Source organism: Corynebacterium sp. LaCa117 (assembly GCF_046717765.1).
Taxonomy (GTDB): domain Bacteria; phylum Actinomycetota; class Actinomycetes; order Mycobacteriales; family Mycobacteriaceae; genus Corynebacterium; species Corynebacterium kefirresidentii.
The window spans coordinates 1,081,088-1,193,718 of the sequence record NZ_CP177102.1; the positions used below are offsets into that span (position 1 = coordinate 1,081,088).

General features: G+C 58.0%; 107 protein-coding genes and 7 tRNA genes (2 of these 114 running past the window's edge). 71 read left to right on the plus strand and 43 right to left on the minus strand.

Annotated features, from left to right (window positions below):
- Together ACLI1L_RS05400 and ACLI1L_RS05405 are read left to right on the plus strand one after the other, a co-directional pair.
- Nucleotides 1–1,643: the 3' portion of a proline--tRNA ligase gene (locus ACLI1L_RS05400; RefSeq protein ID WP_411708254.1), read on the plus strand. 127 nt of this gene lie to the left of the window's left edge; only the last 1,643 of its 1,770 coding nucleotides appear in the window; the start codon falls outside the window, past its left edge; the stop codon is at nucleotides 1,641–1,643.
- Nucleotides 1,644–1,683: 40 nt separating this feature from the next.
- Nucleotides 1,684–2,046 (plus strand): hypothetical protein, encoded by a 363-nt coding sequence (locus ACLI1L_RS05405; protein ID WP_086587494.1) that lies wholly within the window; start codon nucleotides 1,684–1,686, stop codon nucleotides 2,044–2,046.
- Between the two features lie 126 nt (nucleotides 2,047–2,172).
- Here the strand turns inward: ACLI1L_RS05405 and ACLI1L_RS05410 are convergent, their stop codons facing one another.
- Both ACLI1L_RS05410 and ACLI1L_RS05415 read right to left on the minus strand, forming a co-directional pair.
- Nucleotides 2,173–2,502 carry a transglycosylase family protein gene (locus ACLI1L_RS05410; protein WP_086587495.1) on the minus strand — a complete coding sequence of 110 codons (330 nt, stop codon included), beginning with the start codon at nucleotides 2,500–2,502 and terminating at the stop codon, nucleotides 2,173–2,175.
- Between the two features lie 169 nt (nucleotides 2,503–2,671).
- Nucleotides 2,672–3,523: a DUF4439 domain-containing protein gene (locus ACLI1L_RS05415; protein WP_143339229.1), complete on the minus strand. Its 852-nt coding sequence runs from the start codon at nucleotides 3,521–3,523 to the stop codon at nucleotides 2,672–2,674.
- A gap of 38 nt (nucleotides 3,524–3,561) precedes the next feature.
- Here ACLI1L_RS05415 and rimP point away from each other — a divergent pair, with 38 nt between their 5' ends.
- The 9 genes from rimP (at nucleotide 3,562) to ACLI1L_RS05460 (ending at nucleotide 13,093) form a co-directional block, all read left to right on the plus strand.
- Nucleotides 3,562–4,101 (plus strand): ribosome maturation factor RimP, encoded by a 540-nt coding sequence (gene rimP, locus ACLI1L_RS05420; protein WP_086587496.1) that lies wholly within the window; start codon nucleotides 3,562–3,564, stop codon nucleotides 4,099–4,101.
- A 23-nt stretch (nucleotides 4,102–4,124) separates the two neighbouring features.
- Entirely contained in the window at nucleotides 4,125–5,141 is a 1,017-nt protein-coding gene (gene nusA / locus ACLI1L_RS05425; protein WP_023021332.1) for a transcription termination factor NusA, read from the plus strand.
- Between the two features lie 84 nt (nucleotides 5,142–5,225).
- Nucleotides 5,226–5,573, plus strand: coding sequence for a YlxR family protein (locus tag ACLI1L_RS05430; RefSeq protein WP_086587497.1), 348 nt, complete (start codon nucleotides 5,226–5,228; stop codon nucleotides 5,571–5,573).
- Nucleotides 5,574–5,679: 106 nt separating this feature from the next.
- Nucleotides 5,680–8,514: a translation initiation factor IF-2 gene (gene infB, locus ACLI1L_RS05435; RefSeq protein WP_411708255.1), complete on the plus strand. Its 2,835-nt coding sequence runs from the start codon at nucleotides 5,680–5,682 to the stop codon at nucleotides 8,512–8,514.
- A 265-nt stretch (nucleotides 8,515–8,779) separates the two neighbouring features.
- Entirely contained in the window at nucleotides 8,780–9,223 is a 444-nt protein-coding gene (gene rbfA / locus ACLI1L_RS05440; protein ID WP_086587499.1) for a 30S ribosome-binding factor RbfA, read from the plus strand.
- The gene (locus ACLI1L_RS05445) at nucleotides 9,224–10,186 is read left to right on the plus strand and encodes a DHH family phosphoesterase (protein ID WP_086587500.1); all 963 of its coding nucleotides are present in this window, start codon (nucleotides 9,224–9,226) and stop codon (nucleotides 10,184–10,186) included.
- A complete protein-coding gene (locus tag ACLI1L_RS05450) occupies nucleotides 10,183–11,523 on the plus strand; it encodes an MATE family efflux transporter (protein ID WP_086587501.1) in 1,341 nt (446 codons plus the stop codon). The genes ACLI1L_RS05445 and ACLI1L_RS05450 overlap by 4 nt, the downstream gene beginning before the upstream one ends.
- An 86-nt stretch (nucleotides 11,524–11,609) precedes the next feature.
- Complete coding sequence (locus ACLI1L_RS05455; RefSeq protein WP_086587502.1) at nucleotides 11,610–12,422, plus strand: metallophosphoesterase family protein; 813 nt, start codon at nucleotides 11,610–11,612, stop codon at nucleotides 12,420–12,422.
- Complete coding sequence (locus ACLI1L_RS05460) at nucleotides 12,419–13,093, plus strand: 4'-phosphopantetheinyl transferase (protein WP_086587503.1); 675 nt, start codon at nucleotides 12,419–12,421, stop codon at nucleotides 13,091–13,093. Before ACLI1L_RS05455 ends, ACLI1L_RS05460 begins: the two co-directional genes overlap by 4 nt.
- Here ACLI1L_RS05460 and truB read toward each other — a convergent pair.
- Nucleotides 13,090–13,983, minus strand: a complete 894-nt coding sequence (gene truB, locus ACLI1L_RS05465) for a tRNA pseudouridine(55) synthase TruB (protein ID WP_086587504.1) — start codon at nucleotides 13,981–13,983, stop codon at nucleotides 13,090–13,092. The two genes, ACLI1L_RS05460 and truB, sit on opposite strands and share 4 nt — an antisense overlap.
- A gap of 23 nt (nucleotides 13,984–14,006) precedes the next feature.
- Between truB and ACLI1L_RS05470 the strand changes: the two genes are divergently transcribed.
- From ACLI1L_RS05470 to ACLI1L_RS05485, 4 genes are all read left to right on the plus strand, one after another.
- Nucleotides 14,007–15,029: a bifunctional riboflavin kinase/FAD synthetase gene (locus ACLI1L_RS05470; RefSeq protein ID WP_086587505.1), complete on the plus strand. Its 1,023-nt coding sequence runs from the start codon at nucleotides 14,007–14,009 to the stop codon at nucleotides 15,027–15,029.
- Nucleotides 15,030–15,962 carry a nucleoside hydrolase gene (locus ACLI1L_RS05475; protein WP_411708256.1) on the plus strand — a complete coding sequence of 311 codons (933 nt, stop codon included), beginning with the start codon at nucleotides 15,030–15,032 and terminating at the stop codon, nucleotides 15,960–15,962. It abuts the gene before it with no gap.
- Between the two features lie 170 nt (nucleotides 15,963–16,132).
- Nucleotides 16,133–16,402, plus strand: a complete 270-nt coding sequence (gene rpsO, locus ACLI1L_RS05480) for a 30S ribosomal protein S15 (RefSeq protein ID WP_005278802.1) — start codon at nucleotides 16,133–16,135, stop codon at nucleotides 16,400–16,402.
- A gap of 143 nt (nucleotides 16,403–16,545) precedes the next feature.
- On the plus strand, nucleotides 16,546–18,792 hold the full coding sequence (locus tag ACLI1L_RS05485) for a polyribonucleotide nucleotidyltransferase (protein WP_086587507.1): 2,247 nt from the start codon (nucleotides 16,546–16,548) through the stop codon (nucleotides 18,790–18,792).
- Nucleotides 18,793–18,886: 94 nt separating this feature from the next.
- Here ACLI1L_RS05485 and ACLI1L_RS05490 read toward each other — a convergent pair whose 3' ends face one another.
- Complete coding sequence (locus ACLI1L_RS05490) at nucleotides 18,887–19,588, minus strand: AMIN domain-containing protein (protein ID WP_086587508.1); 702 nt, start codon at nucleotides 19,586–19,588, stop codon at nucleotides 18,887–18,889.
- Nucleotides 19,589–19,709: 121 nt separating this feature from the next.
- Entirely contained in the window at nucleotides 19,710–20,099 is a 390-nt protein-coding gene (locus tag ACLI1L_RS05495; RefSeq protein WP_239204191.1) for a VOC family protein, read from the minus strand.
- A gap of 141 nt (nucleotides 20,100–20,240) precedes the next feature.
- Between ACLI1L_RS05495 and dapB the strand changes: the two genes are divergently transcribed.
- The 7 genes from dapB to ACLI1L_RS05530 all read left to right on the plus strand — a co-directional run bounded on the left by dapB (nucleotide 20,241) and on the right by ACLI1L_RS05530 (nucleotide 30,374).
- Entirely contained in the window at nucleotides 20,241–20,987 is a 747-nt protein-coding gene (gene dapB / locus ACLI1L_RS05500; protein ID WP_023021346.1) for a 4-hydroxy-tetrahydrodipicolinate reductase, read from the plus strand.
- A gap of 3 nt (nucleotides 20,988–20,990) precedes the next feature.
- A complete protein-coding gene (gene thyX, locus ACLI1L_RS05505) occupies nucleotides 20,991–21,737 on the plus strand; it encodes an FAD-dependent thymidylate synthase (RefSeq protein WP_049361193.1) in 747 nt (248 codons plus the stop codon).
- 56 nt (nucleotides 21,738–21,793) lie between these two features.
- Complete coding sequence (dapA, locus tag ACLI1L_RS05510) at nucleotides 21,794–22,702, plus strand: 4-hydroxy-tetrahydrodipicolinate synthase (protein ID WP_284835403.1); 909 nt, start codon at nucleotides 21,794–21,796, stop codon at nucleotides 22,700–22,702.
- A 2-nt stretch (nucleotides 22,703–22,704) separates the two neighbouring features.
- Nucleotides 22,705–24,834 (plus strand): ribonuclease J, encoded by a 2,130-nt coding sequence (locus ACLI1L_RS05515; protein ID WP_167371278.1) that lies wholly within the window; start codon nucleotides 22,705–22,707, stop codon nucleotides 24,832–24,834.
- Between the two features lie 57 nt (nucleotides 24,835–24,891).
- Nucleotides 24,892–25,527, plus strand: a complete 636-nt coding sequence (locus ACLI1L_RS05520; RefSeq protein ID WP_086587511.1) for a TIGR03085 family metal-binding protein — start codon at nucleotides 24,892–24,894, stop codon at nucleotides 25,525–25,527.
- A 217-nt stretch (nucleotides 25,528–25,744) separates the two neighbouring features.
- The gene (locus ACLI1L_RS05525; RefSeq protein WP_086587728.1) at nucleotides 25,745–29,083 is read left to right on the plus strand and encodes an FtsK/SpoIIIE family DNA translocase; all 3,339 of its coding nucleotides are present in this window, start codon (nucleotides 25,745–25,747) and stop codon (nucleotides 29,081–29,083) included.
- A gap of 169 nt (nucleotides 29,084–29,252) precedes the next feature.
- Entirely contained in the window at nucleotides 29,253–30,374 is a 1,122-nt protein-coding gene (locus tag ACLI1L_RS05530; protein WP_086587512.1) for a TerC family protein, read from the plus strand.
- Here the strand turns inward: ACLI1L_RS05530 and ACLI1L_RS05535 are convergent.
- Nucleotides 30,371–30,658, minus strand: a complete 288-nt coding sequence (locus ACLI1L_RS05535) for a YciI family protein (protein ID WP_086587513.1) — start codon at nucleotides 30,656–30,658, stop codon at nucleotides 30,371–30,373. The two genes, ACLI1L_RS05530 and ACLI1L_RS05535, sit on opposite strands and share 4 nt — an antisense overlap.
- 59 nt (nucleotides 30,659–30,717) lie before the next feature.
- On the opposite strand from ACLI1L_RS05535, the gene pgsA (ACLI1L_RS05540) reads away from it, so the two are divergent.
- From pgsA (ACLI1L_RS05540) to ACLI1L_RS05555, 4 genes are all read left to right on the plus strand, one after another.
- Nucleotides 30,718–31,302: a CDP-diacylglycerol--glycerol-3-phosphate 3-phosphatidyltransferase gene (gene pgsA / locus ACLI1L_RS05540; protein ID WP_086587514.1), complete on the plus strand. Its 585-nt coding sequence runs from the start codon at nucleotides 30,718–30,720 to the stop codon at nucleotides 31,300–31,302.
- 10 nt (nucleotides 31,303–31,312) lie between these two features.
- Entirely contained in the window at nucleotides 31,313–31,810 is a 498-nt protein-coding gene (locus ACLI1L_RS05545) for a CinA family protein (protein WP_086587515.1), read from the plus strand.
- Nucleotides 31,811–31,836: 26 nt separating this feature from the next.
- The gene (locus tag ACLI1L_RS05550; RefSeq protein WP_086587516.1) at nucleotides 31,837–32,199 is read left to right on the plus strand and encodes a helix-turn-helix domain-containing protein; all 363 of its coding nucleotides are present in this window, start codon (nucleotides 31,837–31,839) and stop codon (nucleotides 32,197–32,199) included.
- Between the two features lie 192 nt (nucleotides 32,200–32,391).
- The gene (locus tag ACLI1L_RS05555) at nucleotides 32,392–33,252 is read left to right on the plus strand and encodes a PspA/IM30 family protein (RefSeq protein WP_086587517.1); all 861 of its coding nucleotides are present in this window, start codon (nucleotides 32,392–32,394) and stop codon (nucleotides 33,250–33,252) included.
- 77 nt (nucleotides 33,253–33,329) lie between these two features.
- On the opposite strand, the gene ACLI1L_RS05560 is transcribed toward ACLI1L_RS05555, so the two are convergent.
- The 3 genes from ACLI1L_RS05560 to ACLI1L_RS05570 are packed head-to-tail and all read right to left on the minus strand — an operon-like array spanning nucleotide 33,330 to nucleotide 35,217.
- Nucleotides 33,330–33,950 carry an energy-coupling factor transporter transmembrane component T family protein gene (locus ACLI1L_RS05560; protein ID WP_394285884.1) on the minus strand — a complete coding sequence of 207 codons (621 nt, stop codon included), beginning with the start codon at nucleotides 33,948–33,950 and terminating at the stop codon, nucleotides 33,330–33,332.
- Nucleotides 33,951–33,961: 11 nt separating this feature from the next.
- Entirely contained in the window at nucleotides 33,962–34,654 is a 693-nt protein-coding gene (locus ACLI1L_RS05565) for an energy-coupling factor ABC transporter ATP-binding protein (RefSeq protein WP_411708257.1), read from the minus strand.
- On the minus strand, nucleotides 34,654–35,217 hold the full coding sequence (locus tag ACLI1L_RS05570) for a biotin transporter BioY (protein ID WP_086587520.1): 564 nt from the start codon (nucleotides 35,215–35,217) through the stop codon (nucleotides 34,654–34,656). The genes ACLI1L_RS05565 and ACLI1L_RS05570 overlap by 1 nt, the downstream gene beginning before the upstream one ends.
- A 163-nt stretch (nucleotides 35,218–35,380) precedes the next feature.
- On the opposite strand from ACLI1L_RS05570, the gene ACLI1L_RS05575 reads away from it, so the two are divergent.
- The 5 genes from ACLI1L_RS05575 to ACLI1L_RS05595 all read left to right on the plus strand — a co-directional run bounded on the left by ACLI1L_RS05575 (nucleotide 35,381) and on the right by ACLI1L_RS05595 (nucleotide 39,826).
- Nucleotides 35,381–35,596 carry a DUF3046 domain-containing protein gene (locus tag ACLI1L_RS05575; protein ID WP_411708258.1) on the plus strand — a complete coding sequence of 72 codons (216 nt, stop codon included), beginning with the start codon at nucleotides 35,381–35,383 and terminating at the stop codon, nucleotides 35,594–35,596.
- Nucleotides 35,597–35,778: 182 nt separating this feature from the next.
- The gene (gene recA, locus ACLI1L_RS05580; protein WP_411708259.1) at nucleotides 35,779–36,915 is read left to right on the plus strand and encodes a recombinase RecA; all 1,137 of its coding nucleotides are present in this window, start codon (nucleotides 35,779–35,781) and stop codon (nucleotides 36,913–36,915) included.
- 51 nt (nucleotides 36,916–36,966) lie between these two features.
- On the plus strand, nucleotides 36,967–37,569 hold the full coding sequence (gene recX, locus ACLI1L_RS05585) for a recombination regulator RecX (RefSeq protein WP_411708260.1): 603 nt from the start codon (nucleotides 36,967–36,969) through the stop codon (nucleotides 37,567–37,569).
- Nucleotides 37,570–37,614: 45 nt separating this feature from the next.
- Nucleotides 37,615–39,177 (plus strand): tRNA (N6-isopentenyl adenosine(37)-C2)-methylthiotransferase MiaB, encoded by a 1,563-nt coding sequence (gene miaB, locus ACLI1L_RS05590; protein ID WP_200288945.1) that lies wholly within the window; start codon nucleotides 37,615–37,617, stop codon nucleotides 39,175–39,177.
- Nucleotides 39,178–39,199: 22 nt separating this feature from the next.
- Complete coding sequence (locus ACLI1L_RS05595; RefSeq protein WP_244169497.1) at nucleotides 39,200–39,826, plus strand: hypothetical protein; 627 nt, start codon at nucleotides 39,200–39,202, stop codon at nucleotides 39,824–39,826.
- Nucleotides 39,827–39,866: 40 nt separating this feature from the next.
- Here ACLI1L_RS05595 and ACLI1L_RS05600 read toward each other — a convergent pair whose 3' ends face one another.
- Nucleotides 39,867–40,997, minus strand: a complete 1,131-nt coding sequence (locus ACLI1L_RS05600) for a GNAT family N-acetyltransferase (protein ID WP_244169498.1) — start codon at nucleotides 40,995–40,997, stop codon at nucleotides 39,867–39,869.
- A complete protein-coding gene (locus ACLI1L_RS05605) occupies nucleotides 40,997–42,301 on the minus strand; it encodes a DUF349 domain-containing protein (RefSeq protein WP_411708261.1) in 1,305 nt (434 codons plus the stop codon). Before ACLI1L_RS05605 ends, ACLI1L_RS05600 begins: the two co-directional genes overlap by 1 nt.
- A gap of 136 nt (nucleotides 42,302–42,437) precedes the next feature.
- On the opposite strand from ACLI1L_RS05605, the gene ACLI1L_RS05610 reads away from it, so the two are divergent.
- Genes ACLI1L_RS05610 through dapF form a run of 3 tightly spaced genes read left to right on the plus strand, consistent with a single transcriptional unit; the run spans nucleotide 42,438 to nucleotide 44,799 of the window.
- Entirely contained in the window at nucleotides 42,438–43,037 is a 600-nt protein-coding gene (locus ACLI1L_RS05610; RefSeq protein WP_200288947.1) for a hypothetical protein, read from the plus strand.
- Nucleotides 43,037–43,933 (plus strand): tRNA (adenosine(37)-N6)-dimethylallyltransferase MiaA, encoded by an 897-nt coding sequence (miaA, locus tag ACLI1L_RS05615; RefSeq protein WP_411708262.1) that lies wholly within the window; start codon nucleotides 43,037–43,039, stop codon nucleotides 43,931–43,933. The genes ACLI1L_RS05610 and miaA overlap by 1 nt, the downstream gene beginning before the upstream one ends.
- A 5-nt stretch (nucleotides 43,934–43,938) precedes the next feature.
- Nucleotides 43,939–44,799, plus strand: coding sequence for a diaminopimelate epimerase (dapF, locus tag ACLI1L_RS05620; RefSeq protein WP_086587528.1), 861 nt, complete (start codon nucleotides 43,939–43,941; stop codon nucleotides 44,797–44,799).
- A 23-nt stretch (nucleotides 44,800–44,822) separates the two neighbouring features.
- On the opposite strand, the gene ACLI1L_RS05625 is transcribed toward dapF, so the two are convergent.
- Together ACLI1L_RS05625 and ACLI1L_RS05630 are read right to left on the minus strand one after the other, a co-directional pair.
- Nucleotides 44,823–45,428 carry a hypothetical protein gene (locus ACLI1L_RS05625; RefSeq protein WP_411708263.1) on the minus strand — a complete coding sequence of 202 codons (606 nt, stop codon included), beginning with the start codon at nucleotides 45,426–45,428 and terminating at the stop codon, nucleotides 44,823–44,825.
- 35 nt (nucleotides 45,429–45,463) lie between these two features.
- The gene (locus ACLI1L_RS05630) at nucleotides 45,464–46,261 is read right to left on the minus strand and encodes a hypothetical protein (protein ID WP_411708264.1); all 798 of its coding nucleotides are present in this window, start codon (nucleotides 46,259–46,261) and stop codon (nucleotides 45,464–45,466) included.
- Nucleotides 46,262–46,336: 75 nt separating this feature from the next.
- On the opposite strand from ACLI1L_RS05630, the gene hflX reads away from it, so the two are divergent.
- The 3 genes from hflX (at nucleotide 46,337) to ACLI1L_RS05645 (ending at nucleotide 50,262) form a co-directional block, all read left to right on the plus strand.
- The gene (gene hflX, locus ACLI1L_RS05635; protein ID WP_411708265.1) at nucleotides 46,337–47,830 is read left to right on the plus strand and encodes a GTPase HflX; all 1,494 of its coding nucleotides are present in this window, start codon (nucleotides 46,337–46,339) and stop codon (nucleotides 47,828–47,830) included.
- Between the two features lie 30 nt (nucleotides 47,831–47,860).
- The gene (locus ACLI1L_RS05640) at nucleotides 47,861–49,141 is read left to right on the plus strand and encodes a uracil-xanthine permease family protein (protein WP_023021373.1); all 1,281 of its coding nucleotides are present in this window, start codon (nucleotides 47,861–47,863) and stop codon (nucleotides 49,139–49,141) included.
- 131 nt (nucleotides 49,142–49,272) lie between these two features.
- Complete coding sequence (locus tag ACLI1L_RS05645) at nucleotides 49,273–50,262, plus strand: HNH endonuclease signature motif containing protein (protein ID WP_411708266.1); 990 nt, start codon at nucleotides 49,273–49,275, stop codon at nucleotides 50,260–50,262.
- A gap of 68 nt (nucleotides 50,263–50,330) precedes the next feature.
- Here ACLI1L_RS05645 and ACLI1L_RS05650 read toward each other — a convergent pair whose 3' ends face one another.
- Genes ACLI1L_RS05650 through ACLI1L_RS05660 form a run of 3 tightly spaced genes read right to left on the minus strand, consistent with a single transcriptional unit; the run spans nucleotide 50,331 to nucleotide 53,739 of the window.
- On the minus strand, nucleotides 50,331–50,600 hold the full coding sequence (locus tag ACLI1L_RS05650) for an HPr family phosphocarrier protein (protein WP_023021375.1): 270 nt from the start codon (nucleotides 50,598–50,600) through the stop codon (nucleotides 50,331–50,333).
- 54 nt (nucleotides 50,601–50,654) lie between these two features.
- Entirely contained in the window at nucleotides 50,655–52,760 is a 2,106-nt protein-coding gene (locus ACLI1L_RS05655; RefSeq protein WP_411708267.1) for a fructose-specific PTS transporter subunit EIIC, read from the minus strand.
- Between the two features lie 13 nt (nucleotides 52,761–52,773).
- Nucleotides 52,774–53,739, minus strand: coding sequence for a 1-phosphofructokinase family hexose kinase (locus tag ACLI1L_RS05660; RefSeq protein ID WP_411708268.1), 966 nt, complete (start codon nucleotides 53,737–53,739; stop codon nucleotides 52,774–52,776).
- Nucleotides 53,740–53,934: 195 nt separating this feature from the next.
- Between ACLI1L_RS05660 and ptsP the strand changes: the two genes are divergently transcribed.
- Entirely contained in the window at nucleotides 53,935–55,623 is a 1,689-nt protein-coding gene (gene ptsP, locus ACLI1L_RS05665) for a phosphoenolpyruvate--protein phosphotransferase (protein WP_411708269.1), read from the plus strand.
- Nucleotides 55,624–55,644: 21 nt separating this feature from the next.
- Here the strand turns inward: ptsP and ACLI1L_RS05670 are convergent, their stop codons facing one another.
- Together ACLI1L_RS05670 and lexA are read right to left on the minus strand one after the other, a co-directional pair.
- Nucleotides 55,645–56,427 carry a DeoR/GlpR family DNA-binding transcription regulator gene (locus ACLI1L_RS05670; RefSeq protein WP_023021379.1) on the minus strand — a complete coding sequence of 261 codons (783 nt, stop codon included), beginning with the start codon at nucleotides 56,425–56,427 and terminating at the stop codon, nucleotides 55,645–55,647.
- Between the two features lie 355 nt (nucleotides 56,428–56,782).
- On the minus strand, nucleotides 56,783–57,487 hold the full coding sequence (gene lexA / locus ACLI1L_RS05675; protein ID WP_023021380.1) for a transcriptional repressor LexA: 705 nt from the start codon (nucleotides 57,485–57,487) through the stop codon (nucleotides 56,783–56,785).
- Nucleotides 57,488–58,212: 725 nt separating this feature from the next.
- Here lexA and nrdR point away from each other — a divergent pair.
- Nucleotides 58,213–58,671, plus strand: coding sequence for a transcriptional regulator NrdR (gene nrdR, locus ACLI1L_RS05680; protein ID WP_049361220.1), 459 nt, complete (start codon nucleotides 58,213–58,215; stop codon nucleotides 58,669–58,671).
- Here nrdR and hrpA read toward each other — a convergent pair.
- The gene (gene hrpA / locus ACLI1L_RS05685; RefSeq protein ID WP_411708270.1) at nucleotides 58,668–62,555 is read right to left on the minus strand and encodes an ATP-dependent RNA helicase HrpA; all 3,888 of its coding nucleotides are present in this window, start codon (nucleotides 62,553–62,555) and stop codon (nucleotides 58,668–58,670) included. The two genes, nrdR and hrpA, sit on opposite strands and share 4 nt — an antisense overlap.
- 106 nt (nucleotides 62,556–62,661) lie before the next feature.
- Between hrpA and ACLI1L_RS05690 the strand changes: the two genes are divergently transcribed.
- Nucleotides 62,662–63,570: a hypothetical protein gene (locus tag ACLI1L_RS05690; protein WP_411708271.1), complete on the plus strand. Its 909-nt coding sequence runs from the start codon at nucleotides 62,662–62,664 to the stop codon at nucleotides 63,568–63,570.
- A gap of 71 nt (nucleotides 63,571–63,641) precedes the next feature.
- On the opposite strand, the gene ACLI1L_RS05695 is transcribed toward ACLI1L_RS05690, so the two are convergent.
- Nucleotides 63,642–64,586, minus strand: a complete 945-nt coding sequence (locus ACLI1L_RS05695; RefSeq protein WP_411708272.1) for a LysR substrate-binding domain-containing protein — start codon at nucleotides 64,584–64,586, stop codon at nucleotides 63,642–63,644.
- Nucleotides 64,587–64,746: 160 nt separating this feature from the next.
- Here ACLI1L_RS05695 and ACLI1L_RS05700 point away from each other — a divergent pair, with 160 nt between their 5' ends.
- A complete protein-coding gene (locus ACLI1L_RS05700) occupies nucleotides 64,747–65,340 on the plus strand; it encodes a peroxiredoxin (protein WP_023021385.1) in 594 nt (197 codons plus the stop codon).
- Between the two features lie 97 nt (nucleotides 65,341–65,437).
- Nucleotides 65,438–65,962, plus strand: coding sequence for a carboxymuconolactone decarboxylase family protein (locus ACLI1L_RS05705; RefSeq protein WP_049361224.1), 525 nt, complete (start codon nucleotides 65,438–65,440; stop codon nucleotides 65,960–65,962).
- Between the two features lie 88 nt (nucleotides 65,963–66,050).
- Here ACLI1L_RS05705 and ACLI1L_RS05710 read toward each other — a convergent pair whose 3' ends face one another.
- Nucleotides 66,051–68,594: a DEAD/DEAH box helicase gene (locus ACLI1L_RS05710; RefSeq protein WP_411708273.1), complete on the minus strand. Its 2,544-nt coding sequence runs from the start codon at nucleotides 68,592–68,594 to the stop codon at nucleotides 66,051–66,053.
- A 34-nt stretch (nucleotides 68,595–68,628) separates the two neighbouring features.
- Nucleotides 68,629–69,693 carry a proteasome assembly chaperone family protein gene (locus ACLI1L_RS05715; protein WP_411708274.1) on the minus strand — a complete coding sequence of 355 codons (1,065 nt, stop codon included), beginning with the start codon at nucleotides 69,691–69,693 and terminating at the stop codon, nucleotides 68,629–68,631.
- Nucleotides 69,694–69,936: 243 nt separating this feature from the next.
- On the opposite strand from ACLI1L_RS05715, the gene ACLI1L_RS05720 reads away from it, so the two are divergent.
- Nucleotides 69,937–71,037, plus strand: a complete 1,101-nt coding sequence (locus ACLI1L_RS05720) for a DUF4192 domain-containing protein (RefSeq protein ID WP_411708275.1) — start codon at nucleotides 69,937–69,939, stop codon at nucleotides 71,035–71,037.
- Here the strand turns inward: ACLI1L_RS05720 and galE are convergent.
- The 9 genes from galE to ACLI1L_RS05765 form a co-directional block, all read right to left on the minus strand.
- Complete coding sequence (galE, locus tag ACLI1L_RS05725; protein WP_411708276.1) at nucleotides 71,034–72,020, minus strand: UDP-glucose 4-epimerase GalE; 987 nt, start codon at nucleotides 72,018–72,020, stop codon at nucleotides 71,034–71,036. The genes ACLI1L_RS05720 and galE overlap by 4 nt on opposite strands.
- Nucleotides 72,021–72,022: 2 nt before the next feature.
- Nucleotides 72,023–72,700 (minus strand): metal-dependent transcriptional regulator, encoded by a 678-nt coding sequence (locus tag ACLI1L_RS05730; RefSeq protein ID WP_023021391.1) that lies wholly within the window; start codon nucleotides 72,698–72,700, stop codon nucleotides 72,023–72,025.
- A gap of 223 nt (nucleotides 72,701–72,923) precedes the next feature.
- Nucleotides 72,924–73,937, minus strand: coding sequence for a sigma-70 family RNA polymerase sigma factor (locus ACLI1L_RS05735; RefSeq protein WP_049361229.1), 1,014 nt, complete (start codon nucleotides 73,935–73,937; stop codon nucleotides 72,924–72,926).
- 181 nt (nucleotides 73,938–74,118) lie between these two features.
- A complete protein-coding gene (locus tag ACLI1L_RS05740) occupies nucleotides 74,119–74,910 on the minus strand; it encodes a transcriptional regulator (RefSeq protein WP_023021393.1) in 792 nt (263 codons plus the stop codon).
- A gap of 146 nt (nucleotides 74,911–75,056) precedes the next feature.
- Complete coding sequence (locus ACLI1L_RS05745) at nucleotides 75,057–76,430, minus strand: L-serine ammonia-lyase (protein WP_411708277.1); 1,374 nt, start codon at nucleotides 76,428–76,430, stop codon at nucleotides 75,057–75,059.
- 46 nt (nucleotides 76,431–76,476) lie between these two features.
- Nucleotides 76,477–77,865: an HAAAP family serine/threonine permease gene (locus ACLI1L_RS05750; protein WP_411708278.1), complete on the minus strand. Its 1,389-nt coding sequence runs from the start codon at nucleotides 77,863–77,865 to the stop codon at nucleotides 76,477–76,479.
- Between the two features lie 356 nt (nucleotides 77,866–78,221).
- A complete protein-coding gene (gene dtd, locus ACLI1L_RS05755) occupies nucleotides 78,222–78,665 on the minus strand; it encodes a D-aminoacyl-tRNA deacylase (RefSeq protein ID WP_411708279.1) in 444 nt (147 codons plus the stop codon).
- Between the two features lie 43 nt (nucleotides 78,666–78,708).
- Nucleotides 78,709–80,280 carry a methyltransferase gene (locus ACLI1L_RS05760; RefSeq protein ID WP_411708280.1) on the minus strand — a complete coding sequence of 524 codons (1,572 nt, stop codon included), beginning with the start codon at nucleotides 80,278–80,280 and terminating at the stop codon, nucleotides 78,709–78,711.
- A gap of 15 nt (nucleotides 80,281–80,295) precedes the next feature.
- Complete coding sequence (locus ACLI1L_RS05765) at nucleotides 80,296–80,670, minus strand: DUF3099 domain-containing protein (protein ID WP_394286395.1); 375 nt, start codon at nucleotides 80,668–80,670, stop codon at nucleotides 80,296–80,298.
- Between the two features lie 104 nt (nucleotides 80,671–80,774).
- Between ACLI1L_RS05765 and ACLI1L_RS05770 the strand changes: the two genes are divergently transcribed.
- Nucleotides 80,775–81,059, plus strand: a complete 285-nt coding sequence (locus ACLI1L_RS05770) for a DUF3039 domain-containing protein (protein WP_049361236.1) — start codon at nucleotides 80,775–80,777, stop codon at nucleotides 81,057–81,059.
- On the plus strand, nucleotides 81,056–82,822 hold the full coding sequence (locus ACLI1L_RS05775) for a DEAD/DEAH box helicase (RefSeq protein WP_086587549.1): 1,767 nt from the start codon (nucleotides 81,056–81,058) through the stop codon (nucleotides 82,820–82,822). Before ACLI1L_RS05770 ends, ACLI1L_RS05775 begins: the two co-directional genes overlap by 4 nt.
- Nucleotides 82,823–82,904: 82 nt before the next feature.
- Here ACLI1L_RS05775 and ACLI1L_RS05780 read toward each other — a convergent pair whose 3' ends face one another.
- Nucleotides 82,905–84,383, minus strand: coding sequence for an RNA polymerase sigma factor (locus tag ACLI1L_RS05780; RefSeq protein WP_316328364.1), 1,479 nt, complete (start codon nucleotides 84,381–84,383; stop codon nucleotides 82,905–82,907).
- Between the two features lie 200 nt (nucleotides 84,384–84,583).
- A complete protein-coding gene (gene ppgK / locus ACLI1L_RS05785; protein ID WP_411708281.1) occupies nucleotides 84,584–85,342 on the minus strand; it encodes a polyphosphate--glucose phosphotransferase in 759 nt (252 codons plus the stop codon).
- Between ppgK and ACLI1L_RS05790 the strand changes: the two genes are divergently transcribed.
- Nucleotides 85,341–86,228, plus strand: coding sequence for an inositol monophosphatase family protein (locus tag ACLI1L_RS05790; RefSeq protein WP_411708282.1), 888 nt, complete (start codon nucleotides 85,341–85,343; stop codon nucleotides 86,226–86,228). The two genes, ppgK and ACLI1L_RS05790, sit on opposite strands and share 2 nt — an antisense overlap.
- A 112-nt stretch (nucleotides 86,229–86,340) precedes the next feature.
- Nucleotides 86,341–86,631: a DUF4193 domain-containing protein gene (locus tag ACLI1L_RS05795; RefSeq protein ID WP_023021404.1), complete on the plus strand. Its 291-nt coding sequence runs from the start codon at nucleotides 86,341–86,343 to the stop codon at nucleotides 86,629–86,631.
- Nucleotides 86,632–86,754: 123 nt separating this feature from the next.
- Here ACLI1L_RS05795 and ACLI1L_RS05800 read toward each other — a convergent pair whose 3' ends face one another.
- Entirely contained in the window at nucleotides 86,755–87,291 is a 537-nt protein-coding gene (locus ACLI1L_RS05800; protein ID WP_411708283.1) for a DUF3093 domain-containing protein, read from the minus strand.
- 64 nt (nucleotides 87,292–87,355) lie between these two features.
- Here ACLI1L_RS05800 and dut point away from each other — a divergent pair, with 64 nt between their 5' ends.
- The 5 genes from dut to dxs all read left to right on the plus strand — a co-directional run bounded on the left by dut (nucleotide 87,356) and on the right by dxs (nucleotide 92,841).
- Nucleotides 87,356–87,829, plus strand: a complete 474-nt coding sequence (dut, locus tag ACLI1L_RS05805; RefSeq protein WP_086587552.1) for a dUTP diphosphatase — start codon at nucleotides 87,356–87,358, stop codon at nucleotides 87,827–87,829.
- 48 nt (nucleotides 87,830–87,877) lie between these two features.
- Nucleotides 87,878–88,825, plus strand: coding sequence for a DUF3710 domain-containing protein (locus ACLI1L_RS05810; RefSeq protein WP_411708284.1), 948 nt, complete (start codon nucleotides 87,878–87,880; stop codon nucleotides 88,823–88,825).
- Between the two features lie 17 nt (nucleotides 88,826–88,842).
- On the plus strand, nucleotides 88,843–89,571 hold the full coding sequence (locus ACLI1L_RS05815) for a DUF3159 domain-containing protein (RefSeq protein WP_086587554.1): 729 nt from the start codon (nucleotides 88,843–88,845) through the stop codon (nucleotides 89,569–89,571).
- Entirely contained in the window at nucleotides 89,564–90,787 is a 1,224-nt protein-coding gene (locus tag ACLI1L_RS05820) for a class I SAM-dependent RNA methyltransferase (protein ID WP_411708285.1), read from the plus strand. The genes ACLI1L_RS05815 and ACLI1L_RS05820 overlap by 8 nt, the downstream gene beginning before the upstream one ends.
- Nucleotides 90,788–90,915: 128 nt before the next feature.
- Nucleotides 90,916–92,841 (plus strand): 1-deoxy-D-xylulose-5-phosphate synthase, encoded by a 1,926-nt coding sequence (gene dxs, locus ACLI1L_RS05825; protein ID WP_411708286.1) that lies wholly within the window; start codon nucleotides 90,916–90,918, stop codon nucleotides 92,839–92,841.
- A gap of 21 nt (nucleotides 92,842–92,862) precedes the next feature.
- Here dxs and ACLI1L_RS05830 read toward each other — a convergent pair whose 3' ends face one another.
- Both ACLI1L_RS05830 and ACLI1L_RS05835 read right to left on the minus strand, forming a co-directional pair.
- On the minus strand, nucleotides 92,863–94,107 hold the full coding sequence (locus ACLI1L_RS05830) for an HRDC domain-containing protein (protein ID WP_411708287.1): 1,245 nt from the start codon (nucleotides 94,105–94,107) through the stop codon (nucleotides 92,863–92,865).
- Nucleotide 94,108: 1 nt separating this feature from the next.
- Complete coding sequence (locus tag ACLI1L_RS05835; protein ID WP_394286495.1) at nucleotides 94,109–94,702, minus strand: DUF3000 domain-containing protein; 594 nt, start codon at nucleotides 94,700–94,702, stop codon at nucleotides 94,109–94,111.
- 213 nt (nucleotides 94,703–94,915) lie between these two features.
- Here ACLI1L_RS05835 and hemQ point away from each other — a divergent pair, with 213 nt between their 5' ends.
- The gene (gene hemQ, locus ACLI1L_RS05840) at nucleotides 94,916–95,617 is read left to right on the plus strand and encodes a hydrogen peroxide-dependent heme synthase (RefSeq protein ID WP_049361267.1); all 702 of its coding nucleotides are present in this window, start codon (nucleotides 94,916–94,918) and stop codon (nucleotides 95,615–95,617) included.
- Between the two features lie 107 nt (nucleotides 95,618–95,724).
- On the opposite strand, the gene msrB is transcribed toward hemQ, so the two are convergent.
- The 4 genes from msrB to ACLI1L_RS05860 form a co-directional block, all read right to left on the minus strand.
- The gene (msrB, locus tag ACLI1L_RS05845; RefSeq protein ID WP_023021414.1) at nucleotides 95,725–96,147 is read right to left on the minus strand and encodes a peptide-methionine (R)-S-oxide reductase MsrB; all 423 of its coding nucleotides are present in this window, start codon (nucleotides 96,145–96,147) and stop codon (nucleotides 95,725–95,727) included.
- Nucleotides 96,148–96,156: 9 nt separating this feature from the next.
- Entirely contained in the window at nucleotides 96,157–97,308 is a 1,152-nt protein-coding gene (locus ACLI1L_RS05850; protein ID WP_411708288.1) for a glycosyltransferase family 87 protein, read from the minus strand.
- Nucleotides 97,309–97,314: 6 nt separating this feature from the next.
- Entirely contained in the window at nucleotides 97,315–98,013 is a 699-nt protein-coding gene (locus ACLI1L_RS05855) for a pyrimidine reductase family protein (RefSeq protein ID WP_411708289.1), read from the minus strand.
- A gap of 72 nt (nucleotides 98,014–98,085) precedes the next feature.
- Complete coding sequence (locus ACLI1L_RS05860) at nucleotides 98,086–98,484, minus strand: DMT family transporter (protein ID WP_411708290.1); 399 nt, start codon at nucleotides 98,482–98,484, stop codon at nucleotides 98,086–98,088.
- A 69-nt stretch (nucleotides 98,485–98,553) separates the two neighbouring features.
- Here ACLI1L_RS05860 and ACLI1L_RS05865 point away from each other — a divergent pair, with 69 nt between their 5' ends.
- Nucleotides 98,554–100,053 (plus strand): integrase core domain-containing protein, encoded by a 1,500-nt coding sequence (locus ACLI1L_RS05865; protein WP_411707371.1) that lies wholly within the window; start codon nucleotides 98,554–98,556, stop codon nucleotides 100,051–100,053.
- 104 nt (nucleotides 100,054–100,157) lie between these two features.
- Here the strand turns inward: ACLI1L_RS05865 and ACLI1L_RS05870 are convergent, their stop codons facing one another.
- On the minus strand, nucleotides 100,158–100,790 hold the full coding sequence (locus ACLI1L_RS05870; RefSeq protein ID WP_411708291.1) for a DMT family transporter: 633 nt from the start codon (nucleotides 100,788–100,790) through the stop codon (nucleotides 100,158–100,160).
- 72 nt (nucleotides 100,791–100,862) lie between these two features.
- Nucleotides 100,863–100,937, minus strand: a tRNA-Val gene (locus ACLI1L_RS05875).
- Nucleotides 100,938–101,182: 245 nt separating this feature from the next.
- On the opposite strand from ACLI1L_RS05875, the gene ACLI1L_RS05880 reads away from it, so the two are divergent.
- The 16 genes from ACLI1L_RS05880 to ACLI1L_RS05955 all read left to right on the plus strand — a co-directional run bounded on the left by ACLI1L_RS05880 (nucleotide 101,183) and on the right by ACLI1L_RS05955 (nucleotide 110,616).
- Nucleotides 101,183–101,258 (plus strand) — tRNA-Gly (locus ACLI1L_RS05880).
- 47 nt (nucleotides 101,259–101,305) lie between these two features.
- Nucleotides 101,306–101,377, plus strand: a tRNA-Val gene (locus tag ACLI1L_RS05885).
- 38 nt (nucleotides 101,378–101,415) lie between these two features.
- Nucleotides 101,416–101,491, plus strand: a tRNA-Gly gene (locus ACLI1L_RS05890).
- 30 nt (nucleotides 101,492–101,521) lie between these two features.
- A tRNA-Cys gene (locus ACLI1L_RS05895) sits at nucleotides 101,522–101,592 on the plus strand.
- Between the two features lie 27 nt (nucleotides 101,593–101,619).
- Nucleotides 101,620–101,691 (plus strand) — tRNA-Val (locus ACLI1L_RS05900).
- A 44-nt stretch (nucleotides 101,692–101,735) separates the two neighbouring features.
- Nucleotides 101,736–101,811: transfer RNA gene (locus tag ACLI1L_RS05905), tRNA-Gly, on the plus strand.
- Nucleotides 101,812–101,914: 103 nt separating this feature from the next.
- A complete protein-coding gene (locus tag ACLI1L_RS05910) occupies nucleotides 101,915–102,142 on the plus strand; it encodes a hypothetical protein (RefSeq protein WP_086587561.1) in 228 nt (75 codons plus the stop codon).
- A 202-nt stretch (nucleotides 102,143–102,344) separates the two neighbouring features.
- Complete coding sequence (locus tag ACLI1L_RS05915) at nucleotides 102,345–102,911, plus strand: copper resistance protein CopC (RefSeq protein WP_411708292.1); 567 nt, start codon at nucleotides 102,345–102,347, stop codon at nucleotides 102,909–102,911.
- Nucleotides 102,911–103,513 carry a copper chaperone PCu(A)C gene (locus tag ACLI1L_RS05920; RefSeq protein ID WP_411708293.1) on the plus strand — a complete coding sequence of 201 codons (603 nt, stop codon included), beginning with the start codon at nucleotides 102,911–102,913 and terminating at the stop codon, nucleotides 103,511–103,513. Before ACLI1L_RS05915 ends, ACLI1L_RS05920 begins: the two co-directional genes overlap by 1 nt.
- Before the next feature lie 2 nt (nucleotides 103,514–103,515).
- On the plus strand, nucleotides 103,516–104,742 hold the full coding sequence (locus ACLI1L_RS05925) for a Dyp-type peroxidase (protein WP_411708294.1): 1,227 nt from the start codon (nucleotides 103,516–103,518) through the stop codon (nucleotides 104,740–104,742).
- Nucleotides 104,743–104,819: 77 nt separating this feature from the next.
- Nucleotides 104,820–106,883: a threonine--tRNA ligase gene (gene thrS, locus ACLI1L_RS05930; RefSeq protein ID WP_411708295.1), complete on the plus strand. Its 2,064-nt coding sequence runs from the start codon at nucleotides 104,820–104,822 to the stop codon at nucleotides 106,881–106,883.
- On the plus strand, nucleotides 106,870–107,469 hold the full coding sequence (locus ACLI1L_RS05935) for an HIT family protein (RefSeq protein WP_411708296.1): 600 nt from the start codon (nucleotides 106,870–106,872) through the stop codon (nucleotides 107,467–107,469). Before thrS ends, ACLI1L_RS05935 begins: the two co-directional genes overlap by 14 nt.
- Nucleotides 107,462–108,067, plus strand: a complete 606-nt coding sequence (gene pgsA, locus ACLI1L_RS05940; protein WP_049360666.1) for a phosphatidylinositol phosphate synthase — start codon at nucleotides 107,462–107,464, stop codon at nucleotides 108,065–108,067. Before ACLI1L_RS05935 ends, pgsA (ACLI1L_RS05940) begins: the two co-directional genes overlap by 8 nt.
- Nucleotides 108,068–108,107: 40 nt before the next feature.
- Nucleotides 108,108–109,052, plus strand: coding sequence for a phosphatidylinositol mannoside acyltransferase (locus ACLI1L_RS05945; protein WP_411708297.1), 945 nt, complete (start codon nucleotides 108,108–108,110; stop codon nucleotides 109,050–109,052).
- Nucleotides 109,052–110,155, plus strand: coding sequence for a glycosyltransferase family 4 protein (locus ACLI1L_RS05950; RefSeq protein WP_086587567.1), 1,104 nt, complete (start codon nucleotides 109,052–109,054; stop codon nucleotides 110,153–110,155). Before ACLI1L_RS05945 ends, ACLI1L_RS05950 begins: the two co-directional genes overlap by 1 nt.
- Nucleotides 110,155–110,616 (plus strand): hypothetical protein, encoded by a 462-nt coding sequence (locus ACLI1L_RS05955; protein WP_086587568.1) that lies wholly within the window; start codon nucleotides 110,155–110,157, stop codon nucleotides 110,614–110,616. Before ACLI1L_RS05950 ends, ACLI1L_RS05955 begins: the two co-directional genes overlap by 1 nt.
- A 14-nt stretch (nucleotides 110,617–110,630) precedes the next feature.
- Here the strand turns inward: ACLI1L_RS05955 and ACLI1L_RS05960 are convergent, their stop codons facing one another.
- The gene (locus tag ACLI1L_RS05960; RefSeq protein WP_411708298.1) at nucleotides 110,631–111,944 is read right to left on the minus strand and encodes a DUF2029 domain-containing protein; all 1,314 of its coding nucleotides are present in this window, start codon (nucleotides 111,942–111,944) and stop codon (nucleotides 110,631–110,633) included.
- A gap of 181 nt (nucleotides 111,945–112,125) precedes the next feature.
- Between ACLI1L_RS05960 and ACLI1L_RS05965 the strand changes: the two genes are divergently transcribed.
- A protein-coding gene (locus ACLI1L_RS05965) for an acyl-CoA thioesterase (protein WP_411708299.1) crosses the window boundary here: on the plus strand, nucleotides 112,126–112,631 show its 5' portion. The gene runs 367 nt beyond the window's last position; the window shows 506 of its 873 coding nt (coding positions 1–506); it begins with the start codon at nucleotides 112,126–112,128; its stop codon lies off the right edge, out of view.

The window sequence follows — 112,631 nt, forward strand, 5'->3', positions numbered from 1 at the left end:
CCTGGCTGCCGTTGGGCCTGCGCACGCTGCGCAAGATTGAAGACGTAGTCCGTCAGGAAATGGATGCCATTGGCGGTCAGGAAATGCTCTTTCCTGCTTTGCTGCCGCGCGAGCCTTATGAAAAGACCAACCGTTGGGTTGAATACGGCGATAATCTCTTCCGCCTGAAGGACCGCAAGAACGCAGATATGCTGCTTGGCCCTACCCATGAGGAGATGTTTGCCAGCGCCGTAAAGGACATGTACTCCTCTTATAAGGATTTCCCGGTTACGCTGTATCAGATTCAGACCAAGTATCGCGATGAGGAGCGCCCCCGCGCCGGCGTGCTGCGCGGCCGTGAGTTCACCATGAAGGACTCATACTCCTTCGACATGACCGATGAAGGCTTAGACGAGTCCTATGGTCGCCACCGAAAGGCGTATCAAAATATCTTCAACCGTCTAGAGATTGATTACGCCATTTGTAAGGCCACCTCTGGCGCGATGGGTGGTTCTGCCTCGGAGGAATTCCTCGCCGTCTCTGAGGTGGGCGAGGATACCTTCGTGCGCTCCACCGAGGGCGATTATGCTGCCAACGTGGAAGCCGTAGTTACCCCAGCACCTGCGGAGAAGGACATCGAGGGCCAGCCAGAGGCGCAGGAATACGATACCCCGAATGCAGAGAGCATTGATTCACTCGTTTCCTGGGCAAAGCAAGCAGGCATTACTATCGACGGCCGCGAGGCAACGGCCGCAGACACCCTCAAGTGCATGATGGTAAAGCTCTTCCACCCAGCTGCTGAGAGCGAAAAGCGTGAGTCCGAGTTGGCCGCCGTGCTCATCCCGGGCGATCGTGAGCTGGATGAAAAGCGCCTCGAGGCTGCACTCGAACCGGTGGAGTTCGAATTGGCCGGGGACAAGGACTTTGCAGACAATGACTTCCTAGTCAAGGGCTATGTTGGACCGCGTGCATTGAACGCCCATGACATTAAGGTCCTAGCCGATCCGCGCGTGGTCAAGGGCACAGCGTGGATTACCGGCGCTGACGCAAGCGAGCGCCACGTGGTTGGCTGCGTGGCTGGCCGCGATTTCACCGTGGATGAGTTCATTGAGGCCGCAGAGGTCAAGGAAGGCGACCTTGCCCCGGATAACCAGGGCACATTGACCCTGGAGCGCGGCATCGAGCTGGGTCACATCTTCCAGCTGGGTCGAAAGTACACTGAGGCCTTCGACGTCCAGATTTTGGATGAAAACGGCAAGCGTGCGGTTCCAACCATGGGTTCTTATGGCATTGGCATCACTCGTATGTTGGCCGTGCTAGCCGAGCAGCGCCATGATGACAAGGGCCTTAACTGGCCGGTAGCTGTCGCGCCCTATCAGGTCCATGTGGCCGTGGCTAATAAGGACGCCGCAGCCATGGAGGCCGGCGATAAGCTGGTAGAAGAGCTGTCCGCCAAGGGGATCGAGGTGCTTTTTGATGACCGCCCGAAGGTCTCCCCAGGTGTGAAGTTCAAGGATGCAGAGCTGCTAGGCATGCCATTTGTGGCAATCCTGGGCCGTGCCTTCAAGGAAGGCAAGATAGAGCTGCGCATCCGCGGCGGAGAGACCCTAGAGGTCCCGGCGGAGGAAATCGTGGGCAAGATTCTTGAGCTGGTTCGCGGTTAGAGAGACGCGCAATGAGTCGCGTCGGGGTACCGTGGAAAGTATGAATTTCCAAAAGAATGGACTTTCCACGGTGCTTTCCGCGATGGGCGTATTGCACTTTGTGAAGGCCAAAACTTTCGAATCCATCGTTCCGCCGCAGCTGCCCGGCCCCGCACGGTTTTATAACTTTGCTTCTGGTCTCTGGGAGATAGTCACTGGCGCGTTGCTGCGGCGCCGCGCTACCCGTGGGTTCGGCGGTGCTTCTGCGCTTGCGCTCTTTGCCGCTGTATGGCCAGCCAATATGTACCACGCCTGGATTGAGCGCAAGGCAGGATGGCCGAAAAAGATCTACCACATCATCCGCCAGCCGCTGCAGGTGCTGCTCATGATGTATGCCTGGAATATCGCCAAGCACGAGGCTTAAAGGAATTGACATTGCTGCGCGCTAACTAGGTAGACGCAGCAGAAAAGCCGGCCCCGTCCTCAACCCCGCGGAAACGCCGCAGGGTGGGGAGGGGCCGGTTTTCTCTTTCGTGCCGGAGCCTAGGACTTAGCCGGCAACTGGGCCGCCGCAGTTAGGCCATGCGCCAGCGCCCTGGGTGGCCAGAACGTTTTCGGCCACGGCAATCTGCTGCTCTCGCGTTGCCTGGTCAGCGGTTGCAGCGTACTGGGTGCCGCCATTGGCAGCCCAGGTTTGCGCGTTGAACTGCAGGCCACCCTGGTAACCGTTTCCGGTATTGATATGCCAGTCACCGCCGGACTCGCAGGCAGCAACCTGATCCCAAGCGCTAGCCGGTGCGGCAGTAGCGGCAGGGGCGGCAAGGCCAGCAAGGCCCAGTGCGGCAGCGGATACAGTCAAAATGGTCTTCTTAGAACGCATTGAGAGGAAACTCCTTCTCTTTGTGTCTTTTAGGCTCGCGGTATCTCCTGCAAGCTCATGGTGCACCAACCTACGCACGCTTGTAGAGCAGAAGCAATGCATAGCGTCGTAGAGCTCGCTACATTTTCACTGTCCGGCGTTCAGGGGATTGACAGGTAGGCGTCGCGTCCTAGCGCATGCCGTGGGATTCGGCCGCGATGCCGATGAGCCAGGTGATCCAGTCTTGATCTGGTGATTCTTCTTGCGCCGCCTGCGCAGCGGCGGCGGACCATTTCCGGCCGTCCTGTTCGGCGAGGCCGCCTAAAAAGTCCAGCGCAGATGCGGAATCATGGGGAAGTTCTTGGTCGCCGGAAGAATAAGCTGGCTCGGGTTGTGGCACGGTGCCATACCGGCCTAAGGCCTCCTGCAGGGCATCGATGCGGCGGTGGTGGACCTCTAGGCGGTGGTCCACGTTGCCCTCGTGCTCTGCGCCGACGTAGGCCCGGGCGAAATCCAGCGCATAAACCTGCTCATACTCCCAGGCAAGGAGATCAGCAGCACTTTTTTGCTCTGGTTGGGAAAGCTCTGGGATAGCGGGAGCATCGCCTGGCAGCCAAGCATTGAGCGCGATGGCTTGCTCGGTCACCAGGATGCGCGATTCAACGGTGACTTCATCGGCTGCCGCTGTCGTAGCAGAGGCGGCATTTTCCATAACCTCGGAAGAATCCGCGGCGCGGTTAGCTTTAGTGGGGCGCTCCACCTCACACGAGCGTGGGGGATTGCCGGCATCGTCGGTACCGCAGAGGCGCGTAATTTCGGCATAGAGGGCATCTGCCTGGGAACTGCGGATTCCTGCGGCGTGATCGTCGACGCCGTTTAAAGCAAGGGCGTCGGTTGCGGCGGCGTCGGCAAGCGCGAGCAGCCTATTTTCCGGCCGGGGGCCGAAATAGTCGACGACGGAATCAACTGCCTGGCACCCGGTTAAGGCGGGCAGGGTGGCGGTTGTGGCTACGAGAATCAAAGCTATACGTCGGCGGTTCACGCAAAAGACTGTACCCGGTAGCACGTAGGCTAGTGGGCATGGCTTTCCCAGATGCACAACAATTGACCGATCTCTTGCAGCCAAAGCTAGCTGAGCGGGGATTGGATGTAGAAGACATTAAGACCACCAAGGCGGGGAAGAAATCCCAGGTGGTTATCCGTATTGATGGTGATAAGCGCCCTAGCTCGGACGTGCTGGAGGAAGTATCTAATGAGATTTCTGCTTTCTTTGACGCCAAGGAAGAAGCAGGCGAGCTCAATTTTGGTGCCGGCTACACCTTGGAGGTTTCCACCCCTGGAGTGGATTTGCCGTTGACCGCCCCACGCCACTGGCGCCGCAATCGGGGGCGCAAGGTTACCTTCGACCTTGGCGATGGCAAGTCTCAGACAGCTCGCATTGGCGCGCTTAACGACACCGCCGATGCCGTAATCCTCATCACGGCAAATAAAAAGGACGTGCAGACGCGCGCAGAGCGATTGGAAAACATTGCCCGGGCAGTGGTAGAAATTGAATTTGCGCAGCCGTCCGAACAGGAATTAGCGGCGGTGCACAAGACGTTTGAAGAAGCCGAGAATTAACCGGCAACCGAGAGGAATGACAAGTGAATATTGATCTGCAGGCACTTCGCACCATCGAATCCGAACGCAACGTCCCGGTAAAGGACTTGCTGGAAGCGATTGCGGGTGCCTTGTTGTATTCCTACCTGGATTACCGCGAGTCTAATGCTGGCGGCAAGGTGGAAGGCGCCAAGTCCCGCGTCGATATCGATACCACCACTGGTGCAGTCAGCGTCATCGTCTCGGAGCGCGACCCGGAAACTGGGGAAGTAACCACCGAATACGATGACACTCCAGAGAACTTTGGCCGCGTAGGCGCACAGGCCGTGCGCGAGGCCATCTTGCGCAAGCTGCGCGAGGCGGAGGCAGAGCGCACCTATGATTCCTACTCGGGGCTTACCGGCCGCGTGGTCAGTGGCATCGTCCAGCGCGATGCCCGCGCTAATGCCCGCGGCATCGTCGTAGTCCAGTTGGGCTCTGAGCTGGAATCTCAGGACGGCATTCTACTGCCTGCCGAGCAGATTCCCGGTGAAAAGCTGGAGCACGGTGACCGCATTAAGGCCTACGTTGTCGGCGTGAATCGCAATGGTGCCCAGGTGCAGATCAACCTCTCGCGTACCCACCCTGAATTGGTGCGTGGCCTTTTCGAGCTGGAAGTTCCAGAGGTTGCCGATGAAACCGTAGAAATGATTGCTATCGCCCGCGAGGCGGGTCACCGCTCCAAGGTGGCGGTTGTGGGCCACGCGAAGGGCCTGAACGCGAAGGGCGCTTGCATCGGGCCACGCGGCCAGCGCGTCAACAACATCATGCGTCAGCTCGGCGGTGAGAAGATTGACATCATTGACTTCAGTGAGGACCCCACGGTCTATGTGGGCAATGCGCTAGCGCCCTCAAAGGTGGTTAAGGTCACCGTCGTGGACAACGAGGCACAGGTCGCCCGTGTGGTAGTGCCGGATTACCAGCTCTCCCTGGCCATTGGTAAAGAGGGGCAAAATGCCCGACTAGCTGCTCGTTTGACCGGTTGGAAGATTGATATTCACTCGGACGCTGACGCTAATTAAGGATCTGCGCGGTTGTAGCGTAGTCTAGTAAATGGCCCAGTTGCAGAATGGGGCATAGTGGCGACGCGAAAAGTAAGGAGTTGAATGTCTGAGAGGCTAAGACTCCGGACCTGCATCGCTACTCGCCGCCGCCTGCCAGATACGGACTTGCTACGAGTGGTTATCGACCGAGATGATCCGCATGGCCGCCGTCTGGTAGCAGATCCCCACCGCCGGCTTCCCGGTCGTGGGGCGTGGATTAGCCCCACCCTTTCTGCACTCGAGCTGGCGGAGCGCAAACGTGCTTTCAAGCGCGCGCTTCGCACGTCCGCACCCGTGGACACAGGTCAGGTACGTCAATACTTGGAAGCGCAGAGCGGACAAGTAACTAAGGCGGAAGACACCGCGTTAGATTCGTACAAACCAGAGTTACAAAGGAAGACCGAACACTGATGAGCGCACAACGATGAAGCATCAGCGATGAACGTCCAACAAACCTAACTAGGGGTCAGGCCAGTTTCCGTGGCCTTGGCTCCTAGTCGATACCAAGAGGAGACAAGTGCCCGGAAAGCTACGTGTTCACGAGCTAGCAAAGCAGCTCGGAGTAACCAGCAAGGAACTGCTCGCCACCCTGAAAGAACAGGGTGAGTTTGTAAAGACTGCTTCTTCCACCATCGAACCGCCGGTGGTTAAGAAGATGCGAGCTCATTATGAAGCACAGTCCGGTGGCGATGAGTCCGCCGAGAAGAAGCAAGACAAAAAGCCTGCCAAGGGTGCTGCTAAGAGCACTGCCAAAGCAAGTGCTCCTAAGCCAGGGGCGCAGTCCGCTGCAGCCAAGCCCGGGGCAAAGGCTGCCGCACCGAAGCCGGGCGCACAGGCTCCGAAGCCGGGGGCCAAGCCTGCCGCACCGAAGCCAGCTCAGGGCGCTCCTAAGCCCGGCGCACAGCCAGCTGCACCGAAGCCAGGCGCACAGGCTCCGAAGCCGGGGGCCAAGCCTGCCGCACCGAAGCCAGGCCAGGGCGCACCTAAGCCCGGCCAGGCTGGTGGCAAGAAGACGGGCGAGCGCCCGACCCCAGGCAATTCCATGCCTCGCCCGATGCCGAAGCCAGGCGGTACCCGCCGCGTAGCCAATAACCCGTTCTCCACGGGCGGCGGCGATAGCCGGCCGGGCCCACGTCCAGGCGGCTCTAAGGGCCCGCGTGGCGGCAATAAGCCAGATAACCGCGGCAAGCGCGGCGGTCAAAACGAGGGTGGAAATAACCGCCAGGGTGGCAATAGCCAGGGTGGCGGCGGTCGCCGTCCATCCCCAGCGATGATGCCTTCCCATCCAAACCCTGCATCGATGCCGTCTAAGGCACCGAGCGGTGGTGGACGCGGTGGCCGTGGCCGTGGTGGTCACGGAGGACCAGGCGGCGGTCGGCCAGGTGGCGGCCGTCCAGGCGGTTTCCGTGGCGGCGGACGCGGCGGACGTCGCGGTGGCACCGCAGGTGCATTCGGCCGTCCAGGTGGCGCTCCACGCAAGGGCAAGAAGTCTAAGCGTCAGAAGCGCCATGAGTACGAAGAGCAGCAGAAGCATGTCGTAGGCGGCGTGCGCTTGCCAGATGGCAAGGGCAAGACCGTCCGCCTGCGTCGTGGCGCTTCCCTTTCGGACTTCGCTGAGAAGATCGGTGCGGATCCAGCAGCACTGGTGCAGGCGCTGTTTAACCTTGGCGAAATGGTGACGGCGACCGCTTCGGTATCGGAAGATACGCTGCAGCTGCTCGGCTCTGAGATTAACTACAACGTCGAGGTCGTCTCCCCTGAGGATGAGGACCGCGAGCTCCTCGAGTCCTTCGACCTGCAGTTCGGTGAGGACGAAGGCGGCGAGGAAGCGCTGGAGAATCGTCCTCCAGTCGTCTCCGTCATGGGTCACGTTGACCACGGTAAGACCCGCCTGTTGGACGCCATCCGCAAGACCAACGAGGGCGCCCGCGAGGAAGGCGGCATCACCCAGGGCATTGGTGCATACCAGACCACGGTAGACGTGGACGGCGAACGCACCATTACCTTCCTGGATACCCCGGGTCACGAGGCCTTTACCGCCATGCGTGCCCGTGGTGCTAAGTCCACCGACTTGGCCATCCTCGTGGTTGCCGCCGATGACGGCGTCATGCCACAGACCGTGGAGGCCATCAACCACGCCAAGGCTGCGGATATTCCGGTAGTCGTGGCAGTCAACAAGGTGGATAAGCCGGAAGCTCAGCCGGATAAGATCCGTGGCCAGCTCACCGAATACGGCTTGGTTCCGGAGGAATACGGTGGCGACACCATGTTCGTGGACATCTCTGCGAAGCAGGGTAAGAACATCGATCAGCTGCTCGAGTCCGTCATCCTGACCGCGGATGCAGCCTTGGAGCTGACCGCTAACCCAGATATGGACGCACAGGGTGTGGCAATTGAGGCACACCTCGACCGCGGCCGTGGTCCGGTTGCTACCGTCATTGTCCAGCGCGGTACCTTGCACGTGGGCGATTCCATCGTCGTGGGCGATGCACACGGCCGTGTGCGCCGCATGCTCGATGAATTCGGCGGCGACGTCGAAGAGGCCGGTCCATCCCGCCCGGTTCAGGTCCAAGGCCTGTCTGGTGTGCCTGGCGCTGGCGATAACCTGCTCGTGGTGGAAGACGACCGCGTTGCCCGCCAGATTGCCAACCAGCGTGACGCCCGCAAGCGCTCTGCCCTGCAGGCCAAGCAGCGCAAGCGCGTCTCCTTGGAGGATCTGGACAAGGTATTGCAGGAGACTTCGACCCTCAACCTCATCCTCAAGGGCGACAATGCCGGTTCCGTCGAGGCACTGGAAGACGCCCTGCTGGATATCAAGACCGAGGACGAAGTCGAGCTCAACATCATCGACCGTGGTGTGGGCGCTGTGACCGAGACCAACGTCTCCCTGGCAGCGGCTTCCGACGCCGTTATCATTGCCTTCAACACTCGTGCGGAAGGCAAGGCGACGGAGATGGCCACCCAAGAGGGCGTGGATATTCGTTACTACACGATCATCTACAAGGCCATCGAAGAGGTCGAAGCTGCGCTCAAGGGCATGCTCAAGCCTATTTACGAGGAACGCGACACCGGTGCGGCCGAAATCCGTGCCCTGTTTAAGTCCTCCGCGGTGGGTACCATCGCCGGCTGCATGGTCACCGAGGGCAAGGTTGTCCGTAACGGCAAGATTCGCTTGCTGCGCGATAACAACGTCATCACTGCCGACGCCAAGATTGAGTCCCTGCGTCACGAGAAGGACGACGCAACCGAGATCAAGGCCGGCTATGAGTGCGGTATGGTGCTCTCTTACCCGGATATCCAGGTAGGCGACATCATCCAGGCCTACGAAGAGGTCGAGGTTCCGCGCGACTAACTGACGCCGCCGCAAGGCCCACTTCCACACTCACCGTCTCTCCACTGAATGTGCTTCCAGCACACAGGTGGGGAGGATTGGGGAGAGTGGAAGTGGGCCTTTTGCTTTAGCAGCTTGTTTATAGCGATGATTTTGCATGGCCCACTTCGCACCTGTGCAAGCGGTACGGGTTTTCATTGTCCGGTATTGCGCACTAAACTGGTGGTTTCTTATACCGGTTGGCGGTAATTTTAAAGATGGATTCTTTTTGAGCTGGGAGGTTCACATGGTTGATCACGCACGCGCAGCGCGTATGGCCAAGCGCATTCAGGAAATCGTGGCAAGCGCCATCGAACGCCAGATTAAGGATCGCCGCCTTGAGCTGGTGACTATTACGGATACTCGAGTCACCGGCGACCTGCACGATGCCACCGTTTTTTATACCGTGCGCGGAAAAGACATTGACTCCGAGCCGGATTTCCAGCAAGCAGAAGAAGCTCTCAAGCGCGCTAAGGGGCAGCTGCGCAAGATTGTAGGAGATCAGCTCTCCGTGCGCTTTACCCCGACGCTGACCTTCGAGGTCGATACCGTTCCAGAAGCTTCAGCTCATATGGAAGAACTATTAGCTCGTGCCCGTGCCCGCGACGAGGAGTTGGCGAAGCTGAAGAAAAACGCCCAGCCCGCAGGGGACGCAAACCCATATAAGACCTCCGATGAAGACGAGGCTTAAGTGACTAAAAAGCAATACCAGCCGGCAGTTGCTGCCCTGCAGGATGCCCACAGCATCTGCATTGTCACGCATCTGCGGCCGGACGCCGATGCCATCGGTTCTGCTGCGGCGTTGCTGCTCGCGTTGCGGCAACAGGGCAAAGACGTGTGCGCCGTCGTGGGCCAAGATCGGGAAATCTCTCGGAACTTATACACCATTCCCGGTGCCGAGGACGTCACCGTCAGTCGCGAACTGCCCGACGGCTACGACCTTTATGTCACCGTTGATTGTGGTTCCTTGGACCGGACGGGATTTTTTGCAGACCACATTGAGCAGCTAGCCCAGCAGGGCCGGGTTCTGTGCATTGACCATCATTCTTCTAATCCAGGATTCGGTGCCATCAATGTGGTGGATACCGAATGTGAATCCACCACAGTGGTCTTGCTGAGCATCCTGGATTCTCTAGAAATTCAAGTTGACCGCCATATCGCGCACTGCCTTTATGCAGGTTTGATGACTGATACCGGCAGCTTCCGCTGGGGTAGGCCGGCAATGCACGATATTGCCACCCGTCTGATGCATTACGATCTCGATACTAAGCAGATCGCCGCTGACCTCTTGGATTCCATCACACCGGACGATCTACAAATGATTGGTAGGGTACTGGCTGGTCTGCGTATTGAGGAAGCAGGGGAGCACACCCTAGGCATCCTTGTCGCGCGAAGGGATGATATCCACGGCCACTCAGATTCGGCCGTGGAGTCACTGGTGGAATTCGTCCGCGCGCTAGAAGGAACCACCATAGGCGTGGTGTTTAAAGAGCAAGCTCCGGAGGTATGGGCGGTATCCTTACGTTCCTCTCGGATTGATTGCTCCTCCGTTGCTCTTAACTTTGGCGGCGGCGGGCATGTTCCAGCCGCAGGGTATACCGCTCACGGAGCTCCAGAAAAAATCATTAAGGAATTGGTGGCCGCTATTCAATGAGTACAGGGCAGACGGATGGATTGAACACCCAGGATCGCTCCACCGCCGGCACAGTAACCGCACGCGAGGTCTTTGGCCTCGCGTTTCCTGCGCTTGGCGTGCTAGCGGCGATGCCACTCTATCTTCTGTTGGATACCGCGGTGGTCGGCCGCCTTGGCGCGCAAGAGCTAGCTTCTCTGGCCGCAGCGACCACGATTCACTCCGTGGTGACTACGCAGTTGACATTTTTGTCCTACGGCACGACCGCTCGCTCTGCTCGCCTCTTTGGCTCCGGAAAACGCGAAGCTGCGGTTGCTGAGGGCGTGCAAGCTACTTATGTGGCCTTGGGAGTAGGCGGGCTTCTCGCGGTTATCATGTGGATTTTCGGCGGCGCATTTGCTCGTGCTCTAACTGGTGATCCCGCCACGGCTGCTGGAACGGCGTTGTGGCTGCGCATCGCGGCACTTGCCATTCCCGTTACATTGGTGGAAATGGCTGGCAACGGGTGGATGCGCGGAGTCCAAGATACAAAGAAACCGCTGTATTTCACCTTGGCTGGCATGATTCCCGGCGCGATTGCAGTGCCCATCTTTGTCCATTTCTGGGGGCTGGCCGGCTCCGCTATAGCCACGGTACTGGGCATGAGCATTATTGCTGCGCTATTTGTCCGCGAATTACACAAGGAACATACCGGTTCTTGGCACATTCAATGGCGTGTGATACGCGAGCAGTTGATTTTGGGTCGCGATCTCATTTTGCGCTCGGCTAGTTTCCAGGTGGCTTTCCTCACCGCCACGGCCGTGGTCTCCCGGGTGGGTACCGCTTCTCTGGCCGGTCACCAGATCATGATGCAGTTGTGGAACTTTATGTCCCTCATCTTGGATTCTTTGGCCATTGCCGCACAATCTTTGACGGGAGCGGCCCTAGGCGCTGGCTCTGCTAAGCATGCACGCGGTGTAGGCAGCAAGGTCGTGTTGTACTCTACGATTTTTTCGGGACTGCTGGCCGCCGTTTTCGCTGCCGGCGCGGGAATTATTCCACGCATCTTTACCTCCGCTCCGGAGGTTTTGGATGCCATTTCCCAGCCGTGGTGGATCTTGGTAGCCATGGTCATTGGCGGTGGCGTAGTCTTCGCGCTCGATGGCGTACTGCTTGGCGCCGGCGATGCAGCCTTCTTGCGCACACTGACTATTTCTTCGGTTCTGGTGGGATTTTTGCCAGGCGTAATCTTGGCGCATTTTATGGGCACAGGGTTGACTGGCGTGTGGTGCGGTCTTGCTGCATTCATTGCTTTCCGTATGGTGGGCGTGGTCTACCGGTTCCGATCCATGAAATGGGCCGTAGTACAAGAGAACTAGCTGCGCTAAAGTGGGCGTGTTGATACTCTCGCGCGGCGTGCGGCTCCGTGCAGCGCGCAGATTCTAGAAAGGCAGGTGAGAAACCTATGCCAACAGTGTGGGCGGTTTCTGACCTGCATGGAGCGGTCAGCGCCAATAGCGAGCGCATTGATCAGCTCACTCCGCCCGATCCCGCGGATTGGCTCATCGTGGCCGGGGACGTTGCAGAACGCACCGATCTCATCGTTCGTATTTTGCGCCAGCTCAATGATCGCTATGCCAGGGTCATCTGGGCGCCGGGCAATCATGAGTTATTCTCCCGCTCCCAGGACCGGTATCAAGGCCGAGATAAGTATGCGCACCTGGTGGAAAGGTGTAGGGAAATTGGTGTCATTACTCCCGAAGACCCGTATCCGGTATTTCACGGGACCACCATCGTTCCGCTATTTACTTTGTATGATTACAGTTTCCGTCCGCATGACCTTAGCGTGGACGAAGCCATTGACGCGGCGCGCGCAAAACAACTGATGATGACCGATGAGTTCGCCATCGCCCCCTTCGTAGACGTGCGGGCGTGGTGTTGGGACAGGTTGGCCTATTCCATCAAGCGCCTTTCCCGAGTACATGGTCCTACCGTGCTGGTTAACCATTGGCCGTTGGTCCAAGAACCAACCATGCTGTTGCGCTTTCCGGAAATTGCCTTGTGGTGCGGAACCAGGCATACGCGGTCGTGGCCGCGGCGCTATAACGCGGAGTCCGTCATCTATGGGCACCTGCATATGCCGTCTCGCATGAATGTGGATGGCGTTGACCATATCGAGACGTCATTGGGGTATCCACGCGAATGGCAGGGGCGCGACAGCGCCCAGGCGTGGCCGTATCCGGTACTGCGTTCTTTTGAAGGGGAGGAGGCACGATGATGTATCCAGAGTTATTTCCGGAAAGTGCGCGCTATTGCTATGTGCGCACGGATTCGGGTTACGCGGATTTGGCTAATTTTGAAGGCCTCGCGGCCGAAGAAAAGTCTCTCGTTTCCCAGGCAGTTGATGTGCGCAAGGCCGAGTTCGGAGATGCTCGGTGGTGTGCGCATCGAGCCTTGCAGGAATTGGGGGCCAGCCCGGCGACGCCGATTCTGCGCGGCGAGCGCGGCATGCCGCTGTGGCCCGAGGGTTTTGTAGGCTCGATGACCCATACAGAGGGCATGCGGGCTGCGGTGGTTGCCCCTACCTCAGCCTTAAAATCCGTAGGCCTGGATGCAGAACCCGCCGAACCGCTGCCAGATCATGTGCTCACAATGATCGCTCGGGCAGGGGAGATGCCGCAGCTTTTGCGGCTAAGTAAGGCGGGGATTAACTGCCCGGACCGATTGCTCTTTTGCGCCAAGGAAGCCACGTATAAGTCGTGGTTTCCCATGACGTTCCGCTGGCTCGACTTTGATCAAGCAGAAATTGATCTGCGCGAGGATGGCACGCTCATTTCCTATATTTTGGCCCGGCCTACTCCGGTGCCGTTTATCACTGGGCGCTGGGTGATTCGAGATGGCTACGTCATCGTGTCCACATCGGTTCCGGCCCTAGATTTTAGCCATTAAAGGGTAGAGGGCCGTGCCACAAATACTGTGGCTAGGCGCTTGCCTTTTTCCTTGATGAGCGCGACTGCCTGGCCGTTGGGGGCCACGGCGGCGTGCACGCCTTTAAGCCCGCGGGGTTCGAGCCATTTGCCCATAGCTAGAGCCGCCGCCTCATCCTCGGTGACGGATAGAACCGGGAAGCAGCGAGCCAAGGCTTCGTCCAAGCTCAAGGAAAGGCGCGGGGAATCGGCAAGGTCGTCGAGCGAGAGGGCGTCGGCAAGCGTAAAAGGGCCCACCTTTGTGCGGCGCAAAGCAGTAAGGTGCCCGCCCACGTGTAGGGCCTCGCCCAAATCACGGGCCAGGGAGCGTATATAGGTGCCAGAGGAGCAATCTACCGTGACATCTAAGTCGATATAGTCGCCCTCGTGGCGCTGTGCGAGAACGTCGAATGTATCCACCGTTACCGGACGCGCGGGAATGTCTACCTCGTGGCCCTCGCGTACGAGCTCATGGGCGCGGCGGCCATTAATCTTAATGGCTGATACGGCCGCGGGCTTTTGCATGATATCGCCAGTGAGCTTGGTAATTTCAGCGTCAATTGCAGGGCGGTCAACGCCTGCAGCGCTAGCGCCCCAGGAGTATTCCCCCTCGGCGTCATCGGTGGTGGTGGCGGCGCCGAGCCGGATGGTGGCGTCGTAGGACTTAGTGGAGGCAACCATGTGGGCCAAGAACTTGGTGCCACGCTCCAAGCCAAGGACAAGCACGCCGGTGGCCATGGGGTCGAGAGTGCCGGCATGGCCCACCTTTTTGGTGTGAAAATACCTGCGTAGGCGGCCGACAACATCGTGGGAGGTCATACCGGCGGGTTTGTCTACGATGACGAGGCCGGAGTTTGCGAGCGCATCAGTCATAGCCTCTAAGTCTATGCTCTACGATGGTCTGCGTGGATATTTGGTATGGAATCGATGACATCCCTGCGCAATTAGGCCCAACGTCAGTAACAATCGGCGTCTTTGACGGCCTACACCGCGGCCATCAGCAGCTCATTTCCGCCTGTGTGGAGCACGCTCGCGCCAATGGTGAGCGCCCTGTCATGGTGACCTTTGACCCGCACCCGGTGTCGGTATTCTTGCCGGAGCGTGCCCCACTGGCAGTACTCAGCTTTGAGCGCCGGCTGGAATTGGCCGAAGATCTAGGCATTGAAGCCGTGCTTGTCATCGACTTCACCAGAGACCTAGCCGGCGTGGAGCCGCGGCCCTACGTGGAAGAACTGTTGGTAGGAAAACTCAATGCGCAGCACATAGTGGTGGGGGAGAACTTCACCTTTGGCGCGGGTGCCACCGGAACCGCCCGGGCCATGCAAGATTTTGGTGCCGAGTTTGGCTTTAGCGTGGATATCGTCCCGTTGCTGGATGATGCCGGCGTGCGGATTTGTTCCACCCATATTCGCGAGTGTCTTGCAAACGGGGACATTGAATCCGCTAATTGGGCGCTCGGCCGCCATTTCACCGTGACCGGGCCCGTGGTACGCGGCGCGGGTCGGGGAGGAAAGGAACTGGGCTTTCCTACGGCCAATCAGTACTTCCCGGATACGGTGGCCATCCCGGCCGATGGCGTTTACGCAGGGTGGTTTATTGTCCACTCTGACTCTTCCATAGACGGCGATATGCGCCCTGGCGTGGCCTACGCGGCTGCTATTTCCGTGGGCACCAACCCTACTTTTGGGGACGAGGAGCGCTCCATCGAGTCCTTCGTGCTCGACCGCGATGCGGATCTGTATGGATATGAGGCCACGGTGCATTTCGTCGGTCACATTCGCGATATGGTGAAGTTCAATTCCGTGGATGAGCTGCTAGAAGCCATGTCCAATGACGTAGCCAAGGCGCGCCGGGTGCTTGCTGCCGATGCTAAGGCACAAGGCTGGACCGCCAAAGACTATTTCCTACGGGAGAAATAAATGAAGGCCATTCTCGATCTCGATACCGGCATTGATGATGCCTTGGCGCTGGCGTATGCCATAGCCCATCCAGACTTGGAACTAATCGGTGTGACCTGTACGTACGGCAACGTGACTGTGCCCTTGGCCGTGCGCAATACACTTGCCCTCTTGGAGCTGCTGGGTAAAGGCGATATTCCGGTTTTTGCCGGCCCCAGCCCGGCAGGCTTTCGGCCGAGCGATATTTCCTCCTTTATCCATGGCCGCAACGGCGTAGGCGAGGTCCTCCTGCCGCCGGCAACCGGGCAGGTCCAGTCTCAACCCGCGGCAGACTTCCTCATCCAAGCCGTCCATGAGCATGGCGCTGATTTGGTGATCATTCCTACCGGCCCCTCCACCACGATTGCTGCTGCAATGCGCCAAGACCCCAGTTTTGCCGCGAACGCGCACCTGGTGATGATGGGCGGGGCGCTCACAGTACCTGGAAATGTCACGCCGTGGTCTGAGGCTAATATTTCCCAGGATCCGGAGGCTACCGATTACCTATTCCGCCATGCTGGCGATATCACCATGGTGGGCCTGGATGTCATTTTGCGCACGTTGTTGACTGCGGAGGAATCCGCTCGTTGGCGCGCTTCGGGTACCCGTGCCGGTCGTATCTTTGCGGACATGGTCGATTATTATATTGGTGCCTATGCCACTACGTCGCCGTATTTGGGCGGTTGCGGCTTGCACGATCCACTGGCCGTGGCGGTGGCAGCAGATGCCTCGCTTGTCGACGTCCTTTCGATAAACCTCAAGACCGATACCACCGGCCCTACCCGCGGTCGGACAATCGCAGACGAAACCCGGCTTTCGACAGCGGCAACCGCGAAAGTAGCTGTGGGTGTAGATAGCGAGCGCTTTGTGCGGGAGTTTGTAGAACTACTGGAAACCCTCTTTAGCGAGCTCTAGCAGGCCAGACTTAAGGGCCAGGGAGTTTTGATTTTCTGTGTCCGGACGCTGTAAGGTATCTCTTTGGCTTAGCGACTGCGGTTCACAGCAGTTGCGGCACGTACGAGTCTCGCGCACCGCGCAGGCTTATGCGTCACGATAATGTGGACTGAAATAAAGGAGAAATACTCATGGCTTTGACCACTGAGAAGAAGGCTGAAATCCTCAAGGAGTACGGCCTGCACGAAACCGATACCGGTTCCCCTGAGGCACAGGTTGCCCTGCTGACCTCCCGCATCAATACCTTGACCGAGCACCTGAAGTTTCACAAGCACGATCACCACTCCCGTCGTGGTCTGCTGCTGATGGTTGGTCGCCGTCGTGGCCTGCTGAAGTACCTGGCTGAGAACAACGTCGATCGTTACCGTGATCTGATCTCTCGCCTGGGCCTGCGCCGTTAATTTCGGCTCAGCTTTGGCCCTCTCGCCCCGCCCTTAGGCGGGGCTTTTGTGGTTTTTCTGTTAGAATTTGACAGCGTTGTCGTAGACAAAATTGACCAGGCGGCACCGACGATCGCCTAAACCACTCAAGGAGACATTTTTTAATGAGCGTTCAGAACTCCGTCGAGTTCAACATTGACGAGGACTTTGGCATTACCGAAGCCATTGCCACGCTAGACAATGGTGACTTTGGCACCCGCACGTTGCGCTTTGAAACCGGCCAGCTAGCCCGCCAGGCAGACGGCTCCGTGACCACCTACTTGGACGATGACACCATGTTGTTGGCCACCACCACCGCTTCTAACCAGCCGCGCGAGGGATTCGATTTCTTCCCCTTGACCGTTGACGTAGAAGAACGCATGTATGCCGCTGGCAAGATTCCGGGCTCCTTCTTCCGCCGAGAGGGGCGCCCTTCTTCTGAGGCTATCCTGGCCTGCCGCCTCATCGACCGTCCGCTGCGCCCGACCTTTGTCAAGGGCCTGCGCAATGAGGTCCAGGTTGTCGTCACCGTCATGTCCCAGGATCCGGAAGAGTACTACGACGTCGTTGCCATCAACGGCGCTTCCGCCGCTACCCAGCTGTCTGGCTTGCCCGTCTCTGGTGCTGTAGGCGGCGTCCGCATGGCTCTTATTGCCGACGATAAGCACCCGGAAGGCCAGTGGGTGGCTTTCCCGAACCACGAGCAGCACGAGCGCGCGCTCTTTGAGATGGTTGTTGCCGGCCGCATGGTTAAGAAGGGCCGCAAGGACGACGTGGCCATCATGATGGTCGAGGCTGGTGCCGGCACCAACGTTGCAGAGCGCATTGCTGAAGGCGCTCCTGCGCCGCAGGAAGCAACCGTCGCTGCAGGCCTGGAAGCAGCCAAGCCATTCATTAAGACCCTGTGTGAGGCCCAGAACGGTCTGGCGGAGCGTACCGCCAAGGAAACTCAGGAATTCCCGCTCTTCCCAGCCTATAGTGATGATGTCTTCGAAGCTGTGGAAAGCGCTGCTGCCAAGAAGCTAGAGAAGCTGCTGACTATTCCGGGCAAGCAGGAACGCGACGATGCTACCAATGAATACATGGAGCAGGTCGAAGAAAAGCTCTTGGACCAGTTCGAAGACTTGGATGAGGACAATGCCTCGAAGCAGATCCGCGGCGCGTATAACGCCCTGATGAAGCAGATCGTGCGCCAGAAGATCCTCTCTGAGGGCTTCCGCATTGATGGCCGCGGCGTTACCGATATCCGTGACCTTTCCGTCGAGGTGGATTTGGTGCCACGCGCGCACGGTTCCTCCCTATTTGAGCGCGGAGAAACTCAGATTTTGGGCGTTACCACCCTAGACATGCTCAAGATGGAGCAGCAGATTGATTCCCTGACCCCAGTGGAATCCAAGCGCTATATGCACCACTACAATTTCCCGCCATACTCCACCGGTGAAACCGGCCGTGTAGGTTCCCCGAAGCGCCGCGAGATTGGTCACGGTGCACTAGCCGAGCGCGCCCTGCTTCCGGTCATCCCCTCCCGCGAGGACTTCCCATACGCCATCCGTCAGGTCTCTGAGGCCTTGGGCTCCAATGGCTCTACCTCCATGGGTTCCGTCTGCGCCTCCACCTTGTCCCTCTACAATGCCGGTGTTCCGCTGAAGGCACCCGTAGCTGGCATCGCAATGGGCTTGGTTTCCGGTGAGGTCAACGGTAAGGAGAAGTTCGTCGCCCTGACCGATATCCTCGGTGCCGAGGACGCCTTTGGCGATATGGACTTCAAGGTCGCAGGTACTTCCGAGTACATCACCGCCCTGCAGCTAGACACCAAGCTGGATGGTATCCCGTCTAAGGTCTTGGCTCAGGCATTGGAGCAGGCTCGTGATGCCCGCTCTACCATCCTGGAAACCATGGCTGAGGTCATCGATACGCCGGATGAGATGTCTGGCCTCGCCCCGAAGATCACCTCTGTGAAGATCCCGGTCAATAAGATTGGTGAGCTCATTGGGCCAAAGGGCAAGACCATCAACCAGATCACCGAGGAGACCGGCGCAGATGTCTCCATCGAAGATGACGGAACCGTCTATGTTTCCGCTGCTACCGGTGAAGCCGCAGATGCTGCCATCGAAAAGGTCAATTCCATTGCTAACCCGCAGCTGCCGAAGGTAGGAGAGCGCTTCCTGGGCACCGTGGTAAAGACCGTTCCGTTCGGCGCATTCGTTTCCCTGACTCCGGGTCGCGACGGCCTGATTCACATTTCCAACCTGGGTGGCGATGAGCGCATCGAAAAGGTGGAAGACGTCATCAACGTTGGCGATAAGGTTCAGGTAGAAATCGCTGACATCGATAACCGCGGCAAGATTTCCCTGGTTCCGGTTGAGGATTAATCCTCAAGCCTAAAAGGCCCTGAGCTCCAGTTCACCCACTGGAAGTCAGGGCCTTTCTTGATTTTTGCGTACCCCGAGCGGTGATGTCAGAACTTTAGTTCTGGAAGTCAATCACCACGCGCGATGGCTCTTGCAGAAAAGTCACCGAGTAGGGAGTCTTCTTCTTAAGGCCGATAATGAGCTGGGTTTGTGTCTCGAAGGTGGTGGTGTAGTTGATTTCGCTCACCACCCCGGCACCAGGAGTAGTGCCTGGGGACATGTATTTTTCCTTGAGCTCAGGGGTTGAAGGCCATGGCGTTCCCTCAATGCCTAGGTTTAGAAAGGTAGTGCCCTGAACCTCAACTGGGTTGCCGGATGCCTGCTGGGCGGGGGCATCGGTATAGGAGGTAAACCACCCCGGTTCACCTTCGCCCTCCAAGTCGATGACAACGCGAGTAAACCCATCATGAGCTCCCACTCGCATACCCGTGGGGATGAGGTTTCCAAGTCCTTCCGGCATATGCTGTTGGTCCTCGAGCGAGGCTGTGCCCATGCCCGCAAACGCAACTGGGGACGCGACTTGTGGAATTGATTGCTGGCCAGCATCCGCCGCTGAGGTGCTTTGCGGGGCGGAAGTAGTAGGTGGGGTGGTGCTGGCTGCGGCCTCAGCCGTGTCGACAGTTGACTGAACCTCGCTAAGCGCCGGTGAGCTTTGCTGCGTGGAGTCCTCTGCGGAACAAGCGGCAAGCGATAATGCGCAACCTGCGCTGGTGGCTAGGGCGAGAGTGCGAGAGAAAATTGAACGAGACAAGTTCATCACTTCCTTGGTGCTTACCGTGCTATAAGCCCCATCCTACTGAGGCTGTTGGGGCAGGGGTTAGAAAGTGATGCAATTGTTAAACGTCCTAAAGGGCACGTTGCGGAAGCGGGAAGTAGGCCTACTTCTTTAACTGCACGAGCTGAATAAGGTTTCCCACGGTGTCATCAAAAGCGGCAATGATGGAGGGGCCAACATCGGTGGGCTCCATGGTAAAGTGCACGCCCTTGTCGCTGAGCTCCTTGTATTCGCTTTCAATGTCCGTGGAGAGAAATTGGGTGACCGGAATTCCATCGGCCTTTAGTGCCGCGGCATAGTCTTTTGCTGCGGGGTGGCCTTTCGGCTCGAGAAGTAGCTCGGTGTCTCCCTCGCCATCAGCATTGGTGACGGTAAGCCACCGGAAATCGCCGTGGGTAACGTCATCCTTAACGCGGAATCCTAGCGTGTTGACATAGAAATCGTGAGCGCGTGCAACGTCATCTACGGGAACGGAAGCGATATATATCTGCATGCAGGCCATCCTAGTGATGAAGCTCGGGCACCGTTTAGGAGAACACGTTCTTTGCAGCAGGCGAGGAATTGCGCAGCTATCATGCGCGTTAGGATGGGGAGAAAAGTATTAACGATGTGGCTGAAATAAGGAGAACACACCATGGCTATCAAGGTTGGCGTACTAGGTGCTCACGGGCGCGTGGGTCAAGCAATCGTCGAAGGTGTAAACGCAGAAGATGATCTAGAGCTGGTGGCAGAAATCAACCGCGGTGATGATTTGCAGCAGCTTGTCGACGCCCACGCGGAGGTCATCGTGGACTTTACTCAGCCGGACTCCGTCATGGGAAACCTGGAATTCTGCATTGCCCAAGGCATTCACTGTGTGGTGGGGACCACTGGCTTTGATAAGGAACGCTTGGCGCAGGTAGAGGAGTGGACTAAGCAAGACGGTGCTGGCAATGTCCTGATTGCGCCGAATTTTGCCATCTCCGCTGTGCTCACCATGGTGTTGGCAAAGCAGGCCGCTAAGTTCTTTGAAACTGCAGAGGTCATTGAATTCCATCACCCGACAAAGCTGGATGCGCCGTCCGGTACCGCCATCCATACCGCTGAAGGGATTGCAGCCGCTCGCAAGGAGGCAGGCCTAGGCGAGATGCCGGATGCCACGGAAAAGCAACTGGACGGTGCACGCGGAGCCAATGTCGACGGCATTCCGGTACACGCGGTACGCACTCGCGGCATGGTCGCACACGAAGAGGTTATTTTCGGTGCCCAAGGTCAGTCTCTGACTATTCGCCAAGATTCTTATGACCGTGCGTCCTTTACCCCGGGCGTACTGGTGGGCGTGCGCCAGATTGCGCAACACCCAGGTTTGGTCGTCGGCCTAGATAAGTACTTGGGGCTTTAAGCTATGGCTAAAGCAAGTGAGCTAGACATTCAGCTCATTGCCGCAACGCAATTTCACGCCCCGCGCACTGTGGACTGGACCGCGGATGATTCGGCCTCAGATGGGGAAGCACTAGTCGAGTTTGCTGGAAGAGCGTGTTACGAGTCTTTTGACAAACCCAACCCTCGCACGGCAACGAATGAAGCCTATCTGCACCACATCATGGAGGTAGGTCATACCGCATTGCTTGAGCATGCCACAGCAACGATGTACATCACGGGGCTGTCGCGTTCGGCAAGCCATGAGCTTGTACGCCACCGGCACTTTTCCTTCTCGCAGCTTTCCCAGCGCTTTGTCCACCCAGATGAAACTGAAGTGGTTTTGCCTAAATTGGTGGCCGAAGACGAGCAGCTTAGCCGGTTGGTTATGCAGGCTGTAGATGAAACTCGCTTTGTCTATGACGAGCTGCTAAGCGCGCTCGAAGAGAAACTGGATGAGCCTAATGCACTCCTGCGCAAAAAGCAGGCTCGGCAGGCGGCCCGTGCCGTGCTTCCCAACGCAACAGAAACCCGCATAGTTGTCACCGGCAATTATCGCGCGTGGCGGCATTTTATCGGTGCACGTGCCGCGGAACAGGCCGACGAAGAGCTGCGCCACGTCGCGGTAGAGTGCTTGAAGTTGCTGCAGAGCAAGGCACCGGTGCTCTTTAATGACTTCAATATCACCACGTTGGCTGATGGCACTCAAATGGCGGCAAGCCCCTACGCCTAACACGCGCGAGACCCCGATGCGGCTAATTGTTAGCCAAAAGGGTAATCTTGACGGCTATGAGCACAGGTATGACAGCAAAGACTGGCGTCGACACCTTTGGACGCATCGGCGTCGCCATGGTTACCCCGTTTGACCGTGACGGTGCGCTGGACGTTGCAGCAGGTCGTCGCCTAGCGGCTCATCTCGTAGATAATGGCGTTGATTCGCTCATCCTAGGTGGAACCACGGGCGAATCACCGACCACGTCGGTTGAAGAGAAGCTGGAGCTGCTCAAAGCCGTAAAGGAAGAAGTCGGAGACCGCGCAAAGCTATGCGCCGGTGCCGGAACGAATGACACCGCAGCTTCCATCAAGTTGGCCAAGGCCACCGCGGATGCGGGGGCAGATAGCCTATTGGTGGTGACTCCGTACTACTCGAAGCCCTCCCAAAAGGGCGTTTATGAGCACTTCGCCGCAGTCGCGCAAGCCACGGATCTACCAATCTGTGTCTATGACATTCCTGGCCGCTCGGGCATCCCAGTGGCGCCGGATACCCTCCGCCGCCTTGCGGATTTGCCGAATATCCAAGCCGTGAAGGACGCCAAGGGCGACCTTCCTGCGGCCGCAGAACTGATCCAAGAAACCGGTCTGGCCTGGTATTCCGGTGATGATCCGATTAACCTGCCGTGGCTTTCCCTCGGCGCTTCTGGTTTCATCTCCGTCATCGGCCATGTTGTGCCGCGTGCCTTGGCAGAACTTTATGAAGCTTTCGACGCGGGTGATATGGCCCGCGCCCGAGAAATCAATACCACAACGCTCCTTCCGCTTACCCGGGCACAAGCACGGTTGGGCGGAGCGACGTTTGCAAAGGAAGCCCTGCGCCTGCAGGGCATCGAAGTTGGCGATACCCGTCTTCCTGTTACCGCTGCGAGCGAAGAGGAACGCGAGGTACTTCGCCGTGATCTGGAACAATCTGGAGCCCTTTAAGAATGAATGAACCCCGTAACCGTTCCCGCAAGGTGACCCGCAAGGCGGGCCCACCCGCGGAAAACGAAACCGCCTCCAACGAGGCGGCTTCGCCAGTTTTCCAAGCCCCAGCTACTAATGCTGGCAATTCCGCACAGGATAAGCCGGCTAAGGGAGATAAGGACAACTCCGGCAAAAAGAATTCTTCCGATAACCAGCATGATGGCGGCGGTAACAACCGCCGCTCCCGTTCCCGTGGTAGCCGCGGCCGTGGCCGTGGCGGTAACGGCAACGGCAATAACCATGGTGGAAATAATAACCATGGCGGCAACAACAAAAATGGCAACGGTAAGGGCCGCGGCCGCAATAACCGTGGTCGCCGCAACGTGCCCAAGTCGATGCAAGGTGCGGATCTAACCAAGCGTTTGCCAGAGCCACCAAAGCAGCCGAAGGATGCACTCCGCATTTATGCTTTGGGCGGAATCTCGGAGATCGGCCGCAATATGACCGTCTTTGAGTACGGTGATGACCTCCTCATCATTGACTGCGGTGTGCTCTTCCCGTCTTCCGGTGAGCCGGGCGTGGATCTTATCCTGCCTGACTTTGGCCCCATCGAGAAGAAGATCCACAAGGTCAAGGCCCTCGTCGTTACTCACGCGCACGAGGATCACATCGGAGCTATTCCGTGGCTGCTGAAGCTGCGCCCGGATATCCCTATTGTTGCTTCCCGCTTTACCATCGCGCTCATTGCTGCGAAGTGTAAGGAACATCGTCAGAAGCCGAAGTTCGTCGAGGTTAATGAAAAATCCGACGTGACTTATGGACCATTCCGGGTTCGCTTCTGGGCAGTTAACCACTCCGTACCGGACGCCTTGGGCATCATGTTGGGAACCCCAGCGGGCAATATCATCCATACCGGTGATATCAAGCTGGATCAGACCCCACTGGATAATCGTCCCACCGATCTGCCAGCCCTGTCTCGTTACGGTGATGAGGGCGTCGACCTCATGCTGTGTGATTCCACCAATGCCACCGTGCCTGGTGTATCTGCATCTGAGGGTGATATTCCCGCCAATTTTAAGCGTCTCGTTGCCGGCGCGAAGCAGCGCGTTATCTTGGCTTCCTTCGCATCCAACGTCTACCGCGTCCAGGCTGCTATCGACGCTGCCGTGGCAAATGGCCGCAAGGTAGCTTTCAACGGCCGTTCGATGATGCGCAACATGGAAATCGCGGAAAAGATGGGCTTTTTGAAGGTCCCTCGCGGCACCATTATCCCCATCGATGAGGCTGCCAAGATGGCTCCGCACAAGACCATGCTCATCACCACCGGTACGCAGGGTGAGCCAATGGCCGCTCTATCGCGCATGGCTCGTCGCGAGCACCGCCAAATTACCGTACGTGATGGCGATACCATCATCTTCTCCTCCTCGCTTATCCCGGGCAATGAGGAAGCGGTCTACGGCGTGATTAATATGCTGTCTCAGATTGGTGCCAACGTCATTACTAACCAAGACGTCAAGGTGCACGCCTCGGGCCACGGTTATGCCGGTGAGCTGCTGTTCCTGTACAACGCAGCGCGCCCGCGCAATGCTATGCCGGTGCACGGCGAGTGGCGCCACCTACGTGCCAATAAGGAACTGGCCATTTCCACCGGTGTGGACCGCGATCGTACGGTGCTGGCGCAAAACGGCGTCGTCGTGGATTTGCGCAAGGGCCGCGCCGAGGTTGTAGGCCAGATGCAGGTGGGCAACCTCTACGTCGATGGTGTGTCCATGGGCGATGTAGATGCCGATACCTTGGCCGACCGCACCAACCTGGGAACTGGTGGCGTGGTATCTATCACGTGCGTGATCGATAACCGTACCTCGCGCCTATTGGAGCACCCAACGGTATCTACCACAGGCTTTTCCGATGATGACCGCGGCATCGTGCCGGAGGTCGCAGAAATGGTAGAAAACACCATGAATGATCTCGCCGCAGAGGGCGAGAACGATACCTACCGCATGGTGCAAAAACTGCGCCGCAAGGTATCTAAACTTATGGATTCGAAGTACAAGCGCGAGCCGGTCATTCTGCCGACTATCGTGCCGACCAACTCCGGCCCATTGGTTACCGATGATGAAGACGTAGATGCTTCTCGTGAGTCTCTGTAAATAACAGGGTTCTTCGTATAAAGGCAGACGCAGCCCCAGTATGCCAGCTAGCTCGGTATGCTGGGGCTTATGTCGTTTTCTTCTGCTGAGCGCGCCAAAATGGTCGCGCTATTTCATAAGCTTGGTCCTGATGCCCCTACTTTGTGCGAGGGTTGGACTACCCGTGACCTAGCCGTACATCTGTGGGTGCGGGAAAATCGCCCCGATGCAGCCGCTGGAGTTTTTGTCAAGGCTTTGTCCGGCCACCTTGAAAAGGAATCGCGGAAGGTTGCCGAACGCGACTTTGATGAGCTCGTTGATGACTGGGGGAGGGGACCGGCTACCTATAACCCCGTTCGTTTCGTGGATGCACAGCAAAACTTTGTAGAGCATTTTGTTCACCACGAGGACGTTCGCCGGGCTAATGGCATGGGTCCGCGAGATTTCTCGGCACGAATCAAACAGCAGATGCATAGCTACCTGAAGCTCTTAGCTAAGGTGGCCCTGCGTAACTCGACTCGCCCGGTCATTATGCAGCCCGAAGGATTACCGCGCATTGTCGCCGCGGATAAGCACGGCGTGGCGGATAAGGGAGATGCCGTAGTCCGAGTATCGGGGGAGGTAGGCGAACTGATTCTGTGGTCCTTCGGACGTGACGCTGCCGAAGTCACGCTCGAGGGAGATGCCAAAGCCGCCGTACGGTCAACTCTCTAGCCTTGAATTAGTACTATTATCGCAATCGTCGTACGCCGTTGGGGGTGTGACTTTCGATTATGACCCTAGGCCTCGGGGGAAACGCGTGTGGCTAATGTGATTTATGGGGTGGCCCGGTTAAGGTAGAGGCATGTCTGTCAAAAATGCCTCTTCGCGCGGGACGCGCCGAAAGACGAATCGTTCACGGCCATCTGGCCGCAGCCGGTCCGGTGCTGGCATGCCGGAAACCTTGGCTATGACGTCCTCGCATCGGCGTGCTGCAGCGACCTCACAGGAGCGCACCGGTAGTGCGTTCCGGGCCGTCGGCAAGGGCTTGGGCGCAGTGTTTGGTGCCACGGCGCGCGGCATGGGAAACATGGCGCGAGGTGTAAGCCATGGAGTGGCCGGGCTGAAGCCGAGCGAAGACGTATATGACACCGAGGAGTACGAGACGACAAGGGAGCCGGAAGAAATTTCTGCACGCGGGGAGAACAAAAAGAAAAGCAAGGTTACTCGTGCCAATGATGTAGCAGCGGAAGAACACCCTTCGACCATGGAATTGGGTGAGTCGGAGTCGCGCGGCATTCAGGTGAAAAATCCCGATGCGGTGGCACTCGTGCTCATCGGTATTGCCATCGTGCTCGCGGCTACGGTCTGGTTCGGCGTCGCTGGCCAAGTAGGTGCCTGGGTGGGCAATATCGTGCGCTATGTCATTGGTGCGGGCGCATGGGTGCTGCCAGTGGCCTTAGTGGCTTTGGCCATTGCCTTGATGATGGATATCTCCGGCCCGGCGGGGCATTTTAAGCCGCGCATTGTGGGCGGAATTAGCATTATTGTATTGGCCATGCTCAGCTTGATCCATATCTTTGCTGGCACCCCTGAACTTGGCTTTACCCCGGAAAGTGCCGGTGGTGCGGGCGGAGTAATCGGCTATGCCATTGGTGGCCTGTTGGAGACTGCCTTTACCTCCTTCGTTGCAGTGCCGTTGCTTTTCCTCGTCATTATCTACGGCGCCCTTTTGGTCACCGGAATCACCATCCGCGAGGCCTATGAGCTGGTGGCTGATGCCATCGCCGCAGCTTTCTCTCGCTTTGGCGGTGCGGATGAAGATTATTACGAAGACGAGGGCGATGACCTTTATGGACACGTCACCGGCGATATCGATGATATTGCGGAAGGGCGTGAGCGCAGCACCCGCCCGGCTCGACCTGCGGCCAAGCGCCGAACCTCTGAACGCGGTGGAAGCCTGCGCGCTTTCCGAGGCCGCACTGAAGGCCCCGCTCCGCGTGGTTCCTCTTATCCCATAGAGTCCCCCGCTGCGGCGGAGGAGGACGAAGCAACCCGTACCTTTAGCGCGCCAACGCGTGGCGGTTTTCAGTCCGTGTCCACTCCGGCGGAGAAGCCAGTTTCGCGCGATATTGAGGATACCGATGAGATTCCCGTCGTAGAAGATTCTGCTGCGTCTTCGCCGGCCCAGCCAGACTCCGTAGACTCGGAGCCGACCCGCGTTCTGGGCACCGCTGGCCAGCGCTCCGCATTTGACTCTGCTCGCTCTGGTTCAGCAGCGGGTACCGCCGCCGGTTCCGCTGTGGGATCGGCTGCGGGGGCAGCCGCTGGCGCTGCGGGAGCTGCAGGGGCGGCACGTGGCGCAGCTAAGGCTGCAGGTGCCGGTGCTGCCGGAGCCGCTGGAGCCGCGGTGGCAGGTGCTGCCGCTGGGGCCGCTGGGTCCGCTGCACAAGGAGGCGCGGATGCAGTATCGTCCGCGCACGAGAAGGCCCGCCAGCTCTTCCGTGAACGTTCTGGACGCGATGCAACGACCGGCGCGCAGGTGGATAGCTCTGAACCGGCGGCCGAACCAGGAGCAGGAACGGGAACTGCCGGTGCGCCCGCGCCAGCTGGGGCGCCCGCTGCCGCGCCCGCCGCACAGTTTGGCAACGAGAATTACGCGGTTCCTTCTACGGATTTGTTGACTCCAGGCACCCCAGCCAAGGAGCGCACCGAGATTAACGACCGCATTATCGAGGCCATTACTGATGTCTTTGAAGAGTTCAAGGTGGATGCGCAAGTCACCGGTTTCAGCCGTGGTCCAACAGTGACCCGTTATGAAATCGAGCTGGGGCCAGGCGTCAAGGTATCCAAGATTACGAATTTGCAGTCCAATCTCGCCTACGCTGTAGCCACGGACAACCTGCGCTTGCTGACGCCTATCCCCGGTAAGTCAGCTGTTGGCATTGAGGTTCCCAACCCAGACCGCGAGATGGTACACCTGCGTGAGGTGCTTGATGCGCCCAGCATGACCAGCTCTCCTGACCCGATGCTTATTGGATTGGGTAAGGATATCGAAGGCGAATACACCTCCTTCTCGGTACAGAAGATGCCGCACTTGCTAGTTGCCGGCGCTACCGGTTCCGGTAAGTCCGCCTTCGTGAACTCCATGTTGGTCTCGTTGCTTACCCGCGCTACTCCAGAGCAGGTACGCCTTATTCTGGTGGACCCGAAGATGGTGGAACTTACCCCGTACGAGGGCATTCCGCACCTGATCACGCCCATCATTACCCAGCCGAAGAAGGCCGCAGCAGCCCTGCAATGGCTGGTGGAGGAGATGGAGCAGCGCTACATGGATATGAAGGCTGCTCGCGTGCGCAAGATTGAGGACTATAACCGCAAGGTGGTCGCCGGCGAATACCAGGCACCGGCAGGTTCCGAGCGCGAGGTACGCCCGTACCCGTACATCGTGTGCGTCGTCGACGAGCTGGCGGATCTGATGATGACTGCGCCAAAGGAGATTGAGGACTCCATCGTCCGCATCACCCAGAAGGCGCGTGCCGCCGGAATTCACCTAGTACTGGCAACCCAGCGCCCGTCCGTGGATGTGGTCACCGGTCTGATTAAGACCAACGTTCCATCGCGCTTGGCTTTCGCAACGTCCTCGCTGACGGACTCGCGCGTCATCTTGGACCAAGGTGGCGCTGAAAAGCTTATTGGCATGGGCGATGGCCTCTTTATCCCGCAGGGCAAGCGTCCGGTGCGTATGCAGGGTGCATTCGTCTCAGATGATGAAGTTATGGCCGTCGTCGATGCTGCCAAGTCTCAAGCCGCACCGAACTATACCGAGGGAGTGACTGAAGAAAAGCAGTCCGAGGCCAAGAAGGAAATCGACGAGGAAATTGGCAAGGATATGGATGACCTCCTCGAAGCCGTCGAGTTGGTTGTCACCGCCCAGTTGGGCTCTACTTCCATGTTGCAGCGCAAGCTGCGCATCGGCTTTGCCAAGGCCGGCCGCCTGATGGATCTCATGGAATCCCGTGGCGTTGTTGGTCCATCCGAAGGATCTAAGGCTCGCGAGGTCCTCGTGAAGCCGGAAGAGCTTGATACCATCATCTGGATGATCAAGGGAGCCGACCCTGCCGAGGCCCCCAAGGAAATCCAGGAGGAGATGCAGCAGCAGGAACACGATGATGCCGCAGCTTCCTCCGACGCCGAGTCCACCGCAAACGCTGAGCCTGCTTCGCCGAGCGAGGCCGGTGATACCCGTACCGTACAGGCAACGTATAACCCTTCGGCAGGCGCTTTCTAAGATCGTGTAAACTTAGGCAAGTCTTGGAGGGGAGTACCCCATCCTGCGGCACCGATCGTCAGCACGGAAGCGACACGCTCCCGGTCGTGCCGGCCCGGCTCCCTGAGGAGAATCGGGTGGGGGAGACCTCCGGTCATTTTGTTGTATCTTCGACCGGAGGGATGTACCAATGCATGTGCCATTGTGGATCTGGGCGATTTCTATCGTCGTTATTCTTGGATTTTTTGTTTTCGATTTCTACTCCCATGTGCGGACCCCGCACGAGCCGACGCTCAAAGAATCAGGGTTCTGGACCCTTTTCTACGTCGGCATTGCTCTCCTTTTCGGTGCCGGCGTATGGGCCATCTGGGACCATGAGCACGGCATTCAATACCTCACGGGTTATGTGACAGAAAAAGCGCTGTCAGTAGATAACCTCTTCGTGTTTGCGCTCATCATGGGCGCGTTCAAGATCCCGCGTAAGTATCAGCAAAAAGTGTTGCTCATCGGTATTGTCATCGCCCTGGCATGCCGGCTGGTATTCATCCTTTTGGGCGCAGCGGTCATTTCCGCGTGGTCTGATATCTTCTACCTGTTTGCGGTTTTCCTCATCTACACGGCAATCAAGCTCATCATTGATGAGCTTAGGGATGCCCCCGAAACCGATCCCAACGACATGGGCATCATCAAGCTAATTCGCAAGGTAGTTCACGTCACCCCGCGTTACCACGGCGATAGGCTCACGCACCGCGTGGAGGATTCCTCTGGCAAACGTAAATTCGCCTTTACTCCGCTGTTTATCGCGTTGGTATCTATCGGCTTAATCGACGTGATGTTTGCCTTTGACTCCATTCCGGCCATTTACGGCATTACCGCAGAAGCGTTCTTGGTCTTTACCACCAATGCGTTCTCCCTCATGGGTTTGCGCCAGATGTACTTCCTGCTTGACGGTCTGCTGGATCGCCTCGTGTACCTGCCTTATGGCCTAGGCGTCATTCTGGGCTTTATTGGCGTGAAGCTGCTGTTCCACGCGCTGCATGAGAATAACTTGCCGTTTGTCAACGGCGGCGAAAACGTAGAGTCCGTCCCAGAATTTTCCACCATCACCTCACTCATAGTGATTGTGGGGGTACTGGTTATTACGGTGATTGCCTCGATCATCAAACACAAGCGGGATGAAAACCAAGGCGGAGTGCCGGTATCGCATAATCACTTCGACTGGGACGAGGAAGGCAATAAGATAGTCCGTAACAAAAAGGGCGAATTCCTGGGCAAGGCCGATGACCTGCCCAAGGAAGAGCTGCCGCACTAAAAGCGCGCGTTAACCGGACTCCATTCGCGGAAACTACGGCCGGTGATGCAGCCGGCCTGGTAGAAGGGGTCATTGTCCATGAGGGTGATTGCATCGGCAACCTCTGCGTCGTCGCCAAGCCCCACGATGATAAGCGCGCCGCCTTTGGAATCCGTCAATGGGCCAGTGGCAATGATGGTGCCTTCTTCAAAAAGCTGCGCGGTGAATTCGCGGTGTGCGGGGCGGGCTTTGGCAATCTCTGGATTATTGGGGTTGTAGTCGTAGCTAACTGCAAAATACTTCATGCTTCGCATTCTAAATTGCAGGGGCATCTAAGCGCAGGCCCTTAGTGCTAACAGGTAGTATGTATAACGTGAATCAACCCGGAACACAGTCAGCGCAATCTTCGGATGTGAATCCGCAGGTGTCTAATTGGAACCTGCCAAATGTTCTCACCAGCCTGCGCATTCTATTTATTCCGGTTTTCGCATGGCTGGTCGTAGCGGGCCACGAATGGTGGGCTTTTGGCCTATTTGCAGCCTTAATGCTCACAGATAAACTCGACGGCGACATCGCCCGCGCCCGCGGCCTCATTACTAATTTTGGCAAGATTGCTGATCCCATCGCGGATAAGGCACTAATGACTACCGCACTGGTGTGTCTCAACATTATTGGGGCACTGCCAGTGTGGATTACCGTTGTTATTCTTATTCGTGAATTCGGTATCACCATCTGGCGAATGGTTTTGCTGCGTCGCGGCAAGGTAGTGCCTGCCTCGAAGGGCGGCAAGCTGAAGACGGTACTGCAATCCCTGGCCGTTGGATTGTACTTGTGGCCGTTGCCTGAGTGGATGAACGTACCGACCTTTGTAGTCATGCTGGTGGCGGCAGTTGTGACCGTGGTTACCGGCGTGCAGTATCTCATAGACGGCAAGAAGCAGAATAGCTAGGTGGTCTTCCATTAAAACTGCTGCGGCCAGGCTTGTATCCGGTCTCACCGAGCGCGGTGAAACCTTGTCCTTCTGTGAGTCTTTAACAGCTGGGTTGGCCAGCGCTACGGTGGCGTCAGTTCCTGGGGCATCGGCTGTGTTGCGTGGCGGGTTGGTTACCTATGCGACCGAGGTTAAATCCCACTTCTTGCACCAACCTGTGGCCGAAATTGAGGCTGCCGGTGTCGTTTCTGAGGAGACTGCCCTCGCTATGGCGCGCGCTGCGGTGGCAGAAACCGCAGCGGACTGGGGGATAGGCCTTACTGGAGTGGCCGGACCAGACCTACAGGAAGGCAAACCGGCGGGCACGGTCTATATCGGAATCTACTCGCCCGGTAGGGTTGCTTTCTCCCAATTACTATCCGGGTTGGGTACAGAGCGCAATGAAATCAGGGAAGCCACGGTTGCAGCCTCTTTGCGGCTCCTCGGCACAATTTTGGAAGAAAACCCGCTGCGGCGGGAACAATAATGAGATAAGGGGCGTTGACCATAGTGATGAACACTTCAACTGCAGTCCTCGAACACTCGGTAACTGGCGCCTCCGCATCAGCAGCGCCCACCACTGCGCGTACTCCCGAGCCGCTCTTGCGTGAAGCACTTGGATTGACTCTGCGAGCCTTCCGCGCGGATAAGGGAGTCACCCTGCGTGAACTAGCTGGGGTGGCGCGCGTTTCGCCGGGCTATCTCTCGGAGCTCGAACGCGGCCGCAAGGAGGTCTCCTCTGAGCTTCTGGCGTCTGTATGTCACGCGCTGGATTGCTCGGTGTCTGATGTGCTGATTGAAGCCGCAGGTTACATGGCTCTTCCGTCCATGGATGAAGAGCTCGCCCATACGGCACCCGCCGCATCAGAGCTTTAAGCCGCCGCGGAATTCACTTATAACTTCAGTCGGTCTTGTCCTGCAGAGGAAAGGCCGGCTGTGGTGATTATAGAAAGCCCGCGGCAAGCGCCCGCGACCTCGGGGAGCGCAAGCGGTGGAAACGGCGCTTCGCTACTATAAATAGCAGAACAATACGCACATATATTTAACCTAGAAAGGTTGAAGCACACCATGGCGAACCCATTTGTTAAAGCCTGGAAATACCTTATGGCCCTCTTCGACAACAAAATCGAGGAAAACGCCGATCCGAAGGTACAAATCGAGCAGGCTATTGAGGAAGCGCAGCGCCAGCATCAGGAGCTTTCTCAGCAGGCAGCCGCCGTTATTGGTAACCAGCGTCAGCTGGAAATGCAGCTCAACCGCCGCCTAGCAGAGGTAGAAAAGCTGCAGGGCAATGCTCGCCAGGCTTTGGAATTGGCGGACCAGGCCCGTGCCCAAGGCGATGAAAACAAGGCTGTCGAATACGAAAATGCAGCCGAGGCTTTCGCCGCCCAGCTAGTGACCGCGGAAGAATCCGTGGAAGATACCAAGAAGCTGCACGACCAAGCACTGCAGCAGGCAGAAAAGGCCAAGAATGCAGTTCAGCGCAACAATGCTGCACTGCGTGAGAAGGTCAATGAGCGCTCCAAGCTGCTTTCCCAGCTGGAGCAGGCAAAGATGCAGGAAAAGGTTTCCGAGTCTTTGAACTCCATGAACGAGCTGACTGCCAATGGCAATACCCCATCTCTGGATTCCGTGCGCGATAAGATTGAGCGCCGCTATTCCAAGGCATTGGGACAAGCTGAGCTCGCGGAGAACTCGGTGGAAAACCGCATGGCCGAGGTACAGCAAGCCGGCGTGCAGATGGCTGGGCACTCCCGCTTGGAGCAAATTCGCAGCGAAATGAACGCTTCCAAGTCTGTGGAAAGCAATAAAGCCCAGGCTATTGAAGGAAACAAGGCCTCTGGCTCCGCTGCAGACAACGCCGCTCAGCCGGGCGCTGCCAGCGATGATGCAGTGCAGGCTCGCCTGCGTGAGTTGCGCGGGGAATAAAGCAGCCACCACTGCCTAGCGCAGTTGCCGCCTACGTTGACCAACAGATGGGGGTCAACGTAGGCGGTATTTTTGTTTTAGTCGCCAACGCCGCGAGCCTGTAGTGCTTCGCCCATCGCGCGCGCACGCCGGATGGAGCGAATTATGACCGGGGTGCCAAAGGCCAGCGGGGACATGCCGGCGCCGCGCGCCTTGCGGGCATCAAGCACCTCATAGACGGTTTCAAACATGAGCGGGATAAGGCGAATAGTCAATGCCATAGCAAGGCTGATGTTTTCTACCGGTACACCCAGTCGCTTGAGCGGGTGTAGTGATTCTTCTAATGACTCCATGATGGCGTCTACCGTGGAGGTAAGTGTCAGCAGGAAGGCGGCCAACATGGCGGCGAAAATATTGAGAAACATCACCGCTGCATAGTCGAAGTCCTTTGCCCACCATTGAAATCCTGCCAAGGGAACTAGGAAGAAAAGTGGTGGCCATATCTGGCTCCACGCAATACCAAGCGGAATCCGGGCACAAACATAGAGAAGTACCACGAAAATGACACCGCCTGCTGCCCACGGAAGAGATGTGAAGAAGATGCTGCTGACCACGATGAAGATTAAAAGGAATGTGATCTTCCAGCTGGGCTTCATTCGGTGAATGAAGCTTGTTCCATCAACGTAAACCGATAGTGGAAGATTTGTGCGTCGCTGCATGATATCTCCCCCTACAACGGTCGCTGGGACATGAGCTCTTGGTAGAACTTTATGACCTCTGCGGGCTTTCCGTCTGCGGCGATGCGATGATTATCGATGCAGATGACGCGATCAAAATCGCGCAGAAAATCCAGATCATGCGTCACTACAATCAATTGCTGTTCCAGGCTGGAAAATTCCCGTTTGATCCGGTCGCGGTTGCGCAGGTCCAGCAGGGTAGTAGGCTCATCTGCGATAATGAGTATCGGATCAATAACCATGACCGATGCCAGCGCGAGGAGCTGCTTTTGTCCGCCGGAAAGCGTGTGCGGTGAGCGCTCAGCAAACTCGGCGAGTCCAAAGCGCTCGAGGGCGGCATCTACCATGGCGGTGCGTTCGTGTTTGGGCAGTTTAAAGCGGCGTAGTGAAAATGCCACGTCATCGCGCACATTGGGCATGACAATTTGATTTTCGGCATCCGAAAAGACGAAACCAACCTTTTCGCGTACTCTTTTGCCCTGCTTGGCGACGTCCATGTGGTCCACCGTCACCGTTCCCTTACTGGGTTCCCCTAAGCCATTAATGAGCCTGGTTAAGGTAGATTTTCCGCCGCCGTTTTGGCCGATGATACCGATGCGCTGTTCAGTGAGTTTAAGGTTGATGTCCTCGAGAACCACGGTGTCATCAAAGGCCACTGTGACCGAGGAAAACTCGATAGTGGGCACTAGGAAGCCTTTCGTCCCATGAGATCTGGGAAGGCTGCATGGACACCGAGGGCGATGATGACGGCTACCACAAGCTTTCCTGCATCCACGGGAATGAAGGGCAGCTGAGCTGCGAAGGCCGGTCCAATCTCCAATCCGGAGCGGATCATGAGGCCAAAGGCGCCGCAAATGTATTGGATAGCAAGGCCGCACACGGCAGCGATGGCAAGTACTGCAGTCATGCCGGCCTTATTTTTGGGAGAGCGGTAGGCAATTGCTCCAGCAACCGCCGGCGACAGGACGTAGCCGATGATGTAGCCCGCAGTCGGGCCCGCCAGTGCACGCAGCGTAGTTCCGCCACCGGCTAGAACGGGTAGAGCAAGGCCCAGGAACAAGAAGAGGAGCCCCACATATCCGCCGCGTTTGCTGCCCAAGATCAAACCGGCGAGGATGAGCGCTGCGTTTTGTAGCACGATGGGCACGCCAGCGGAACCGACGGGGATCGAGACGAAGGCGAGGACGATGACGAGGGCGGTAAAGACGGCAACATAGGCAATGGTGGCTGCCAGAGAGTTCTTCTTCATTCTCAAGAGATTAGCACTGCATAAAACCTGCAGACAATCGAATGTTTTGAACATTGTTTAACGGGGAGTAGAAGGAGGGCAGTCGAGCTAGTGCGGTGGGTGGTCAAGTGAACCCTACTGGCCTGCTGGCGCGGCCTCTTGCGTGCTGAGTAGGATGGCGCGCATGAGATTGACTGAGTATCACCAGCTCATTGTGGATGAATTTGGAGAGTCCAAAGGTAAGTGGATTAGCCACTCTCATGTCTTGCCTGACCTAGGGGCGACGCCGGATGAACTTATCGAACGCGGCGTCGATCCACGAAAAGTTTGGCTGAGTCTGTGCGATGACTTCGATGTACCACAAGGGCGCAGGTTGGGGGTAGATTATCCAGGCAAATAGCACCATTTTGAGCAGAGTATCGGCGAGCCTGCTTTCGACATTCGAACAGATGTATGTAGAATAGCGGTTGTGTCGGTGCAGTCGTCTACAGTGGGATGGCGTTGACGGAGGGAACCATTTGTGTTCCGCGACAGTCTAATTATGCGTTAGTACATCGTCGTTAAAGATAAGGATGAAAAGTAATGGCAACCAAAAAGAAGTCGTCTTCTTCCGCAGCTAAGGGAGATGACCGCCAGAAGGCGCTCGATGCCGCCATGGCCATGATTGAGAAGGATTATGGCAAGGGCGCTGTTATGCGCTTGGGTGATGATAATCGTCCGCCCATTAAGGCCATTTCTTCGGGTAATACCGCAATCGATGTTGCCCTGGGTATTGGTGGTTTCCCACGAGGACGCATCGTGGAGATTTATGGACCAGAGTCTTCTGGTAAGACCACCGTCGCGCTGCACGCCATCGCATCTGCGCAAAAGGAGGGCGGCATTGCCGCCTTTATCGATGCCGAGCACGCCCTTGACCCACAGTATGCTCGCCTGCTTGGTGTAGATACTGATAACCTCTTGGTCTCCCAGCCTGATACCGGCGAACAGGCTTTGGAAATCGCTGATATGTTGGTGCGCTCTGGCGCTATTGACATCATCGTGGTCGACTCCGTGGCGGCTTTGACCCCGAAGGCGGAAATTGAAGGCGAGATGGGCGATAGCCACGTCGGCCTCCAGGCCCGCCTGATGTCACAGGCGCTGCGCAAGATGACCGGTGCTCTATACAACTCTGGTACCACCGCCATCTTCATTAACCAGCTGCGTGAAAAGATCGGCGTGATGTTCGGCTCACCAGAGACCACCACAGGCGGTAAGGCACTCAAGTTCTACTCTTCCGTGCGCTGCGATATTCGCCGCATCCAGACGTTGAAGGATGGACAAGATGCGATTGGTAACCGCACCAAGCTCAAAGTGGTAAAGAACAAGGTCTCCCCACCATTTAAGATTGCCGAATTCGACATCATGTATGGCGAAGGTATCTCCCGCGAATCTTCCATTATTGACCTTGGCGTCGAGAACGGATTTATCCGTAAATCTGGTTCCTGGTTTACCTATGAAGGAGATCAGCTGGGTCAAGGTAAGGAAAAGGCCCGTAACTTCCTGAAGGATAATCCGGACCTTGCCAATGAAATCGAGCAAAAGATCTTCCAAAAGCTTGGCATCGACGAGGCTACGGCCGAGGGTGAAGAGGCTGCCGCGATGGATGTTCCTGGCGCCGATGACCCATTGACCGATGAGTCCGTCGACCTCGTTCCAAACGTCGACTTTGACGACGACTAAAGTCGTTTCACCCTGCACCTGCGCTATCCACGTCCCACCTGAACCTGCATTATGAATCAGCCCGCCCCCGAAAAACTCGCTCAACTCCGTCAGGCCCTTGAGGCCTATGAGAGCGGTGCGGTAGGGGGCGGGCTTTTTGATCGGGAGGTAGAAGAAGCCAAGGCTAAAGTCCGCTCTCGTGCACTACGCCTTCTGGATCAGCGGTCTAGGTCCCGGAAGGAGCTTTATGACCGCTTATTAAAAGCGGAATTCGAGCCAGATCTGATTGAAGATGTGCTGGATGATCTAGCCCACGCGGGGTTGGTCGATGACGCCGCTTTTGCCCACGAATGGGTACGGCAGCGCCATAAGCGCCGCGGGAAATCTAGTTCGGCGCTTAATAGGGAATTGCGTGAGAAAGGCGTGAGCGAGGCCGACCGTGCTGAAGCCCTCGAGCAGATTAACCCTGCCGATGAAGAAGCCATGGTACGGACCCTTGCTCAAAAGAAGGCCCGCTCCATTAAAACCATTCCGTCGGATCGCAGGGAACGCGATAAGGCCTTACGGCGTATCGTGGGTGTTCTTGCGCGCCGTGGTTTCAATGAAGGGATGTCACTGCAGATTGCGATCGCAGCGCTTGAGGCGCGGTGCGCTGAATTACGCGCTGCGCAATGATTTGGCAGTGCGTAGGTCGTCTCCACGTAGCTAGCTCCGGCAGTTATGAGATGCCTAACTACATGGCTAAACTATGCCGACGTGGAGCAGACAATCGCAGATACCCGTACTTATGAAGTCCGAACCTTCGGCTGCCAGATGAATGTGCATGATTCCGAGCGCATCTCTGGCCTTTTGGAGGAGGCAGGCTACTCGGCCGCCGGTGAAGGTGTAGAGCCAGACCTTATCGTCTTTAATACCTGCGCCGTGCGTGAGAATGCCGATAAGCGGCTCTATGGCACCTTGGGCGCTTTGAAGAAAACCAAGGAAAACCACCCAGGCATGCAGATTGCCGTGGGTGGGTGCCTGGCGCAAAAGGACAAGGACACCGTCCTTGATAATGCCCCGTGGGTCGATGCCGTCTTTGGCACCCACAACATGGCGGCTCTTCCGACCCTGCTAGAGCGCGCTCGCCACAACGATGAAGCCCAAGTGGAGATTGTCGATTCCCTCGAGGCGTTCCCGTCCGTCTTGCCGGCCAAGCGTGAGTCTGCCTATGCCGGCTGGGTTTCTGTTTCTGTAGGCTGCAATAATACCTGCACCTTCTGCATCGTTCCTTCCCTGCGCGGTAAAGAAGAGGACCGTCGGCCGGGCGATATTTTGGCCGAAGTTCAAGCGCTGGTGGATCAGGGCGTATCTGAGGTCACCTTGCTGGGACAAAACGTTAATGCCTATGGCGTTAACTTCGCCGATCCGGAGATGCCGCGCGACCGCTTCGCTTTCTCTAAGCTGCTGCGCGAGGTAGGCAAGATCGAAGGCCTTGAGCGCCTGCGGTTTACCTCCCCGCACCCGGCGGAGTTTACTTCTGACGTTATCGACGCCATGGCGGAGACCCCGTCCGTGTGCCCGCAGTTGCACATGCCGCTGCAGTCCGGCTCCGACAAGGTTCTCAAGGACATGCGCCGTTCCTACCGCACGAAGAAATTCCTGCGGATTTTGGATGAGGTACGGGAGAAGATTCCGCACGCCGCGATTACCACGGATATCATCGTGGGCTTCCCAGGCGAGACCGAGGAAGACTTCCAAGACACGATGGAACTGGTGCGCCGCGCCCGCTTTGCCTCTGCCTTTACCTTCCAGTATTCGCCGCGCCCAGGCACCCCGGCCGCGGAAATGGAGGACCAGATTCCCAAGGACGTCGTCCAAGATCGCTTCGAGCGCCTCGTTGCTTTGCAAGATAGCATCCAGGCCGAGGAGAACAAGAAGCTCATCGGCACAGACGTTGAACTTTTGGTCCAGGCAGAGGGCGGTCGCAAGAACGATGAGACCCACCGCATGACTGGTCGCGCTCGTGATGGGCGCTTGGTGCACTTCACCCCGGTTGATTCTGACGGCGCGGACATCTCCACCGCGATTCGCCCGGGCGATGTGGTCCATACTCAGGTCACCGGTGCGGGTTCTTTCTTCTTGCTTGCCGACGCCGCCGTTACCTCCCACACCCGCACCAAGGCCGGCGACATGTCGGCCGCCGGTGAGACCCCGACGACGGCGCCCATCGGCGTGGGCCTGGGATTGCCGTCTATTGGAAAGCCAGCGGCCGCTGAATCCGGCGATTCTTGCGGTTGCTAAGAGGGGAGTAGGCTAGGGACCCATGACTGAGGAAACGCCCACCACCGCCGCCCAGAAAGCAGCTACCGCGGAGCGCCGCGCAGCACAGACAATGGACCTTGGCGGCCACAAAGTCACACTGTGCATCGCGGTGGTGGCTTATATCCTCTACCTGGTTTTGCCCTACGCCGGTCCCTCACACGGTTGGGAAGCGTTGACCTTCGGTACCACGTCCAGCGGAGTCAGAATATCCCTCATGGAAACCGTCTCCGCGTGGCTCGCTCTCCTTGGATTGGGCATCCTCACCCCGGTGACACTGTTCACCCGCCGAGCTACGCCTGGGCTTCTTGCCTGGATGCTGGTGACTGTGTCCTTCTTTGCCAACCTGTGGGGTTTCTGGTTCCGCGGGTCTACCGCTGACGGGGCATCGCTGGGAATGTGGGTAGGAATGCTGTCTACCTTCCTAGCATTTTTGGCCTATTGCTTAGTGGCGTTGCGCCGCAGCCCAGAGCAAAAGGCCGCCGAGGCTCAAGTGCGTGCCACCGCCGGACAGCTCGATGAGGTGGGCGAATTCCAACCTGCTATTAACGCGGCGCCGCGGCAGGAGCCAATTGTGGATAATCGCCGCAAGCAAGCCGCTGAGCGTCACCGCGCCCAACGCGGCGAGTAAAAAGCGCGCTGCCGCGCTTTTATCTGTGACGCCTGCGGCTCTAGTCTCGCAATCGCAACTCCCATGCACAAGAGCGGGAAAGCTCTCGGGCACCCAATCTACGGTAGATGGCATTCATCGCTTCGTCTTTGTCCGCCACGGAGCCGTAGCAGCGACGTACTTGTGGCCAATGGTGTGCAACGGCATGAAGCGCCGTGAGCTTGGCTAATTGCGCAAGTCCGCGGCGCCGGTGCGGACGATCGGTGACGGTCAAAGTCCACTCGGCTACCTCAGGATTCGCATCCTCGTGCCTGGCTACTTCTGCCAGCGCGAGGATTTTCCCTTCTTCGCTGGTGAGTGCGATAAGCAACGTATGCCCGCGGCGAGAACGCAGCCGGCTGTGGGCTTCGCGCAACCGCGTGCGAGTCCAGACGATGGGCTCCACCGTCAAATCCCCGGTCTCCGCGTCTTGGGACGCTAGGGAAAGCAGCCGCATGACCTCGTCGAGGTAGCCTTCTGGGATGTCGTAATCAGCCCACGCCTGCGAGGTGATTCCCGCTGGAAGGAGTGCCGCCACGGGGCTATCGGGGATGTCCATCACGAGTTGGTGTTCTGCATGCCGGTGCTTAAACCCCAGCTGGCGGTAGACGCTTCCCATGACATCGTAGTCTGGGTCCGTCCCCGGTGGATGCAGAAGACCGACGTGCGCAATGGTGCGGCCGAGCTTCCGGGCAAGCTCCAGCGCCTTTATGCCCATCCACTCGGCTACTTTCTGCCCTTCCTCCTCGAGTTCTTGCCCAGGGAGAGGCAGATCGCACAGCACGCATTCAATCTCGGCGGTTTCGCGCTCTTCCAAAAGCGGCAGGCTGAGGAGGATGAATCCGAGGTAGTCCAGCTCTGGGCTGGGCTCCACCGCAGGTATTAACGGCAGCCCAAGCTCAGAGACCTCGCCCAGGGTGGAGTCGCCGTCTACTACGGCAAAAAGGTAGGTCTGTGATTCGCTAGAACCTTGTAGCCGCTGCACCACGCGGCTAGGCGACGTTGATGCCGCGGCATCGCCGCTGGCTTCTTGGGCCGCAAGGTTGGCCCAAAAGACGAAGCTGCGAATACAATCCGCTGGTTCGCTGGGCCGTGCGTCTACGGGAGATGCGTGCGGCGGCCGCGGTGGACGCGCAATGTGGACGAGGTGCACTACTTATCGTTGACGGCGTTAGCGGCGGCGTCGGCAAAAGCCTGCCATTGCTCGGCCTGAGCGCGCAGATCAGCGGCTTTCTTTGCATTGCCCTTGGCTTCAGCCGCCTCGGCCTGAGACTTAAACTCATCGACCTTGGCCTGGAATTGTGCCACACGTGCCTGCGCCTCTGGGTCGGTGCGGCGCCATTCAGATTTTTCCGCATCGGTAACGCGCTGCTCCAGCGCCGCGATCTTGGACTCGTATTCGCGCACCTGCTTGCGGGGAACGAAGCCGATCTCTTCCCACTTTTCCTGCAACTCGCGCAGCTTGGCCTTAGCTCCCTCGATTCCCTTAGCAGGATCGATTTGACCGTCGTATTCCGCAATCAAGGCGTCTTTGGCCTTGGCATTTTCTGCGAACTCGCGGTCGCGCTCGTCATTGACGGCATTGCGAGCATTGAAGAACTTGTCCTGGGCGTCGCGGAAGCGGGCCCAGAGTTTATCGTCCACCTCGCGTGGAGCGCGGCCGGCGGCCTTCCATTCGGTCATCAAATCGCGGTAGGCGCGGGCGGTGGGACCCCAATCGGTAGAATCCTGGATGGCCTCGGCTCGCTCGACGAGCTCCTCTTTCTTTTTGCGGGCAACCGCACGGGCGCGGTCCAGCTCAGCAAAGTGGGAGCCGCGGCGGCGGTTGAAGGAATCGCGGGCGCGAGAGTAGCGCTTCCACAGGGCATCATCGGTCTTACGGTCGATACCCTTAATCTGCTTCCACTCCTCCAAGATGGCGCGGATGCGGTCGCCAGCGGCCTTCCACTCGGTGGAGTTTTCAGCAATTTCTTCTGCTTCAGCCGCCAGCTTTTCCTTGGCAGCGATTGCTTCTTCGCGGCGGCGTTCCTTATCGGCCTGTGCCTGCTCGCCGGCCTCTACCGAGTGTTCAATCACCGCGCTAAGGCGCCGATCCAAGGCAGCGATGTCTCCGATGACCGCAGCAGTAGGTAGGGTTTCGCGCAACTGCGCTGCGGTCTTTTTAATGCCGGCGGCCTCATCAGGATTGGCGCGTAGGCGAGCCTCGAGCAGCTCGATTTCGGTAGAGAGATCGTCATAACGCGCGCCGTAGTGCTTAAGGCCCTCCTCGGGGGTACCGGCTTTCCACTCGCCGATCTTGCGTTCGCCCTCTGGAGCAGAAACGAAGACGGAACCATCTGCGTCGACCCGGCCCCACTTGGCCGGGTCATTGTTGCGTGGGGCCTGAACGGGAACAGGCTTTGCAGTGGGGCGAGGGCCCTTCTTGGGCATGGAACCTGGGGTAGGGATGGGAGACATGACAAGCCCTCCTATGCATAGATCGCCGCGCGTCACGGCTGCCGGATAAAATCATTGGATACATTACCGCGAATATCTCGCGCGCGCCCAGATTCTATTTAATTACCTCCACTTGGGTAGATAGTATGGAGAAATAATGTTCAATCTCATGGTAATGCCAGCCTCACCGGCCCTAGCCGTGGAGCTTTCCGCTCATGACGCTGCCTCTCGTGCACTGCTTGCCGCTGCTCGCTCCCTTGCGGTGGAGGCTGCCGCGGCCGGTATCACAGCCGTGGACATCGTTGGCAGCCAAGACCAGCGCTGGTATACCGCCCATACCGGCAGTTTACAGGCCTGGGGAGCAGCCACGGACCTGGGCGGCGGCAATTTTTTGCCCGAGATAATGGCGCGCTACGTACTACACAGCGTGCCGCAGCTTAGCGTCCGCGGTAGTCGGGAGGCTATCGGCCAGCCGGATCCAGCGGCGCTGACCATCGTCGTGGCAGATGGCAGTGCAGGCCTAACCGAGCGCGCCCCCTTGGCGCTTGTTCCAGACGCCCAGGCGGCGCACGAGTGGTGCGAGGAGGTGCTGATGGGGGCGTCGGCAAGCAGGGCAGGTGAGTGGCTTTCCCAGCGCGGCGTCATAGAACCCGCACTGTGGGAGGAATTGGCGGGCTTGCGGCCAAAGAAAGCACAGCTATTGGCCACCGATGCCACCTTGGGCGTCGGCCGCTATGTCGCAGGATGGGAGGTCTAATGCACCCGATTGCAGTCTTTGGTCCCACCGCCTCCGGAAAATCTGCCTTAGGCTTGGCGCTTGCGCATGAACTAGACGGAGAGGTGGTCAACGTCGATTCCATGCAGTTATATCGCGGCATGGATATTGGCACCGCCAAGCTCACCCCGGCCGAGCGCGAGGGGATCCCGCACCATCAGCTCGATGTGTGGGAGGTGACCGAGACCGCTTCCGTGGCGCGCTACCAGCGCGATGCTATCGCGGACGTGGAAGACATCATGGCCCGCGGCAAAACACCCATTCTGGTCGGTGGCTCCATGCTCTATGCCCAAGCGCTTGTCGACGACTGGCAGTTCCCACCCACCGACCCTGCCGTGCGCGCCAAGTACGAGGCGCGGCGCGTAGAAATCGGCACGGACGCGTTACACGCAGAGCTGGCACAGGTGGATCCGGCCGCGGCCGCCATTATTGAAGATAAGGACCCACGCCGTACTGTCCGCGCGCTCGAGGTCATCGAACTAACCGGCAAGCCCTATAAAGCCAGCCAGCCGCCGAAGGATGCCCCGCCGCGGTGGGGAACCCGCCTCTTGGGGCTGCGCACCACCGCGGACTGGTTGAATCCGCGCATTGAACTGCGCACGCGCCAAATGTTTGAGCGTGGGCTTATCGAGGAAGTGGAGAATCTCCAAGGACAAGGCTTGGCAGCCGATTCCACCGCCGGCCGCGCCATCGGCTATGCCCAGGTATTTCAAGCCCAACGCGGCGAACTCACGTGGGATGAGGCGGTAGAGCGCACCATTACCGGGACGCGGCGGTATGTGCGCCGTCAGCGCTCCTGGTTCAACCGCGATAAGCGCATCACATGGCTGGATGCTGCGGGCGATACGGCCGCCCAGGCTTTGCGCGCGCTAGGGTAGGGAACATGAAATTTGCCAAGGGCCATGGAACTGAAAATGACTTCGTCATCGTAGAAGACCACGCGGCCGCCACGCCGCTTAGTCCCGAACGCGTAGCGGCGCTGTGCGATCGCCGCGCCGGTATCGGAGGCGATGGTTTGCTGCGCGTCGTGCGCGCCGATGCTTTGCTTGCAGCAGGTGAAATCGCCGAACTGGCCGAGGGCATTGCGCCCGATGACTGGTTCATGGACTACCGCAACGCCGATGGCTCCGTGGCCGAAATGTGCGGCAACGGCACCCGCGTATTCGCCCATTGGCTTCGCTCGCGCGGCCTGGTGGACGAAGATAAATTCACCATCGGCACTCGGGCGGGCGCCAAGCTCGTTAAGATGCACTCGTGTGATGCACACGCGGCCGAGGTCACGGTGGAGATGGGCCCGGCCGAAGTAATTGGCGTGTCCACTGCGTCTATGGCTGGTGAGAGTTACGCCGGTCTGGGCATAGACATGGGCAACCCTCATCTAGCGGCCGTGGTGCCGGGGCTGGACGCTAAGGGCCTTGCGGCAAAGACGCTGGAGCAACCCGTCCTCGATACGGCTTTCTTCCCGGCAGGCGTGAACGTTGAGCTTGTGACTCCACTGCGCGATGGCCACGTGCACATGCGTGTCTTCGAGCGCGGAGTAGGAGAGACTCGCTCCTGCGGCACCGGCACCGTAGCAGCAGCGACCGCCGCGCTTGCCGACGCTGCCGTTGACCACACCAGCACCCCCCACGGCACCGTGCATGTACACGTACCGGGCGGCGAAGTTATCGTCGATATTTACGAGGGCGGCTCGCGCTTGACCGGTCCTTCCGCGATCGTCGCTACCGGCGAGACCTCGCTGTAGACCGCCTCGTGTCTGGCTAGTGTTTAGGCGCTGCGCCCTTCGCCTTCCTCGAAGGCTTGCTCTTCAAGTTCTTGGCGGCGCAGCGCCCGATTTTCTACTTCGTTCTTTTCATACTTCGGCCCGAGCGCGAAGGCGGCACGGCGGGCAGACAACCACGTTTCTTTCAGTTCGCGGGCGCGCTCATCGGTGACCTTGAGCAAAGATTCCAGCTCGTTGGTGCTAATTTCTTCCGCATTAACGCGCAAGTTCAACCGACGCAGGAACCGCCGGGCGCCGGAAAGCTCGTAATGGAAGGCTTCGATGGTGGGGTCGGAACAATCCAAATCTAAAAGCGCCGGCCGGTAGAGCGTGCGGTCCGCGATCTTCTCGGCCGCCTCGGAGGACCGGAAGTCTTCGTACTCCGCCAAGACGTCCTCAACATCTTCGGCAGAGAGCCGAATAGAGCTGCGCAGCGCCGCCTGCTCCGAGGCATCCGGCCGTGCGTGGAGCATAAGCAGTGCCGCCGCGATAAGTAGTGCCGCGATGAAAACCCCGGGAAATTTTAGGGTTGCCACAACCGCCACTGATCCGACCAGGATCAGCGCGAGAACCAGCACCCGCCGGTTTCTCGCATTTTCAGGCAAGGGCATCCACACAGCTATTTCACCAGGCCTTTGTGTCCGTTCTAGTGGCCGCCGCAGCCGCAGCCACCGGAGCCACAACCGCAGCCAGCGCCATCGCCGCAACCGCCGCTGGGCAGCTCAATAGAAGCCGTAAGCATCGCGGTACCGGCCACGATAGAGTCCTTCGTCGGCAGCTCGCCGGCTCCCACTGGCAGGCAGAGGTCGAAGGGGAATAGGCCATCCATGACGAGGTGAGCGAATTTCTCCCCGGTCAGCTCGTTGGTGCGCCACTCAGATTCCATGACGCGCGCGGCAAAGGTAGCGGCAGGAGTCGGGACCTTGGCACCAGAGCCGGAGGAAATAACCTTGGCCCCCGCGGATTCGAAGAGCGCGGGGAACTCGCCTTCGGCCGCCTCATAGGCAGCGGCGGAATCGTAGGTGCGCACATCCAGCCCCATGGCGGTTAGGGAAATTTGCTGCCACTGCTGCAAGGGTTCGTCGGCAAGCAACGGCCCCTGCGCCAGGTTTGCGGTGACCTGGGCGGTGGTGGTGCCGAAAGGATCGATGATTTCCAGCAGGGCTAGGACATCGTTGACCATCTCCACGTGGGCAAAACCTTGCGTGACGGCATCGAAGCCGATGAAGGTGGCAAAAGGCTCTACCGCGAGGATATTAAGCTGCGCGCCCGACGGATCGGTGAACTGAATGAGCTGGCCACCGCGCACCTCACCGGTAACGGCTAAGCGGTCGCTGGCGATGGCCGCCTCGACCGCATCCTGCCAGCGCTCGAAATTGAGGCCAATGGCCTGCATCTCGGTATTCTGCTTCACCCCAGTGTCCTTAACGTTCATGCCCGCCATTGTATCGCCTTGTCCAGCCAGCTAAGAATCCGAAATTCCCGCTTTCGGCCGCAACATGCAAAAATGAAAGGTAGTATGACCGAATTTTCCCAGCATAATAACGACGAGCTCCTCGCCCGCGCTTTTCGCGATAACGACGCCCCGGCCACGCCGGAGGCGACGCCCACCACCGGTGACCTCGATCTGGCAGAGCGCAATGCCTTCCGCCGCGTTACCCGTGAGACCACCATCCGCGCCGAGGACACTACCGATGGCTACGAGGTGGAGTACCGAAAGCTGCGCCTCGAGCGAGTCATTTTGGTCGGCGTGTGGACCGAAGGCACCGTGGCCGAAGTGGAAGCCACCATGGACGAGCTGGCCGCGCTTACTGAAACCGCCGGCGCCGAAGTAGTGGAGATGATTTACCAAAAGCGCGATAAGCCGGACTCCGGCACCTACATCGGCTCTGGCAAGGTGAAGGAATTGCGCGATATCGTCGAGGCCACTGGTGCCGATACCGTGGTCTGCGATGGTGAGCTTAACCCCGGCCAGCTCACCGCACTCGAGCGTGCGCTTAACACCAAGGTCATTGACCGCACCATGCTCATCCTTGACATCTTTGCCCAGCATGCGAAATCAAAAGAGGGTAAGGCCCAAGTCTCATTGGCGCAGTTGGAATACCTGTATACGCATACCCGTGGTTGGGGTGGCAACCTCTCGCGCCAGGCAGGCGGCCGTGCCGGATCCAACGGCGGTGTGGGCCTGCGTGGTCCCGGTGAGACCAAGATTGAGACAGACCGTCGCCGTATCCGCACGGAGATGGCCCGCCTGCGCAAGGAACTGCGCGCCATGAAGACCGCACGTGAAGTCAAGCGTTCCAAGCGCCAACGCTCAACCATTGCGCAGATAGCTATTGCGGGCTATACCAATGCTGGAAAGTCCTCTCTCATTAACGCCATGACCGGCGCCGGGGTATTGGTGGAAGACGCGCTCTTTGCCACATTGGACCCCACCACTCGCCGTGCCACGCTTGCCGACGGCCGCCAGGTCGTCTTCACCGATACCGTCGGCTTCGTCCGCCACCTGCCTACGCAGCTGGTGGAGGCCTTTAAATCCACCCTGGAAGAGGTACTAGCCGCCGATATTATGTTGCACGTGGTCGATGGCTCAGACCCGTTCCCGCTCAAGCAGATTGAGGCGGTCAATCAGGTCATCTATGACATCGTCTCTGAGACAGGGGAGCAGGCCCCGCCCGAAATCATCGTGATCAATAAGATCGACCAGGCCGATCCGCTGGTGCTTGCTGAGCTGCGCCACGTCCTCGACTACGAGGACGTCGTCTACGTATCCGCGCGAACGGGCGAGGGAATCGACGAGCTTACCGCCCGCGTGGAGCTCTTCCTCAACTCCCGCGATAGTCACGTTAAGCTGCAGGTTCCCTTCACGCGCGGGGATGTGGTGGCACGCGTACACGCCGAGGGCACGGTGCGCCACGAGGAGTACACGGCCGAGGGCACGCTTGTCGACGTCCGCCTTCCCGCACCCACCGCCCGCGAACTCGCCGAATTCATCGTGGAGGAAGTTTCCTAAACCAGCCCGGGTGATCCATAATTAAGGCTCGTGAGCTTAAAAGGTTGGACCGTCCACGGAGACGGTAAAAAGATTGCCCCAGGCGCGGTGGTGGCGCCGGAAGAACGACTCAGCTGGGGCCGCACCATCGGCATCGGTATGCAGCACGTGGTGGCCATGTTCGGCGCCACGCTGCTAGTTCCCACCCTGACCGGATTCCCCGTCAACACGACGCTGCTTTTCTCCGGCCTGGGAACCATTTTGTTCCTACTTATTACCCGCAACCGGTTGCCGTCCTACCTCGGCTCCTCGTTCGCGTTCATCGCCCCGCTTTCTGCTTCGCAGCAGTACGGCATCGCCGCGCAGGCCGGCTCTATTTTGGTTACTGGCCTTGTCCTTGCCGCGGTGGGCGTCGCCGTAAAGTTCGCCGGGCGCCGCGTGTTGGACGCCGTCATGCCGCCGGCCGTAACCGGTGCGATTGTGGCGCTTATCGGCCTGAATTTGGCGCCGAATGCGGCCGAGAACTTCGCCTCTCAGCCGCTCGTGGCGGCGGTGACGCTGCTGGTAATCCTGCTGGCCACCGTCGCCGGCCGCGGCATGGTCTCGCGCCTGTCCATTCTCCTCGGCGTGGTCGTGGGCTGGATTTTCGCGGCTCTCACCGGCAACCTCGGCGATGACGCCGTCGCGGCCATTGATGCCGCCCCGTGGGTGGGCCTGCCGCAATTCCACGCACCTTCCTTCAACGTCTCCGCCATTGCCGTCGCGCTTCCCGTGCTGGTGGTCCTCATCGCGGAAAACGTCGGCCATGTCAAGGCCGTTTCCGAGATGACCAAGCGCGACTTGGATGACTTGGCCGGTGACGCTCTTATCGCCGATGGCCTCGCATCCACCCTCGCTGGCGGCTTCGGCGGCTCTGGCACCACGACCTATGCTGAAAATATTGGCGTGATGGCCGCTACCCGCGTCTATTCCACCGCCGCATACTGGGTAGCAGCCTTTACCGCCATCCTTCTGGCTTTCGTGCCGAAGTTTGGCGCGCTGATTTTCACCATTCCTACCGGCGTTCTCGGTGGGGCCTGCATCGTGCTTTACGGGCTCATCGGCATGTTGGGTGTGCGCATTTGGATGGACAATAAGGTCAATTTCAATAACCCGGTTAACCTGACCGCGGCCGCAGTGGCGCTCATCGCGGGCATCGGCAACCTGACTCTCAGCGTTGGTGGGGTTTCCCTGGAAGGCATCGCGTGGGGTTCAGTGGGCATTATCGTCGCCTATCCGATCATGAAGAAGCTATACGATTCCGTCGGCGAAGGCCACGCCGCCAAGTACTAATTTTTCTGCTGTGGATAATTGCCCGCCGCGCGCCCGCGGCGGGCTATGTTGTTGATGGGGCAACGCGGGTTATCCACACCGTTCCTGTGCCTGGCTCGCGTGGGCTTGCGCAGGCTGTTTAACTCAGCGGCATGACCGCATTGGACGCATACCTAAACGCCATGAGCGCCGGAATGGACATCGTCGCCGCCACTCAAGGGCTCAGTGATCGCGAGCTCATCGCGCAAGGTGCTTCCGACATTGCTGCGCGTGACCTGCTACGACTGTGCGATACTTACTTTGGCAAGTGCGGCTTCTCTGCCAAACAGCGAGCAGCGCGGCAGACTACTCATTCCCTCGACGTGTTGCTGCTCATTGAAAAATACGCCCTGCGCTTGCCGACGCAGCGAGATGCCTGGACCCTACGCTGCGAACTGTGTGCCTTTCGCGGCAGCGCTACAGCACTAGAAAAGCGTGCTCGGGCCTTGGTCCGCGAGCTGCGCCCGCGCCGCACACCGGAAAAAGGCGTGCGCATCACCCGCCGTTCCGGCGGCCCGTGGTCGCTGACCATTACTGGGGATTCAGCCGATGTAGCAGATATGCACGCCGCATTGGATGCCAATAAGCCGCTGGAATCTGCCAAAGATCTCTTTTTTGGGAAAGCGAATGCGGCACGCACCACGGTAACGACGCAGGTAGTGCTCACCCTCGATGAGCTCGACCGAATAGTCGACGGTGGGGGCGAGGAAATTACCCTGCAGCTGACCAATGGCGCTCAAATGACGGGAGCGGAGCTCGTGGCGCGGACACTAAGCGATCACGGCTATGTCACACTCGTCCACCCGCACGAGGGGCCGGTAAACCTCTATCGAACCTCGCGGCTAGCCAACGACAAGCAGCGACTGATGGCGGCTGCGCTAAACCCGGTGTGCCCGTGGGAGAGCTGTAATTTTCCCGCGGATGAATGCCAGGTCCACCACCTGAAGGCGTGGAAGCACGGCGGTGAGACTAACGCTGCGAACCTCGCGACTTGTTGTCCCTACCATAATGGAGTCAATGACGATGACCCCAATGCCCCGCCTCGCCGAGGACGGCTGGCCCGGGTAAACGGGCAGGTGAGCTGGGTGCCACCGTGGGGATAGCTGGCGTCGGCAAGCGAAAAGCTCCCCACCACACAGGCGGGGAGCTTTAAAGCGAACCGTTTTAGGGCTTAGGAAGCGTCGAGGTCCTTCTCGATGAGAGCAGCAATCTTTTCTACCGCTTCTTCGTTGTCGGAGGTAACAGTAACCTCATCGCCCTGTTCTGCGCCAAGAGCCATAATCATCAAAGAAGAGGCCGCATCGGTCTCATCTTCATCGTCATCGCCAACGAGGTTGAGGAAGATGTCTTCGTCGAACTCGCCAGCTGCGTCCGCGATAATGGAGGCGGGACGTGCGTGTAGGCCTACAGAGGAACCTACCTTTACAGTCTTGGAAGCCATGGAAAAGATCCTTTCTTATGGGGATTGTTGCAATCCAGTGTACGAGTGTTTGGTTTATGCCGCCACGTTCTGAGCAGCTTCTTCGACGGCTTTATTAGGCCAGAACTGCTTCATTGCCAGCACCGCTGCGGTCGAGACAACCACACCGGCCGCGATGGCGACAAGATAGCCCCAGAACGGGTCGATGGCGAAGAGGACGAACACACCGCCGTGTGGAGCTCGGGAGCCGACCGACAAGGCCATCGAAACCGCGCCTGTCACCGCGCCGCCGGCCATCATCGAAGGGATAACGCGGAAGGGGTCGGCCGCGGCGAACGGGATGGCACCCTCCGAGACGAAGGACAGGCCCAGCAACCAAGCGGACTTGCCGTTTTCCTGCTCGGCCGGAGTAAACAGCGACTTGCGGATGAACGTGGCCAGGGAGAGCGCAATCGGTGCAACCATGCCGGAGGCCATAACCGCGGCCATGATCTGCATGGAGGACTCGTCGCCGGTAGAAAGTCCGGCCGTAGCGAAGAGATAAGCCGCCTTATTGACGGGGCCGCCCAAATCGAAGCACATCATCAAGCCGAGGATGATTCCTAGGAGCACGGCCGAGGAACCGGACATCGACGAAAGCCAATTCTGCAGGCCATCCATGATGGCTGCCAGCGGTGCGCCCAGCAGTAGGTACATCGCAAGGCCGACGACGAGCGAGGTCAGTAGCGGGATGATGACAACTGGCATAAGCGAGCCCAGCCAGCGTGGTACCTTCCAATTGCCAATCCACAAAGCGACAAAGCCCGCCAGAAGACCAGTTACCAGGCCACCGATAAAACCAGCGCCTAGGGTAACCGCGATCGCGCCGCCCGCGAAGCCTGGGGCGATGCCTGGTCGGCCGGCGAGCGCGTAAGCGATATAACCGGAAAGAGCAGCAACGATAAAGCCCATCGCTGCTTGGCCAATGGCGAAAAGAACAGCGCCGAGATACAGCAAGAACCCGGAGCGCTCGAAATACATAAGTTCGCCGTCCACGGTTACGTCATGACCAGGAAGATTGCCTAGCGAAAAGTCCGTCGACAGTGCCTGCCAACCGTTTGCCATATCGGCGCCGCCAAAAAGGAAGCCAAGGGCAAGCAGAAGACCACCGGCCGCGACGAATGGAACCATATAGGATACGCCGGTCATGATGGCCTGCTGGATGCGCTTGCCCCAACCGAGAGACTTTCCCTCTTCTTCCGCATCGGCCCGGGTAGCGGTGCCGGATACCTTGTGCGCGTGGGGGTTTCGAGCGGCGGCGACGGCCTCGTCGAGCATGGTGCCAGGCTCATTGATAGCGCGCTTGACACCAGACTCAATTACCGGCTTGCCAGCGAATCGCTCCCGGTCGCGTACGCCAACGTCCGTGGCGAAGATGACCGCATCGGCCGCATCGATGGTGGCTTGGGAGACGGACTCATTATTCGACGAACCTTGCGTTTCTACGGTCAGCGCTACGTCATCGCGTTCGGCCGCGGTCTGTGTGAGGGCGTCGGCCGCCATGTAGGTGTGGGCGATGCCGGTAGGGCAGGCGGTGATGGCCACGATGCGTGTGACGTTGTCCGAAGAACCCGCGGTAGTTGCGGTCGCGGCCGAGGACGAGCCGTTGGAGGCGGCGGCGGAGCCTGTACCGGCGGTACCAGCGGCGGGGGCAGCCGACTCGGCGGCCGGTTTCTTCTTTGGCTTTTCTGCGTTGACTACTTCCAGGACAAGGCGAACGATTTCTTCCTTGGTGGGGGCGCTGCGCAGTGCCTCGAGGAAGTCTTTTCGGACAAGGGCGCGGGCTAGCTTGGACAAAATCTTTAGGTGAGCCTTGCCGCCACCGGCCGGAGCGGCGATGAGGAAGACCAACTGGGCGTCTCCATCAGGACCGGAGAAATCTACACCGCGGCCTAGGCGGGCGAATGCGAGGGTTGGTTCGGTGACAGCCTCGGAACGGCAGTGCGGGATGGCAACACCGCCGGGTACGCCGGTGCCGGCTTTAGCCTCGCGGTCGATGGCGGGTTGGGCCAATCCGGCGACGTCGGTGGCTCGGCCGGTGTCGTGGACTAGCGTGGCTAGGTTGGTAATGACGGAGTCAACACTGTCGCCAAAGTCGGCGTCAAGGGCGACAAGTTCCGTAGTAATGAGTTCGGAAGCCATTTTGGGGCGCTCCTTAGGCTAGCGAGTTAACGGTGGTATGAGCGATATCTATTTCTTCAGGACGAGGAAATTGCGTGCCTTGCTTGGATGCAGCCGCGGTCCCGTAGGCCACGGATCGGGCAAGGCTCGCGGCCGGAGATTTACCAGCGGTGCGGCCGAGAAGGTATCCGGCGAGCGCTGCGTCTCCAGCACCTACGGTGGATTTCACGGTGGCTGGAGGGGGAGTGGCGGCCCATGCTCCTTCAGCCGTAACCAGTACGGCACCGGCGCCACCGAGGGTGACGAGCACTTCTGCGATGCCTCGCTTGACGACGTCGCGTGCCGCGCTAACCACTCCCGAATAGTCACCGCGTGCAGCTTGTGCTTCCAGCTCGCGGCCGTCGGTGCCGGTGAGTTGGCCGAGCTCTAGACCATTGGGCTTTATAAGATCGGGTGCCGAAGACTCGAGATTTTTCCCGATGGCCAGCATCGGAGTATCGGAGGTATCTACCGCGATGCGGGCCTGTGGTGCGGCCGCACGGACAGCGGAAATGAGCTCGCAATACCAATCGGTGTCCACGCCGCGCGGCAAGGAACCTGCCAGCACCACCCAGTCGGCCGCGAGGGCGCGGGCGGTGAGGGTGGAGGTAATGGCTTGGGCATCGGCGTCGGAAAGCACGGGGCCTGGGCCGTTGACCTTGGTGGTGGTGCCGTCGGGCTCGGTGATGGTGGTGTTGACGCGAATGGAGCCGTCCATAGCAGTAGCCGAAGAAGGCAATCCGGCCGCGTGGATGAGATTCAGGAAGGAATCGGAGTCGTGGGACGGAAAAAGTGCCAGGGTTTGCTCGCCGGCTAGGTGCACGGCATGGGTGACGTTTACGCCCTTTCCGCCTGCAACCTGTGTGACCTCGCTGGCACGGTGGACATCGCCGGAAGTTAAAGGCTCACTGAGTACGAGGGTGGCGTCGATACTGGGATTGGGGGTCAGCGTGAGAATCAAGTCGTCCCTTTCGCAGGTTATATATTGGGGCCGAACGCCGCGGGAGAGAACCTTGGGGGATGGCCCGCCCTAAATGTTGATTCTTGTCCGAATGTGTCCGAAAGTCAACAGGAAAGCTGTGGTATACATTGCTTTTCTATCCGATTTGTGGTGTTCTGGAAGTCAATAACCGCTATCTTCGAAGGAAGTATGCTCATGGAAAACGCGTCTGAGTCCACAATCAAAGGCACCGGTGTCGTTGCCGGAGTCGCCTACGCCGAAGCCGTGTGGGTCCGCCCTCGCCCGGCCCTGCCTACCGAGGGAAGCATTGACCCAGAGCAAGCGAGTGAATCCGAGTACAACCGCTTTCTTGCGGCCGTAGATACGGTTGCTAATCGATTGGAGAAGCGCGCGGCAGCCGCAGAGGGCCAAGCGGCCGAGGTTCTCACTGCAACCGCCGGTATGGTCAAGGACCGTGGCTGGCACAAAACAGTGCGCAAGAATATCCGCACCGGTAGGAATGCGGAATTTGCCACTGTTGGCGCGACTGAAAAGTTTGTCACCATGTTCGAAGCCGCTGGTGGCGTGATGGCCGAGCGCACGACCGACTTGAAGGACGTACGCGACCGCGTCATCGCTGAGCTGCGTGGTGAGGATGAGCCAGGCCTCCCTTTGGTAGATGGCGAGGCCGTCTTGTTTGCAGATGATTTGGCCCCGGCCGATACTGCAACGCTAGATACCAAACACATTAAAGCCCTTGTTACCGAGCTCGGTGGCCCCACTAGCCATACGGCCATCATCGCGCGCCAATTGGACATTCCGTGCATCGTGGCGGTGGGCGCTTCACTTAGCGACATTGAAAGCGGCACGCTGGTATTTGTCGATGGCGCAGTAGGAACCGTGACTTGTGGTGCCGATGCGGAGACCTCCACCAAGGCCGTTGCTGAATACCGTGAGCGTGCAGCACGCGTTGCTCAGTGGCGCGGTCCTGCTAAGACCAAGGACGGTCACAGCGTGCAGCTGCTGGCAAATGTTGCTGATGGCAATGCCGCCCGCATCGCTTCGGAGTCTCAGGCAGAAGGCATCGGCCTGTATCGCACGGAGTTGTCCTTCCTTTCGGCCAGCGAAGAGCCCAGCGTGGAGGAACAAGCAAAGATCTACGGAAAGGTTTTCAAGGCCTTCCCCGAATCCAAGGTAGTTGTGCGCACATTGGACGCAGGCTCCGATAAGCCAATTTCTTATGCCACGCTAAGCTCTGAGGAAAACCCGGCATTGGGCGTTCGCGGTCTGCGTATCGCGCGCGATAATGAAGCTTTGCTGACCCGCCAGCTTGATGCAATTGCGCAGGCTGCCGAAGCCCGTGATGATAAAGCCTCTACGTGGGTGATGGCCCCCATGGTTGCCACTTCTACCGAAGCGCAGTGGTTTGCCAACTTGTGTCGTGAACGCGGCCTGACTGCTGGCGCCATGATTGAGGTTCCCGCCGCAGCGCTGATGGCGGACAAAATCATGCCGCACCTCGACTTCGTATCCATCGGCACCAATGACCTGACTCAGTACACGATGGCTGCAGACCGTCTGTCCCCGCAGTTGGCCTACCTGACCGACCCGTGGCAGCCGGCCGTGCTGCGACTTATCCAGCACACCTGCATTGTGGGCCAGGCCAATAACGTTGCGGTAGGCGTATGCGGAGAAGCAGCCGCCGACCCCATGTTGGCCTGCGTGCTTACGGGCTTGGGCGTGAATTCGCTGTCCGCAGCGTCTACTGCGGTAGCAGGCGTAGGCGCACAGTTGGCAGAAATTACCTTGGAACAGTGCCAACAGCTCGCGGAGGTGGCATTGGATGCGGAAAGCCCTGACGCCGCCCGTACTGCAGTGGTAGAAACCATGGCATCCTTCGCCTAGCTTGAGGCGAAGGAGCGGGGATTATTCGCTGGCGAGCACGACTTCAATTTCGTGCTCGCGCAGCGCCTCCACGAAGGAATCGGGGGCTGCGGCGTCAGTGATGACGACATCGATATCAGCGGCGGGAGCGAAGCTTACCAAGTAGTCATTGCCCAGCTTGCTGGAATCGCACATCACTACGACCTTGTGAGCATTGGTGACGAAGGCAGACTTGATGGCTGCTTCTTGGGGATCGGCCGTGGAAAGCCCGTGATCCAGGGTCAGGGCATTGGTTCCGATGAAGGCGACGTCGGCGCGCATGAGCGCTAGCGTGCGCAGGGCGGTGTCGCCGACGACGGCTTGGGTGATCGCGCGAACCGTGCCGCCAAGGAGCTGGACGTCCGGTACTCCGCTGCCTGCTAAGGACAAGGCGATGGGCAGACTATTGGAGACGATGTTGAACTGGCCTTGGGGGTATTGCTGTCCTATCAGCTCAGCAAATGCGTTAATCGTAGTGCCCGCGTCGAGGAAAATGCTGCCGCCGCCGTGGGGAAGAAAATCCAGCGCAGCTCGGGCGATGGCGGCTTTCGCACCGGAGGCGGAACGCTGTCGGGTGTCTAGGGTAAGTTCCGCAGTTTGAAAGGACTGGGATGCTACCGCGCCGCCATGCACGCGATGGACGACGCCCTCTCGATCCAGCACCGCTAGATCGCGTCGAATGGTTTCGGCCGTGACTTCGAAGCGCTCGGATAGCTCAGTGACGTTGACGCGACCTTCAACGGCGGTGAGAGACGCTATCTGGCGGCGCCGCTCTTCTGCGTACATTATTCCTCCTTGGACTTAAGCACACCGCAGGGAGTAGCGGGGGTAAAAATTCCCGGATTCTGTGGATAGGAAAGTCCCGCGATGTTGTTTTTCTTAGTCCATTGTCTCAAAAATCGGGAATAACCGGACTAAAGCAAAAATTTGCACAGCTATCGCCGCGCCGCGAAGTGTGAAATTAGCTGGTCAAGGCAAAAAGTGGGAAAGTGGGATTTTCGTCTCCTTTGCTTTCTGGGTCCAAAATGGCGCCAAAATGGGGGTGGCTGGCGGAGGGGCTATCTCAGTGTGAAATGCGCGCAAATAAGCCCCGCACGGCCTGGGGCGGCCGTTGCGGGGCGGAGTGATGCTGGGTGAGTGTTTAAAGTTTGCGGAACACGGATACAACCTTGCCCATAATTTCTGCATCATCGCCATTAATGGGCGAGTAAGCATCGTTGTGGGGAAGTAGCCATACGCCCGAGGAGTCGCGGTGGAATTCCTTAACCGTGGCCTCAGAACCGTCCAGCAGCGCTGCGACAAACTCGCCTTCCTCAGCAACGGACTGGGAGCGAATAATCACCCAGTCACCGTCGAGAATCCCTGCATCCTTCATTGAATCGCCGACTACCTGCAGCATATATAGGTCGCCGCTGCCGACAACCTCGTCAGGCATGGGGAAGTACGTGTCGACGTTTTCCTCAGCGGTAATGGGTGCTCCCGCAGCGATGCGACCGACCACAGGAATATAAGACACGGCGCCTGCGTCCTCGGGAACCTGCTGTTCGGGCTTAGCGGGCTTGCGGCCAGGCTTCTTGGTGCCTTCGTCTGTGTTGAGATGTCGAACATCTACGGCACGCGGCTTATTTGGGTCGCGCCGCAGAAATCCCTTTTCTTCCAATTGCTTCAGCTGATAGGCAACTGAGGATGTGGACTGCAGGCCTGCTGCATCGCCGATTTCGCGAATGCTTGGTGGGTAGCCACGCAGCATGACGGCGTCACTAATGACATTGAGGATTCGTCGTTGGCGGTCGGATAGGGATGCGTAATCGGTCTTCTCGGCAGACTTTTTTGGCTTGCGGCCCATTGCTGGCTCCTACGTAGGGTCGGGTGACTTCGTTGTCGGTCTATTAGTGGGCGGATTTAGAGTGCCACAAGTCATTTGTAGCACGAAAAGTACAGATGTTCGAGATTTGTGTCCACGGGTGGACAAGTATTCGAAGCAGTGCTATAAATCGAACGTACCAACTAAATCGAACATTATGGCGACTGTTTCAAATTAAGTGTCCAGTGGGATGCCTATGGTGAGTTCGGTCGTCGAAAGGAAAAACATGTCTCTACTTATTAATTCTCGAAATGACCTGGCAAAGCGTAATTCTGCAGACGCTCTAGTGGTTTCTCCCGCATCTGTATGGGACGTGGATCGATATGCCCCTCGCGCGGCGCGAGGGAGCGGTGATTCGCGGTATGTTCGAACTCTCCGCGTGGAAGATCGAACGACATATCGTTCGAATCGAGTGAAATCTGGCGGGGGCGACGGTCTTTCACAGAGAGCTCAACGTAGCGCGGTGAAGTCGAACACAGGTAACTACGTTTTAGGTGGCGTGTTTGGAATCGCGGTCTTTTTGGGCACTCTCCTAGGCGGATTGGCAGGGGCGGAAGGAAGTAGTGCACCGCAACCGCCGACCTCAGACATTCAACAGGTCGAGGCTGCTGTAGTGCATTAGTGAGGCGGTGGCCTTATGCTCGGTGGTTGGGCGGACTGTTGGGCGAGTAAACTACTGGGGTAACAACGTCAGTGAAAGGACCTCTGTGTATTGCCCCTTCTGCCATAATGAGCAATCCCGTGTCATTGACTCCCGCGTCGTTGATGCTGGAGCGTCGATTCGGCGCCGGCGTGAGTGTGCTTCGTGTAAGGGGCGTTTTACCACGGTCGAAAAGGCCGTGTTGTTGGTGGTCAAGCGGAACGGACTCGCGGAACCTTTTAGTCGAGATAAACTGATTCGCGGCGTACGGCGCGCCTGTCAGGGGCGAGATGTGGGTGACGATGCCCTGAAAAAACTGGCGCAAGAAGTGGAAGAGACCGTACGCGGGCATGGTTCCTCTCAGGTCAACGCGAATGAGATTGGCCTGGCCATCTTGGAACCGCTTCGCGATCTTGATGAGGTGGCCTATCTGCGCTTCGCCTCGGTCTACAAGTCCTTTGAAAGCGCTGATGATTTCGAATCTGAAATTCGTCTCATGCGTAGGCGCGACCGAGAGGATTTCTAGCGCAGTTTGTCAACGGCCTTCTGGATGCGGCGGAGCGACACGGCGTGAGCTGTGCCGAGGCGTTGGGCGAATAGTGAAACGCGAAGTTCCTCCACCATCCAGCGAATGTCCTTGACCTCGCGCGTCTTTTCGCGGCCAGGTGGTAGGCTGCGCAGCCGGTTGGCTAGGTAGGCCTTGGCGTTATCGACCTCGGCCTGGCGGTCTGCGTCGCGGTCAGGGTCAAGGTTCATGTCCTCCAAGCGAATGCGCATGGCTTGGATATAGCGCGGTAGATGACGCAGGTGGGACATGCCATGGATTGTGATGGCATTACGGGGTAGGAGGAACTCCAATTGCTCGCGCATGTCATCGATTGCCGCACCGTCCCAGTGGGCGAGTTCGGCTCGCAGGTTGGAATACTCGGCGAGTCCTGGGGCTATAGCCACCACCGCTTGACGCACACGGCCCGGAACCTGGGGCTTGATGGTGTCTTTGAGCTTCTGGAAAGCGGAAGGAGTGCGGACGGGTCCGCCGGCCTCTAGCATCAGATCGCGTATGGCAGCGACGCGGGCGTCGTTGACCAGGCCATCGGCGCCGCCGTGGGGATAGGAATCGACGGCGACGCGTTGTTGCAGCGGCAGGCCCTTGACCATTTGTGCAGTATTGACCGCAATGTCGCGCATAAGCAGGGTAAGGGTGGTGGTAACCATAGCGGCATCGGCTGCGGCCTTGGTGGGATGTACCTTGAGTTCAACGCCGTCCTTTGTGGCGACGAGGGCGGGGTAAGCCGTGACTTCGTGGCCGTCGACGGTGGTGGTAACCGTGTCATCGATGGCACCTAGAGTATCGTCGGTCCACTCGCTGACAGCGGTGGACTCAGCGGTGCGAGAGACGCGCGACACAGAGGATTTGATATGCCCGGCCTGGCGGCGGATAAGCGCCGCCAGGTCGCGGTCGGAGTCGACGATCTTGCCGCGCTTGTCGATGGCCCCGTAGTTCATCCTCAGGTGCATCGGCAGCTTGCCAGGCTGGAAATCGGTGGCGTTGATGCCTTGGCCGCCGAGTTCATGGAGGACGTCAGCAAGCTGCTGGGTGATGGTGCCTTCATAAGGGACGAGGCGGTCGATGGCGCGCTCAGCGAATTCGGGCGCGGGAACAACGGTGCGGCGCAGGGCCTTGGGCAGGCTGCGGATGAGTTCGGTTACGAGCTCGAGACGCAGGCCGGGTACGAGCCAATCGAAGCCTTCGGTATCGAAGCCGGCGAGCATGGGGATGGGTACCATCACGGTAACGCCATCGAGTGGATCGCCGGGTTCAAATTTATAGGTTAGTTCGTAGTCGATGGAACCCTTTCTCCAGTGGTCGGGGAAGGATTCTTCGGTGACCTCGTGGGAGTCATCGATGAGCTTTGTCGGATCGAAATCCAGCAATTCAGGGTTGCGACGGCGTTCTTTTTTCCACCACGAGTCGAAATGACGGCCGGTTGTTACCTTTGCTGGGATGCGCTGGTCATAAAAGTCGAAGAGGGTGTCTTCGTCTACGATGAGGCCGCGGCGGCGGGCTTTTTCTTCGTATGCGGCGGCGTCGTCAAGCGCTTGGGCATTGGTTTTGAAGAAGGCGTGGTGGGTATTCCAGTCGCCGGCAACGAGCGCGTTGCGGATGAACATATCGCGCGCGGCGGTGGGATCGACGCGGTGGTAGGGCACGGTGCGGTCGGCCACAATGGGTACACCGTAGAGTGTGGACTTCTGGTGAGCGATGGCGGCGGCGCGTTTGCGGGACCAGGTGGGCTCGGAATAGTTGTGCTTGAGCAGGTCTGCGCCCAGCTTTTCTACCCAGGCGGGATCGATGGTGGCGGCGTCGCGTGCCCAGAGGCGGGAAGTTTCCACCAGCTCGGCGGCCATGAGGAACTCCGGCGGCTTTTTGGCCAAGGCGGAGCCAGGAAATACCAGGAATCGGGTGTTGCGCGCGCCTTGGAATTCTTTGGAGTTGCCATCGCGGGCGCCGATATTGGATAGCAAGCCTGACAGGAGTGACATGTGGATATCATCGGCGCGGCGCTCGGTACCTTCCTGGTATGTCCAGCCCAGCTGCTTGGCGACGTCCTTGAGCTGGCGCACCAGGTCAAACCACTCGCGAATGCGCATGTAATGGAGAAACTCCTGCTTCATGCGTTTGCGGAATTTATTGCCGGATTGCTCGTTGCGGGTTTGTTTAATGTAGTCCCAGAGCTTAAGCATGGACAAGAAATCCGAGGACTTGTCCTTGAAGCGGGCGTGGGCTTGGTCGGCCTGGGCCTGGAAATCAAGGGGGCGTTCGCGAACGTCCTGGATGGTCATGGCGGCGACGATGACCATGACATCATCCAGGCATCCGTTGGTATTGGCCTCAATGAGCATGCGTGCCATACGCGGATCTAGCGGGATGCGCGCTAGGTCGCGGCCAGTGGCGGTCAGCGTGGGCTTATCCTGCTTGTCGTGGAGAGCGCCGAGCTCGTGCAGGAGGTTAAGGCCATCGCGGATGGCCTTGTGCTCGGGCGGTTGGATGAACGGGAATTGTTCGATGTCGCCTAGCTTGAGCGAGACCATCTGCAAGATGACGCTGGCGAGGTTGGTGCGCAGAATTTCTGGGTCGGTGAATTCGGGGCGGCTTTCAAAGTCCTGTTCGCTATAGAGGCGAATGGCGATGCCATCGGCAACGCGGCCGCAGCGGCCGGAGCGCTGGTTGGCGGAGGCCTGTGAGATGGGCTCGATAGGCAGGCGCTGGACTTTGGTGCGCGTGGAATAGCGCGAGATGCGGGCGGTGCCGGTATCAACCACATAGCGGATGCCGGGCACAGTAAGCGAGGTTTCTGCGATATTCGTGGCCAACACGATGCGGCGGCCACGGTGTTCGCTGAAAACGCGATGCTGTTCTTGATTAGATAAGCGGCCAAAAAGGGGAGTGACTTCGACGTTTTTCCACTTCTTGCCTTCGATGGCCTCCATGGCATCGCGGATATCGCGTTCGCCAGGGAAGAAACAAAGGATATCGCCGTCGCCTTCGTGCATCAGCTCTTCGATTGCCTCGGTCAAACCGTCGAGCGGGTCTTGGTCCACCACCTTTCCGCCGGCCTCAAACTCGAGGGGGCGGTAGCGGATTTCTACCGGGTAGGTGCGGCCGGAGACCTCGATGATGGGGGCAGGGTTTCCGTCGGCGTCGGCAAAATGGGCAGCGAAGCTTTCCGGATCGATGGTTGCGGAGGTAATGATGACCTTGAGATCGGGGCGCTTGGGCAAAAGACGCTTAAGGTAGCCCAATAAAAAGTCGATATTAAGTGAGCGTTCGTGAGCCTCATCGATGATGATGGTGTCGTACTTGTTGAGGAAGCGGTCACGCTGCATCTCCGCAAGTAGGATGCCATCGGTCATGAGCTTAACCGCGGTGGTCTCAGAGACGCGATCATCAAAGCGGATGGCGTAGCCGACGGATTCGCCAATCTTTTGGTCCAGTTCTGAGGCGATGCGTTCGGCCACGGTGCGCGCTGCAATGCGGCGTGGCTGGGTATGGCCGATAAATCCGCGGCGGCCGCGGCCCAGATCAAGACAGATTTTTGGGATCTGGGTGGTCTTACCGGAGCCGGTCTCGCCCGCAATGATGACTACTTGGTTGTCACGGATGGCTTCGGCAATATCGTCCTTACGGGCTGTGACGGGGAGGGCGTCTGGGTAGGAGATGGTGGGAACGGCGGCGTCGGTAAGTGCGACGCGCTCGGCGGCGGCCTGAATATCGGCGCCGATTTCTTGCAAGGCTTTGGGGGCGCGCGCCTTTTTCAAGCGGCGTCGGAAAGAGCGAGCTTCAGCGAGAGTGACATCGTCGAGTGCAGCGAAAAGTTCATCGCGGGAAGGGGTTTCATTCATAGTCATGACTAGGCACAGAGTCTACCTGTCCGCCAGAAATGAGGAAAAAGTTGTTAAAGTGGCAATACTTATTCATGCACTGATTGGCATTCCTTAAGGAGGAGCCCCGGTTATGACGAACCCGTATTCGGGCGGAAATGATGAGTTTCCGCGCTATGAACCCACAGATCACCCCGAAGACCAACCAAGCTATGGTCAGCTTCCGTCTTATGACGGCAGCCATGAAGAAAACAACCAAGGCTATGTAGGCTACCAAGCAGGCCAGCGCCCATATACCGGCAAAGTTTCCGCAGTAGACGCCGTTTCTTGGGCGTTTAGGGCCGTCTTTGGCAATTGGAAGCTGTGGATTTTGGGACCCCTAGCGCTTTTTGTTTTAAGTATCATTATTGCTGCCGTCGCAGGTGGCATCATTGGAGCGATCGCCTCCGACACGGGTCAGGCATCCATAGGAACTGCGGTCCCTCAGCTCATTTCGAGTGTCTTAAGCCTTGTATTGTCGCTGGTAATTATGCGCCTGGCGCTTTTCCAGATTGATGACTCTCGCACCGGTTGGGGCTACCTGTTTAAGGACGTGCGTTGGTGGCAGCCGCTGGTCATCATGCTTGTCATCGGGGTGGTGGCGAGCCTCATTGGATACGCTGCAATAGGTGGAACTTTTTACGGGTTGCTTGGTGACGCCGAGAATATGTCGGAGGACGAAGCAGTTGCGGCAGTATTAAGCGTCTTGGGAATTATGGGCGTAATTTTGTTGATTAGCTTCTTTATCCAACCACTCTTCTCGCTGATGCAATGGTTCGCTGCCGACGGCGATAGCGTTGGTGACGCTGTGAAGAAGGGCTTTCAGGCAGGTAAGAACAACTACGGCCAACTGTTGTTACTGGCAATTTTGAACTTTTTCATCGCCATCGGCGGATTCTTGCTTTTGGGTATCGGCCTCATCGTGGCTTATCCGGTTACGCTCTTGGCGCAGGCACATTTGTTCCGCCAGTGTGCTGGGCGCAATACGCTCCCGCAGGCATAGCTCGATAAAGACAAAGGCCACCGTTTCCTACGCGGAACGGTGGCCTTTGGCGTGTTGTGTGCAGCGCCGCGTTACTTGCGGGAGCGCTCAACCGCCCGGTTATAGGCAGAAGTGATGAGCTTGCCGAATTCAGTGAATTCTTCGCTACGGGCCGCGGAGGAGCGGAAGACGAGGCCGACTTCGCGTTCGGCGGTGACATCGGAGGCGAAGTGAGCTATGGCTACATCCTTACCGTGGCATTCGGTGGCTAGGGCGGATTCCGGGACGAGGGTGCAACCCAAGCCGCCCATGACCAGCTGCATGATGGTGGTAAGCGAAGAGGCGCGGGTGACGGAGTTGGTGGCCTCGGCCGGGTTGACGTCGGCGTGGCGGCAGAGATCGACGATTTGGTCGCGCAAGCAGTGGCCGTCGTCAAGTAGCAGCAAATCTAGGTCCTTGAGCTCGGAAAGCTGGACGTCCTCGCGGCCGGCGATGGGGTGATCGGGAGGGCAAACGATGGAGAATTTTTCCGTGTACAGCGGGCTGTCGACCATGCCGGTGGTTTCGGACGGAATGGCCATGATGGCGAGGTCCAAGTTGCCATTGCGCAGGCGGGTGATGAGGTGTTGGGTTTGCTCTTCTACAAAACGCGGCTCGAGATCCGGGTAGACCTCGGCGAGCATGGAGAGTAAGTCAGGCAGGATATATGGCGCAATTGTGGGGATAACGCCGATGGTGAGCGGGCCTGCGAGGGTGCCGTTGGCACCGCGTGCGTGGGCTAGGAAAGTATCGGCTGCCTCGAGGGTGGCTTTGGCATAGGGGAGAAGCTTTTCACCGGCCGAGGTGACAATGACCTTGCGGGTGGAACGCTCGATGAGCTGAAGGCCTAATCCCTGTTCGAGGGCTACGAGACCTTGGGAGAGCGAGGGTTGGGAGATTTCGAGCTTGGCGGCTGCGGTTCCGAAGTGCTTATTTTCCGCAATGGTGACGAAAGTGCGCAGCTGAGCAAGTGTAGGGCGATACTCTTTATTATGCATGCCTATCACTCTAACACTCACCTATAGGATTTGCTATTGACGCGAGCGAAAAAGATGGTATAACTGATCGTGTTGGGCCGGATACGGTCCGGCCCCGCTGCTTATAAACCAAGTGGCTGGAAACTTAGAGGAAGAGCCTTTAATAAAGGAGTTGAAGACTATGCCCATTTTGACTGTCGGCGAGAAGTTCCCAGAGTTCAACCTCACCGCCCTGACCGGTGGCGACCTGCATGACGTCAACGCTAACCAGCCGGAGGACTACTTCGAGCAGGTATCCCTGGACAAGTACGAGGGCAAGTGGAAGGTCGTCTTCTTCTACCCGAAGGACTTCACCTTCGTCTGCCCGACCGAGATCGCTGCCTTTGGCAAGCTGGACGAGGAGTTCCAGGACCGCGATACCCAGATCCTCGGCGGCTCCACCGATAACGAGTTCGCTCACTTCAACTGGCGCGCAACCCACCCGGAGCTGAAGGAAGTTCCTTTCCCGATGTTCTCTGACGTGCGCCACGACCTCATCCGCGCACTGGGCGTAGAAAACGCTGATGGTGTTGCTGACCGCGCTACCTTCATCATCGACCCGGATGGTGTTATCCAGTTCGTCTCCGTTACCCCGGATGCTGTCGGCCGCAATGTAGACGAGGTTCTGCGCGTGCTTGACGCTCTGCAGTCCGAAGAGGTCTGCGCTTGCAACTGGGAGAAGAACGACCCCACCAAGAATATCAACAAGATGGACGTCGTTCAGTCCGCGCTCTAAATCTCATTGAGATGCAGGTTAACCCCGCTTTCGTGGCGGGGTTTCCTTTTAAATCCAGCGCAGTAAATTCCTATCAAAACCTAAAAGGAGAAAAGCTATGTCTATTGATAATCTGAAGTCTGCACTGCCGGAGTACGCCAAGGACCAGAAGCTCAACCTCGGTGCGCTGACCCGTTCCAAGGACTTGGACGAAGAGCAGCTGTGGGGCTGCCTGCTGGCATCTGCTGCAGCAACCCGCAATGACACCGTGCTGGCAGAAATCGCTGAGGAAGCAAAAGAGCACCTCTCCGAGGAGGCTATCGAGGCAGCCTACGGCGCAGCCACCGTCATGGCGATGAATAACGTTGCTTACCGCGCCAAGGGCTGGTTGGGCGATGACTACGCACAGGTAAAGTTCGGCCTGCGCATGAACATCATCTCCAAGCCGGGCGTAGACAAGGCTAATTTCGAGCTGTGGAATACCGCAGTCTCCGCCATCAATGGCTGCGAGCACTGCCTGGGTGCTCACGCTCACGAGCTCAACGAGGCTGGTCTGAGCAAGGAGCAGGTCTGGGAGGCCGTCAAGGTCGCTGCCGTGGTTCAGGCTGTGGCACAGGCTGTCCAGATTGAGGCCGCACGCTAAAATAGCCGGCCTTTAGCCGCCCTCGCGCTTGCCGACGTCCCCCTCACTCGGGGCGTGGCAGCTAGGGCGGCTTTGTCGTTTTGGCTGGCTAGTACTCCACGCGCAGGTCCGACAGTCGGACTTCGCCAGCCTCATCGGAGGCATCGAGGTCTACCGTGGCGACGAACTGGTAGGCGTGGTCGCCGGCCGGGTCCTTAATGATCTGGCGCACGGACCACAAACGCGAGTCGGTATCGCCCAGGCGGAAGTACTCGGGACCGCGGGCCTCGGGGCCGGAATCGATATCGTTATATTCATCGAAATAGTCATCCAAGATGGCGCCGAAGTCCGGTACCTCGTCCAGGTAATCGAGCAGCTCCGCCAAGCGGTCTTCCTTTTCCAAAGCAAAGAGCTGCACCAGACGGAACATGTAATTGCGCACCATAATGGTAAAGGCGCGGCGATTGGCCGTAAGAGCGGTGGGGTCCTCCACGCCGAAGGCAAGCTCGCGGTCCACGGTGTCTTGGTCGATGGGGGAGTCTTCGCCGGCCATTTGCGCCCATTCGTCGACAAGCGAGGAATCCACCTGGCGGATAAGCTCACCCAGCCAGATGACGATGTCCTCGAGCTCCGGGGTGTTGTACTCATCGGGGATGGATTGTTTGAGGGTACGCCAGGCATCGGTCAAGTAACGCAAAATCACGCCCTCGGAGCGGGCTAAGCCGTAGGTGGCGACCAAATCCGAGAAGGTCATTGCATTTTCGAGCATGTCACGGACTACGGACTTGGGGCGCAACTCAAATTCCTTGACCCAGGCATTCGTCTCCGCAAAAGTATCGTAGGCCTGCTCCAAAAGCTCCTCGAGCGGTTTGGGCCAGGTGATATCCTCCACGATATTCATACGATCGGTGTAGTCCACTCCATCCGCCTTCAGCGCGGCAATTTCCTCGCCACGGCGCTGTTTCTGCTGGGCGATGAGCACCTGACGCGGGTCATCCAGGATGGACTCGAATACGGAAATAACGTCCAAGTTATAAGTGTCCGCCTCCGGATCCAGCAGCGAGAGCGCGGCTAGGGCGAATGGTCCCAGCGGTTGGTTAAGCGCGAAATCGCGGGGGAGTTCTCGCACCAAATGATAGGGTCGGCCGTAGATATCCAAGCCCTTGGTGGATTTTTGCACTACGCCAGAATCCACCAGCCCGCGGAAAAGGTCGAGGGCTGTGAGAATGTCCTTATTCTGCTTGCTGCGATTATCGTGATTGTCCCGCAGTAGATGGCGCATGTGTTCATAGCCATTGCCATGTCGTGCCAATACATTAAGCAGCATCGAGTTAGAGACGCGGAATTGAGACGTCAGCTGCTCAGGCTCAGCCTCAGTAAGGCGCGCAAAGGTCTTTTCGGACCACGAAACCTCGCCCTCTCGAGCGGACTTTTTCTTTAGCTTCTTCAAGCGCTTGGGGTCATCACCGATGCGGCGGCGTTCCTTAGCGTTTTCGATTTCATGCTCGGGGGCCTCGACCACCACGGTGCCCTCGGTGTCATAGCCGGCGCGGCCGGCACGCCCAGCAATCTGGTGAAATTCGCGCGATTTCAAAATGCGCTGGCGCTGGCCGTCGAACTTGGCCAGCCCAGTCATCAGTACGGTACGGATGGGCACGTTAATGCCCACGCCCAAGGTATCGGTGCCGCAGATAACCTTGAGCAGGCCCTTTTGTGCCAAGCGCTCTACTAGGCGGCGGTACTTGGGCAGCATACCCGCGTGGTGGATACCAATACCCTTGCGCAGCAACTTAGATAGATCCTTGCCAAAGGCAGTGGTGAAACGGAAGCCGCCGATTTCCTGGGCAATGGCCTCTTTTTCTTCTTTGGTGATTATCCCCGAAAGCGAGGTGAGAGCCTGGGCGCGCTCGGCGGCCTCGCGCTGGGAAAAGTGCACCACGTAGATGGGGGCCTTCCTATCGGCCAAGAGCTCTTCGATGGTCTCGTGTACCGCACTAAAGACATAGGAAAAATCCAGCGGCACGGGGCGCGTGGTACCAGCAACCAGGTCGGTAGCGCGGCCGGTACGACGGCTAAGGTCTTCTTCCAACCACGTGGTATCGCCCAGGGTGGCGGACATAAGCAAGAACTGCGCCTTGGACAGCTCTAGTAGCGGCACCTGCCAGGCCCAGCCGCGGTCCGGTTCGGAGTAGTAGTGGAACTCGTCCATCACCACCTGGTCGATATTGGCCTCGGCGCCATCGCGAAGCGCAATATTAGCCACAATCTCAGCCGTGGCGGCGATGATGGGGGCATTGCCGTTGACGGTGGCGTCACCAGTCATCATGCCCACATTTTCCGCGCCAAAGATATCGCAGAGGGCAAAGAACTTCTCACTTACTAGAGCCTTGATGGGCGCCGTATAAAAACTGCGCTGGCCACGGGCCAAGGCGATAAAGTGTGCGGCATTGGCCACCATGGACTTTCCGGAGCCAGTCGGGGTAGCGAGGATGACATTATCGCCGGCCAAGATCCCCAGCGAGGCCTCCTCCTGCGCTGGATACAAATTAATGCCCCGGCCGGTGGTCCACGAGGTAAAGGTATCCCAGATCGCCTCATCTACGAGGGACTCGGGCACTTCCGATAAATCTGGCAGCAGCTGAGATAAGTTCACCCCCACCACCTTAGCGGTGATGAGGGTGGGTTAGTTAGATATCGTCACCTAAGTCGCCATCGCCCTGAGCGGAATCTGGATCATCCTTGCCGTTATCGGCTTGAGAGCCCTCGCCATCGGCGGAATCTTCGCGGTCATCTATGTCAGAGTTAATGATCTGCTGGCTTTCTTCCTTATCCAAAGAAGCCAAGAAGGCTTGGAACTCCTCGCTGATTTCCTCGCCGGTAGGCACAGCTTCCTCGCCGGGCATGATAGCTTGCGGGTGTTCCTTGCGGTAGCGCTCCATATAGGCGTCATACTGCTGCTCGAGTTGCTGAACCACGCTTTCTATCTCATCCGAGCCACCAACTTGTTCTTCCAGTTGGTTTTCTACGCGGGAAATATCAGCCTCGATGCTGCCCAAAGGAATATTGAGGTGCGCAGCCCGAGCTACCGAATTCAATAACTGGAACGTGGCTTGCGGGTAGGGCGAAGCCGCAAGATAATGCGGCACGTGGACGGTATATCCGGCTACGGTGCGCTGCTTATCCGCCAGTGCCTTTTCCAGATACAGTGCAGCAGAGCCGGGGACCATCATGGTGGAATCCATCGACAACATATGCTCAGTCAGACGGGAGGAAGTGCCATGCGCCGTGACCACCGTGGGACGGGTGTGCGGAACTGGCATAGGTGCGGCATAGAGCATGATGGTGTCATTGATATTGAACTTTTCCACCAGCTTGACCACAGCAGTGGTAAAAGCCTCCCAGCGCATGTCGGGCTCTGGGCCAGACAGTAGTAGGAAGGTTTTGCCGGAATTATCGCGCAGGACCTTGATCCCCAAGTCCATCGATTCAATTTCTAGCGCCCGATCCTTATCGATGGTGACAGCTGGCCGGCGGGAGCGGTAATCAATCAGCTCATCAGAGTTAAACGAGGCCAGTTGGCGGCCTTCCAAAGCTGCCTTCAAATGGTCCGCACTAGCCTCGATGGCCTGGCCGGCGTCTGCATAGCCGTGCATGGCAACAATCATGGTGGGGCCTTGTCCGTCACCGGAATCATCCCTAATCGCCGGGGCTGGATACTCCAGCTCATACATGCGGCGATCTTCTTCGTGCATGTTGTGTTACCTCCTTGCTTTCTTACCAACCCCAACGCCGCAGGCGGGCTCAGTATTCCCGCGCGCACTGGGAGGTTAAATAACTGATTGTGCCCCAAATCGCCGCACATTGCCAGCGCAATCCCGGGCGGGGTGTGGACAAGCCGCTTGCCGACGCCCCGTCATCCCCGCCTATCCCCAGATTCTTACCACTTCTCAATGCTTGTCCTATACATGGTTGCGCGCGTGGCTGAAGCTGGGGCCATGAACATCTCAACACCAACTCAGCCCATTCGTACGCCCGGCGATATCCTCGCCAATATCCCAGGAATCCTCGGATTCTTCCCCTCCGAATCAGTCATCCTCATCTCCATCCAACCGAGCCCACGCGGATTCAGCATGGGGCCGGTAGCCCGCCTCAATCTGAACGATGTCCCTGCCGCCTTGCAAGAAGTGATGGATGCATTTCACTGCGGCAACCCCGAAAGCATCTTTGGTTTCGTTCTCTCTCAACGCCAAGAAGAAGATCTGTGGGATATCTTGCACTCCCTCTACCGCTTTCAGGATCGCTCTGGTGTGGGCATTGACGCCTGTTGGCTGGCCGAAGAGCTATCTACTGATACAGCCTACGACCTCATTTTTGGCCACGCGTCCGAGGACGGCGAGGGCCCGCTGCAGAATTGGATGGAAGGAACCATTCCCGCCATATCGACGAGCCACTCCATGCGTGCGTGCGTGAATAATGGCATGCTTCCTGAACTCAGCCGCAATGATTTGGTTCAGCGTTTTAAGGACCACAACCCATACTTTGGGAAAGAAGAAATTAGCGCGATGGAGCGATGCTGCAGAGAAATAGCCCGCCAGCTGCGCGCCGGGCGCGGTTACCAAACTTCAGATCCAGTGCAGGTGGTCAAGCGCCTTATCGCTGATGTCCGCTTCGTGCTCAGTGAGGTGGAATCGCTGGAGGAGACTTTGGAAAATGAGGAATTGCTGTGCGCAGCAGCGATGTGGATGTCTACCACGTGGACCCGTGACCTGGTCATCACAGAGCTGGTGTCTGCGCCGCGGGAAGCAGGGGACCTCCTCCTAGCGGTGGCACGTACATTCCAGGGGTCTATCCGCTATAACGCCCTAGCCTTATATGCAGCTAGCCAGGTATCCCATGAATTCGGAATTTATGCGGGTCCGGCGCTTTCTGTACTAGTAGAAGAGGCGCCCCATCATAATTTGGGGCGCCTCATAGCGCAGGGGTATCGCAGCGGCATGGGAAGGCGGTTGGTCACGAGCCTCTGCCATGGCTGTGAGTTAGCCCGCGAAGCGGCGGGGCTTGGCGCCGATGCCCCGCAAAGTAGCTTCGGAGGTTAGGCCCGCTTCGCTGAATGTGCCTTATCACCTAGTTGGCGGGTGAAATTCCATGCATCGGTAACGATCGTTTCCAGATCCGTGCGGGTGGGGTTCCATCCGAGCTCCCGCTTGATCTTCTCTGAGGAAGCGATGAGGGTGGCGGGGTCGCCTGCGCGGCGCGGAGCCACCTCAGCAGGAATGTCGTGGCCGGTGACCTTGCGGCACATCTCAATGACCTGCTTGACGGAGTAGCCATCACCAGAACCCAGGTTGTAAATGCGGTGACTACCAGATTCATTGGATTCGAGAGCAAGCACATGGGCATCGGCCAGATCACGGATATGGATATAGTCACGCACTGGGGTGCCGTCTGCGGTATCCCAGTCATCACCGAACATGAAGATCTTATCGCGGTGGCCCAAGGCCACCCGCAACACGATGGGGATGAGGTGGGTTTCTACCTCGCGGTTCTCACCGATGTTTCCGTAGGCTCCAGCCACATTGAAGTAGCGCAGGGAGGTCGCCCCCAATCCATAGGCGTGGGCGAAAGAGGTGATCATGTAGTCGATGGCAAGCTTGGTTGCACCATAGGGATTGGTGGGCTGGGTTGGCATATCCTCTGTAATCGGCACTTGGTCCGGCTCACCGTAGGTTGCAGCAGTGGAGGAAAAGACGAGATTTTTGACCTCGTTATCCCGCATGGCATTGAGCAGCGTCAGGGTAGTAACGACATTGTGCTGCCAATACTCATCGGGCTTTTCCACGGATTCGCCCACCAACGAGCGCGCCGCGAAGTGGATGACACCCTCGAAGCCACCTTCTCCCAGGACCTCGGAGGCCTTATCCGCCACGTCGCCCTCGACGACGCGGGCTGTTTCTGGAACGGCTTCGCGGTTTCCGGTGGAGAAATTGTCAATGATGGTTACATCATGGCCTTGTTCGACCAATACAGCGGCGCACACGCTGCCGACATAGCCGGCGCCACCGGTGACAAGAAGTTTCATGGTTATACCTCCACGCGCACTGCGTGCGCCAAGTCGTCGGAAAGCACGACGCTGCCGCCATCCGGTGTCGACAACGTAATCGTGCCGCTGTTATTGACTACCGATACCTTTGCTCCCACGCGGATTCCGGCAGCGGTGAGTTCCTGGAAGGTGCCATCATCAACCTGCAAAATCTCATTGACCTGGATGACGGTGGCGGAAACCTCCTCACCATTGGGGAGATCGACTGCGCGGGTGCCCTGGTCCGGCTGCGGAGCATCGAAGCCCAGTGCAGACAGCGCCGGGATAGGGTTGCCAAATGGTGACCGGGTTGGATCATCGAGAACCGCGACCATGCGCTTTTCTACTTCTTCGCTCATCACATGCTCCCAACGGCAGGCCTCGTCGTGAACTTTTGCGATGTCGAGCCCGAGGACGTCGGTAAGCAAACGCTCTGCCAAACGGTGCTTGCGCATGACTGCGGTAGCCAGGTCGCGGCCCTTGTCCGTGAGATCCAAACTGCGGTCGGTACGCACGTGCAAAAGTCCGTCGCGTTCCATGCGAGCTACAGTTTGAGAAACCGTAGGCCCAGACTGCTCCAAACGCTCCGCGATGCGGGCGCGAAGGGGAGTAATACCTTCTTCCTCTAGCTCGTAGATGGTGCGTAGATACATCTCCGTTGTATCAACTAGGTCCCTCACGTGGGCATACCTTTCTGTGTGAATACAGTTTCGCGGCTAATCTCCCGACCAAGGACGGGAAAGCGCTTTCTAGACTCTGCAGTCCAGATTAGCCTACCTAAGCCCTTGCTCGCCGCGTCGAACTAAGCAGCTGCCTTTCTAACGCCAAACCCCGAGCCCGTGGCAGTATTGTGCCGCATGGACTCGGGGAGGGGGACTGGGCGCGGAGCGCTGCCAGCCCAGATTAAAGAGCGTACTCGCGCAGGCGATCGGCGCGGTTGCCATCGCGCAGCTTTGCCATAACTTCGCGCTCAATTTGGCGTACACGTTCGCGCGAAAGACCGAAGCGGCGACCAATCTGATCCAAGGTGCGCGGAACACCATCATCGAGGCCGTAGCGCAGACGAATTACGTCCTGCTCGCGCTTTTCCAAGGTGTCAATCACTCCGCGAATATCGGAATGGCGCATGGAGGCTACGACCGCGGTTTCTGCATCGGTAGCTTCGGCGTCTTCAATGAAGTCACCCAAAGGAGCTTCTTCATCGGTACCTACCGGCATATCGAGAGAGACTGGGTCGCGCGACTGGCGCAGCAGCATCTCAATCTTGTTTTCATCGATGCCTGATTCCTCCGAAAGCTCTTCATTGGTAGCTTCACGGCCCAGGGATTGATACATCTCGCGCTTAATGCGGGACAGCTTGTTGACCTGTTCTACCAAGTGGACTGGGAGGCGAATGGTGCGAGACTGGTCAGCCATGCCGCGGGTAATTGCCTGGCGGATCCACCACGTAGCATAGGTGGAGAATTTAAAGCCCTTGGCGTAATCGAACTTTTCCATCGCGCGGATGAGGCCGAGGTTTCCCTCTTGGATTAGATCCAGCAATGGCATACCGCGGCCGGTGTAGCGCTTTGCCAGCGAGACCACGAGGCGCAGGTTGGCTTCAAGCAGGTGTGAGCGTGCCTTTTTGCCTTCGCGGGCGAGGATTTTAAGATCACGCTTTTCTGCACGGGTGAGCTTTTCAGCGTTATTGAGCTTGTACTCCGCGTACAGTCCAACTTCGATGGCCTGAGCGAGTTCTACCTCATCTTCCGCGCTGAGCAGTGCGGTCTTGCCAATGCCGTTGAGATAAACACGAACGAGGTCGGCAGAGGGGTTGTCGTTGGTTTGGTTGCGGCGAGATCCGCGATCTACTTCCTGTTCTTCATTAGTAGTGGCAGCTGAAGTGCCCTTGGCGGTGGTGGCAGATGTCTTCGTCATAGTGAAGCCTCCTGAATTTGTCGCCGGTTTCACAAAGTACAACGGAGTCTTTAGAGATTTAGTTCCCAATGTGGAAAGAATTGATAAAACGCGGCGTTCCCCGTGGTACGACTCCACCTTTTCGGGGGAGATGTGCCACGGAGAACGCCGCGCTCTGCGATGGGGCAAGTACGTAGAAGTACTATCCGCGTACCTGTACGAGATAGCGGTAGATGGTGGGTTCGGAAACACCTAGCCGCTCTGCTGCTGCGGCAATTCCTCCCTTAAGAAGGAAGAATCCCGCATCCTCCAAATCTGAGACCACCTCGAGGCGCTCCTCGCGCTGCATGCGAGGGGCAGGGGTGTTTTGGTTAGAAATGGCGGAATCCAACATCGAGTCCAGAAGGTGTTCCACGTTGGAACGCAAAGACTCGCTGACTCCTTCCTTATCCGCTTCTTCCTCTACCGGTTCCTTATCTGGAACTGGGTCTGGTACTGCAACGGGGCGGTTGGGTAACTCAGTTTCACCTGGGTAGCCGCCGAAAGCTTTTGACTTATCGAATGCGGGATCATCGGCCTTGCCGATGAGTGCTGCGGCCGCATCGCGAATGTGTACCAATTCGGATACATCAACATTGATGCACAGCATGCCGCGCATATGCCCGGAGTCGTCTCGGATGAAGTAGCTAGAGGAGCGGCAAATCTTGCCTTCCGCATTGACGGCGCGGTAGCCGGTCATCATGGGGATTGCTGCGGCATCGCCCTGTTTCATAAACCATAGAGCGAAGTCGGTCACCGGGCCGCCAAGTTGCCGGCCGGAGATGTGCCCATTGGCGATGGCCATGATGGATTTATCGGGAACGTCGAGATCGTGGAGCACGATTTCGGTGTTGGGGCCCATTGCCTTACCGAGGAATTCGACGAGGGGAATATACTGCTCGAGGAAGTTTTCTTCGGAGGCACTGCCGCTAGGAAAATTCATTAGCTGAAGCATGTCCTTTAATTCCTGTCAGGTTATAGCGAAGGTACCACACGGAAGCGACTCGGTGGAAGAAAGGGAATAGTCCGAAGAAAGCCGGGTGAACACTAGCGGCTTAGCGCTGTGCTCACCCGGCTCATCGCTTCATTACAGGGTGGTCTTTATCCACACACCGGGACTGGTGGGTGAACTGCTAGGGCCAGACCACCTTGTGAGGTCTCCCTGTACTTGGCATTCATATCCTTACCAGTCTTGTACATGGTCCAGATGACTTCGTCCAAAGAAACACACGGCTTGCTCTCACGCTCTAGCGCCATGCGAGCACTGGTGATGGAGTCGACCGCAGCAACGGCGTTACGCTCAATGCAGGGTACCTGAACCTGTCCGAGGACTGGGTCACAGGTCAAGCCAAGCTTGTGTTCCATGCCAATCTCAGCTGCGATGCATACCTGCTCTGGGGTAGCGCCCATGAGCTGGGCGAGTCCGCCGGCAGCCATGGAGCACGCCACACCAACTTCACCCTGGCAGCCGACCTCAGCGCCAGAGATGGAAGCGTTCATCTTGTACAGGGAAGCAATCTGGTTGCAGGCGAAGATGTAGTCAGCGAACATCTCCGTGGTAACTGGCTCGACAAACTTGTCGTAGTAAGCTAGGACTGCGGGGACGACACCACAGGCGCCGTTCGTAGGAGCGGTAACAACGCGGCCGCAGGCTGCATTCTCTTCGGAGATAGCCAGTGCAAACATGTTTACCCAGCTGAGGATGTTCAAACCATCATGCGGTTCGGACTGCTCAAGACGACGCTTAAGGGCAGCCGCGCGACGCGGAACGAGCAGGGAACCAGGCAGCGGACCATCGGTGGAGGAACCACGCTTGATGCCGGTGTACATGACATCGCGAACCTTGCGCAGGTGCTCATTGACCTCATCTTCAGAGCGCAGTGCCAATTCGTTGGCCAAGCCCAGCTCGGGGAGGGTCATATCGTTCTTTTCGCACAGTTCGAGCATTTCTGCAGCGCTGGCATATGGGAAGGGGATATCAACCTTGACGTCCTGCCGCTTTGCAAAGTCTTCCTGCTTGACGATGAAACCGCCGCCGACCGAGTAGTAGGTCTTGTGCAGGATGTTTTCTTCGCCGGCGAAGGCGATAAGACACATACCATTTTCGTGCATCGGGAGGTATTCGTCGTGGAAGAAGAAGCCGCCGTCCTTGGGGAATTCTACCTCGTGGGTGCCGCCCAGCATGAGCTTCTCGCTGCTGCGGACGTTCTTCATGAATTCGGAGATGCCGTCGATATCAACGGTCTCTGGCTCTTCACCGGCCAAGCCGAGGAGGATGGCCTTGTCGGTGGAGTGGCCGATACCCGTGAGGGAGAGGGAACCGTAGACATTTGCCTGCACTCGAGTGACCTTGTCAAAGAGGTGCTTTTCCTTGAGCTCGTCTACGAAAGCCTTGCCGGCCTTCATTGGCCCTAGGGTGTGTGAGCTTGAGGGGCCGATACCAATCTTGAACATATCGAAGATGCTGATGAACATTGTTCTTTCCTTGAATCCTCTGCGAATTTCTCGTCTACGGCGGTGCTTAGAAGGCGTGGACGATGGAGTAGATGATGGTTGCTAGGGCGACGAGGCCCATGAAGAAGACGAAGTAGTTGGAAGCCTTGCCCTTGTAGCGCTGGAGAGCAGGAACCTTGTGGATAGCGACCATCGGGATGATGAAGAGCATGATGGCAATCGTTGGACCACACAGGGTTTCAATCATGCCCAGGATGGACGGGTCAGCCCAAGCGACGAGCCAAGCGGTAACCAGCATGAAGATGAGGGTGATGGTGTCGAGCTTGTGAGCAGACTGTGCGTCATCCTTGCTTGCGTTCTTGCTGCCCTTGACGATGAGGCCTTCGAAGCCTTCGGCTGCGCCGAGGTAGTGGCCAAGGAAGGACTTAGCTACTGCAATCATGGCGATGATGGGCGCAATCCACTGGATAAGTGGGGTATCGAAGTGGTTGGCCAGGTAGGACAAGATGGTGATGTTTTGTTCCTTTGCCTCTGCCATATCAGCCGGGGAGAGGCTCAAGGCGCAAGAGAAGACGAAGAACATAACCACGACGACCATGAGGATCTCAGCGCGGAGCAGGGTCTTGCGGGACTTGGCTTCTGCGAACTTGCCGTAGGTCTGGCGGCGGTCAACGGCGAAGGAAGAAATCATCGGGGAGTGGTTGAAGGAGAAGACCATAACCGGAACCAAGAGCATCAGGGTAACGCCCATGCCGTGACCAGAAGCTTCGCGAGCAACGTTTAGGTCAAAGGAATCGAAGAGTGCGGTGTTCCACTTCGGGATGAGGTAAAGGGAAAGGAGAACCAGGATGCCGATGAACGGGTATACCAGGTAGGACATGACGTGAACTACGACGTCCTTGCCCATGCGGACAATCAAGATGAGTCCACCAACAAGCAAGAGAGAGGTTAGCCAGCGGTGCGGCGGGGTAACGCCGAGCTGGTGCTCCAGGAAGGAGTTGACCGTGTTGGTGATGGTGACTGAGTAAACCAGCAGGATGGGGTAGACCGACAGGAAGTACAGGATGTTCATGAGAACACCGGCCTTCTTGCCAAAGTGCTCTTCGACGACGTCCGTGAGGTCACCGTCTGGCTTGGAGCTGGACAGTACCAAGCGGGTCATTCCGCGGTGAGCCCAGTAGGTCATAGGCAGTGCTACGACCGTCATGATGAGCAGCGGGATGATACCGCCGATACCGGCGTTGATGGGGAGGAAGAGGACGCCTGCGCCGATGGCGGTGCCGAACAGGGAGAGCATCCATACGGTGTCTTCCTTATTCCACTTCGGTGCGCCCTTCTGGCCATCGAAGGGGGTGTCAATGCCAGGAGCCGGTGCGGCTGCCTTGGGGGTTTCGGGCATTTCTGCCCTGTTTTCTGGGTGCTGGGCTGAATTGCGCCGCTTGAGTGAGTGGGACATTTTCTTTCCTACATCTAGTTGGTCGGCCGAAGCGTTTGGGCTTCTGCAACCGTGACTGAGAAAAAGATTCTCATTCGACTTTGCGTTAGTAGGACCTTGAGAAAAGTTCTCTCATCCTGCTTGTCCAGCCCTTTTGCTTCGCTGTGCCTTCAGTATAGAACAGAGACTTGCAGGATGATAATAAATTATTGCACTACAAGTAGGGCATTTATCACTCTCGAAAAATTTGCAATCTGCCGTTCTTTATGGCTTGTTCCATATAATTTCACCGAGAGTGGCACCAGTCACAAATGCTCTGATAAAAGTCCTGCTTAATACGTTTTTAGGATCGTTGGGGTGGGAGAAGGGCGCGCAAATTACGTCTCAACTAAAACGGTGAAAGGGCCTTCATTTACAGAGGAGACGCGCATTTTAGCCCCGAATTGGCCTGTTTCTACTGACACGCCGCGTTCCATGAGGTGGTTGATAATCGTTGAAATAACCGGCTCAGCTTCCGGACCTGGCGCGGCATCCGCCCATGAAGGGCGTCGCCCCTTGGCAGTGCGACCATACAAGGTAAATTGGCTCACTATTAGTACCGGAGCTGCGGCATCGATCACCGAGACCTCGCCGTCAAGAATGCGCAGTTCTGCAATTTTGCGCGCCATTTTCTCTGCCCGAGGCTGCCAATCATCCATATCCTCGCGCGAGACACCGACGAGCGCGAGAAGACCGCCGGTATCGGGACAATCAATGGCCCCGACGGTCTCTCCATCGACGGTTACTGTGGCCTCTGAAACTTGAGTCAAAACTGCGCGCACCGCTTACTTCTCCTTATCTATCCAGTGGGTTGAAAATGCGGTATCAGCTAAGGTCCGTTGAACCGGTGTCCAAGAGGAGATCTGCTGGGATAAGCAGACCGTGGCGGACCATATCGATGACTGCAGGCAGGGCAGCGGCGGTGAGTTCTTCCTCATCGAATCCGTGCGCCGCCGCATACAGCCCAATTGTCTCTTCTAGGTTCAGCCCCTGTGGGTTGAGACCAGCGACAATCGCGGCAATGTGCTCATCTACCTCGTGGCTCCAACGCGGGCCGTCTGTGCGGGTTAAGCGCAAGGCGGCGCGGGTGAATCCCTGTCCCAAATCTTCATCTGGGGTGCTGATATCTTCGCGTGCCAAGCCGGGCCTTACTTGGAAGTGCTTTCCCTGCAGTTCTCCCGGCACAAGATCGCGCAGCCACGCCACACGGGCAAAGTATTCTTCCACTTCGGGGCCAAGCGGATCGCTGAAGGCCTGCGGCATCTCTTCGGCCAAGATATCTGCAGGCTCATCGTCACCGATGCGTTGAATAGCTACGAAACCAAAACCAATGCCGTTTACTTCGTGTTCCTGGAAATGTTCGAGCCAGGCGCGAGAGCGCTCTTGCCCCTCAGGCGAGCGAATATCGAGGGATTCATCTTCGAGCCAGGTCGACACATAAAGTGCGGGATCGGCAACGTCGCGCTGAATGATCCAGGCGGCGATCCCCTTATCCGGCAACCAGGAAGCAACGCGTTGCTGCCATGTTTCGCCACTGGTGTGTACCCACGCAGCCAGAAGGTGAGCGGTTCCGCCGGGCGTCAGGTGATCGGTGGCTTGAGAGACAACCAATTCACTGGCTCCGTCGAGGTTTAATCCGGAATCGCGGTAGACGTGGCCCACTTCGGGAAGGCCTACAACAAAAGGCGGGTTAGCCACTAGACGGTCAAAGCGGCGACCAGCTACGGGCTCAAACCATGACCCAGGGAGCAATTCCACTTTGTCGCCCTCACCAGCGGCCGCGATGGTGGCCGCAGCCAAATCCAAGGCACGTTCATGCACATCGGTCGCGGTGATTTTTTCTGCGCATTCGATTTGCCCCAGCAATTGGACACCCGAGCCGGTGCCCAGATCGAGAACGCTGCCGACTGGGCTTACTGGCGTGGACTGCAGCAAAGAGAGACTCGCCGCGCCTACTCCCAGCACATGGTCAGGGCCGGGTACGTGATCCACGAGGGAGGCATCGACGTCGGAGAAGATGAGCCGGTTAGCGCCCACGATGGTGTGGGGGCGGATGTCGAGGGCAATGTAGGCCATGCCGTGGGCGTCGGCAAGCGCAACGTTGGCATCCAGTAACTGGGTAGCCAGGCGCGCTCCTACGGCCTCACCCAAAAGCGTGGCAGGCAGGTGCTCGTGCAGGAGGAAAAAGCGGATCAACAAGTCCATCTGAGATTCGCTGTGCGCGGCTAGCGAAACAGGTGCCGGCTCGCCGCGGAATAGGGCTTCAGTAACCTCCGGCCCTAGGTACCCGGCCACGCCATCGGTGGTAAAGCCTGCGGCGGTAAAGACGTCCGCAAGTTCAGGGGCCAACGTGGCCAGTGCCGCAGCATCGAAATCGGGTCCAAAAGTAGTCGTCATGTGGGCAGGATTCCTTTACTCTTCTTCGTGGTCGATGATGTCGTGTTTAGCCTCAATCGGCCGCGCCGTGCCGCTGGAGACCTGTGGTGCGTGTGTCTGGCCATAAAGCTGCCGATTTATGGCTGGCTTGTACACATTCTTTTCGCGCTTATCCTTCTTTTCTCCTCGGCCGTTCCCAATTACCACCGCGATCCACGGGAGGGGAAAAGTCACGCCCACAACGACTGCGGCTAGCAGCCACCAATGCATATAGAGGAAAAGGCCGGCGATGAGCAAGGAAGGCACGCGCAAGAACTGAAAGATTCCGTACCGAATTTCGCGGCGCTTGCGGTCCTGGCCAGGCGTGAGCTTGGCATCTGTGATGAGGTAGCGCTCTTTTTTGCCAAACAACCTAAACTCGGCTCCCCTCGCGCGCGGTAGTCATCCCTCGATATGGGGAAAGAGGCGCAGTGGCTGGCGTGCATGAGGTGTCCATGTTCTCCAAGGGTAGACGCATGACTCGCAAAGTTCGATGCCGATGCGGCAAAATAGAGGGCGTGACTACGACTACGAAGACAATTGAACGGCCAGATATTCGTGAAGATACTTCGACGACGGATAATGACACGCCGAAGTTCTTCCATTACGTCAAAAAGGATCACATCCTCGATTCCGCGGTCAACGGGAAGTATGTCGTTGCCCTATGCGGCGAGACCTTCCCGGTGACCAAGCAGGCAAAGCCGGGTTCTCCGGTATGCCCCGATTGTGAGCGTGTGTATAAGGGTCTGCGCCGCAAGTGAGGACTTTTAAAAAGACTAACCTTCGCGCCTGGCAGCAATCCGCCCTTGATAAATTCCTCGCCACTAAGCCGCAGGATTTTATGGCGGTGGCGACTCCGGGCGCCGGCAAAACTACTTTCGCGCTGCGCATCGCAACCGAGCTCATGGAAGACCGCACGGTCGAGCGCGTTATCGTGGTGGTGCCTACCGAACACCTCAAGACCCAGTGGTCCAGCGCTGCCGCGCGAGTAGGTTTGGCGTTGGATCCTGCGTTTAGCAATTCCTCTGCTGTCAATCCCTCGATGGATGGCATTGTGGTGACCTATGCGCAAGTAGGAATGCACCCCTTCAAGCACCGCGCGGTGGCCTCAGCCCGGCGCACTTTGGTGATCCTGGATGAGATTCACCACGCCGGTGATGCCAAGAGCTGGGGTGATGGTGTCAAGGAGGCCTACGATGACGTTAACCATCGCTTGGCGCTGACGGGTACGCCGTTTCGTTCCGATGACTCGCCCATCCCCTTTGTTCAGTATGTAGACGATGGGGAGGGACACAAGGTCTCTCGCTCGGACCATACCTATGGCTATGGCGATGCGCTTGCCGACGGCGTCGTGCGCCCCGTTGTCTTCCTCTCTTACTCCGGCGAGGCCCGCTGGCGGGATTCGGCTGGCGAGGAACATGCCGCGCGCTTGGGTGACATTATGAATGCGGAGCAAACCGCCCGTGCGTGGCGCACCGCGTTGGACCCCAAGGGCGAATGGATCCCTGCAGTGCTGCAGGCAGCGCATACCCGGCTCATGCAAATGCGGCGCAATATGCCGGATGCCGGTGGCCTCGTGTTGGCATCGGATACGACGACCGCACGCGCGTACGCCAAGATCCTCAAACAGCTGTCCAATACTCCGGTGTCGGTGATTTTGTCTGATGATCCCGGCTCCTCTGATCGCATTCAGGAGTTTTCTGAGTCCACCGATGAGTGGATGGTGGCTGTGCGCATGGTGTCCGAGGGAGTGGACGTCCCGCGCCTAGCAGTGGGCGTGTATGCGACATCCGCATCGACCCCACTATTTTTCGCCCAGGCCATTGGCCGTTTCGTGCGCTCGCGCATGCCGGGTGAGACGGCGTCCGTTTTCCTTCCCTCGGTGCCTGTTTTGCTGGGCTTGGCCGAAAATATGGAAAAGTCCCGCGATCACGTTTTGGGTGAGGAAAAGCCGGACAAGGAGGGCTGGGACGATGAGCTGCTAGAGCAAGCGAATCAGAAGAAGACCGAACCGGACATGCTGGAGAAGTCTTATGAGTCGCTTGGTGCCGAGGCAGAGTTCTCGGGCCTGCTTTATAACGGTTCTCAGTTCAACACTGGGGACATGACCACGGATGAAGAAGCCGATTTCCTTGGTATTCCTGGGTTGCTCGATGCGGACCAAGTCAAGGATCTGCTGCGCAAGAAGCAATCTGAGGAAATGGACCGCCGCGAGGCGGAGGAAAAGGCGCGGCGCGCGGCTGAGGCCGAGGAGGCTCACCGTCGCAAGCTCTATGGCATGGACTATGCCCCTGCCTCGCGGAAGAAGGCTGTGGAAGCTGAGTCAAGCGATACCGGAGTCGTCGATGAGCTAGGCCAGCTGCGCAAGGAGCTCAACACGGTGGTTTCTATCGCTGCCCAGCGCTCTGGCCGCCCGCACGGTGCGATTCACACCGAGGTCCGCAAGGCCTGCGGTGGACCGCCCACCGCGCTGTGCAACGCTGAGCAGCTACGCGAGCGCATCGAATACCTGCGCAAGTGGTAGTTTGGCCACAATCGCCTGAGGGCAGCTACGCAAAAGCCCGCACCAGAAAGGTGCGGGCTTTGTTCTCGTCCACGTAGAACGATTAGTCGAGATAATCGCGCAATACCTGGGAGCGAGAGGGGTGGCGCAGCTTCGACATGGTCTTGGATTCGATCTGGCGAATACGCTCGCGGGTAACGCCGTAGACTTGGCCGATTTCGTCTAAAGTGCGCGGCATGCCATCGGTCAAGCCGAAGCGCAGGCGCACCACGCCGGCTTCGCGCTCGGAGAGGGTGGTCAGCACGTCTTGGAGCTGATCCTGCAGCAAAGTGAAGGAGACAGCGTCGACCGCAATAACGGCTTCGGAGTCCTCGATGAAGTCACCCAACTGGGAGTCGCCTTCGTCGCCAATGGTCTGATCCAAAGAAATGGGCTCGCGGGCGTACTGCTGGATTTCGAGCACCTTTTCCTCAGTGATATCCATCTCCTTTGCCAGCTCCTGCGGGGTAGGCTCGCGGCCCAAGTCCTGCAGCAACTCGCGCTGGATACGGCCCAGCTTGTTGATGACTTCCACCATGTGGACCGGGATGCGGATGGTACGGGCCTGATCAGCCATGGCGCGGGTAATAGCCTGGCGGATCCACCACGTGGCGTAAGTAGAGAACTTATAGCCCTTGGTGTAGTCGAACTTCTCCACAGCGCGGATAAGTCCCAAGTTGCCTTCTTGGATGAGGTCCAAGAAAGCCATGCCGCGGCCGGTGTAGCGCTTTGCCAAGGAAACCACCAGACGCAGGTTCGCCTCCAACAGGTGGTTTTTGGCCTTGCGGCCATCGCGAGCGATGCTGCGCAGGTCGCGCTTTTCCATGGGGGAGAGCTTAGCGGCCTTATCGCCTTCGGCGCGGGCCTTTTCCATCTCATCCATGCGGTGCTGTGCGTAAAGACCAGCCTCGATACGCTTGGCCAAGGAAACCTCTTGCTCGGCGTTGAGCAGGGCCACCTTACCAATCTGCTTGAGGTAGGCACGAACGGAGTCAGCAGAGGCAGTCAGCTGCGCATCCTTGCGTGCCTGGCGTAGTGCAGCGGATTCTTCCTCGTCCCAGACGGAGGAGGAGTCCTCTTCTTCGTCATCGTCCTCATCGTCTTCGTCCAAGTCCTCTTCGAGGTCATCGTCCTCGAGGTCTTCACCGCCTGCGAAGTCGTCGTCTTCCTCGATGTCCGCATTGGTGGGATCGAAGTCGACGTCTTCGTCGTGCTCGTCCTCGTCGAGCTCTTCTTCTACCTCCGGCTGTGCTTGCTTTTCGGACTCAGCGGGGGATTCCTGCTTCTTCGCCGCGGACTTGCGGACCGTCTTCTTCGTGGCCTTCTTAGCAGACTTTTTAGTGGTCTTCTTGGCCGACTTCTTAGCGGTCTTTTTCGCAGTCTTTTTGGCTGTTTTCTTAGCGGTCTTCTTGGCCGTCTTTTTAGCCGTCTTCTTCGCGGTTTTCTTTGCCGTCTTCTTGGCGGTCTTCTTTGCAGGAGTAGATGCCCCGGCGGCGTTTTCGCCCTCGCCGAGTGCCTGGTCTGAAGATTCAGTGGCTGCCACGTACGCCCTTTCGACTTACTTCTTGATTAAAACAGCTCAGTGCGCCCTAGCTGGGCGCTCGTCCATCACTGTGATGTTAACGCGTTGTGGCCTTATGCAGGCCAGACACGCCTTAGAGCTATTTAACTTAGGATCGACCGCCCAGTATAGAGGATCTTTCTCCTCTGCCGGTGGATAGGGTCACCAGCAGTGCATAAATTTTATGGTTTCAAGCCCTCTACCGCCGCCATTGCGGCACCAACAATCCCTGCACGATTGCGCAATTGTGCAGGCATGACGGGGGTGGCAATGTCAAGGTGCGGGCCCCACTTTTCAAACTTGCGCGAGATACCACCCCCAATGAGGAAAGCCTGCGGGTTAAAAAGCTTTTCATACTCCGCAAGGACCTTATTTAACCGCTTAGCCCAGTGCTTGTACTTGAGCCCTTCGCGGTCCTTGACGGCCGACGATGCAATCTTTTCGGCTTCATCATCACCCACCAGCATGTGCCCTAGCTCGGTATTGGGGAAGAGCTGACCATTCAAGAAGAAGGCCGAACCGATGCCGGTGCCCAAAGTCAAAAAGATTACGGAACCCTGCTTGGCGATGTCCTCTCCGTAGGCAACCTCGGCTAGTCCCGCCGCGTCGGCGTCGTTAAGCACAGCAAAATCCGCATCCAAGTAATCAGCGAATAGCTCTGTCGCATTAATGCCAATCCACTCCTTGGAAATATTCGCTGCCGTTTCTACCTCTTGGTTGCGGACAACGGAAGGCAGGGTAATGCCTACTGGGTCTTCCCACTGCTTTTCCTGGATGATTTGGGCTACCACCTTGGCAACATCGTGCGGAGTCGATGGCTGCGGCGTGGCGATTTTCATACGCTCGCCCACGAATTCGCCGGTGGCAAGGTCCACCTCTGCGCCCTTAATGCCCGAACCGCCGACATCGACGCCAAAAGAATGTCCAGAAAGAGAAGTCATGCCCGACAGTGTAGAAGAAGGCACAATAGTTGGCATGACTGAGCACATCGATTTTCTCCAGTTGCGGGATTTTGCCGTCTTTACCGCCACGCGAGCGGCCGAACTAGTTGCCGCCCGGCGCGCAGAGCTTGTCGCCGGTGACGGCATCGCGGCACATACCAGCACCAAGTCCAGTGATGTGGATCCGGTAACTGAGGTCGACACCGCCACAGAGGAATTCATTGCCACCACCATTCGTACCCAACGCCCAGGGGATGGAATCTTTGGGGAAGAAGGCGCCAATGTGGAATCCACCAGCGGTGTTACCTGGATAGTGGATCCGATTGATGGCACCGTAAATTTCCTCTATGGGGTGCCGGATTTTGCAGTTTCTATCGGTGCGGAATATCAGGGGCGCCTAGTAGCTGGCGCGGTGGTCAACGTGGCCCGCGGGCGCACTTATGCAGCCGCGGCCGGTCAGGGCGCCACGGTCACCGGCCCGGACGGGAAGGTACACCCATTGCAGTGCGCCCACACCAAAAATCCCGCGTTGGCATTGGTAGCCACTGGCTTCGGATACGATGCCCAACGGAGAGCAGCGCAAGCCGAGCTGCTCACCAAGCTCTTGCCCCAGGTACGAGATATTCGCCGCATCGGTGCTGCCGCGCTGGATTTATGCCGCGTAGCTGAGGGCACGGTTGATGCCTACTTTGAGCACGGCATCAATGCTTGGGATTTTGCCGCCGGGGCAATTATTGCCCGCGAAGCAGGCGCGGTGGTGCACCATCCAGGCTTTGAGAAGGGGTCCGCTCAGGGCGAACTTACCTGGGCCGCGGGGGCAGATTTGGCCCCCGCCTTTGAGGAACTTTTGGCAGCACACAACGCCACAGGCGCGTTGCGGGGGTAATAGTTTTCCACGCTGACGGTCGGTGAGATGACATCTAGCCATTTGTGCTTTACTATGCGCGATCGATAATTACCCATTCCTTAAAGCAATTTGACCATTAGGGGCGTGCATTATGGCCACCGATTATGACGCACCGCGCCGGCGCGCGGAAGATGAACTCGAAACTGACTCCCTAGAGGGGCTCAAAGCCGCTGAAAGCGACAACAACGGCATGGACGATGACGGAGAAATCGTCGAATCGTTCCAGCCGCCAACAGTTGACCTTACCGGTGAGGAGCTCAATGTTGAGGTAGTTCCCCGCCAAGAAGACGAGTTTACTTGCGGCTCTTGTTTCCTAGTGCAGTCCAATAAGCGCTATTCCCACGATGAGGATGGTCAGCCTATCTGTAAGGACTGTGCTTAAAGGAAAAATCGCAGCAGTAAAGAAACCCCGCACACGGCAACTTGCTTAAAGCCGAGTGCGGGGTTTGGTGTTGTGGCCGCCTCGAATCTGCCGGTTCGAGGATGCCTACAAAGTCTTTAAAATTTAGTGCTGTTCCGGCAGGAAGGCATGGAGTAAAGCTTCTGGGTCCTTCGAAGCGATGAGCCAATAAGGGGTATCGTCCTCAGGATCATTGAGTACCATCATGGCGTGCTCATCCACCCAAGCGTGGGAGACCAAGAACGCCGCGGGATCGAATTGCGGGCCTAGCGCATTACGCCGTGCAGATTTAGGAACCGTGATAGACCGCGAGACCACGTCGTTGGGTAGTTGGGCGTCTTTGACTGAGAGCCAACGCGTTCCGTCTGGGTCACGCTCTACCACGATGACCGTATTGGACCACGTAATAAGTACCCACACGGCGATGGAGCCAAGGAGTATTGCAGGAATTATGGTCCACCACATGGAGCGGTTTAGCCCGGCGGTAGCAGAAGTAAGTGCCACGATGCCGGCGGCAAAAAGCCAAAAGTACCAAGGCACCCATTGGCGTTCGCGGTAGAGCACCTGAGGGGCCATCGTGCCCTGCGCAGAAGCGGAGCTCGACGGTGCCGGAGTTGCGGAAGAAGCAGATGTATCAGACACGTCTAGCTAGTCTAGTCCACACGCACCGCAGAATGAACCTGCTAAGGCAGGTAGGATTGGCCAGGTGACTGACTCGTTTCCATATTCTCAGCCAGAAAGCCCTTTCGGCGATATTAAAGTCAAGCGTCTAGACAAGGAGCTTCCGCTGCCGAAACGCGCCCATCGCGGCGACGCTGGTGCGGACCTCTACGCAGCAGAAGCACTTACGTTGCAACCCGGCGAGCGCGCCCTTGTAGGCACCGGGATTGCAATTGCGCTGCCACTAGGAACAGTCGGTTTGATTCATCCACGGTCCGGGTTGGCTGCTAAACAAGGGCTTTCGGTAGTTAATACTCCGGGGACAGTGGATGCTGACTACCGCGGGGAAATCAAAGTCTGCCTTATCAACCACGACCGGCATACCCCTATCGAAATCGAACGCGGAATGCGTATCGCTCAGCTCGTGGTCCAGCGCGTTGAGCTAGTGGGATTTGCTGAGGTCGAAGAATTGGATGACACCGACCGGGGAGCCGGTGGCTATGGCTCTACCGGCGTGTAGCTAAAGCAATAGAGACTTAACGAAACTTCTAGAAAGGATGTAGCAACCATGGGAATCTGGCCCTTTGGCAAGAAGAACGAGGATGCGAAGAAGGAGCAGGCACAGCCTGCAGCAAAGGGTGAAAAGCCGGCGGGCCCCGAGTCCGTGGATAAAGGTGCCCAGGAATCATATGCTCCGGTAGAAGATACCGCAGCCGATGCTGCGGCAGCTTCTGGCAATGAACAACGCGAATTTGCCCATGACGCTATCAACGGTCAGACCGGCCCCTTTGATGGTGACTCCGTAGATATCGAAACTTTCGATTTCAGCGACTTTTCCATCGGCATTTTAGATTTGGGCTCTCTGCGCATCCCACTGCCAAAGGAATCCCAGGTACAAGTAGAAATGGGCGAGCAAGGCCCGCGGATGCTGCACATCGTAACCAAGGTGGGCCGAATTACCCCCGTAGCCTTTGCCGCCCCACGCAAGCCAGGCCAGTGGGCAGAATCCGTAGAGGAGATCAGGGAAGGCATGAGCCGCGATGGTCTCACCGTTACTACCGAGCCAGGCCCGTGGGGTGCTGAGGTCGTGGGTAAAAACGATAATGGCCAGGTTCGCGTCATCGGTGCAGATGGCCCACGGTGGATGCTGCGCATGACGCTGGCCGCACCGGCAGGAATGGAAGCTGACCTGGCAGAAATGACCCGCGAGATAGCCGCGCGCACCTTTGTCTACCGCGGAGAAGACCCCATCTTGGCCGGAAACGCTTTGCCAGTCATCATGCCCGAGCAGCTCGTAGAGCAAGTCAAGCAGGCCATGGACCAGCGCCAGCAGGAGCAGCAGGCAGCCGCTAATGCCCAGAACCACCCAGAAAACGGCGTAGGCGGTCCAGACCCTGCAGCAGAAGCAGAGGCGGAACAGCACTTGCGCGATTTGGGCGGCACCCCACAGGAGGGGGAGAATGGATCGTCCCCGCAGGACCCCGATGAGGGTTCTGCACCTACTTCCAAAGACTAGGCAAAGCAGTAAACCACGTGACACACTCTTCCTCGCCGCAGTCCTCCCAGGACGCAAAGAACCTTGACGCTAATGAGTCTCAAGCCGAACCCACCCTATTGGAACAAATGGGTGGGCTATCCGGGCTCGTTTCCGCTACCTTGCCGGTCATTGTGCTGATTCCAGTCAATAACTTTTTTGGGCTGGGCCCAGCCCTCGCAGCGGCGCTTGGTGTAGCCGTTGCTATCGCTATCTGGAGGGTGCTTCGCAAAGAGACCCTTCAGCCAGCCATATCGGGGCTTTTGGGCGTCGCTCTGTGTGCGGCAATCGCCTGGTTTACCGGTGATGCCAAAGGGTATTTCTTGTACGGTATCTGGATGTCGTTGGCGCTATGCATTGCCGCCGTACTCTCGATCCTATTCCGGTGGCCCGCGGTGGGCGTTATCTGGAAGGGGATTAACGGCGAGGAAATGCAGTGGCAGAAGATTACCCCAGCGCGCCGGGCCTATGCCATAGCCACCGGTGGGTGGGCGGTAATCTTTCTCGCCCGTTTTATTGTCCAGCGCGCCATCTATGATGCCGATGCAACTACAGCATTGGGAGTGACCAGAATCCTAATGGGATGGCCCCTGACCCTTCTGGTAACGGCGCTTACCGTGTGGATGGTGCGGCGCGCGGACACAGCTGTGGAGGAAGCTACAGGCGCGGGTGAGCGTACGCAGGCACAACCAGAACCACTACAAGAGGCCGAGGTAGAAAATGACTGAACCTACGATTAGCCGGGGCGATATTCTTGAGGTGAGAATTGACCGCATGGCACACGGCGGGGAAGGAATCGGCCAGGCGCCTGATGGGCGAGTGGTATTTGTTCCACGCGCATTTCCAGGAGACGTCGTTAAGGCTAAGGCCGGCCGAGTCAAGAAGTCGTTCATTAAGGCGGACCTGGACAGTGTAGTGACCCCGGGTGCGCTGCGCGTGCCATCGTCGTGCCCAGCTGCGGAACAAGGGGCAGGCTGCTGCGATTTTGCAGAGCTAGATCCTGCGGCCGAAACTGGGATTAAGGCAGAAATCTTAGCGGAGCAGCTGCGCCGCACTGGCGTTAAAACCCGGGAGGGCCTAGAAATTGAACAACACACCCTAGAGCCGGTGAGGGGCTGGCGCACTCGGGTTCGGTGGGGCGTCGACAAGCAAGGGCGTGCTGGAACCCGTGAGCGTCGGTCCAATGAGCTCGTTACGGCAGCCGCCTGTACGCAGCTGGCTCCGGGATTGGCAGACGGCCTCATCGGAGAAGGTGCACGTCGTTTTACCCCAGGTGCAGAGGTCATTGCTGTTGTCGATGGCACAGGAGACCGCCATGTAGTAGAAACCCGCAAAGCCCCGCGCGGACACCGCGTAGAGACCATCCGTGAGGTGGTGGAAGGCAGCGGCCAAGTGCAAGAACATGTGGGTAGTAGGACGTTTAGCTTCCCCGCCACTGCCTTTTGGCAAGCCCATAGTCAGGCGCCGGCGGCGTATACCCAACTGGTAACTGAGTGGCTCGGTCAACGTGAGTACCAGGAACGCGCCGCCTGGGATCTTTATGGCGGCGTTGGGCTTTTCGTTCCAGCACTGGCCGCAGCCGTGCAGGGCAAGGTCATTTCCGTGGATTATTCGCCAGCGGCAACGGCAGCGGAGCAGCCCTGCCTGGCGGACTGCGATGTGGAACTAAAATCCGCGAAGGTGGAGCAGGTTGCTGCGCAGTTACCTAAACCAGGCGCTGTAGTCCTCGATCCCCCACGCACCGGCGCAGGCAAAGACGTGATTCGTTCCGTGGCGGCCGCTGCACCCCAAGCGGTCGTGCACGTGGGATGTGACCCAGCCACCTTTGCTCGCGATCTGCATTACTGGGACGAGCACGGGTACGGGATTGAAAAAATGGCGCTCATTAACGCTTTTCCCGGAACGCATCACTTCGAAACGATTGCGCTCATTACCCCTGCCTAATGCGCCGCATAGGTGCCCAGGCGCGGCCGGGTACGGTGCCGCGCCCTAGCCGGAATATAATATTCACCGCCCGCCGCGGGTACGGTAGAAAAGAAGAACTAAGCACAGAAGGAGTTGAAGGCCGCTCCATGACTATCTTGGATACCATTAACTCGCCGCAGGATCTCAAGGCACTGTCCGCAGACAAGCTTGAGGAGCTTGCGGCAGAGATTCGGCAGCGTCTCATTGATAAGGTTTCCGTCACAGGCGGACATTTGGGTCCCAACTTGGGCGTGGTGGAACTGACCATAGCGTTGCACCGCGTATTTGATTCCCCGCGCGAGCCCATTATTTTTGATACCTCGCACCAGTCTTATGTGCATAAAATGCTTACCGGTCGCACCGATCAATTCGATACCTTGCGGCAAAAAGATGGTCTTTCGGGGTACACGGACCGCGGCGAGTCCGAGCATGACTGGACCGAGTCCTCGCACGCTTCGGCCTCGCTGTCTACGGTGGATGGCTTGTCAAAGGCCTTTAAAATCCGCGGCGATGGTCACCGCAACGTTATCGGCGTCGTTGGTGATGGCGCCCTGACCGGCGGTATGTGCTGGGAAGCACTCAACAATATCTCCGAGGACAAGGACCGCAATGCGGTGATTGTGGTCAATGACAATGGCCGCAGCTATTCGCCCACCATCGGCGGCCTCTCGGAAAATCTTGGTCGTATCCGCTCTCAGCACGGCTATGACGAACTTATGGAGCAGGGCAAGCGCCGCCTGAAACAAATGGGTTGGGTAGGCGAGCGGGCCTTCGATGCCCTGCATGCCATGAAAGAAGGCGTCAAGTCTACGGTCTTGCCAACTGAGATGTTCCCGGAACTGGGCATGAAGTACATCGGCCCCATTAACGGGCACGATATCGATAGCTTGGTGCATGCCCTGACCTATGCCCGCGATTATGACGGCCCCATCATTGTGCATGTGGTTACTGAAAAGGGCCATGGGTTTGCCCCAGCCGTCAATGAGCCAAAGGATCAGATGCACTCAACCGGTGCTATTGATCCGGTCACCGGTGTGGCAAAGGGAACCAAGCAGCCTGGCTGGACCGCAGCTTTTTCAGAAGAGCTTGTAGCCGCTGCTGAAAAACGCGAAGACATTGTGGCCATTACCGCTGCCATGGCAGGGCCGACTGGGCTCACGCCGTTCCAAGAGCGCTTTCCTGAACGCTTCTTTGACGTGGGAATCGCAGAGCAGCACGCGATGACCTCCGCCTCTGGTCTTGCGCTCGGGGGTATGCACCCGGTCGTGGCGGTATATTCCACCTTTTTAAATCGAGCCGTGGACCAGGTCATTATGGATATTGCGCTGCTGAAGCTGCCAGTAACCATCGTGCTCGACCGGTCCGGGGTTACCGGTTCCGATGGCGCATCGCACAATGGTGTGTGGGATATGGCGCTGATGAGCATCGTACCGGGCATACACATTGCCGCCCCGCGCGATGGCGCGCGCCTGCGGGAGCTCTTCCGGGAGTCGCTAGAAATCGAATCCGGCCCCTCCGTAGTTCGTTTCCCTAAAGGCAACCTGCTGCCGGATATGGATGCGGTAGAAACCTTGGGGGATGGCGTCGACATCCTCCACTACGGCGAAGCCGACGCTGGCGAGGACACCCCAGAGGTGCTTATCGTCTCTATCGGTGCCATGTCCGCGCGCAGCATTGAGGCAGCGAAGCTGCTCGGAGAGCAGGGCGTTAACGTAACCGTCGTTGACCCGCGTTGGGTTGCGCCGGTTCCAAGTTCTATTGTGGCACTCGCCGCTGACCACGATCTGGTGATTACGGCAGAAGACGGCCTTATCCGCGGCGGTATTGGCTCCATGATTTCGGAAGCCCTCAGCGCAGCCGAGGTAAATACCCCTGTGCGCCGACTTGGCGTTCCGGGATACTTCCCTAAGCACGGCTCGCGCGGCGAGGTCCTAGAGGAATTCGGGCTCACCCCTGAACTTATGGCGGCCTCGATTAGCGAGTGGGTAGAAAACCTCACTGCTGATGCCAATGAGCTGGGAAATGAAGGCTAGGCCTGTCCTGATAAATATCTTCTAGAAAAGACCGTCCACGATAAGCGGGGCGGTCAATTCTATTTGCCATTCGCGCGCGCCTTCCGCGCGGAGAAACGCAGCGACGTCGTCTCGCTGGCGGATGGAACCGGCAACAGAATCAGGTCCGCGGTGGCGTTTATCAGCACGTACCCCTACCTTCGCCCATACTGCGGCGCGCACGGTGGCGGGGCGGATAATAAGCTCGGAGGACATTCCAAGATCATCGCCTAGTTCCGCGATGTCGGCGCGAATAGTTTGATATATCTCCCAGAGATCAGGGTAGTCCTTGGTCCAGATGGTCTTGGAAGGGACCGGATGCGGGGTACGGTGCACGCGAGGCCGCTGGTGCGGGGGAATGGCGCGCGCCTGGTTTAGCACCGCCATCCAGCGGGCGGTGGCCCCCTTGCGCCGGCGGGGAAAACCCTTGATGCGGGCCAAGTCGCTGCCAGAGGTTGGGAGAGCGCGCGCAATTTCTACCAGCGTCTTATTCGCTAAAACCCGGCCGGGTGCAGTATCGGTGCGCCGAGCTATTGCGTCCCGTTTGAGCCATAGCGCACGAGCGGCGGCAAGCTGGCTGCCGTTGCGCAGGTTGGAGACTCCCTTTAGGTCGCGCCAAGTAGGTGGCTGCGGGTGAGTATCACCGGCATGCTCGCGGACAATGGAGGAAAATTCCTCTAGCGCCCAATCCATTTTGTCTTGTTCGGCCAAGATATCGCGTAGTGAATCGGCCAGCTCGAGGAGCAGCTCCACATCTAGTGCGGCATAGGCCTTGAGCTCCTCGCTGAGCTGCGGGGTTGACCAGTCAGCGTCGCCGTAGCCTTTTTCTAATTCGATATCAAAAAGCTCTGCAACCATTGTGCCCAGATTCGGGCGGTCGAAACCAGCGAGCCGCGCCGCTAGCTCGGTATCAAAGATGGAGCCGGGGAATAGCCCAAGCCACCCTAGGCAGGGCAAATCCGAATGCGCGGCATGAATTATCCATTCTGCCCCGTTGAGTACTGGGGCGAGGGCAGCGGTGAGCTCCGCGCGATGGCCTTCAGGGGCAAAAAGCATGGTGCCTGCGCCGTGGCGGCGAATTTGTACTACGAAGGCGCGGTCATCGTAGCGATAACCAGAGGCGCGTTCAGTATCGATGGCAAACGGGCCCGTACCTGCGGCTAGGCGTGCTGCGGCAGCGGTGAATTCATCCCGGGTAGCAAGGACCGCCGGGATGCCCTCTATCGGCCGGCTGCGCAATTCTGGCATTCTAGTGGCCGAGCTTGGTAACGCCCTCAGGAGGGAGGCCGGCAACGTTAGCCAATACCTTTGCAAAAGCCTGCACGTGAGGCGCCAGATCGAGGCCTTCAGCGGTCCACGAAGCACGCATTTCGAGTTGATAGGCGCGCGGTGGGCCACCAATCTCCCCAAATCGAACGGACGCGGTAGAGGTGACGGTGCCACCCAAGTTGGTGTGGTCGGCGCCTTCCTCTTCTAGGCCTTCATTGAGCCACTGCCAAGCCACATCGGGCAAGAGCGGATCTCCTGCTACGGCATCATCCATATCGGCCTGAATATACGCCACAAGGCGCATAGCGCCCTCCCAGGCTTCCTCAGCACCCGGATCGTGGAGCAAAATAAGGCGGCCAAATGCATCGCCTTCCGCATCAGTAGGCACGATGTCTGGGTTTTCTTCGCCTCCCACCTCGAGGCCGATAGCGTGGCTAAACGGCGCAAGGCGCTGCGGTGGGCGAATGGAGCCCAGGGTTATCTCGGGGCGCAGGTCGGCCGCGTGCATTGACTCCACTGCTTGGGTGAATGCGGCGGGGGTAGCTGGTTCGTGGCTTTCCGCTTGCCTGTGCAAAGGAGTAGGGGCGGAAGCCTCGGCGCTGCGTGGGGTGGTCGATTCGGAATTGCTCACGACGTTCAAGCTATAGTTTCGCAGCCTCTAGCTGGGGGAGGCGCGCCGATGTGCGAGCGTGTCGGCATCCCCGCGGTGGGGGAAGTGACAAGGTTTCATATCCAACTTATGATGGATATGTCCGATTACCCAGAGGCTTTGGCAAAGGAGAACGCAATGGCGAAGCTTGACTACAAGGAACTCAATGCGGTTCAGCAATATTCCCAGCACGCAGTTTTTAAGGTTATCCCGGGGGCACTCGGCACCGAGCGAGCGGAAATCATCGCCCAAGCGCAGAAGTTCTTCGCCGACGTTGAGCAGGCTGGAAAGGTGACCGTGCGCGGAATCTATGACTTGACGGCCATGCGCGATTCTGCTGATTTCATGATCTGGTGGCACGCCGAGGAGTTCTCTGACCTGCAGAAGGTCTTTGGGGATTTCCGCCGCGAGACCACCTTGGGCCAGGTTAGCGAAGTGACCTGGGTAGGCAACGCTTTGCACCGTCCAGCGGAGTTTAATAAGTCGCACCTGCCGTCTTTCATCATGGGCGAGGAGCCAAAGGAGTGGATCTCGGTCTATCCCTTCGTGCGCTCCTATGACTGGTACACCATGGACGAGGAAAAGCGCCGCCGTATCCTTATGGAACACGGCATGCAAGCGCGTGATTATCCTGATGTGCGAGCTAATACCGTACCGGCTTTTGCGTTGGGTGACTACGAGTGGATTCTGGCCTTTGAGGCGGATGAGCTCCACCGTATCGTCGACCTGATGTACCTGATGCGCTATACCGAAGCCCGTCACCACGTGCGCGAGGAAATTCCTTTCCACACCGGCCGTCGCGTCAAGGACGTAGCAGAACTCATCGCAGTACTGCCCTAAAGGAAACGCCGCCTAGCAGAAGCACTGCTTGGCGACGTCCCGGGCTGCGCCCCTTCACTAGCCTCTCAGCTAGGCTGCTGACGGGGCGTAAGTTGTGTCGGGGCCCTTTAAGCGGTGCCACCTTCTACCGGCTTTTCCTCCAGGTCAAGGCAAATGGAGTTAATGCAATAGCGAAGGTCAGTAGGGGTGTCGTAGCCCTCGCCCTCAAAGACGTGGCCTAGGTGCGATTCGCAGTTGGCACACAAGACCTCTACTCGGCGCATGCCTAGCGAGTTGTCTTCTCGCTCGATGATCTTGTCTCCGGCAAGCGGGGAGAAGAAAGACGGCCAGCCACAATGGGACTCAAACTTTTCCGTGGAACGGAAAAGCTCCGCTCCACACGCGCGGCAAGAATAGACACCCTCGGTAGTGGTATTGGTGTACTCGCCTACATGGGGCGGCTCCGTACCTGCCTCACGCAGAACGTAGTATTCCTCGGGGCTTAAGCGCTGGCGCCATTCGGTATCAGCAATGAGCTTGAAATCGGTCATGGGCCGAGTCTAAACCGCTCTGCGCGCGGCACGCCACCAGCCAGCGACCGTAGCGAAAATTGCGACGATAAGCAGCGCCCATCCTGCCGTGGCCGTGAAAAAATTCATCAACCGCCCAGCATCCGGGTGCGATGCAGACGCCCACGAGACCGAAGCCAAAAAGAGAAACGCCGCCAACCACGCTCCTGCGGAATGAAATACCGAGCGCGGGAGCACAACGGTAAACATCAGCGGGAAAAGCCACATGGAATAGTACTGCTGGCCCAGGGAAGACAGGAAGAAAATTCCCACCATTATCGCTCCGCTTGTGGTCAGTGCCCACAAGGTTGGGTCGGAGTTGCGCCAGCGTAAAAGCCCGAGAATCGCTGCGGCCGTAAGACCGGCAAAAATCAGCCACACGGTCCAATACAACCCGGCGCCAAAATTAACGTAGGCGTGGAAACCCGCCCAGGAAGAATTGGCATAGTCACGAGTTTCCGAAAGATAGGGCAGTAGCTTTTCGAAAAAGCCGCTGGCGCCCGGCACCACCGGCCACGCCAGTAGATTGAGAATCACCGGAACTACGACGCCTCCGGCGAGACTGCGCCACTGGATCTTTACCAAGGGCAGGAAGAGCAGCGGCGCAAACTGCGGCTTAATGACGATGGCAAGGCCAATGACCACGCCTGCCACCCAGCCCAACTGCGGGGTGCGCTCGGCCCGCAAAAAGGCCCACAAAAACACGGCCAGACACAGCAAGAGAACGCCGTTGATATTGGTAAAGGCAAGCGTATTGGTCACTGACTCCGTGACAAACGCCAGCGCAATAGATACCGGCCACACGGGCGAGGTGAGCTTGCGGTCCACTATAAGGGTAAGCACCGCCAGTGCCGCGATGATCGCGGCCGCATTCGCCACGATGAATAGTCCTCGCGCAAGTGAGAAGTCTAGGTGCCCTAATGGCGCAAGCAGCAGCGTGGCTCCCGGGGTATACAGATACAGCGGGTCAACGTGGTTATAGGCCTGCTCGTAGACCGGCTGGCCGCTAGCCATGCGCGCCACCGCGTTATACACGGTGGTGAAGTCATCCGTTGGCGTGCCGTTGCGCGCAATGATGAATACGCGGTGCACAACGAGCAATACGGCCACGGGCCAAGCGGCAACATTGATTCGGGAATTCACGGCCCCTTAGTCTACGTCCTCGCGGGTGCGGGAATACCGCAGAAACACCGTGCCATCCGTATCGGCCGCGACATTTTCCAACTGCATGCGACGGTGGGAATGCTCGCCCTTAAAAGTAGCCATCGGAGTCTCTACGCCGGTAGACAGATGCGGATCCAGGGTCAAATACATCTGGTCAATAGCATCGGCGTCCACTAATTGCCCAATCATCCCTGGTCCGCCTTCACATAGCACGCGCTTAAACCCGCGATCCTTCAGGACGGATACGTAGTCGCGCACGCTTCCTTCACCGGCATCGCAAACCTCCGCCCCCGTGCTTTCAATAGCCTCGATTCGGGTAACGATGTCTTCATCCTCCCAGCTGCTGTGTGGGGCCAAGATGATAGGTGGGGTACTAAAGTCTGTAAAAAAGTCCGAGTTGATATCGAAATCAAGGCTGCGAGAAGGCACTGCAATAGGAGCTGGGCGCGAGCCATCGGTGCTAGGAACAACGCCGGAGTAATCTTCTGCGCGCACCGTTTGCGCGCCCACCAACACCACGTCTGCCCATTCCCGTAGAGCTGCAAAAAGCTGTCCATCGGTGTCATTTCCCATGTCTTCTGAGACATGGTTCATCGTCGCCGATCCGGTCAACGTGCTGACCATATTCGTACGGATGGTGAATGTGCCGCGGGAATCAGGACCCAAAAGCGAAGAGATATCCATGTCATCCCAGTGTAGCCAGAGCGGCGAGTGCCCAGCATGGCAATAACAGCGCCATAACCTCAGCAAGACGGGCTACACCAGACGGATGAGAATCACGCCGACCAGTATCACTGCAATGCCGGCTACCTGGCGCAGCGTTACGCGGGCGCCACGCAAGCGATCAATGAGTAGGGACCCCAGCATGGAGCCGAGGAGAGTCGCAACCACGGTAAGCCCCGTTCCCAGCTGCGGTACTAAGGCCGCGTTGCCAAAAACAAACAAGGCACCCAGGACGCCACCAACCCACATCCACCAGGGATTGGCCTTCCCCTCGGGGCGCTCAATGCGAGGTCGCCAGCGTAGAACAATATTCACAATGGCAAGGGCAGATACCCCGACGCTAAAAGAAACTAAAGCTGTGATGTCTATGGAGTTTTTGGACACGGAGTCTAATGGATTTTTGGACGGGGAGTCCAGATAGTTTTTGGTCACGGAGTCCAAAGACTTCCTTGTCGTGATGTCTCAAGACTTTTTGGACAGTCGGTGGGTTGGAATACCAAGATGGCTATTTCAACCCATCTCCGCAAGAAAATAGCGGACTTCGACCCAGTAAGAGACGGACGAACCGTCACCCAATTCTGCAAGGATATTGGCGTATCTCGCCAAACCTATGCCAACATCAAACGCCGCGTTGAACAACGCGGCCGTGCAGGCATCCTGCCTGACTCCACCGCCCCGCATTCCCCAGCCAGAATCTACGATGATCACCTTCGTCAGAAAGTCATCACAGCTCGATCAGTGCTCAAGGCCCAGGGACGTGACTATGGCCCGTGGTCAATCTATTACTACCTCATTGATGACCTTGGTTTAGAGCACCCACCGGCACGGTCTACGATTGCGCTTTGGCTCCACGAAGCTGGTGTTGCTGAGGCCAATGCCCGTAAACGTCCTCGTAAAAGCTATAAACTCTGGGCACGCGATAAGGTCGATGAGCTGTGGCAACTCGACGGGTTTGTCTACCGACTCTTTGACACTCCACATACCCAGATCACTATCTACCAGCTGGTTGATGATGCCAGCCGGTTTGATCTGGGCTCACAAGCCTTCGCCGCCAAAGAAAACGGATTCGATGCTCGCACTACCTTGGCCGCAGCAATAGAAACGTATGGTCGCCCGCAGGAACTTTTGACCGATAACGGTGAAGCTTTTGCCACCTATCACCGGGGCCGATTGTCCGATACCGAGCGCTGGCTCGCCGCCCAAGGTATCTGGTCCATTGCAGGTTTTGGCCCGCAAACCCAAGGCAAAGATGAACGCTCGCATCAAACCATGACCAAGTTTCTCGATGCACGCCAACCTACGACACTTCAGCACGTCCAACAGCTGTTGGACGACTACCGCGAGTTTTACAACACCAGGCGCCGCCATCAAGGCCTGTTAGTCGGCAAAATGCACATCACTCCAGCCCAAGCCCGTGAGCACTTCGCCCACGCTCAATCCCCAACACAACCCATTGACCCGGATATGCTGTGGGCCAAGATTGTGAAGTCATACCGGGATACACACTCAGAAAGCGCGATACACCACGAGCATCGTATCGAGAATGGGGTTAAAGAGGCGATGGCGCCGGTTGTGGGAGAAGTTGCAGCTTCTCCCACAACCATCGATGACGATAACGAACCAATCCAGCAAGAATCATCTCCTACCGTCAGTCCCACCGTAGACGGTCTATCCGCCCAGTCAAGCAACGCCTGGGGTATCCCCGACACACTGTGGATCAACAAAAGCGGAGTGGTGCGCATCCTGGGCTATGGATTCTATGTAGGACTCCGGTTTAAAAACCGGCTCATATACAGCCACGTTACCGATGACACCGCTGAGTTCTTCACTGATCATGATGGTGAAGCACTGTTTTCATTCCCACTGCCCATCAAGCTACTTGAGCGTCCAGCCGGCGGACAGATCAACATCGGGCATGTCGAAGGAATGTGGCACCGCCGACCACCAGAGATCAAACCAATCCTGTCGCGTCCGCGCCCGTCGAGACGAAAGAAACCATAACCGGTAAGACGAGCTAGAGACTGTCCAAAAACACCAAAGACTCCCTGCCCAAAAAGCAGGGAGACTCCACGTCCAAAAAGTCATTGGACTCCTAGCCCAAAAAGTTACTGGACTCCGTGTCCAAAAAGTCCATGGACATAACAAAAAGAAACTAAAGCTGCGCTAACAGGTGAGCCAGTAATCTGGCCCAGGTGACCATTGATCGCGGATTGGCTTGCAGTAAAACAGCCAAAAACAAACCCCGCTAAGCGCCACATCCACAGCGCTGTGGCACTGTCCTCACGCTTCGTGGGCGCGCCGGGGCCGGCGACGATGGCGATTACTCCGCCTAGGACGATGAGAGCCCCTAGCATGCGAACCACGGTCAGCGGGGATATAGGGGAGTCAAAGAGTCCAAAGTGATCGATGACGAGCCCCATGATGATCTGGCCGGCGATGGGAAGAACTACGGTCTGGACGGCACCCAAGTGGGGAAATAGGAGAATATTCCCAGTAAGCGCAACTACACCGAGTAAACCACCGAACCATATCCACAGTGGTTGGCCACCGGTGCGGGAAAGACCGAAATCACCGCCGGTGACAGCGGTGGCAATAACGAGCAAAGTAACCGTGCCCACTGCGAAAGAGATAAGCGAAGAAGAAAAGGGGGTGCCCGTCGATAAGCGCAAGCGCGTATTAACCAGGGTCTGTACGGGCAAAACAAGCCCAGCAAAAATGCCTAGAAGGATCCACAACACGACGGAACACCTTACCGGCACACAAAGAAACCCGCCCAGGCTCCTTGTGAAGTGGAGCGCAGGGCGGGGAAGTGGTGGTCCTAACTGGGATTGAACCAGTGACCTTTCCGGTGTGAACGGAACGCTCTCCCACTGAGCTATAGGACCGTGCGGTGGCTAAATGTACACCGCTTGAAATTCAAATACCTAATTGGCTGCGTAGGGGTACTCATGAGCGGGAGGCGGCTGGGCGCCTGCGGTCCACAAGAATCACACCGGTGTGATTTGGGAACGTACAAACGTGGAATATCAGCGGCTAAAAGCAAGGCGCTGGGCTGGGGATTTGGAAACTAGCGCGGAGCACGATAATGTTTCTTCTCGCACCGCAACGGAATAAAAGTTTGCGGCGCAATGCGGATGTAGCGCAGTTGGTAGCGCATCACCTTGCCAAGGTGAGGGTCGCGAGTTCGAGTCTCGTCATCCGCTCCACGCTTTTCAAAGGGGCTACCTGTGAAGAGTGATTCTAAGTGAATAACGCGCGATTAGCTCAGTGGGAGAGCGCTTCCCTGACACGGAAGAGGTCACTGGTTCAATCCCAGTATCGCGCACAAGGACTTTGTCCTAGAAACCGGGCCTGGTTTCGCATGCGGATGTAGCGCAGTTGGTAGCGCATCACCTTGCCAAGGTGAGGGTCGCGAGTTCGAGTCTCGTCATCCGCTCCAGCACTGTATTGTGTGAGGCGGTATCGCCACGGTGGAATGGCCGAGTGGTGAGGCAACGGTCTGCAAAACCGTGCACACGGGTTCGATTCCCGTTTCCACCTCAACTTCTTAATGCCTTCGGGCATTAAGCGCGATTAGCTCAGTGGGAGAGCGCTTCCCTGACACGGAAGAGGTCACTGGTTCAATCCCAGTATCGCGCACGAGAGTCTCTTTTGAGGCTCTGTAGCAAACTCCGGTTTGTTGTGCGGATGTAGCGCAGTTGGTAGCGCATCACCTTGCCAAGGTGAGGGTCGCGAGTTCGAGTCTCGTCATCCGCTCCATGTAGCCGCCCCAGAGACGGGGCGGCTTTTTCTATGTCTACGTCCGTGTGCTGTGCGATACGCTTGCCTTTGTAGAGTCATAACCCAAAGCGGAGGAGGAAAGATGTCACGCGCACTAGTGGTACCGCTATTGGTTGGAGCCTGCGGCTTCGCGTCTTTTGTTTCGGGGACTGTGCTTTTCTTTATGGGCCTTACTGCGGCAGATGCGGCGGGAGGCAGCGGCAGCGGGGCGTGGCCTTTGGCGCTCATCGGTGTAGGCGTCGCCCTGGCTATTTTTGCACTGATGGTTTCTGGTCCGTTTTTTAATGCCCGGCAGGGGGAGAGGTCCTAAGGCCAGGCCCTTTGGAATTGAGTCAATTTGGCTTAAATAGTGATAAATACCTCTTTTTATTAAGGAAGCGGAACTCGATCCCAGTTCAAGCCGACATATGACTCGACGCGCTGCTTTTTGTGATTGCCGCTCTGGCAAGTCGCGGGGCTAGTATGTCTGACAATTCAACTTGTGCTTTTCCAACATCACAAAGGAGCTATCTATGGGCTACCGCGTACCTTGGCTGCGCCGCACAGCCGCAGCAGTGGGCACAGCCGCACTGGTTTTGGGCGGGTCGATGCCTGCCGCATTCGCGCACGACTCCGTTATTGGCGGTTCGGTCAAAGACGGCGATCAACTCGATGAGTTCCCTAAGGAAATCACCCTTGAGTTTTCTGGAATCCCCAAAGAGGACTTCAACACCTTTGCCGTAACCAACGCCGATACCGGTGAGAAGCTCTTTAGCCAGGAACCGCAGCTCCATGAACGAGACCTCACCATTGAGACTCCTGAGGGGGTTAACCCTGGGCCGGGCAACTACCAGGTGGGTTTCCAAATCACGTCTTCGGATGGACACGCTACTCGCGGTGGTGTGGAATTTTCCGTTAAAGGTGACGGAGCCGAAAACCCCGAGGCTGGCGAGTCTGACGCGACAGACCAGGAAGGAACCGAGGGGCTGCCGATGTCGCTGAAAATCATTTTGGGCGTGGGCGGCTTTTTGGCAATTGCCGCAGTAGTTGCCCTATTTATCGGCAAGTCTCGTCGCATTGATTCGGAAGGTGAAAAATAATGTCCAAGATTTCTAGCATTGCCCTTGTGGGCTTGACTGTGGCCGGCCTCGCCCTGGCGGGTTGCTCCCCGCAGAACCAAAATGACTCCACCGAGTCGAAGGCTGATGCCACCACCAGTGCTGCGGAGAAGTCCTCCTCCGCCGCGGCCGAGGACCTGACCTTCGAAGACGCGGTCGTGCGTGCCAACGAAGATAAAGACATGACTGCTATTTTTGGCACCTTGGTGAACCACACCGATAAGGACATCGCTATCACCGGTTTTTCCACCAGTCTTAATGCCAAGGTGAACCAGATCCATGAGACCGTCGATGGCAAGATGCAGGAAATGTCCAGCCCGTTGGTAGTTAAAGCCGGCGAGTCCCACGAACTGGCACCAGGCGGTGACCACTTCATGCTCATGGAAATGGGAAACCACATCGCTCCCGGCGAATCCCTTGACCTTAAGGTGAAGCTAGAAGGCGGCGAAGAGCTCGATCTGGGTGAGATCCAAACGCGTAGCATGCCTGCCGGGGATGAGGACTACGGCGATATGAAGGGCCACGATATGTCCCACATGGAGCACGGAGATATGTCCCACAATAAGGAAGGCCAGGACCACTAAATATGCCTGGGTTCAGCAGAAGGGGATTTCTCACTGGCGCTGCGGTATCGACCAGCGCCTTCGCGTTGGCAGGCTGCAATAACCAGGGCTCTTCCCCGAATGCTGGGGCACAGGAACAGCCTGCGCTTGCCGACGCCCTCGTGGCTTTTGACGGCGAGCATCAAGCAGGCATCGCAACCGCGGAGCAGGCGCACCTGAACCTGGTGGGGTTTGACCTTAAAAGGGGCGTCGACAAGCGGGGGTTTGTCAGCCTGATGAAATTGTGGACCGAGGACGCCCGCGCGCTGTGCACCGGGGAGCCGCCGCTAGGCACGCTGGAGCCGGAAATGGTTGAACAGCCCGCCAACTTGACCATCACCTGCGGTCTAGGCCAGAAGGTATTCTCCCTGCTCGGCGTGGAGAAACCACACTGGCTGGGAGATGTTCGTTCCTTTAAGCGTGATGAGCTGCAACGACAATGGGGACAAAGCGATATTGTCCTTCAGATTTGTTGCGATGACCCGTTGATGAATACTTATGCACTGCGCCACATGGTGCGAGCCGGTGAGCACTATGCCAGTGTGAAGTGGCTGCAGCAGGGATTTATTAATGCCTATGGCAGCCACGAAAAGGGCGCTACCGCGCGCAATATGTTCGGGCAAAAGGACGGCACCGTTAACCCGCGCAGCGAGGAAGATTTTGCGGCCCAGGTATGGATCGATGAAGGGCCGAAGTGGGCGCAAGGGGGAACGGCGATGGTGGTGCGTCGCATTCGCATGAACGTGGATACGTGGGAGAAGCTGGATCGCTCCTCCCGTGAAAATGCTGTGGGCCGCAAGCTTGACACCGGCGCCCCGCTTACCGGTGAAGAAGAATTTGATGCTGCAGATTTCGATGCGGTAGATGACTACGGCTTGCCGGTAATTGATAAAAACTCGCACATGGCCGTGGCCGCGCCACCTGCTGATCATCCGGAGCAACGCATCCTGCGCCGGCCGTATAACTATGAGCTGGCCCCCGATGGCAAGGATGGGCAGCTTTCCAATATCGGCCAGGTTTTCATCTGCTACCAGCAGGATCCCACCAAGCAATTCGAGCCTATCCAGGCCCGTTTGGATAAATCTGACCTGATGAATGAGTGGCTGACTCATATCGGCTCCGCTATGTATTTCTGCCCGCCGGGCACCCTCGATGTCGATGGGCGTGAATCGTGGTGGGCAAAATCGCTTTGCGAGCATGCAGGGTTGTAGAATAGCTATCCGTAAATTTAAATAGCGGACGCGGCCAGGTATGCCGCCGACGCACGAGCGCATAAAGGAGCGCGATTATGGCGGAACTCATCCCCGCAGTACCGGTCAATTACGATTCCTTCACCGTGCCCGCCGGCCAGGCCGTGGGCGCAGCAATGCGAGAGCTCAATCTTCCCAATAAGGGCCCTGAGGCTGTCGTAGTCGTTCGCGGTGAAGACGGCACTCTCTTTGATTTGTCGCACACCCCCGCCACGGAATCCACCTTCACCCCGGTAGCCGCCTGCGAGGAAGACGGTCGCGCGGTAATCCGCCACTCCTGCGGCCACGTCATGGCGCAGGCCGTGCAGGCCGAATTCCCCGGCACCAAGCTGGGCATCGGGCCGGCCATTGAAAATGGCTTCTACTTCGATTTTCAAACCGCGGAGCCTTTCACCCCGGAAGATCTCAAGGCGATTGAAAAGCGCATGAAGAAGATCATTAAGGGAGGCCAGCGTTTTGAGCGCCACGTTTACGAATCCGCTGCAGAAGCGGAGCAGGCGCTTGCCGGAGAACCCTTCAAGCTCGAGCTGGTCCAGGACAAGGGCAACGTTGACCCTGACTCCGATGAGGCCGCAGAGGTTGGTTCCGGTGATCTCACCCACTATGACAACATCAACCCGCGCACCGGGGAAGTAGAGTGGTTCGACCTCTGCCGCGGACCGCACGTTCCAACCACCAAGTATATCCCGGCCTTCACGCTAACCCGCTCTTCTGCCGCATACTGGCGCGGAGACCAGTCTAAGGCGGGCCTGCAGCGCATTTACGGCACCGCTTTTGAGTCCAAGGAGGCCCTGGAGGCCTACCAGACCATGGTGGAAGAGGCTGAAAAGCGCGACCATCGCCGCTTGGGCCAAGAACTAGACCTCTTCTCCTTCCCAGATGAGATTGGGTCCGGTTTCCCGGTATTCCACCCGAATGGCGCCACCGTGCGCATGGAGATGGAAAACCACTCTCGCAACCGCCACGTCCAGGCCGGCTATTCCTTTGTCAACACCCCGCATATCACTAAGGGCGATCTTTTCAAGAAGTCTGGCCACCTGGACTTCTACGCCGATGGCATGTTCCCGCCAATGCAGCTCGATGGCGAGTATGACGAAGAGGGCAATACCGTCAAGGAGCCGCAGGACTACTACGCCAAGCCCATGAACTGCCCGATGCACAACCTGATTTTTGCATCCCGTGGCCGTTCCTACCGCGAGTTGCCGCTGCGCCTCTTTGAGTTCGGTACCGTCTACCGCTACGAAAAGTCCGGCGTGGTCCACGGTCTGACCCGTGCCCGCGGTTTTACCCAGGACGATGCGCACATTTACTGCACCGAAGAACAGCTGGAAGAAGAACTCACCAAGGTCCTGGACTTCATCATCTCCTTGCTGAAGGACTACGGCCTGTCTGATTTCTACCTGGAGCTTTCCACCAAGGATCCGAATAAGTTCGTAGGTTCCGATGAGATTTGGGAGCGCTCGACTTCCATCTTGCAGTCGGTCGCGGAAAAGTCTGGCTTGGAGCTGGTACCGGACCCAGCAGGCGCCGCGTTCTACGGTCCAAAGATTTCGGTCCAGGCCCGCGATGCCATTGGCCGTACCTGGCAGATGTCTACCGTGCAGTTGGACTTCAACCTGCCGGAGCGCTTCGAGCTGGAATACACCGCTTCGGACGGCACGAAGAAGCGCCCGATCATGATTCACCGTGCGCTCTTCGGCTCCATTGAGCGTTTCTTTGGCGTGCTGTTGGAGCACTACGCCGGCGCCTTCCCAGCATGGCTGGCGCCGCACCAGGTGGTGGGCATCCCGGTGGCCGATGAATTCTCCCCGCACCTTGAAGAAGTTGCCGCACTGCTGCGCCAGAAGGGAATCCGCGCCGATGTAGATACCTCTGATGACCGCATGCAGAAGAAGATTCGCAATCACACCACCGGTAAGGTTCCATTCATGTTGGTCGCCGGTGCCCGCGATGTAGAAGCCGGCGCCGTGTCCTTCCGCTTCCTAGATGGCACCCAGGTCAATGGTGTGCCGGTGAATGAGGCTGTGGAGCTCATCACTGCGTGGGTCGCAGAACGCAATAACGAGCAGCCGACTGAAGAGCTCATCAGTGCCCGACGCTAAAAAGACGCGCGAGACCGAAAGCTCCGCCGCTTTCGACAATGGAGCGGCGGCGGGGACCTTCGTTGACACGGGGGCCGGCGACCCAGACCGCTTAGAACGGCTGTGGGCACCTTATCGCATGGCTTATATAGCCAAGCGCTCTGAGGACCCCTTCGTTGCCGCCCCGCAGGGTAGCGACGAAGACGGGCTCATCATCGCCCGCGGCAAGAGCGTTTATGCATTGCTAAACCTCTTTCCGTACAACGCCGGCCACCTCATGGTGGTGCCGTACCGTAAAGAATCTCAGCTTGAGAACCTCACACAAGAGGAATCTCAAGAGCTGATGGAGTTTGCGCAAAAGGCTATCCGGGTACTCAAACGCGTCTCTCACCCAGAGGCCATTAACGTAGGTTTGAACTTGGGTCGCGCTTCAGGAGGCTCCGTGGGAGATCACCTGCACCTGCATGTGGTGCCAAGGTGGCCTGGGGATAGTAACTTTATGACTGTCCTCGATGGGACTAAGGTATTACCGCAGCTTCTGCAGGATACACGCCGCGTGCTGGCAGAAGGTTGGCGCGAGATGGAAGAGGAGGATTCGCGTGCTTAGCGTGCATGGGCGAAAGCCCGCCGCCGTGGTGGTGGAACCTATAGCGAAGGCCTTTTTAAAGCTGGGCCTGACCCCGAATGTGGTCACTATTGTGGGAACCATTGTCACCATTGCTATTTCGGTGATCCTCATTCCTACCGGTCACCTGTTTTCCGCTGCCGTATTATCCGGCCTCTTTGCCGCCTTTGACATGCTCGACGGCACCATGGCGCGTCTGACTGGCAAAGCCACCGCCTTTGGCGCGACCTTGGATGCTTCCTGCGATCGAATCACCGATGGTGCCTTGTTTAGCGCTATTGCGTGGTGGCTGATTTATTCCGCGGATTCTTCCCGCATTACGGTCATCGCTTGCTTTGTCACCTTGGTATGTTCCCAGGTCATTTCCTATATCAAGGCTAGGGGAGAGGCGTCCGGATTCAAGATGGTCGGCGGCCTCATCGAGCGCCCTGAGCGGCTTATCTTGGGCTTGGGCGGCATTGGCCTTGAGGGCCTTGGCGTTCCGCATGCTATCGAGGTAGCGCTGTGGATCCTTGCCGTTGGCTCCATCTTTACCGTGTGCCAGCGCATGGTCATCGCTGCCCGCCAGGAGCAGCACTAGCTCGCTGAGCACCACCGAAAAACCAGGAGGTTTTAACACCATGTGGGATAAAGAAGACCTCTCCGCGGCGGGCTACCTCGCGGGGTGGAAGGTGGTGCGCCGGTTGCCCGAGCCCATCGCGCGCACGCTGTTTCGGTGGGGTGCCGACTTTGCCAGCAGCAACGGCCGCAGAATGGATGGCTTGCGCCGCAACCTTGCCCGGGTGGTGGGGCCGGAAAACGTTACCCGCGCGCTGGTGCGCGATTCCGTTCGTTCTTATATGCGCTATTGGATGGAGGCCTTCCGCCTGCCGGCTATCCACGGCGATGCCAGCCTGCACGAGCGTTTGCTCAGCGGCTTGGAAGGTCTCGAGCATTTTGATGCTTCCGCTCAGTCCGGACGCGGCACTATTTTGGCGCTGCCGCATTCGGGGAACTGGGATATGGCGGGTGTCTTCCTCGTGGGCCACTATGGCCAGTTCACCACTGTCGCAGAGCGCTTGAAGCCCGCAGTGCTTTTCGACGCCTTTGTGGACTACCGCGAAACCCTCGGTTTTGAGGTCCTTCCCCTCACCGGAGGCGAAGCCTCGCCTTTTGCTCGCCTCAAAGAGGTACTAGAAGCTGGCGGCGTGGTGTGCCTGCTGGCCGAGCGTGACCTGACTCGAAGTGGTGTGAGCGTAGATTTCATGGGGGAGGAGGCCAATATGGCCGCCGGACCCGCCCGCCTTGCGCTGGAGACTGGCGCCGCCCTCCATGTAGTGCACTCATGGTTTAAGGGAGAGGGCTGGGGCCTATCGGTGTCTCCGGAACTTGAGGTAACAAACGTACAGGAGACTACCCAACGCATGGCCGATGGCTTCGCTGCCAATATTCGCCGGCACCCAGAGGATTGGCATATGCTGCAGCCGCAGTGGAATGTCGATATTGAGAGGCGTCGGCAAGCGCGCGCCGCGCACAAGGCCCGTGATAGCCGCCACGCTGGTGCACGGCAGGAAGGCGAGAAATAATGCGGATCGGCATCGTGTGCCCCTATTCCTTTGATGAACCGGGCGGAGTTCAAGCCCATATCCTTGATCTAGCCACTGTATATATAGAGCAAGGGCACTATGTTCAAGTCATCGGCCCCGCTTCTGACTCCACGCCGCTTCCTGATTTTGTGGTCAAGGGAGGCCCGGCTTTTCCCATTGCTTATAACGGTTCGGTGGCCCGCCTGTCCGTCGGACCTCAGGTAACGCGCAAGGTCAAACGCTTTATCAAAGATGGCGACTTTGATGTTTTACACATCCATGAGCCCAATTCCCCGAGCTTTTCCATGACCGCGCTGGCCGTAGCGCAGGGACCGTTGGTGGCCACGTATCACGCCTCCGCCTCGAGCTCGCTGGTCTTGACCCTTGCCAAGCCTTTCCTCGCGCCTTTTTTGGAAAAGATCCGCGGCGGTATCGCGGTTTCAGATATGGCGCGGCGCTGGCAAGTGGAGCAATTGGGCGGGGACCCAGTCCTCATTCCCAACGGCGTGGATACATCGGTATACGCCCAGGCACGGCGCCGCAGCCCAGCCAAGGCCCCCGGAGATCCTTTGGAAGTAGTCTTCTTAGGCAGGCTCGACGAGCCGCGCAAGGGGCTGGATATCCTGCTTCGTGCGCTCCGCCAGATAGACCACCCCCTCCGCGTTACCATCATGGGTGGCGGCCGTGCTCGCGAGGTCGAAGGCGTAGATTTTGTCGGCCGAGTCAGCGATGCCGAAAAGGCCGAGATCCTCGGCCGCGCCGATGTATACGTGGCCCCAAATACCGGGGGCGAAAGTTTTGGCATTGTGTTAGTAGAGGCCATGGCGGCCGGCGCGGCAGTAGTTGCTTCTGACCTTGAAGCCTTCCGCGCGGTGTGCAACGCTGATTCTGAAGAGCCGGCCGGCGCACTGTTTCGCAATGAAGATAGTGAAGATCTGGCGCGCATCTTAAGTGAGGTGCTTGATGATGCCGAGTACCGGGCTCGGCTGACACGCAATGGCGTCGAGCGTGCCAGCACGTATGACTGGGACCATGTGGCAGCAGCTGTTATGCAGGTCTATGAAACCGTCCAAGACGGAACCAAGGTGAGGGTGAAGCGTTAATGGCCATTGAAATTGCGCTAGTCCTCTTTCTACTCATCATCGTGGGCTCCTGGGCGCTTTTTACCGCTCAGCGGCTCAACTCACTGCACATTCGCACCGATGCCTCGCTGGCACAGCTACAGGCGGCCCTGGACCGCAGGGCAGCGGTCACAGCGGCAGTAGCACCAGGGCTGGCGGCTCTGGCCCAAAGAGCCGAATCCACCGAGCTCTACCAAGGCCACTTCGAACCGCGCACGCTGGCCGAGCGGGAGCTTTCTGCCGCCATTGTGCGGGAGTTTCCCGCAGAGCGCCGCCCCGCCGCGCTTGCCGACGCCGAAGGGCGTATCCAGCTCGCTCACCGCTTTTATAACGAAGCGGTCAGCGATACTCGCGCTTTGCGTCTGCGCCCTGCGGTGCGGCTTTTCCATCTGGGCGGCACCGCAAAGCTGCCGGAATACTTTGACTATATGCTGGCTGAGTAGCCTGCTGAGCGGTTTTATGACCGAAGCGAGTGCCGGCCGCCTCGGCGGCGTAAAACCGGCTGTGCCAGGGCGCTAGGCGCTTGTGGCTGGTGAATTCCTGCACGTTCCAGTTTCCCAGCCAGCGCCACCTCGAGCGCAAACCATATAAGCCCAATGATGGCCATAACCACGATGAGAATATTGCGGGCCACCAAGAGATACACGGGGAACATGTTCTCGCCCACGTAATGCCAGATGTAGTCGTAGTTAAACGGATAGACCAAAGTACCCAGCGAAGCGGCGATAATGGCGCAGACCGCTAGCAAGCCTTGGACTACCCGCAAGGTAGTAAACCCTTGTGGAAGTCGCTGGCGGATCACCACTGCAAGCAGCGGGCCGAGCCAGACGATGTATTGCGGGGAGAAAACCTTATTGGTCGCGATAAGGAGCAAGACCATAACGCTAAAGAACGCCATGGTGGTGCGCGTGGTCCATCCGCCGGCGCACAGCCGGTAGAGCGCCCAACTCACCGCAAGTACGAGCATGATAATGATTGCAATGGTGCTCCACCTCATGGCGGTATCCACGCCGGGTCCGGAGATCTCAAAACTCTTGGAAGCGGCGTAGCCCAGGTCCCATCGGCCGGGATTGCGGTGGGCTTGCAGCAGCAGGAATGTCGCCGGGATGGATTCTAATTGGAGACCGCGCACCCCCTGATAATCCAGGGGAGAAAGCAGGCGTTCGGTGCCAGAGGTAGCGATCGTGACGGCGCATACTGCACCGATGGTGCAGAAGAAGGCGAGCAAGCGTTGCCAGGTTGCGGAACTATTAAAGCGGCCTACCAAGCCAGCGGCGAGCACCCCTGGCCAAAGCTTCATCGTGGTGGCAAAGCCCAGTAACGACGAGGCGATGAGTGGACGGGTAGCCAGTAGGGCAGCCGCGCCAGCCACGGCTACCGCCGGGAAGATATCGAGGCGCCACACAAAGGTATGGCCAGCCGCGGTGCCGAAGAGGACCCAAAACCAGGCGGCCCCAAACACGCGCGGGTGGGCGGGATGGTGGCGCAGTAGCAAGGCTAAAAAGGCGGCGTCAACAAACAGCGTCATGATGGTGAAGCCGATATAAAAGGTGGTGATGTTTTCACCGGTGAGCCACCCCAAAAGCACCGTAGGCCACGTGCCTGCGTGGGGATATTCGGTCATTTGGGTTGGGTCGTCGCCGTAGATACCCGCAAAATAATACGCGACATCGCCCCTGGGACTGTGGTCAATCTTGAGTAGATATACAAGGCATAGGCGGGCGATGACCCAACCAATCCAAACTGCAGGAACAGAAGCGAAGCGTTTCACCCAAAAGACTTTATTCAAAGAGTGTTCACTTCGGTGGCGGACATAGTTTCTTCTAGAAAATTCTTCCACTTATGCCAAAAATGGGGGAGAGATAATGAGAAAAGGAATCGGCGGCTCGACCTTTTAGTAGTGTGGACGACAATTGCTAGCGGTAGTGATTTAGGACATTGGGAGTGTGGAGATGGCTGCCATCCGCGAGATTTTGGACATAGAGGAAACGGGAACGGACGATGTCTTTAGAAGCCCGGCTGTGGAGTCGCGGATTGAGCGTACCTTTGGCGGGCATATTGCCGGCCAAGCAGTAGCCGCAGCCCAACGCACCGTTTCCGGGAAAGAGGTCCATTCCCTGCATGGCTATTTTGTGAGCCCTGGTGACGCGAGCTGGCCGATTGAGTTGCGGGTCGAGCGCATTCGGGACGGCAGTTCTTTTGCCAACCGGCAGGTACGCGCCTACCAAGGCGACGCACTACTTTTCTCTGCCATGGCGAGCTTCCATCGCAATGGGGACTGCGGCCCACAGCACCAAGATCCCATGCCGGAGGTACCTGGGCCCGAAGATACAGCTCGTTCCGGTGGCGGTGCGCCTTACTCCACCCGCATCATCCTTAAAGAGTGGGAGGAATGGGATATCCGCTTGGTGCCAGAGGAAGGCCGAGACCCTGTGGCAGCGGAACGCACCGGTGCAGG

What these genes read in the sequence shown, in the direction of transcription:
- ACLI1L_RS05405 (WP_086587494.1), top strand. Translation starts at nt 1,684, where the DNA reads ATGAATTTCCAAAAGAATGGACTTTCCACGGTGCTTTCCGCGATGGGC.
- ACLI1L_RS05410 (WP_086587495.1), bottom strand. Translation starts at nt 2,502, where the DNA reads ATGCGTTCTAAGAAGACCATTTTGACTGTATCCGCTGCCGCACTGGGC.
- rimP (WP_086587496.1), top strand. Translation starts at nt 3,562, where the DNA reads ATGGCTTTCCCAGATGCACAACAATTGACCGATCTCTTGCAGCCAAAG.
- ACLI1L_RS05430 (WP_086587497.1), top strand. Translation starts at nt 5,226, where the DNA reads ATGTCTGAGAGGCTAAGACTCCGGACCTGCATCGCTACTCGCCGCCGC.
- rbfA (WP_086587499.1), top strand. Translation starts at nt 8,780, where the DNA reads ATGGTTGATCACGCACGCGCAGCGCGTATGGCCAAGCGCATTCAGGAA.
- ACLI1L_RS05450 (WP_086587501.1), top strand. Translation starts at nt 10,183, where the DNA reads ATGAGTACAGGGCAGACGGATGGATTGAACACCCAGGATCGCTCCACC.
- ACLI1L_RS05455 (WP_086587502.1), top strand. Translation starts at nt 11,610, where the DNA reads ATGCCAACAGTGTGGGCGGTTTCTGACCTGCATGGAGCGGTCAGCGCC.
- ACLI1L_RS05460 (WP_086587503.1), top strand. Translation starts at nt 12,419, where the DNA reads ATGATGTATCCAGAGTTATTTCCGGAAAGTGCGCGCTATTGCTATGTG.
- truB (WP_086587504.1), bottom strand. Translation starts at nt 13,983, where the DNA reads ATGACTGATGCGCTCGCAAACTCCGGCCTCGTCATCGTAGACAAACCC.
- ACLI1L_RS05470 (WP_086587505.1), top strand. Translation starts at nt 14,007, where the DNA reads ATGGTCTGCGTGGATATTTGGTATGGAATCGATGACATCCCTGCGCAA.
- ACLI1L_RS05475 (WP_411708256.1), top strand. Translation starts at nt 15,030, where the DNA reads ATGAAGGCCATTCTCGATCTCGATACCGGCATTGATGATGCCTTGGCG.
- rpsO (WP_005278802.1), top strand. Translation starts at nt 16,133, where the DNA reads ATGGCTTTGACCACTGAGAAGAAGGCTGAAATCCTCAAGGAGTACGGC.
- ACLI1L_RS05485 (WP_086587507.1), top strand. Translation starts at nt 16,546, where the DNA reads ATGAGCGTTCAGAACTCCGTCGAGTTCAACATTGACGAGGACTTTGGC.
- ACLI1L_RS05490 (WP_086587508.1), bottom strand. Translation starts at nt 19,588, where the DNA reads ATGAACTTGTCTCGTTCAATTTTCTCTCGCACTCTCGCCCTAGCCACC.
- ACLI1L_RS05495 (WP_239204191.1), bottom strand. Translation starts at nt 20,099, where the DNA reads ATGCAGATATATATCGCTTCCGTTCCCGTAGATGACGTTGCACGCGCT.
- dapB (WP_023021346.1), top strand. Translation starts at nt 20,241, where the DNA reads ATGGCTATCAAGGTTGGCGTACTAGGTGCTCACGGGCGCGTGGGTCAA.
- thyX (WP_049361193.1), top strand. Translation starts at nt 20,991, where the DNA reads ATGGCTAAAGCAAGTGAGCTAGACATTCAGCTCATTGCCGCAACGCAA.
- dapA (WP_284835403.1), top strand. Translation starts at nt 21,794, where the DNA reads ATGAGCACAGGTATGACAGCAAAGACTGGCGTCGACACCTTTGGACGC.
- ACLI1L_RS05515 (WP_167371278.1), top strand. Translation starts at nt 22,705, where the DNA reads ATGAATGAACCCCGTAACCGTTCCCGCAAGGTGACCCGCAAGGCGGGC.
- ACLI1L_RS05520 (WP_086587511.1), top strand. Translation starts at nt 24,892, where the DNA reads ATGCTGGGGCTTATGTCGTTTTCTTCTGCTGAGCGCGCCAAAATGGTC.
- ACLI1L_RS05525 (WP_086587728.1), top strand. Translation starts at nt 25,745, where the DNA reads ATGCCGGAAACCTTGGCTATGACGTCCTCGCATCGGCGTGCTGCAGCG.
- ACLI1L_RS05530 (WP_086587512.1), top strand. Translation starts at nt 29,253, where the DNA reads ATGCATGTGCCATTGTGGATCTGGGCGATTTCTATCGTCGTTATTCTT.
- ACLI1L_RS05535 (WP_086587513.1), bottom strand. Translation starts at nt 30,658, where the DNA reads ATGAAGTATTTTGCAGTTAGCTACGACTACAACCCCAATAATCCAGAG.
- pgsA (WP_086587514.1), top strand. Translation starts at nt 30,718, where the DNA reads ATGTATAACGTGAATCAACCCGGAACACAGTCAGCGCAATCTTCGGAT.
- ACLI1L_RS05550 (WP_086587516.1), top strand. Translation starts at nt 31,837, where the DNA reads ATGAACACTTCAACTGCAGTCCTCGAACACTCGGTAACTGGCGCCTCC.
- ACLI1L_RS05555 (WP_086587517.1), top strand. Translation starts at nt 32,392, where the DNA reads ATGGCGAACCCATTTGTTAAAGCCTGGAAATACCTTATGGCCCTCTTC.
- ACLI1L_RS05560 (WP_394285884.1), bottom strand. Translation starts at nt 33,950, where the DNA reads ATGCAGCGACGCACAAATCTTCCACTATCGGTTTACGTTGATGGAACA.
- ACLI1L_RS05570 (WP_086587520.1), bottom strand. Translation starts at nt 35,217, where the DNA reads ATGAAGAAGAACTCTCTGGCAGCCACCATTGCCTATGTTGCCGTCTTT.
- ACLI1L_RS05575 (WP_411708258.1), top strand. Translation starts at nt 35,381, where the DNA reads ATGAGATTGACTGAGTATCACCAGCTCATTGTGGATGAATTTGGAGAG.
- recA (WP_411708259.1), top strand. Translation starts at nt 35,779, where the DNA reads ATGGCAACCAAAAAGAAGTCGTCTTCTTCCGCAGCTAAGGGAGATGAC.
- recX (WP_411708260.1), top strand. Translation starts at nt 36,967, where the DNA reads ATGAATCAGCCCGCCCCCGAAAAACTCGCTCAACTCCGTCAGGCCCTT.
- miaB (WP_200288945.1), top strand. Translation starts at nt 37,615, where the DNA reads ATGAGATGCCTAACTACATGGCTAAACTATGCCGACGTGGAGCAGACA.
- ACLI1L_RS05595 (WP_244169497.1), top strand. Translation starts at nt 39,200, where the DNA reads ATGACTGAGGAAACGCCCACCACCGCCGCCCAGAAAGCAGCTACCGCG.
- ACLI1L_RS05605 (WP_411708261.1), bottom strand. Translation starts at nt 42,301, where the DNA reads ATGTCTCCCATCCCTACCCCAGGTTCCATGCCCAAGAAGGGCCCTCGC.
- ACLI1L_RS05610 (WP_200288947.1), top strand. Translation starts at nt 42,438, where the DNA reads ATGTTCAATCTCATGGTAATGCCAGCCTCACCGGCCCTAGCCGTGGAG.
- miaA (WP_411708262.1), top strand. Translation starts at nt 43,037, where the DNA reads ATGCACCCGATTGCAGTCTTTGGTCCCACCGCCTCCGGAAAATCTGCC.
- dapF (WP_086587528.1), top strand. Translation starts at nt 43,939, where the DNA reads ATGAAATTTGCCAAGGGCCATGGAACTGAAAATGACTTCGTCATCGTA.
- ACLI1L_RS05625 (WP_411708263.1), bottom strand. Translation starts at nt 45,428, where the DNA reads ATGCCCTTGCCTGAAAATGCGAGAAACCGGCGGGTGCTGGTTCTCGCG.
- ACLI1L_RS05630 (WP_411708264.1), bottom strand. Translation starts at nt 46,261, where the DNA reads ATGGCGGGCATGAACGTTAAGGACACTGGGGTGAAGCAGAATACCGAG.
- hflX (WP_411708265.1), top strand. Translation starts at nt 46,337, where the DNA reads ATGACCGAATTTTCCCAGCATAATAACGACGAGCTCCTCGCCCGCGCT.
- ACLI1L_RS05645 (WP_411708266.1), top strand. Translation starts at nt 49,273, where the DNA reads ATGACCGCATTGGACGCATACCTAAACGCCATGAGCGCCGGAATGGAC.
- ACLI1L_RS05650 (WP_023021375.1), bottom strand. Translation starts at nt 50,600, where the DNA reads ATGGCTTCCAAGACTGTAAAGGTAGGTTCCTCTGTAGGCCTACACGCA.
- ACLI1L_RS05655 (WP_411708267.1), bottom strand. Translation starts at nt 52,760, where the DNA reads ATGGCTTCCGAACTCATTACTACGGAACTTGTCGCCCTTGACGCCGAC.
- ptsP (WP_411708269.1), top strand. Translation starts at nt 53,935, where the DNA reads ATGGAAAACGCGTCTGAGTCCACAATCAAAGGCACCGGTGTCGTTGCC.
- ACLI1L_RS05670 (WP_023021379.1), bottom strand. Translation starts at nt 56,427, where the DNA reads ATGTACGCAGAAGAGCGGCGCCGCCAGATAGCGTCTCTCACCGCCGTT.
- lexA (WP_023021380.1), bottom strand. Translation starts at nt 57,487, where the DNA reads ATGGGCCGCAAGCCAAAAAAGTCTGCCGAGAAGACCGATTACGCATCC.
- hrpA (WP_411708270.1), bottom strand. Translation starts at nt 62,555, where the DNA reads ATGACTATGAATGAAACCCCTTCCCGCGATGAACTTTTCGCTGCACTC.
- ACLI1L_RS05690 (WP_411708271.1), top strand. Translation starts at nt 62,662, where the DNA reads ATGACGAACCCGTATTCGGGCGGAAATGATGAGTTTCCGCGCTATGAA.
- ACLI1L_RS05695 (WP_411708272.1), bottom strand. Translation starts at nt 64,586, where the DNA reads ATGCATAATAAAGAGTATCGCCCTACACTTGCTCAGCTGCGCACTTTC.
- ACLI1L_RS05700 (WP_023021385.1), top strand. Translation starts at nt 64,747, where the DNA reads ATGCCCATTTTGACTGTCGGCGAGAAGTTCCCAGAGTTCAACCTCACC.
- ACLI1L_RS05705 (WP_049361224.1), top strand. Translation starts at nt 65,438, where the DNA reads ATGTCTATTGATAATCTGAAGTCTGCACTGCCGGAGTACGCCAAGGAC.
- ACLI1L_RS05715 (WP_411708274.1), bottom strand. Translation starts at nt 69,693, where the DNA reads ATGCACGAAGAAGATCGCCGCATGTATGAGCTGGAGTATCCAGCCCCG.
- ACLI1L_RS05720 (WP_411708275.1), top strand. Translation starts at nt 69,937, where the DNA reads ATGAACATCTCAACACCAACTCAGCCCATTCGTACGCCCGGCGATATC.
- galE (WP_411708276.1), bottom strand. Translation starts at nt 72,020, where the DNA reads ATGAAACTTCTTGTCACCGGTGGCGCCGGCTATGTCGGCAGCGTGTGC.
- ACLI1L_RS05735 (WP_049361229.1), bottom strand. Translation starts at nt 73,937, where the DNA reads ATGACGAAGACATCTGCCACCACCGCCAAGGGCACTTCAGCTGCCACT.
- ACLI1L_RS05740 (WP_023021393.1), bottom strand. Translation starts at nt 74,910, where the DNA reads ATGCTTCAGCTAATGAATTTTCCTAGCGGCAGTGCCTCCGAAGAAAAC.
- ACLI1L_RS05745 (WP_411708277.1), bottom strand. Translation starts at nt 76,430, where the DNA reads ATGTTCATCAGCATCTTCGATATGTTCAAGATTGGTATCGGCCCCTCA.
- ACLI1L_RS05750 (WP_411708278.1), bottom strand. Translation starts at nt 77,865, where the DNA reads ATGTCCCACTCACTCAAGCGGCGCAATTCAGCCCAGCACCCAGAAAAC.
- ACLI1L_RS05760 (WP_411708280.1), bottom strand. Translation starts at nt 80,280, where the DNA reads ATGACGACTACTTTTGGACCCGATTTCGATGCTGCGGCACTGGCCACG.
- ACLI1L_RS05770 (WP_049361236.1), top strand. Translation starts at nt 80,775, where the DNA reads ATGACTCGCAAAGTTCGATGCCGATGCGGCAAAATAGAGGGCGTGACT.
- ACLI1L_RS05790 (WP_411708282.1), top strand. Translation starts at nt 85,341, where the DNA reads ATGCCCGACAGTGTAGAAGAAGGCACAATAGTTGGCATGACTGAGCAC.
- ppgK (WP_411708281.1), bottom strand. Translation starts at nt 85,342, where the DNA reads ATGACTTCTCTTTCTGGACATTCTTTTGGCGTCGATGTCGGCGGTTCG.
- ACLI1L_RS05795 (WP_023021404.1), top strand. Translation starts at nt 86,341, where the DNA reads ATGGCCACCGATTATGACGCACCGCGCCGGCGCGCGGAAGATGAACTC.
- ACLI1L_RS05810 (WP_411708284.1), top strand. Translation starts at nt 87,878, where the DNA reads ATGGGAATCTGGCCCTTTGGCAAGAAGAACGAGGATGCGAAGAAGGAG.
- ACLI1L_RS05820 (WP_411708285.1), top strand. Translation starts at nt 89,564, where the DNA reads ATGACTGAACCTACGATTAGCCGGGGCGATATTCTTGAGGTGAGAATT.
- dxs (WP_411708286.1), top strand. Translation starts at nt 90,916, where the DNA reads ATGACTATCTTGGATACCATTAACTCGCCGCAGGATCTCAAGGCACTG.
- ACLI1L_RS05830 (WP_411708287.1), bottom strand. Translation starts at nt 94,107, where the DNA reads ATGCCAGAATTGCGCAGCCGGCCGATAGAGGGCATCCCGGCGGTCCTT.
- hemQ (WP_049361267.1), top strand. Translation starts at nt 94,916, where the DNA reads ATGGCGAAGCTTGACTACAAGGAACTCAATGCGGTTCAGCAATATTCC.
- msrB (WP_023021414.1), bottom strand. Translation starts at nt 96,147, where the DNA reads ATGACCGATTTCAAGCTCATTGCTGATACCGAATGGCGCCAGCGCTTA.
- ACLI1L_RS05855 (WP_411708289.1), bottom strand. Translation starts at nt 98,013, where the DNA reads ATGGATATCTCTTCGCTTTTGGGTCCTGATTCCCGCGGCACATTCACC.
- ACLI1L_RS05865 (WP_411707371.1), top strand. Translation starts at nt 98,554, where the DNA reads ATGGCTATTTCAACCCATCTCCGCAAGAAAATAGCGGACTTCGACCCA.
- ACLI1L_RS05910 (WP_086587561.1), top strand. Translation starts at nt 101,915, where the DNA reads ATGTCACGCGCACTAGTGGTACCGCTATTGGTTGGAGCCTGCGGCTTC.
- ACLI1L_RS05915 (WP_411708292.1), top strand. Translation starts at nt 102,345, where the DNA reads ATGGGCTACCGCGTACCTTGGCTGCGCCGCACAGCCGCAGCAGTGGGC.
- ACLI1L_RS05920 (WP_411708293.1), top strand. Translation starts at nt 102,911, where the DNA reads ATGTCCAAGATTTCTAGCATTGCCCTTGTGGGCTTGACTGTGGCCGGC.
- ACLI1L_RS05925 (WP_411708294.1), top strand. Translation starts at nt 103,516, where the DNA reads ATGCCTGGGTTCAGCAGAAGGGGATTTCTCACTGGCGCTGCGGTATCG.
- thrS (WP_411708295.1), top strand. Translation starts at nt 104,820, where the DNA reads ATGGCGGAACTCATCCCCGCAGTACCGGTCAATTACGATTCCTTCACC.
- ACLI1L_RS05945 (WP_411708297.1), top strand. Translation starts at nt 108,108, where the DNA reads ATGTGGGATAAAGAAGACCTCTCCGCGGCGGGCTACCTCGCGGGGTGG.
- ACLI1L_RS05950 (WP_086587567.1), top strand. Translation starts at nt 109,052, where the DNA reads ATGCGGATCGGCATCGTGTGCCCCTATTCCTTTGATGAACCGGGCGGA.
- ACLI1L_RS05955 (WP_086587568.1), top strand. Translation starts at nt 110,155, where the DNA reads ATGGCCATTGAAATTGCGCTAGTCCTCTTTCTACTCATCATCGTGGGC.